Source organism: Simplicispira hankyongi (genome assembly GCF_003570885.1).
GTDB lineage: Bacteria > Pseudomonadota > Gammaproteobacteria > Burkholderiales > Burkholderiaceae_C > Simplicispira > Simplicispira hankyongi.
The window spans coordinates 909,376-1,023,016 of sequence record NZ_QXJC01000001.1; the positions used below are offsets into that span (position 1 = coordinate 909,376).

Consider the following 113,641-nt stretch of genomic DNA (forward strand, 5'->3'; position numbering starts at 1 on the left):
GTGCTGCACGGCCAGCGCCAGCCGGTGTATGCGCTGTACATCGACATCGACCCGGCGCGCGTGGACGTGAACGTGCACCCGACCAAAATCGAGGTGCGCTTTCGCGACAGCCGCGAAGTGCACCAGGCGGTGCGCCACGCCATCGAAAGCGCCCTGGCCGCGCCGCGCGCCGGGGCCGTGGCGGCCGCGCCTCCAGCCGCTATGGGCTACGCAGCCGGTGCCACGGAACCTTCAGTAAATTTTGAACAAAATGGGCCTCCAGTGCTTATTCCACGGGCGCAGGCAGCTATGCAATTTGATGCACCCATCGGCCACCGTGTGGCCGATCTGGGTGCGCTGTGGGGCCAACCCCGCGCGCCAGAGCCTGAGCCCGAGCGCAAGGACGTGAGCGCAAGCAGCACTTGGGTGAGCGCCGAGCAGCCTGCGTGGCAAAGCCCGGCCCCGGACACACCGGGCACGCAGTCCCCCCCCCAAGCCGAGGTCTGGCCGCTGGGCCGCGCGCTGGCGCAGCTGCAGGGCATTTACATCCTGGCGGAAAACGCCCAGGGGCTCATCATTGTCGACATGCACGCCGCCCACGAGCGCATCGTCTACGAGCGACTCAAGTCGCAATGGGACAGCGGCGCACGCATCGCCAGCCAGCCGCTGCTGATCCCCGCCACCTTCGCCGCCACGCCGCAGGAACTGGCCACCGCCGAGCAGAACGTGGACGCACTGGCCGCGCTGGGCCTGGAGATCACCCCCTTTTCTGCCCGCACCCTGGCGGTACGCGCCGTGCCCGCCACGCTGGCGCAGGGCGATGCCGTGGAGCTGGCCCGCAGCGTGCTGGCCGAGCTGGCCGCGCACGACGCGAGCGGTGTGGTGCAGCGCGCGCAGAACGAGATCCTGGGCACCATGGCCTGCCATGGCGCCGTGCGTGCCAACCGGCAGTTGACGCTGCCGGAGATGAACGGCCTGCTGCGCCAGATGGAGTCGACCGAGCGCTCGGACCAGTGCAACCACGGCCGGCCCACCTGGCGCCAGCTCAGCCTGCGCGAGCTCGACGCGCTGTTCCTGCGCGGGCGCTGAGAGCCTGTTCAAAGCCGCTGCGTCGCGGTTTTCACCATGCCACCACGCTCGGACGCCCTGGCCGAGCGCGGGGCTGGCTTCGCATCGCAAGTTCTGCACCGATTTGCACCACAGTCGCCATGCACCAGCACCTAAACCGGGCACAACAGCACTGTTTTCGTGCGTCTGCGCCCCATTTTGTCGCATCAATCCATGCCGACTTGGCATAATGTCATGCTGCACCGCCGCACAAACCCCTTTTCCCGAAAGACAACTGCCATGAAATTCGCGTCCGTCGAGGCTTTTCTTGCCGAGGTAGCCACCCGCAATCCGCACCAGCCGGAATTCCTCCAGGCCGTCACCGAGGTGATGGAAAGCCTGTGGCCCTTCATTGAGAAACACCCCAGGTACGCCGAGCAAAGCCTGCTCGAACGCCTGGTGGAGCCCGAGCGCGTGATCATGTTCCGCGTTTCCTGGACCGACGACCATGGCGCGGTGCAGGTCAACCGTGGCTACCGCATCCAGCACAGCATGGCCATCGGCCCGTACAAAGGTGGCCTGCGCTTTCACCCCTCGGTCAACCTCTCGGTGCTCAAATTCCTGGCGTTCGAGCAGACCTTCAAGAACGCGCTGACCACGCTGCCCATGGGTGGCGGCAAGGGTGGCTCCGACTTTGACCCCAAGGGCAAGAGCCCCGGCGAAGTCATGCGCTTCTGCCAAGCCTTTGCCAGCGAGCTGTTCCGCCATGTCGGCGCTGACACCGACGTGCCCGCGGGCGACATCGGCGTGGGCGGCCGCGAAGTCGGCTTTATTGCCGGCATGTACAAGAAGCTCAGCAACCGCGCCGACTGCGTCTTTACCGGCAAGGGCCTGTCGTTCGGCGGCTCGCTGATCCGCCCCGAGGCCACTGGCTACGGCACGGTGTATTTCGCCCAGGAGATGCTCAAGACCCGTGGCAAGTCGTTCGACGGTCTGCGCGTGTCGGTGTCGGGTTCGGGCAACGTCGCCCAGTACGCGGTCGAGAAGGCCATGGCCCTGGGCGCCAAGGTGGTGACGGTGTCGGATTCGAGCGGCACCATCGTCGATGAAGAGGGCTTCACCACCGAAAAGCTCGCCATCCTGATGGACGTGAAAAACCACCACTACGGCCGCGTGAGCGACTACGCAAAACGCACCGGCGCGCGCTTCGAAGCCGGCAAAACACCCTGGCATATCCCCGTGGACATCGCCCTGCCCTGCGCCACACAGAACGAGCTGGATGCCAGCGACGCCACCACCCTCATCAAGAACGGCGTGCTGTGCGTGGCCGAAGGCGCCAACATGCCCTCGACCATCGAAGCGGCCAAGGCGTTCGAAGCTGCGGGCGTGCTGTACGCACCGGGCAAGGCCAGCAATGCCGGTGGCGTGGCGACCTCGGGCCTGGAGATGAGCCAGAACGCCATGCGCCTGAACTGGACGGCGGAAGAAGTGGACGCCCGCCTGTTGATGATCATGCAAGGCATCCACGCCGCCTGCGTCCAGCACGGCACGCGCGCCGATGGCTCAGTGAGCTACATCGACGGCGCCAACGTCGCCGGCTTCGTCAAAGTGGCCGACGCCATGCTGGCGCAGGGCGTGGTCTGAGTCACGACTGCAACCCTCCAACCCAAAGGGACCGCGCGGTCCCTTTTGATTTCATGCTGCCTCGGACGCCTCTATAGGCTTGAGGTCAGGCGCGGTCGGCTGGGTCGGTGCCTCGGACAACTTGGCAAAGCGCGCCAGCACATGGCGCGTCCAGTAGCCGATGTCGTAACGCTGTACCTGCATCAGCATACGGCCCATGCGCAGGCGCTGCTCCACCTCGCCCATGGCCAGGGCTTCATCCAGCGTATCGTCAAGCGAGCTGCGGCTGAAAGGGTTGACAAGGATGGCGTCTTCCAGCTCCATCGCCGCGCCAGAGAATTCAGACAGCACCAGCACGCCGGCCTCGCCCTGTTTGGCGGCGACAAACTCCTTGGCCACGAGGTTCAGGCCGTCACGCAGCGGTGTGATCCAGGCAATGTCCGCGGCGCGGTAGGCGCACACCACTTCCTCGAAGGTCAATGGCGTGGTCGAGAGGTGGATGGGCAGCCAGTGCAGCGTGCCAAAGTGGCCATTGATGCGACCCACCAGTTGCTCGATTTTTTGCTGCTCGGCACGGTACACCTCCATTCCCTCCGCAGCGGCCACGGTCACGAGCAGGAGTTTGACGCGGCCGTGCAGATCGGGGCGACGCTTGAGCAGGCGCTCGAAGGCTTCGAGCTGCTGGCGCCCGCCCTTGGCGTAATCCACACGGCTGACGGACACAATCAGCGTTTCGGTATTCAGATCCTTGCGGATGCGTTCGGTGCGCGCCTTGCCTTCGGGTGAATTGACGGTGCTGGCAATCAGCGCTGGCGCCGTACCAATCGGGCAGGTGTCAATGACGATGCTGCGCCCTTCCACATCGAGCTGCACCGTCACACGCGGCTCGGACAAAGCGCAGGCGCGCTGAAGGATCGGCAGGCTGACCGGTGCTTCATGCCGCACCACGCCTTCGCGCAAGCTCTCGACCACGGCGCAGAAGTTCTGCGCAAAACGCGGCACGTGAAACCCCACCAGATCGCAAGCGAGCAGGCTGTCGATGATCTCGTCCCGCCACGGCAGGATGTTGAAGGCGTCAGGCGCCGGGAACTGCGTGTGATGGAAGAAGGCGATCTTCAGGTCGGGCCGCATCTTGCGCACAAAGCCGGGCACCAGCCACAGGTTGTAGTCGTGCACCCAGACCACCGCGCCCTGCTCCGCCTCGGCACACGCAGCTTCGGCAAAACGCCGGTTCACTTCCCGGAAATCAGCCCAATGGATGTTTTCGGTCGAGTACAGCCACGGGAAGGTATGGATCACCGGCCACAACGCCTCTTTGGAGGTCACATGGTAGAACTGGTGGATCTTGGCAGCCTCCAGTGGAAGGCGCACCACGTCGTAGTTGCCGTAGCTGTCGCTGACCGTGATACGGCGCTCGAAATCCAGCGCCTTGCCGACAGCGGCCTTCTTCCAGGCCACCCACACAGCCTTGTCCACATGGCTGAAAAAACCCTTGATGGCAGGGATGATGCCGTTGGGGCTGCGCGGCTCGCGCATCACGGTCTGGCCGTTTTCCACAAGCTCTTCATACGGCTGGCGGTGGTAGACGACGACAAGTTCGTTCCTCAATTCTTTCTGGGTGGGCTTATTCATGCGTGTCCTTTCTTAGTGAATGCGGTGCAGGGCGTCGAGCACGCCGGCGGCGCCCTCTTTGTCACTCCAGTGCACCTTGGGCAGGTCTTTGGCGGCCTCAGCCAGCAGCGGCTCACGGTTGGCGACGATGACGCCCTGCAGGCCCGTCTGGAACAGCGACAGGTCGTTCAACGTGTCCCCCGCCACCAACGTGCGCTCCTTCGGCAAGCCGAGCGCGCTCAGGGTGCGCAAGAGCGTCGGGCCTTTTTGCACGCCGCGCGGCAGCACGTCGAAGTAGCGCTCGGCCGACAGCAGCACGTCGTAGCCCGCCGCCTCCAGTTCGCTGCGCGCTGCACCCGCGAGGCCCGTGTCGGAATAAAAGCAGGAGACGCGCCGCCCCTCCACCACGGGCTGCTCCGTGAGATGCGGATGGCGGGCCAGAATGCTGCGCACAACGGCCGGCGCGTGCCGTGGCCAGCCTTCGTCCAGCCAGCCCTCAAGCGCTGGCAGCGGCGCACGCTCAGCACCGGCGTACACCGCTGTACCGACGTCGGAAATGATGTGATCCGGTTGCAGTGGCAGTTCATCGAGCACATCGCGCATGGTGGTCAGGCTGCGCCCGGTGACGTAGATCAGCACGATCTCGCTGCGCCGCTGGCCAATCCAGTCGTACAGGGCCGTGCGCTCGTCGGCGCTGCCGCCGAGAAACGTGCCGTCGAGGTCGGTGGCGAGAATGGTCTGGTGCATGGGCGCTCCTTTCGTGAAGGGTGGGCAAGAAACCCGCCCCAGCGAAGGGCTGGCGGAAAAAGCCGCAGCCCCGGTGCCAGCGCGGATGAGAAAGAGGTGACAAGAAAGCACGGCCGCCGAGGCTGCCGTGAGCGAGGCGCGGCGTTTACAGCGCCCTGCTGGCTTCTGGAACGCCCGAAGCCTGCGCCAACGCCACCACAATGGGGCTCTGCTTGCCCAACATCAGGGTGTGCGTGGGGAAGGCAAAATCGACGCCGAGGGCGGCAAATTCGCGCATCAGTCCCAGGTTGATGGCCTGCTGTACATCGCGGTAGGCGGTGTAGTCGGGCGTGAGCATCCAGTACACGACCTCGAAATCAAGGCTGGAGCCACCAATGCCGGTGAAATGCGCGCGGTCAAACCGGGCCTGCTTCTGCGCATCCACAACCTTCTTGATGGCGTCCGGAACCTGCTCAAGCTGATCCGGCGTGGCATCAAACGTAAGGCCAAAGGTAAAAGGAATGCGCCGCTCTTTCATGAGCTTGTAATTGCGCAGCCGCGATTTCGTCAGATCGCCATTCGAAAATACCAACACCTCTCCGCTCAGGCTGCGCAAGCGGGTGGTTTTGAGGCCAATATTCTCGACGCTGCCACTGAAATCGTCGATAACGATGAAATCGCCGACCTGGAAAGGTTTGTCAAGCACAATACTGAGGCTCGCAAACAGATCGCCGAGAATATTTTGCAGCGCCAGGCCAATGGCAATACCGCCAATGCCCAATCCGGCTACCAGGGCATTGACATCAAAACCCAGATTATCGAGCAGCAGAAGCAGCAGAATGGCCCAGGCCACCACCCGACCAATGAAACTCAGAATCGACAGGGCGCTGGTGGTGGAAGGGTCCTTTTGCAGCGAATCCTGCCGCACAGTGGTGATCCAGCCACTGATGAAGGCATTGGCACACAGCCCCAATTGGAGAAAAAATGCCACTGTGGCCATACCGGACAGCCAGCGCTCGCTGCTGGCACGCAATACCAACTCGTTGCTGGCAGGGATCAGAGCCACCACCGCCACCAGATACCAGCGCACTGCGCGCAACCCCTGAACCAGGGCGTCGTCCCAGCGGGTGCTGGTGGATGCCGCCCATGTTGAAATACGTCGAATGATCAGTGGCAATATGATTTTCATCATTACCACGGCCCCTACAATCCAGACCGCTGCCTGCAACCACGCGAGCAGGCCATTGCCAGCAAAAGACATATCGAGAAATTCCTGCATCGTCCGGGGTACTCCTTGCATCAAAATGGCATGAATATTGAATGATTTTCGATCCGCGCTATGAGAATCATCAATATTCACAAAAATAGCGCCGAAATATATGCGCATTATGAATTATAACAGAATACACTCTAATTGTCTATATTCAATTAATCCGAGAATACTATTGACATAATCCAAGACCATGTTCATGGGGGTGCGAGGAAGACGCATCCTGACTTCGTCTGGTACGCTCAAAGCGATGCCCGCCCCCTCTCTCGCAGCCCCTCCGATCGCAGCACCAGCGGTATCGCCTGACCTGGCCGTTGTAGTGCTGGCGCTGCTGCTCAGCATTCAGCCGGTCACCACCGATCTGTACCTGCCTGCGCTCCCTGCGCTGACGCGCAGCCTGGGTGCGCCGGTGGCGCAGGCGCAGCTCACGCTCAGCGCTTTGTTGCTGGCGTTTGGTGTGTCGCAGCTTGCCTGGGGGCCGCTGTCTGACCGCTTGGGGCGCAGGCCCGTGCTGCTCCTGGGTCTTGGGCTGTACACGCTGGCGTCCATCGGCAGCGCACTGGCGCCCTCCATGGATTGGCTGGTGATCTGGCGCACGCTGCAGGGTGCGGCCATGGGCGCGGTGGTGGTGTGCGCGCGGGCCATCGTCCGCGACCTGTACGCACCACTGGCCGGTGCCCGTGCCATGTCGCGCGCGCTCACGGGGTTGGGGATCGTCGCCTGCCTGAGCCCGCCAACCGGCGCGCTGCTCTCAGGCTGGCTGGGCTGGCGCGCGGCGCTGCTGGCATTGACGGTTTTTTCGATGGCGGCGCTGGCGCTCGTGGCGCTGCGACTGCCCGAGACGCTGGCGCGCCGCAACCTGCGGGCCCTGGAACCCGCCACCCTCCTGCGCACCTGGATGCACGTACTGCGCAATCCGACGTTTTGGGCTTTCTCCCTGCTCACCACAGCGTCCTACGGCGGACTGTTCACCTTTCTGGCGTCGTCTTCGTTCGTGTTCATCGAAGTGCTGCATCTTTCGCGCACGCAGTACAGCTTGGCGCTGTTTTTCAGTGCCTTTTCCTATTTCGGCGGCACCTTCGCCTGCCGCGCCATACTCACGCGCCACGGCCTGCGCTGCACCGTAGCGGTGGCGGGGGCGCTAAGCCTGGGCGGCGCGCTCGCCATGCTGTTGCTGGCCTGGGCCGGTGTGCGGCACCCGATCGCACTGCTGCTGCCGTTCTACTGCTTCATGGTGGCGCATGGCATGCACCAGCCGTGCGGGCAGTCGGGCTGCGTGGGGCCGTTTCCGCACGCGGCCGGCGCGGCCTCGGCGCTCAATGGGCTCATGATGATGCTGGCGGCCTTTGCCGTGGGCGGCTGGGTGGGCGCACACCTTGATGGCACCATTTGGCCGCTGGTGCATGGCGTTATCTTTTGGGCCACGCTGGTGGCAGCCGTGGCGTGGACACTGGTGCAAAAGTTTGGAGAACCGCTTGAGCACCGCTGAGGCCCTGCCCTGCCTGGCAATTGCCGGCCCCACCGCGTCTGGCAAAACCGGCGCGGCCCTGGCGCTCGCCGAGCGCCTGGCCGAGAGGGTGGCGCTGGAGATCGTCAGCGTCGACTCGGCCCTGGTGTACCGCGGCATGGACATCGGCACCGCCAAGCCCACGGTAGCCGAACGCGCGACCGTGCCGCACCACCTGATCGACATCCGCGAACCCTGGGAGCCCTACAGCGCAGCCGCCTTCGTGCAGGACGCTACCCGATTGATCGGCGACATTCGCGCTCGCGGCGCCCTGCCACTGCTGGTGGGCGGCACCATGCTGTATTTCAAGGCACTGATCGACGGCTTGGACGCCATGCCCGCCGCCGACCCAGACGTGCGCCAACGCATCGAAGCGCGCGCCGCGCAACTGGGCTGGCCAGCGCTGCACGCCGAGCTGGCCGGGGTCGACCCGGTGACCGCGGCACGCTTGGCCCCGGCTGACAGCCAGCGCATCCAGCGTGCGCTGGAAGTATGGGAAATCTCCGGCCAGCCCCTATCTGCCTTTCATGCTCCTGAAAAGAGAGCTTCTAACGCAGACGGTATAAGCGCTGGATGCCTTTTTAGCCTTGAACCCGACGACCGCGCCTGGCTGCACGCCCGCATTGCGGCGCGCTTTGATGGCATGCTCGCGCAGGGCTTTCTTGCCGAAGTGCAGCGCCTGCGCGCCGACCCACGCCTGCACGCCGACCTGCCTGCCATGCGCTGCGTCGGCTACCGCCAGGCCTGGCAAGCGCTTGACGCCCAAGCGGCCAGCGGACGCCCACTGGACCTGGCCGACCTGCGCGAGCGCGGCATCGCCGCCACGCGGCAACTGGCCAAACGCCAAATCACCTGGTTGCGCAGCATGCCCGGGCGCCAACGCATCGCCTGCGACGCTGCGGACATGCAGGCCGCTCTGGAGGTCGCCGTGCTGGCGCGGCTGGAGCAGCCTGCGCCATGAGCACAGCACCGGGCCAGCCCAAGCCAGCTCGCAGCACGGAGCCTCCCAAATGAGCGTCCAGGTGCGGGTGGCAGGTCTCGCCAAACGCTATGGCGACAGCACGGTGTTCGAGCAGGTCGATTTCACGGTGGCGCCAGGCGAGTTTGTCGCCATCATTGGCGACTCGGGCGTCGGAAAATCCACCCTGCTCAACTGCCTGGCGGGCCTCGACACCTGGAGTGCCGGCAGCATCCACCATGGCTCCACTGACCTCGCCACCCTCGACACGACCCGGCGCGCGCTATGGCGCCGGGCGAATGTGGGCTTTGTCTTCCAGGCGTTTCACGTGCTGCCGCATCTTGATGTCGCGCAGAACGTGTCCTTGCCGCTCATGCTGCTGGGCGACAAGGGTTTCACTGCTCGGGTAGCCGACATGCTGGACGCCGTCGGCCTGGCAGGTTTGGGCACGCGGTTGCCGCAGCAACTCAGCGGCGGCCAGCTGCAGCGCGTGGCATTGGCGCGTGCGCTGGTGCACCGCCCCGCTCTGCTGCTGGCCGACGAGCCGACCGGCAACCTTGACCCCGGCACGGCAGGGCGCGTGCTGGACTTGCTAATCGCCCAGACGCACCGGCATGGCGCCTCGCTGGTGCTGGCGACCCACTCGGACGCCGCGGCGGCGCGCGCCGACCGGGTGCTGCACCTGACAGCGGGCGGCATGCGCGGCTGACAGCCGGCTTATTCGATGACGAGACGCTGGCCGCTACCGCCCTGCTTCTTGGGCAGGTTCAGCGTCAGCACGCCGTTGTCGTACTTCGCCTGGCACTGGCTCGCCTCGATATCGGCCGGCAACTGGAAGCTACGCGACACACTGCCAAAGTAGCGCTCTGAGCGCAGCATTTTCTCGCCCTCGGTTTGCTGGTCCTGCTGGCGCACTTCGGCACGCAGCGTCACCACATTGCCATCGACCGTGACATGTATTTCGTCCTTGGGTACGCCAGGCACCTCGGCGGACACCAGGAAGCCACCGTCATTTTCCTTGACGTCCACCTTCATCTGGCCGGGGCTCGGCAGCGGGTCACCGTGCAGCGGGCGCACATAGAACCCCGGATTCACATCCTTGAAAAACTCGTCAAACAGGCCACCGCGGCCGATCAATGCGTTCATGGCAATAGCTCCTTTCAAAGTTGCTGGTTTCAAGGTGGGCCAGCCATCAGCCGGCCTCTGAGCAGCATCTAGGGTGCGCGCGCCACAATTCAAGAACTGCACAATGGCAAGGTGCTCCGCCTCTTTCGCGTCTGGTCCCTCCAAGCCCTCGCCCGCCACCCCTGGCAGAGCCTGGCGGCTGTATGCGCCGTGATGCTGGGCGTGGCGCTGGCCTTCGCGGTGCACACCATCAACGCATCGGCGCTGGAGGAATTCGCACAGGCCACGCGCAGCATCAACGGCACACCCGACCTGCAGTTGCGCAACACGCAAGGGCATGTGGACGAGCGCCTGTACCCGCTGCTGGCGCGCGAGCCCGAGGTGGCACGCGCCAGCCCGGTGCTGGAACTGCAATTGCAGGCCAGCGCCACCAGCACCGCAGATCGGCAGACGCCCACCCTGATACGTGTGCTGGGCGTAGATGCGCTCTTGCTCCCTGCCACCGCACCCGCGCTCATGCCGCGCCCCTGGGCCAGGCTGCCCACCGACCGCCTGGCCCTGTTTGCTCCGGCCGCGGTGTACCTCAATGCGCAGGCGCGGCGTGCGCTGGACTTGCCCGAGGCACCTGCCGAGGCACCCAGCATCACGCTGCGGCGCGGGCTGGAGCAGTTCACCGTGCGGGTCGCCGGCACCGTGGTCGCAGGCGGCGCACCACTGGCGGTCATGGACCTTGGCGCCGCCCAAGATATGTTTGGCCTGGCGGGTAGCCTGAGCCGCATCGACCTGCAACTGCGCCCGGGCACGGTGCGCAGCAGCTTCACCCAGCGCATGGCACAGCGCACCGACTGGCCGCCCGGCCTCGTGTGGGCCAACGCGCAGGACGCCGGCCAGCGCATGGATGCGCTCTCGCGCGCCTACCGCGTCAACCTGAGCGTGCTGGCCCTGGTGGCGCTGTTCACGGGCGCGTTCCTGGTGTTCTCGGTGCTCTCGCTCAGCGTGGCGCAGCGCTCGGCCGCGTTTGCCCTGCTCGCCGTGCTCGGCGCCACGCCGCGCCAGCGCCTGCTGCTGGTGCTGCTGGAATCGGCCACGTTCGGCGTACTGGGCAGCGCGGCCGGTGTGGCACTGGGCACGGCGCTCGCAGCGGGTGCGCTGGGCCTGCTGGGCGGTGACCTGGGCGGCGGCTACTTCAGCGGCGCAGAGCCTGCCTTGCAGTGGAGCGCGCTCGCGGCGGCAGGCTATGGTGCACTCGGTGTTCTGGCCGCGCTGCTGGGCGGCTGGTGGCCGGCGCGCACCGCCGAGGCTTTGCCGCCTGCGCAAACGCTCAAGGGTCTGCACACCGCCGGTACGCAAGCACCCTCGCCGCGCACCGGACTGGCACTGTTGGCCACGGGTGTGCTGCTGGCCTTTGCTCCCGCAGTGGCAGATCTGCCGGTGGCGGCGTACCTGTCGGTGGCGGCGCTGCTGCTGGGCGGCATTGCCTTGCTACCGAGTGGGGCGGCGTTGCTACTCAAGGCACTCGGTGCATGGTCCCGGCGACATCCCCTCGCGCTGCTCGCGGTGGAGCGGGCACGCCGCACGCCCGGACTGGCGGCCGTGGCAGTCGGTGGTGTGGTGGCAAGTCTGGCGCTGGCCGTGGCGCTGACGGTCATGGTGAGCAGCTTTCGCGGCTCGATGGTGCAGTGGCTGGATGCCGTGTTGCCCGCACCGCTCTATGGGCGCGGCGCCTCGGCCGACGGCCAGGCGGCTTTCAGCGAGCGCTTTGTGCAGGCAGCGCGCGCCCTGCCAGCGCTCGCGCGCGTGGAAGGCCTGCGGGTGGTGCAGCTCCAGCCCGACCCGGCGCGCCCGGCCGTCGCCCTGATTGCCAGGCCCCTGCAGGCTGGCGCTGACAAGGTGCTGCCCTTGATCGGCCCCGCGCTTGCCGTACCGCCTGGCCGGGTCGCGGTGTACGCGAGCGAAGCGGCCGCGGACTTGTGGGGCGCGCAGCCGGGGTCTGATCTGGCGCCATTTTTAGAGTCTTTTAGGGCTCTAGCGCAGGATGGACAAGCGCCAGCAGCTTCCTTTTTTGTAGCTGGCGTGTGGCGCGACTATGCCCGCCAGACCGGCGCACTGGTCATCGACAGCAACGCCTTCGCCGCCTTGAGCGGCGAGCGCGGCGCCAACGACCTGGCACTGTGGCCCGCTGAGGGTACCGACATGTCAAGCGCACGCCGCGCGATCACGCAACTGGCCACGCAGCAAGCAGGCGCAGCGGCGGCCGAGGGCCTGCAATTCTCATCGGCCGGCGAGGTGCGCGAACGGTCGCTGCGCATCTTTGACCGCAGCTTTGCCGTCACCTACTGGTTGCAGGCGCTGGCGATCGGCATCGGCCTGTTTGGTGTCGCTGCGAGCTTCAGCGCGCAGGTGCTGGCGCGACGCAAGGAGTTCGGACTGCTGGCGCATCTGGGCCTGACGCGCACACAGATCCTGGCTGTGGTGGCCAGCGAAGGCGCGGCCTGGACGGGCGTTGGCGCTGCGGCTGGCCTGCTGCTGGGAGTCGCCGTGTCCCTGGTGCTGGTGCTGGTGGTGAATCCGCAGAGCTTTCACTGGACCATGGAGCTGCGCTTGCCGCTGCTGCGGCTGTTGCTGCTGTGCGCTGCCGTGGTGCTCGCCGGCACCGCTACCGCCTGGCTGGCCGGGCGGGCCGCCGCGGGGCGGGACGCGGTGATGGCGGTGAAGGAGGATTGGTGAGCCGGGAAACCTGCTGCGCCACAATCGGCGAATGACCACCACCGCCACCCCCTGGCTGCACCAGGCCATCGACCGCATCGAAGCCGACTACCAGCGCAGCGCCGACACGCACCTGATCCCGCTGCGCCTGCCTTCGCATGCGGCGCAGGGCATCGACCTCTACCTCAAGGACGAATCCACCCACCCCACGGGCAGCCTCAAGCACCGGTTGGCGCGCTCGCTGTTCCTCTACGCCCTGTGCAACGGCTGGGTGCGCGAAGGCTCCACCATCGTCGAGGCGTCGAGCGGCTCCACCGCGGTCAGCGAAGCCTACTTTGCGCGCCTGCTCGGCCTGCCGTTTGTCGCCGTCATGCCGCGCGGCACCTCGCCGGAAAAGATCGCGCAAATCGAGTTTCAGGGTGGGCGCTGCCACCTGGTGGAGAGCGCTGGCGCCGTCTACCACGAGGCGCATGCGATTGCCGAGCAGACAGGCGGCCACTACATGGACCAGTTCACCTACGCCGAGCGCGCCACCGACTGGCGCGGCAACAACAACATTGCCGAAAGCATGTTCACGCAGATGGCGCGCGAGCGGCACCCAGTGCCGCGCTGGATCGTGGTCGGCGCGGGCACCGGCGGCACCAGCGCCACGATTGGCCGCTACGTGCGCTACCAGCGCCATGCCACCAGGCTGTGCGTCACCGACCCGGCGGGCTCGGTCTTCAGCGCCTACCACCGCACGGGCGATGCTGCGCTCACGGCACCCGGCTCGCGCATTGAAGGCATTGGCCGGCCGCGCGTGGAGCCAAGCTTCATCCGCACGCTGGTGGACCGCATGGTCGAGGTGCCAGATGTGGAATCGATTGCCGCCATGCAGGCGCTCTCGCACTTGCTCGGGCGGCGTGTCGGGCCGTCCACGGGCACCAACTTTGTTGCCATGCTGGCGCTCGCGGGCGAAATGCGCCAGCGCGGCGAGCAAGGCTCCATCCTCTCCTTGCTCTGCGACGCTGGCGAGCGGTATTTGCCCACCTATTGCGACGCCACGTGGGTCGCGGAGCGCTTTGGCGACTGCACCGCCGCACACGCCAAAATGCAGGCGCTGATGGCGTAAGCACCATGCGCCCGGCACCGTCGACAACACCACCCGCAACGGTGCCAACGTCCGCCTGGTCGCGACGCGAGTGGCTTGCGCTGTGCTTGGGCACGTGCACCTTGCCGCTCACGGCTGCGGCGCAGACCCTTCCTGCCGGGCCGCTGCATTTTCCCCGTGACCACGGCAGCCACCCCGAGCTGCGCACCGAGTGGTGGTACCTTACCGGCCACGCGCGCGCAGGCGAACGCACCTTCGGTTTTCAACTGACCTTCTTTCGCAGCCGGGTGCCAGGAACACAGGCGCTGCATTCGCGGTTTGCCGCACGGCAACTGCTCTTCGCGCACGCGGCGCTCACCGACCTGCAAGGCAGGCGAATGCTGCACGAGCAGCGGATTGCGCGCGCCGGCTTTAGCCTGGCCGAGGCGAGTGAGCAGGATACGGATATCGTCCTCGGCGATTGGCTTTTGAAACGTCGCGATGCCGCGGGTCGCAGCCAGTACACCGCTCGCATGCTGGGCACCGATTTCGCACTGGAACTGGAGCTGACGGCCACCCAGGAGGTGCTGCTGCAAGGCGAGGCCGGAATTTCGCGCAAGGGGCCGCAGCCCGACAACCTGAGCTACTACATCACCGAGCCGCAGTTGCAGGTGCAAGGCCACATCACCCTCGGGCGCGAGCGCTTGGCCGTACACGACACTGCGGCCCGCGCCTGGCTGGACCACGAGGCCAGCCAAGCCATCCTGCCGACCGAGGCCGTGGGTTGGGACTGGATAGGCATGAACCTGGAGGATGGCAGCGCGCTCACGGCTTTCCAGCTGCGGCGCGCGAATGGCACGGCGCTCTGGGTGGGCGGTTCGTGGCGCGCGCCTGGCGGGCCAGCACGCAATTTTGGCCCTGAGACGCTGCGCTTTACGCCCCTGCGCTCCTGGACCAGTGGCGCTAGCGGTGCACGCTACCCCGTGGCCTGGCGGCTCAGCACACCGGTCGGCCTGTTTGAAGTGCACGCGCTGCTGGATGCGCAAGAGCTCGACAGCCGCGCCTCCACCGGGGCCTTCTACTGGGAAGGCTTGAGCGAACTGCGCGGGGCACGAGGCCAGGCAGTGGGGCGCGGCTATCTGGAAATGACAGGCTATGCCGCGCGGCTGGCGCTGTAACAGCGCCGTTTGGCAGACAGCCCGGAATCAGATTTTCCCGGCCCCGCGCCGGCGGGTCAGCCAGGCGATGATTTCGCCCATGATGCCGCGCCGGAAGGCGAGCACACAGACCACGAAAATCAGGCCCGTGACCATGGTGACCGATTCACCCAGCGTGTTGAACCAGTCGATATGGGTCGTCTCGGCAAGGAAATGCCCCACCTCGCCAAGCTTGTTTTCCAACAACACCACCACGGCCGAGCCCACCAGCGGACCAGAGAGCGTTCCCAAGCCGCCGAGCAGCGTCATCAGCACCACGTGGCCCGATGCCGTCCAGTGCACATCGCTGAGCGTGGCAAACCCCATCACCAGCGTCTTGAGGGCACCCGCCAAGCCAGAGAGCGCTGCCGAGAGCACAAAGGCCAGCAATTTGAATCGGTTGGTGTCGTAACCCAGCGAAGTCGCGCGCGGCTCGTTCTCCTTGATGGCCTTGAGCACCTGGCCAAACGGCGAATGCACGGTGCGCACGATCAGCAGAAAAGCCGCCACGACAATGGCCAGCACGATGTAGTACAGCACCAGGTCGTTCTTGAGGTCGATCAGGCCAAACAGCATGCCGCGCGGCACCGACTGCAGGCCGTCCTCACCCCCGGTGAACGGGGCTTGGAGCGCGACGAAAAACAGCATCTGCGCCAGCGCCAGCGTGATCATGGTCGAGTAGATGCCCGTGCGCCGGATCGCAAAGAAGCCGACGATGAGCCCCAGAAAGGCGCCCCCGGCCGTGCCCAGCAGAAGGCCCACTTCCGGGGTCAGGCCCCATACCTTGATCGCGTACCCAGTGACATACGCAGCTCCGCCAAGAAAGGCGGCATGGCCGAACGACAGCATGCCGGTGTAGCCCAGCAACAGGTTGAAGGCCGCGGCGAACAGCGCGAAGCACATCAGCTTCATCACGAAAACCGGGTAGGCGCCTAAAAATGGCGCCGCCAACAGACCTACGAAAAGCAGGCCATAGCCCAGGACAGCAAGATTCTTGAGATTCATGTTGTGGGCCCCGTCAATTTTCTTTGCCGAACAGGCCGGCGGGGCGAATCAGGAGCACGATCACCATGATGACGAACACCACGGTGGACGAGGCTTCTGGATAAAAAACTTTGGTGAACCCTTCAATGACGCCAAGACCAAGACCGGTCAGGATGGACCCCATGATCGAGCCCATGCCACCAATGACCACCACGGCAAACACCACGATGATCATGTTTTGCCCCATCAAAGGCGACACCTGGTACACCGGGGCCGACAGAACACCCGCAAACGCCGCCAGCGCGGCGCCGAAGGCATAGGTGAGCGTGACCATGACGGGCACGTTCACACCAAAGGCTTCGACCAGGCGAGGGTTTTCGGTCCCTGCGCGCAGGTAGGCACCAAGTTTGGTCTTTTCGATCACGAACCAGGTGGCAAGGCAGACGGAGATAGACGCCACCACGACCCAGGCGCGGTAGTTGGGCAGAAACATGAACCCGAGGTTGGTACCGCCAGACAGCAGATCGGGCGTGTCGTAACCCAAACCCGACACACCGTAGACCGAGCGGAACACACCCTCGATCAACAGCGTCAACCCCAGCGTGAGCAGCAGACCATACAAATGGTCGAGCTTGTAGATCCAGCGCAGCAGCAGGCGCTCAATGAGCACCCCGAACACCCCCACGACCAGCGGTGCCACCACCAGCATCACCCAGTAGTTGATGCCAAAGTAGTTCATGGCCATCCAGGTAATCACGGCCCCCATCATGAACAGCGCACCATGCGCAAAGTTGATGACATTGAGCAGGCCGAAGATCACGGCGAGCCCCAGGCTAAGAATTGCGTAGAACGAGCCGTTGACCAGCCCCAGAAGGAGCTGGCTCAGCAAGCCTGGCAATGAGATACCAAAGAATTCCATGGGCAGAACAGGTCGTGGAAGGGTCGGGTCAGAGGTTTATTTCCAGAGCGCGCACTTGCTGTCGGCCTTGGTGGTGAACACCGAGTCGCCGGGCAGCTTCTTCACGATCTTGAGGTAGTCCCAGGGCTTCTTGGATTCGGAAGGTTGCTTGGCTTCCACCAGGTACATCTCGTGCACCATGCGGCCATCCGGGCGGATGATGCCGTTCTTGGCATAGAAGTCGTTGATGGGCGTCTTCTTCATGTACTCCATCACCTTGTCGGCATCGGTTGTCTTCACGGCCGCAACGGCCTTCAGGTAGGTCATGGTGGCCGAGTAGTCGGCCGCCTGCACGTCCGTGGGCATGCGCTTCATCTTGGCGAAATACTTCTCGCCAAATTTGCGCGATGCATCGTCCTTGTCCCAGTACCAGCTGGTGGTGTGCAGCAGGCCGCCCACATTCTTCAGGCCCAGGCTGTGGATGTCACTCAGGAACACCAGCAGACCTGCCACTTTCATGGTCTTGTCAATACCGAATTCCTTGGCGGCCTTGACGGAGTTGATCGTGTCGCCACCCGCGTTGGCCAGGCCCAGGACTTGCGCCTTGGAGCTTTGCGCCTGCAGCAAGAAGGACGAAAAATCCGACGCGTTGAGCGGATGGCGCACGGCGCCCAGCACCTTGCCACCCTTGGCTTCCACCACGGCAGAGGTATCTTTCTCAAGCGCATGGCCAAAGGCATAGTCGGCCGTCAGGAAGAACCAGGTCTTGTAGCCCTCATCGACCAGAGCTCCGCCCGTACCCTTGGCCAGTGCCACGGTGTCGTAGCCGTAGTGCACGGTATAGGGCGTGCAGGCTTCGTTGGTGAGCGCCGACGAACCAGCACCGTTGTTGATGTACACACGCTTCTTCTCCTGCGCCACCTTGGCCGTGGCCAGCGCGGTGCCCGAGTTGGTGCCACCGAAAATCATGGTCGCGCCCTGTGTGTCGATCCATTCACGTGCCTTGGAAGCGGCGATGTCGGCCTTGTTCTGGTGGTCGGCCGTGAGCAGTTCGATCGGTTGACCAAGCGCCTTGCCGCCAAAATCATCAATGGCCATCTGGATGGCAGTAGCGCCGCCCTTGCCTTCCACATCCGAGTAAAGGCTCGACATGTCGGTGACGAATCCGATGACGACCTTTTCCTGGGCGTGCGCGGCGCCGGTGGCCAGGCCTGCAGCGGCGAGCATCAATGCCAGTGTGGTGTGCTTGTACTTCATGCGGTGTCTCCTTGTGGACGGTTGGAAAACAAAAAAATGAAAGGATGCTTGCGACAAGCAAGCGGCAGTGACGCGCTCAAATCCCCAGCAACTGGTTGAGGATCGGCATACGGGATTCAAGCTCTGCCGCAGCGAAATGCTGCACCACGGCGCCATGTTCAATCACGTAAAACCGATCAGCAAGCGGAGCGGCGAACCGAAAATTCTGCTCGACCATGACCACCGTATAACCCTTGGTCCGCAGCGTGGTGATCATGCGTGCCAGCGCCTGCACGATCACCGGCGCAAGGCCTTCGGAAATTTCGTCGAGCAGCAACAGCTTGGCACCCGTGCGCAGGATGCGCGCCACGGCCAGCATCTGCTGCTCGCCGCCGGACAGGCGCGTGCCCTGGCTATTGCGGCGCTCGGCGAGGTTGGGAAACATGTCGTAGATCTCTTCAAGCGACATGCCGGGCGTGCCGGTCTTGAGCACTGGCGGCAGCAGCAGGTTTTCTTCGCACGACAGGCTGGCGAAGATGCCCCGCTCCTCCGGGCAATAGCCCACGCCAAGGTGCGCAATGCGGTGCGTGGGCATGTCGATGGTTTCCACGCCATTGATCTTGATGGAGCCCTTGCGCGCCCCGGTCAATCCCATGACGGCGCGCAGGGTGCTGGTGCGGCCGGCGCCGTTGCGCCCAAGCAGCGTCACCACTTCGCCGGGCCGCACGACAACGTCAATGCCATGCAGCACGTGCGATTCGCCGTACCAGGCTTCTAGCTTGGCAATTTCAAGGGCGGGAGTCTGGCTGGCGGTGCTTGCCATGTCAGTGCGCTCCTTGCAGCTGGGCATCGGTGCTGCCCATGTAGGCTTCCATCACCTCGGGGTTGGTGGAAACTTCGTCGTAGGGGCCCTCGGCCAGCACAGTGCCGCGCTGCAGCACGGTAATGCGGTCGGCGATGGTCGAGACCACTTTCATGTTGTGCTCCACCATCAGGATGGTGCGGCCAACCGAGACCTTGCGGATCAGGTCGGTCACGCGGTCAACGTCCTCGTGGCCCATGCCCTGGGTAGGCTCATCGAGCAGCATCAGCTCAGGCTCCATGGAAAGCGTGGTGGCAATCTCAAGCGCACGCTTGCGCCCGTAGGGCAGGTTCACGGTCACTTCGTCGGCCAGATCTTCGAGGCCCACCTCGGTGAGCAGTTGCATCGCCCGGTCGTCGAGCTGGCGCAGGCTGCGCTCACTGCGCCAGAAATGGAACGCCGTGCCCAGCCTGCGCTGCAGGCCGATACGCACGTTTTCGATCAGCGTGAGGTGCGGGAACACCGCCGAAATCTGAAACGAGCGGATGACCCCACGCCGCGCGATCTGGGCCGGCTGCTCGCGCGTGATGTCACGGCCATTGAAACGGATGCTGCCCGAAGTGGGCTCAAGGAATTTCGTCAGCAGGTTGAAGCAGGTGGTTTTGCCCGCGCCATTGGGACCAATCAGCGCATGGATGGAATGGCGTTGAACGTTCAAGCTCACGTCGCTCACAGCGGTAAAGCCCTTGAACTCCTTCGTCAAATTGCGGGTCTCAAGAATAAAGTCGCTCATCAGGACCTGAAGTGTTTTCTTAGGGATGGGGGCCATGCAATGCACACAGCAGAGCGCATGCAAAACTTGTCATAGGTCATGGTACGGCGCCATGCCTAGGGTTGCACTGGGACTAACGCGTATGTAAAAGTGCCTACAAGGCTGCCCGCCCTACACTTGGCAACATGGCTTCATCCCGTGACACATCGCCGTCCACCGGCGCCCCCCGTTCACTTTCCGGTCTATTGCCTTTTCTGCGGCCATACCGTGCGCGCCTGGCATTGGCATTTTTGTTTTTGCTGCTGGCCGCAGTGGCCACGCTGGCCTTCCCGATGGCTTTGCGTACCCTCATCGACGGGGGCCTGGCACCGCAAAACCGTGGCGCCACAGCGCTGGGTTTGAGAAACCATTTTCTGGCGCTGTTTGGCGTCGCCATCATGCTGGGCCTATTTTCCTCGGCGCGCTTTTACATGGTGAGTTGGCTTGGAGAACGTGTCACAGCAGACCTGCGCAACGCCGTGTACGCCCACGTGCTGCGTCAGAGCCCGGAATTTTTTGAAACCACGCAAAGCGGCGAGGTGCTCTCCCGCCTGACCACCGACACCACGCTGGTGCAGACTGTGGTGGGCTCATCGTTGTCGATGGGCTTGCGCAACGCCGTCGTGGGCGGTGGCGCCATCGTCATGCTGGTGTGGACCAACCCCCGCATCATGGCCATCGTGCTGCTCATGCTGGTCGTGGTGGTGCTGCCCGCGATGTGGATCGGGCGGCGGGTACGCAAGCTCTCGCGCGCCAGCCAGGACCGGGTGGCGGACTCCAGCGCCATCGCCGCCGAAGTGCTCAACGCCGTGCCGGTGGTGCAGAGCTTCACCGCGGAAGCGCGCGAATCCACACGCTTTGCAAAGGCCACGCAAAACGCCTTCGAGACTGCGGTGCACCGTTCGCGCGCCCGCGCACTGCTGGTGGCCTTCATCATCATCGCCAACGCTGCGTTGCTGCTCTGGGGCCTCTACCAGGGAACCCAGGCCGTGTTGGCGGGCACCATGACGGCGGGACATCTGGGCGAGACGGTGCTGTACGTCGGACTGCTGGCGGGCGCTGCTGCGGTGCTTGGGGAAGTCTATGGCGACGTGCTGCGCGCTGCCGGCGCCACCGAGCGGCTCATGGAACTGCTGGCCAGCCAGTCCCCGGTGCAATCGCCACAAGTGCCGCGCGCCCTGGTGCCCAGCGGCAGGGGTCTGGAGGTCGTCTTTGACCACGTTCGCTTCCACTACCCCTCGCGGCCCGCGCAGGCGGCACTGGTCGATTTCACACTCCACCTGCGGCCAGGCGAGACCGTGGCGCTGGTGGGCGCGAGCGGCGCCGGAAAAACTACCGTCTTTCAGTTGCTGCAACGCTTCTACGATGTGGACGCCATGCCAGGCTCAGACCCCAGCCGCCCCGTGCCAGGCATACGGCTCGATGGCATCGACGTACGCGACATGGCCCTGGAGGACTTGCGCCAGCGGATCGGCACCGTGCCGCAAGACGCTGTGATTTTTTCCGCGACTGCGCTGGAAAACATTCGCTATGGCCGGCCCGATGCAAGCAACGATGAGGTGCGCGCTGCCGCGCGCGATGCCTTCGCCCACGATTTTCTCAGCGCCTTGCCCGAGGGCTACGACACCTTTCTGGGTGAGCGCGGCGTGCGCCTCTCGGGCGGCCAGCGCCAGCGCATCGCCATCGCCCGCGCCATGCTGAAGAATCCGCCCCTCCTGCTGCTCGACGAGGCCACCAGCGCACTCGACGCCGAGAGCGAACGCATGGTGCAAGCGGCGCTGGACTCGGCCATGCAGAGCCACGCCGGCCAGCGCACCACGCTGGTCATTGCCCACCGGCTGGCAACGGTGCAGAACGCCGACCGCATCGTGGTGCTGGACCACGGCCGCGTGGTCGAAGAAGGCACGCACAGCGAACTCATTGCGCGCGGCGAAACCTACGCCCGTCTGGCCGCCCTGCAATTCACCGTCTAGGAAATATAGGAAAAATGGCCTCTAGCGCTTATCACATAAGCGCTATAAGCTATGTTTTTAATAGTATTCGTCAGTGCAAGGTATCGCTCAGCGCTGGGGGCACTGGCATCACCAGAATGCCGTCAGACAGCAGTTCACGTGCCTGCTCCAGGCTGGCAACGCCCCGAATGGAGCGGCTGCGCTGCTCGCCTTCGTGCATGGCGCGCGCCTCAGTGGCGAAACGCTCGCCCACGTCTTCAGCCTGCGCCACCATGTCGCGGGCGCGTTGCAGCCAGTCGGCTTGTGCATTGGCACCGCTTTCTGCCTCTGCGCCTTGAGCCGCCGAAGTGGCTACTGGCGTTGCACCCCGGTTGATACGCGGCGCGCTCAAGAGCTTGTGCACCGCAGCACTGGCGCACACCGGGCACTGCAAAAACCCCTCGGACAGTTGCCGCTGGAACGCCGCTTCGTCGGCAAACCAGCCCTCAAAGACATGGGCGTTGGCACATTGAAGATCAAGAACCTTCATGACTGCTTTGCCAGTGGACGCCCGTCTAGGTGCGATGCCGCAACAGATAGCGGTAGACAAAACCCGGAAATGCCAGGGTGATGAACAAGGCACCGGTCACGGCATAAAACTCCCATTGCTGGTGCGCAATCTGCCCGGCACGCTTCTCCAGGAGCAGACCGATGCCTCCCACCACAAAATACAGCACCAGCAGTTCGGCAAAGCGCACTACCAAAGGCTTACGCGGCTGCAGCCGAGGCCCCAGCACCAGCACCCGGTGGTTGGCGAATGGCAGGTTGGCGGCCAGGCAAGCCAGAAGGATCACGAGCCAGATGGCTCCCGTTTGTGACACCGTAGTAGCTCAGGAGGCAAGCGAACGCAGGATGGCGCCACTGCACAGGGCCATGAGCCCGCCAGGCAGCAGCCCCAAGACAAACAGCAAAGCGCCGTTGAGGGTCAAGACAACGCGCACATCAAGCGGCGCCTGGATGGGGGCTGTCTGCACGGGCGCATCAAAATACATGACTTTCACCACACGCAGATAGTAGAAAGCGCCTATGAGCGACATCATCACGGCAAAGACAGCCAAGACGATGTAGGGCGTTTCACCCGAGGCAACCAGGGCTTGCAACACAGACAGCTTGGCGTAGAAGCCGACCAGCGGCGGTACACCGGCCATGGAGAACAGGCACACGGCCAGAATACCTGCGAACAGGGGACTGCGCTGGTTCAAGCCAGCCATGTCGGTAATCTTGTCGCTTTCGAATCCGCTGCGCGCCAACAGCATGATGACGCCGAAAGTCGCCAGCGTGGTGAGCACATAGGTCACCACATAGAACATGGAGGCGCTGTAGGCTGCCTGCACGGTGGCGGCGTCCACATTGCCATTGACCACGCCCGACATCAAACCCAGCAGCACGAAACCCATTTGCGAGATGGTGGAGTACGCCAGCATGCGCTTGAGATTGGTCTGCGCAATGGCCGCCAGATTTCCCACCAGAATCGATCCGATAGCGAGCACGGCCAGCATCTGCTGCCAATCAATCGCCAGGGGCAACAAGCCATCGACCAGCAAGCGCATGACGATGGCAAACGCTGCCAATTTGGGTGCGCCAGCGATCAACAGGGTGATGACGGTAGGGGCCCCTTCGTACACGTCGGGCACCCACATATGGAAAGGCACTGCACCCATCTTGAACGCCAGGCCGGCCACGATAAACACCAAGCCAAACACCAGCACCTGATGGCGAATCTGGCCGGCATTGACGGCCTTGAACACCTCGCCAATGTCCAGCGAGCCCGTGGCGCCATAGAGCATGGAGAGGCCGTACAACAAGAAACCGCTGGCCATTGCGCCGAGCACGAAGTACTTCATCGCTGCCTCGGTCGCTACCGGGTCATCGCGGCGCAGGGCGACCAGTGCATAGCTCGATAGCGTGAGCAACTCAAGACCCAAATAGATCACCAGAAAGTTGTTGCCGCCGATCATGATGAACATGCCCAGGAGCGAAAACATACTGAGGGTGAACAACTCGCCGCCGCGCAGCATGTCGCGGTCGCCCGCGTAGGGGCGGCCATAGACCAGCGTCACCATCAAGGCCACCGCGGCAAAGCACTTGAGCCAGTTGCCCATGGCGTCGCTGACGATCATGTTGCCGAAACCGTAGAAAGTATTGCCGCTGCTGGCGTACACGCCCTGCAGCACTGCCACCACCGCGAGCGTCAGCATCGTCAGCAAATAGGTCGCGGTGCGACGCGGGCTGTTCACGGCCAGGTCGATCAGCGCAATCACGCAGGCCATGACCAGCAGCACTACCTCGGGATAAATCGCCAGCCAGCTGATGTTGTCAATCATCGGGATACTCTTTTTCGATCAGGTCAGTTCAGCTTGGACATGGCCACGTGCTTGAGCAGTTGGGCTACCGAAGCGTCCGTCACATCGGTCACCGGCTTTGGGTACAGGCCCATGGCAAGAATAGCCACGGCCAGCAAAGCCAGCACGAGGAACTCGCGGCGGCCAATGTCGAGCATGGCCCGCACATTGGCATTGCCCGGCGCGCCCAAATACACGCGCTTGAACATCCACAAGCTGTAGGCAGCGCCCCAGATGAGTGCGGTGGCTGCGGCCATGCCAATCCAGAAGTTGGACTTGACGGCGGCCAGAATCACCATCCACTCACCCACGAAGCCTGCGGTACCCGGCAAGCCGCAGTTGGCCATGAAAAACAAGAGCGCAAAGGCCGCAAAATTGGGCATGGTGTTGACCACGCCGCCGTAATCGGCAATGTCACGCGTGTGCAGGCGGTCGTACAGCACGCCAATCGACAGGAACATGGCGGCAGAAACGAAACCGTGCGCAATCATCTGGGCAATACCGCCCGAAACGCCCAGGTCGTTAAAGATGAAGAAACCCAGGGTGACAAAACCCATGTGTGCGACCGAGGAATAGGCCACCAGTTTCTTCATGTCCTTCTGCACCATGGCCACAAGACCGACGTAGATCACGGCAACGAGCGACAAGGTGATCATCAGCCAGGCCCACTCGCGCGACGCATCGGGGGCAATGGGCAGCGAGAAGCGCAGAAACCCGTAGGCCCCCAGCTTGAGCATGATGGCTGCCAGCACGGCAGAGCCGCCGGTGGGCGCTTCCACGTGCACGTCCGGCAACCAGGTGTGCACCGGCCACATCGGGATCTTGACGGCGAAGGCCGCAACAAACGCGAAGAACAGCATGGTCTGCGCATGGGCCGAGAGCGGCACGGCGTGCCAGGCCGCAATGTCGAAACTGCCACCCGCCTCGTTGTAGAGGTAGAGCATGGCGATCAGCATCAGCAGGGAGCCAAGCAAGGTGTACAGGAAGAACTTGAAGGCTGCATAGATCTTGCGCGGGCCACCCCAGACGCCAATGATCAAATACATGGGAATCAGCGTGCCCTCGAAGAACACGTAGAACAGCATCCCGTCGAGTGCACAGAAGACACCGATCATGATCCCCGAGAGGATCAGAAACGCGCTCATGTACTGGTTGACGCGTGAGGTAATCGATTGCCATGAGGCAATCACCACAATCACCGTGATGAAGGCCGTGAGGGGCACAAACCAGAACGAAATTCCATCCACGCCCACGTGGTAGAAGATATGGAAGGTGTCGATCCACGACACCTTCTCGACAAACTGCATGTCCGCGGTACCGGGAACAAAACCGGCCATCAGCGGAAAAGTCGCCACCAAACCGGCCAGCGAACCCACCAGCGCCAGCCAGCGCGACAGACCCGCGTACTTGTCGCCGCTGAACATCAGCAGCAGGGCACCAAACGCGATCGGCGTCCAGATAGCAAGACTCAACACACCCATTTTTATTCTTCCCCTACTTGTTGAGCCAGACGAAGTACGTCATGAGCACGAAGACGCCCAGAATCATGGCGAGCGCATAGTGAAAGACGTAGCCCGTCTGCACGCGCCGCACCACTCCTGCGATCCAGCCCACGAGCTTCCAGGAGCCGTTCACCATCACGCCATCAATCACCACCTGGTCGCCGCCCTTCCACAAAGCCACGCCAAGTCCACGCGCCGCACGCGCGAGGATGTTCTCGTTGATCCAGTCCATGTAGTACTTGTTTTCCAACAAGGCGTACACCGGGTGAAAAATCCGCTTGATGGCCGCCGGCAACGCCGGGTTCACCATGTACATGTAGTAGGACGACACAACGCCAGCCATGGCCAGCCAGAAAGGCAGCGCCGTGAAACCGTGCAGCGCCATGGCCACGGGCCCATGGAAACCGTCCACGAGCTCCGTCATAGCCGGATGCCGCGCTGCGTCCACGGCGATGACGCCCTTGAAGAAATCACCAAACAGCATGGGGCCGATAGTGAGGAAACCGATGACCACCGACGGAATCGCCAACAGGACCAAGGGAACCGTCACCACCCAAGGTGACTCGTGCGGCTTCTTGTGATCGTCATGGTGGTGGTGCGGATCGGGCTCTTCGTCCGCAGCGTGGTGGTGCGCATCCGGGTTCTGGTCGTAACGCTCCTTGCCGTGGAACACCAGGAAATACAGCCGGAAGGAATAGAACGCCGTGATGAAAACGCCGGCAAGCACCGCAAACGAAGCGAACCCCGCAGCCGGCAGATCGCTCGCATGGACCGCTTCGATAATGCTGTCCTTGGAGTAAAAACCTGCAAACAGCGGCGTGCCAATCAAGGCCAACGAGCCCAGCAAAAACGTGATCCAGGTGATGGGCATGTATTTGCGTACACCGCCCATCCAGCGGATGTCCTGGTTGTGGTGCATGCCGATAATCACCGAGCCAGCGCCCAAGAACAGCAGCGCCTTGAAGAAGGCATGCGTCATCAGGTGGAACACGCCCACCGAGTAAGCCGACGCACCGAGTGCTACGGTCATGTAGCCCAGCTGGGAGAGCGTGGAGTAGGCGATCACGCGCTTGATGTCGTTCTGGATAATGCCCAAAAACCCCATGAACAGGGCCGTGATGGAGCCAATCACCAGAATGAAGTTCAAGGCGGTGTCAGACAGCTCGAACAGCGGCGACATGCGCGCCACCATAAAGATGCCGGCCGTCACCATGGTAGCCGCGTGGATCAGTGCCGAGATGGGTGTCGGGCCTTCCATTGAGTCCGGGAGCCAGACGTGCAGCGGAAATTGCGCACTTTTTCCCATGGCGCCAATGAACAGGCAAATACAGATGACCGTAATCAGCATCCACGAGGTACCAGGAAACGACAGCGCCCCCAGTTCACCCGCCTTGGCAAACACCTCGCCATAGTTCAGTGTATTGGCGTACGCCGCGATCAGACCAATGCCCAGGATGAATCCGAAGTCGCCCACACGGTTGACCATGAAGGCCTTGAGGTTGGCAAAGATGGCCGTGGGTTTGTTAAACCAGAAACCGATCAGCAGGTACGACACCAGGCCCACCGCCTCCCAGCCGAAGAACAGCTGCAGCATGTTGTTGCTCATGACCAGCATCAACATGGAGAAGGTAAACAGCGAGATGTAAGCGAAGAAGCGGTTGTAGCCGTCGTCTTCCTCCATATAGCCGATGGTGTAGATGTGCACCATGAGCGAGACAAAGGTCACCACGCACATCATCATGGCGGTCAGGCTGTCGACGAGAAAACCGACCTCCATCTTCATGCCGCCAACGACCATCCAGGTATAGATGGTTTCATTGAAACGGGCACCATCCATTGCGACACTCTTGAGCGTCATGGCGGAAACGATAAAGGCAATCAAGACGCCCAGAATCGTCAGGCTGTGGCTTGCACGCCTGCCGATCCAGTTGCCGCCAAAAGTGGTGCCGAAAATACCGGCAAGCAACGCGCCAGCCAATGGCGCCAGCGGCACGATCAACAGGGTGGAAGCCGAGAGGGTTTGACTCATTGTGCGAAACCTTGCGTGTCTGTCGCCTCAACCCTGCAGGGTGTCGAGCGCGTCCGCATTGATGTTGGACTTGTTGCGGAACAAAAGCACCAGGATGGCCAGGCCAATGGCCGACTCGGCCGCTGCCACCGTAAGAATGAAGAACACGAACACCTGTCCATGCATGTCGCCCAGATAATGGGAGAACGCGACGAAGTTCATGTTCACTGCCAACAGCATGAGTTCGATCGCCATCAGCAAAACGATGAGGTTCTTGCGATTGAGGAAGATGCCGATCACTGCGAGCGCAAACAGCATGGCGCCCAGCGAGAGAAAATGGCCAAGGGTCAAGGTCAGGCTCATGCTTTGGTCTCCTGTGCGGCAGCGTCCACTGAGGGTTCAGGCGCCTGCACCGTGGCCGCCAGCTTGACGATGCGCATGCGGTCTTGCGCACGCACCCGCACCTGTTGCGAAGGACTGATGGCCTTGCTGTCCTTGCGATGGCGCAGCGTCAAGGCGATGGCCGCCACCATTGCCACCAGCAAAATCACCGCAGCAATTTCCACGGGCAGCAGGTACTGCGTGTACATCAGCTCACCAAGGGCTTTGGCGTTGGAAAAAGGCACCGCCTGGCCGGCGGCATCCAGCGCAACCGCGACGGCCTTGGGCTCCTCCATGCCACGAAAACCAGACATCAGCACCCAGGCCATTTCAAGCGCAATCAAACCGCCAATCGCAGCTCCCAGCGGAAAGTGCTTCCAGAAACCCTGACGCACGCCCGACATATCGATATCGAGCATCATGACCACGAACAGGAACAGCACCATCACCGCTCCCAGATACACAAGCACCAACACGATGGCAAGAAACTCCGCATTCAGCAGCAGCCACAACCCGGCTGCCTGAGAGAACGCCAGCATCAGGTGCAGCACCGCATGCACAGGGTTGCGCGCCGTAACCACCCGGAAGGCTGCGTACAGCAGCACGACCGAGAAAAAATAGAAAAAACCAGTCTTGGCATCCATGAATCGGTTCTTTTCAATAAGTCTCGCGTGGGAGCCGACCCGCTTCAGCGGTACGGCGCGTCTGCCGCTCGGGCAGCAGCAATATCAGCTTCGTAGCGGTCACCCACCGCCAGCAGCATGTCCTTGGTGAAATACAGGTCACCGCGTTTTTCACCGTGGTACTCAAAAATGCTGGTTTCCACGATCGAGTCAACCGGGCAGCTCTCTTCGCAAAAACCACAGAAAATGCACTTGGTCAGATCGATGTCGTAGCGTGTCGTGCGGCGTGAGCCGTCGTCGCGTATATCGGATTCGATCGTGATGGCCAGGGCAGGACACACCGCCTCGCACAATTTGCAGGCGATGCAACGCTCTTCGCCGTTCTCGTAGCGGCGCAAGGCATGCAGACCACGGAAACGGGGAGAAAGCGGAGTTTTTTCTTCAGGGAACTGGACCGTAACCTTGCGACGGAAGGTGTAGCGCCCGGTAAGCGCCATACCCTTGACCAGCTCCACCAGCATGAAGCTTTTGAAGAAATCCTTGAGTGAAAAAGATGCAGCAGAAACGGCAGCCATAGGGAGTTCTCCGCTTATTTCCAGATGTTCCAGGGCGAGAGCAGCCAGCCCGCGATCACGAGCAGCCACACGAGCGTGACCGGAATGAAGATCTTCCAGCCAAGACGCATGATCTGGTCGTAGCGAAAGCGCGGGAAGGTGGCGCGAATCCATATGAACATGGACACCACGGCAAACGTTTTGATGCCTAGCCAAATCCAGCCGGGGATGAAATCAAGCGCGGCGAATGGCGAGAGCCAGCCACCGAGGAACATGATCACCGCGAGGATCGACACCAGCCACATGCTCGCGTACTCAGCGAGGAAGAAGATGGCAAACCCCATGCCGGAGTACTCCACCATGTGCCCTGCGACGATCTCGGCCTCACCCTCAACCACGTCGAACGGATGCCGGTTGGTTTCAGCGACAGCCGAAACCAGATAGACGATGAAGATGGGCAGCAATGGCAGCCAGTTCCAGGACAGGAATGACAGCCCGTGCGATGCCATCGTGCCACGCGCCTGCCCCATCACCACTTCGGTCAGGTTCATGCTGCCCGACACCATGATGACCACCAGGAAGCAAAAACCCATGGCAATCTCGTAGCTCACCATTTGCGCCGAAGCGCGCATGGCGCCAAGAAAAGCGTACTTGGAGTTGGACGCCCAGCCAGCAATGATCACGCCGTACACCTCGATCGAGGTGATGGCCATCATCAGCAGCAAGCCAGCATTGACGTTGGTGAGCGCGACCTCGGGCCCAAAGGGAATCACCACCCACGCGGCAAGAGCCGGCATGATGGCCATCACCGGGCCAAGAACAAATAACCCTTTGGAGGCGGCAGACGGCTGGATGATTTCCTTGGTGAGCAACTTGACGGCATCGGCAATCGGCTGCAGCAACCCCAGAGGGCCGACCCGGTTGGGGCCGTGGCGCACCTGCATAAAACCCAGGAGCTTGCGTTCCCACAGCGTCAGGTAGGCAACCGCGCCCATCAGCGGGAGCAACACCACGACGATCTTGATCAGAATCCAAAGCACCGGCCAACCAGCGCCGGTCCACCAAGCCTGATCCAGCAGGTGCAAACCGCCGTTGTAGATTGCGTCGATCATGGCTGGGCCTCCGCGGCGCCAGCGAGGCCGTCGCGCGTCGCTTGCAAAGAGGGCGAGCGCCGAACCAGGCCATCGAGTTGGTAGATCGCGGCTGCGGCCGGGGCCTCCCCGGCGACACCTGCCAGATCTGACACGACTGCATCAGAGTGGTTGTTCAACTGCTCCACGGGAACTGCGCTGCTATCGCCGGTCATGCCAGTGATTTGGACAAGCACCTCCTGCGAGGTCTCGAAGTCAGTTCCAGAAAGATCCATGAGGTTCGCAAGCACCCGCAGCACCTTCCAGCCAGGGCGCGTTTCCCCCAAGGGGCGCACGACGGCATGAAAACTCTGCAAACGGCCTTCAGCGTTGACAAAACTTCCCGACGTTTCGGTGAACGGCGCGATAGGCAGCAGCACATCGCTGAATTCCATGTTGGTCTTGAACGGGCTGAGCGTCACGACCATGTCTGCCTTGGCCAGTGCCGCACTGGCACGCTTGCCGGCCGCGCTGTCAAACTCCGGCTCGGTATTGAGCAAGAGCACGCCCTTGAGGGCGCCGCCCAGCATCTGCCCGGCGTTCAGGCCACCGGCTTCGGGCAATGCACGCACCCATTGGGCACCCACAGTATTGGCTGCTTCGGTGAGGTAACCCACCGTCGCACCTGTCTGCTCGCCAATCCAGTTGCACAGGGCAAGCAGTTGCGAGGCCTGGCTGTGGTGTGCGGCAGCATTGCCGAGCAGGATGGCCTTTTGCTCGCCCCCCAGCAAGGCCGCGGCAATAGCAGCCGCAGCCGCACTCGACTCGCCCACATTCACGGGCGCCTGCACCTGCCGCGCCTGTGCGACGGCACCGGCTACGTCGGCTAGCGTTCGCAACCAATCAGCGGCCGGCGCTACCATGGCGTGCGGCACGGGCATGGCCCAATCCTGCGCTGCCACATTGATGGAGCTGACAACGCAGCCCTTGCGCGCGGCCTGGCGAATACGCTGCGCAAACAAAGGGTGGTCCTTGCGCACGTTCGAACCCACCACGAGCACCGAATCAAGCGTGGACAACGACGCAATGGAGCGCCCCAGCCAACGCACACCCGGCGCCGCCGTGAATTCAGCGTGGCGCAGACGGTAGTCAATGTTGCCGCTACCGATGCCGCGCATCAGAGCGCCGGCCAAATACAGCTCTTCAAGCGTGCTGTGCGGACTGACCAATGCACCGATGCTGGATGCACCGTGCTCGGCATCAATGTCCTGCAAACCATTGGCAACGTATTCCAGCGCGGTTTGCCAGTCCACTTCACGCCACTCACCGCCCTGCTTAAGCATGGGGTGTTCCAGGCGGTCGGAGCTGGAGAGCGCCTCGTACGAAAAACGGTCGCGGTCGGCGATCCAGCACTCGTTGACGTCCTCATTCTCGAATGGAAGCACGCGCATGACGCGGTGGTTCTTGACCTGCACGACGAGGTTGGTACCCGTGGAGTCGTGCGGGCTGATCGACTTGCGGCGCGAGAGCTCCCAAGTGCGGGCGCTGTAACGGAATGGCTTGCTGGTCAGCGCACCGACCGGGCAAAGATCAATCATGTTGCCCGACAGCTCGGAATCGATCGTGTCGCCAGCAACCGTGGTGATTTCGGAGTGCTCGCCCCGATTGATCATGCCGAGTTCCATTACGCCGCCAATTTCCTGGCCGAAGCGAATGCAGCGCGTGCAATGAATGCAGCGCGTCATCTCTTCCATGGAAATCAAGGGGCCCACGTCCTTGTGGAGGACGACACGCTTTTCTTCCTCATAGCGCGACGCCGACGCTCCGTAGCCGACGGCAAGGTCCTGCAGTTGGCACTCACCACCCTGATCGCAAATCGGGCAATCGAGCGGGTGGTTAATGAGCAGGAACTCCATCACAGACTTTTGTGCCTTGATGGCTTTGTCACTGGTGGTGCGCACCACCATGCCCTGCGTCACCGGTGTGCAGCAGGCTGGCATGGGCTTGGGTGCCTTTTCCACGTCCACCAAGCACATGCGGCAGTTGGCCGCAATGGTCAGCTTCTTGTGGTAACAAAAGTGTGGAATATAAGTGCCCGCCTTTTCGGCAGCATGCATCACCATGCTGCCTGCGGCGATTTCAACCTTCTTCCCGTCGAGTTCGATTTCAACCATATGCTTTTCTCATGGTCAGGCCGAGGCCGACTTCCGGGGATTTGTCTTGGGAATCATCGCTTCGAATTCATGGCGGAAGTGCTTGAGCATGGCGCGCACCGGCATCGCGGCCGCGTCCCCCAGCGCACAAATCGTACGTCCCATGATGTTGGCCGCCACGTCATCGAGCACGTCCATGTCGGCCTGCCGGCCTTCACCGCGGTGGATACGGTCCACAAGACGCCACAGCCAGCCCGTGCCTTCGCGGCAGGGTGTGCACTGGCCGCAAGATTCGTGCATGTAAAAATACGACAGACGCTTGAGTGATTCGACCATGCAACGGCTGTCGTCCATGACGATGACTGCGCCAGAACCAAGCATTGAACCTGCCTTGGAGATGGAGTCGTAGTCGAGCGTGCATTCCATCATGATGGAAGCAGGCAGCACGGGCGACGAGGATCCGCCTGGAATGACCGCCTTGAGCTGGCGCCCCTTGCGCACACCACCGGCCAACTCAAGGAGCTTGGAGAACGGCGTGCCCATGGGCACCTCGTAATTGCCAGGCAGTTCGACATCGCCCGAGACCGAGAAAATCTTGGTGCCACCGTTATTCGGTTTACCGCACGCCAAATAGGCGGCACCGCCGTTGCGGATGATCCATGGAACTGCCGCAAAGGTCTCGGTGTTGTTGATGGTGGTCGGCTTGCCATACAGACCAAAGCTCGCGGGGAAAGGCGGCTTGAAGCGCGGTTGGCCTTTTTTGCCTTCCAGCGACTCCAGCAAAGCCGTTTCTTCACCACAGATATAGGCACCAAAGCCATGGTGCGCGTGCAACTCGAAGCTGAAGTCGCTGCCTAGAAGCTTGGAGCCGAGGAATCCGGCCGCACGCGCTTCTTCGAGAGCCGTCTCGAACCGCTCGTACTCCCGGAAAATTTCACCGTGAATGTAGTTGTACCCGACGCTGATGCCCATGGCGTAGGCTGCGATGATCATTCCCTCGATCACGCTGTGCGGGTTGTACATAAGGATGTCACGGTCCTTGCATGTGCCCGGCTCGCCCTCGTCCGAATTGCACACCAGGTACTTCTGGCCGGGGAACTGGCGCGGCATGAAGCTCCACTTCAGACCAGTCGGGAAACCCGCCCCACCGCGTCCCCGCAAACCCGATTCCTTGACCGTGGCGATCACTTGATCCTGTGTCCAGGCCGTTCCGCCATCGGCGCCAAGGATCGTACGCAGCGCTTGATAACCTCCGCGCTTGGTATACGACTCAATGCCCCAATTCGAACCGTCAAGCTCGGCGTAAATTTGCGGATCAATATGGCGACCGTGAAAACAGGTTTCGACGCCGGCAGCCTGAAACTGCGAGAGTACCTGCGCCGCCTTCATGCCCGCCCCTCCGCCGCACGCAAACTGTCCACAAGCTGATCAAGTTTGTCGTCTGACATAAAGCTACACATGGAGCGGTCATTCACCAACATGACGGGCGCATCGGCGCAGGCGCCAAGACACTCACATTGTTGCAGCGTAAACAGGCCATCGGGCGTCGTGTCGCCCGTGGAAATTCCGAGCTTCTTTTCCAGGTATTCAAGCGCCTTGCCGCCGTCCCGCAGCAGGCACGGCAGGTTGGTGCAGACGTTAAGCTTGTACTTGCCCACCGGATGCTGGTTGTACATGTTGTAGAAGGTCGTCACTTCATGTACAGCGATCTGCGGCATGCCCAGGTACGCAGCAATATCGATTTCAGCGGTCTCGCTGATGAAGCCCTGCTCCTGCTGCACGATAGCCAGGCACGCCATCACGGCAGACTGTTTTTGCTCGGCAGGGTACTTGGCAACTTCGCGTGCAAAACGCGTGAGGGTTGCGTCAGAAATCATCGGTCAATCTCTCCGAACACGATGTCCATGGTGCCAATGATGGCAACCACATCCGCCAGCATGTGCCCCTTGGCCAACTCGTCCATGGCGGCGAGATGCGGGAAGCCAGGCGCGCGAATCTTGAGACGGTAGGGCTTGTTAGCCCCATCGCTCACCAGATAAATACCAAACTCGCCCTTCGGGTGCTCCACGGCGGCATAAGCCTCCCCTTCGGGCACATGCATGCCTTCGGTGAACAGCTTGAAGTGGTGGATCAAATCCTCCATGCCGGTCTTCATGGACTCACGACTGGGTGGCGCCACCTTGTGGTTGTCGGTGATCACCGGGCCGGGGTTCTTGCGCAGCCAGTCCACACATTGCTTGATGATGCGGTTGGACTCACGCATCTCCTGCACGCGGACCAGATACCGGTCGTAGCAATCGCCGGTAACGCCGACTGGCACGTCGAATTCCAGGCGGTCGTAGACTTCATAAGGCTGGGTCTTGCGCAAATCCCACACCACGCCAGAGCCGCGCAACATGGGCCCGGTCATGCCCAGGTTCAGCGCCCGCTCGGCTGACACCACGCCAACGCCTACGGTGCGCTGCTTCCAGATTCGGTTGTCGGTGAGCAAAACTTCGTATTCGTCCACGCACTTGGGGAAGCGCTGCGTGAAGTCGTCGATGAAATCGAGCAACGAGCCTTTGCGATTTTCGTTGCGTGCTTCCAGAGACTTGGCGTTGCGCACCTTGCTCGCCTTGTACTGCGGCATGCTGTCGGGCAGATCGCGGTATACGCCGCCCGGCCGGAAATACGCCGCATGCATGCGCGCACCCGACACAGCCTCGTACATATCGAACAGATCTTCGCGCTCGCGGAACGTGTAGATCAGGATGGTTGAGCTGCCACAGTCGTTGCCGTGCGAACCCAGCCACATGAGGTGGTTCATCAGCCGCGTGATTTCCGAGAACATCACACGGATGTACTGGGCACGCAGCGGAACCTCCACGCCCAGCAGCTTCTCGATCGCCAGGCAGTACGCGTGCTCGTTGCACATCATCGAGACGTAGTCCAGCCGGTCCATGTAGGGCAGCGACTGGAGGAAGGTCTTGTGCTCGGCGAGCTTTTCCGTGGCGCGATGCAGCAAGCCGATATGTGGATCAGCGCGCTGCACGACTTCGCCGTCGAGTTCGAGCACCAGACGCAACACGCCGTGTGCCGCCGGGTGCTGCGGACCCAGGTTCAGAGAGTAGTTCTTGATTTCAGCCATGGCAATCCGTCAGCACGCCTCAGTGCAGGCCTCCGTATTTGTCTTCGCGGATGATCCGGGGCGTCACTTCACGCGGCTCGATGGTGACCGGCTCATAAATCACGCGACGCTGATCCGCGTCGTAGCGCATCTCAACATGGCCGGACAGTGGAAAATCCTTGCGGAAGGGGTGACCAATGAAGCCGTAATCGGTCAGGATGCGGCGCAGGTCACCATGGCCATCAAAAACCACGCCATACAGGTCAAAGGCCTCGCGCTCGTACCAGATGGCGGAGTTCCACAGGTCACTGACCGAGGCCACCACCGGAAAATCGTCGTCCGGGCAAAACACCTTGACGCGCACGCGCTGGTTGAGGCTAACGGAAAGCAATTGCGAAACCACGCTGTAACGCGCACCCTCGGTGCCGATGTCGCCATAGGTCGAATGGTCCATGCCGCACAGATCTACCAACTGCTCGAAGCGGCAAGACGGCGCGTCGCGCAAGGTCTGCATGGCCTGGTGGTAGTGAGCGGCCGGCACCTCGGCAATCACCTGCCCCAGCGCGACGTGCACGGTGCGCGCAACATCGCCGAGCGCACTGGCAACAGCATCGCGAACAGCCTCGGGGCGCATAGCAACTGATGTCATTGGTAGCCCCTCAAGCACGCGCGATCGTATTGGTGCGGCGGATTTTTTGCTGCAACTGGATGATCCCGTAGATCAAGGCCTCCGCCGTGGGCGGGCAACCAGGGACGTACACGTCCACAGGGACAATGCGGTCGCAGCCGCGCACCACGGAATAGCTGTAGTGGTAATAACCACCACCATTGGCACACGACCCCATGGACAGCACCCAGCGCGGCTCACTCATCTGGTCGTACACCTTGCGCAGCGCAGGCGCCATCTTGTTGCACAGCGTACCAGCCACAATCATCAAATCGGACTGGCGCGGGCTGGCGCGAAACACTTCGGCACCGAAGCGACCAATGTCGTAACGCGCAGCTGCTGCATGCATCATCTCGACCGCGCAGCAGGCCAAACCGAAGGTCATTGGCCAGAGCGAACCGGTCTTGGCCCAGTTCACCACCGAGTCATAACTCGTGGTGACGAAGCCTTCTTTCATTACGCCTTCAATCATCGCGTCAATCCTTGTTCAGGGCACTTACTCCCAATCGAGAGCACCCTTTTTCCATTCGTAGGCAAAGCCGACCACCAGAATGGCGAGAAAAACAGACACCGCGAAAAAACCCGTCAACCCCACCTTTTGCAGCGATACCGCCCAAGGAAAGAGAAAGGCAATTTCCAGATCAAACAAGATAAAGAGGATGGCCACCAGGTAATAGCGGACATCGAACTTCATGCGCGCATCTTCGAAGGCTTCGAAGCCGCACTCGTAGGGGGAATTTTTTTCTGGATCGGGACGGTTGGGCCCAAGAATGTAGCCCAGCGCCAGCGGCACGATGCCCACTGCGATCCCGATCAGGATGAACAAAAGAACAGGGAGATACTGATCGAGATTCATCTTGTAGATGCGCTCACCGCTTGAGCCTGCTGCGCTCGCAATACCAAATGGCACCGCGGGCAGGCTTTGTTTTGTTTGGTGCCGTCGGCGAGACTCGAACTCGCACAGCTTTCGCCACTACCCCCTCAAGATAGCGTGTCTACCAATTTCACCACGACGGCTAAGTCTTGTCTGGGTGGCATGAGGACCACTGGGCTTTGGCTTCCCAGACAGCCTTGAATTCTACTCCGGAAAAACCCTGCTTCGAACAAAGCGAAACAGTTTTGGGGGCCTTTATTTGGTGGGGATCTGCGCCGCGCCCGGCGCACTCGCAACTGGCGCCGGTGCACTTGCCGCAGCAGAACCAGCGGCGGCAGGCGTGGCTGCAGCCGGCTGCGTGACCACAGCAGCGTTCTCAAGCACGCTGCCCGTACTGGAAGGACGCAGATTGCCAAAATAGGCCAGTGCCAGGGTGCTGACAAAGAAGATCACCGCCAGCACGGCCGTGGTGCGCGAGAGAAAGTTGGCGCTACCACTGGCGCCAAACAGGCTTCCCGAACTGCCGCTGCCAAATGCAGCCCCCATGTCGGCACCCTTGCCATGCTGGACGAGGATCAAGCCAATCATCCCCAGTGCAGACAGAATCTGCAGCGTCAAAATCAAGTTCACAAGCACGTTCATTCTTCATTCACTCCGTTATTTGTTCTAGGGTTGGCCGTCACGAGCGCGAAGCTTTTGATTGCGCGGCGGCAATGATGCTGAGGAAATCAGACGCCTTCAGCGAAGCGCCCCCCACCAAGCCACCGTCGATATCCTGCTCGGCCAGCAATTGCGCGGCGTTGGCGGCGTTCATGCTTCCGCCGTACAACAAGAGCATCGCCTCTGCGTGCGCCGTGGCTGCCGCCAGTTGAGAGCGCAGCGCCGCATGCACTTCCTGCGCCTGGGCCGGTGAGGCCGTCTTTCCGGTACCAATGGCCCAGACCGGCTCGTACGCCACAACCACTTCGCTAATACAGCGGCCGTTGGCGTGGATGACCGCCGCCAGTTGGCGCCGGACGACCGCTTCGGTCTGGCCAGCTTCGCGCTCGGCCAGCGTTTCGCCCACACACACGATGGGGGTGATGCCAGCAGCCAGCGCACGCTGCGCCTTTGCTGCCACTGTGGCGTCGCTTTCACCATGAAACTGGCGCCGCTCAGAATGTCCGACCAGCACATAGCGCACGCCAAAGTCCCGCAGCATCGCAGCGGAAACTTCCCCGGTAAATGCCCCGGCCTCGTGTTGCGACACGTCTTGTGCGGCCAAGTCAATGCGGCTACCCGCACATAGCGACTGAATCTGTGCGAGATAGGGAGCAGGCACGGCCAGCGCCACGCCACAGGCGGTCCCCTCTGCCATGCCTGCGCGCAGCGCCTGGACCAGCGATGCGTTCGCCGCCAAGGAGCCGTTCATCTTCCAGTTGCCAACAATGAGCTTCTTTTTCATGGATTCCATGTCAGAACAATCTTTCCCACATGTTGGTTCGATTCCATCAGCGCATGGGCCTGTGCGGCTTGCGCCGCAGGAAACACGCTGTGCACCACCGGTGCCACCTTGCCCGCTGCCAGCAATGGCCAGACCTGGCTTTGCAGCGCCTGCGCGATTGCCGCCTTGAAGGACGTGGGCCGCGCGCGCAAGGTTGAGCCGGTGACCGTCAGGCGCCGCCGCAGCACCAGGCCGGCATCAAAACTGGCAGCGGTTCCGCCTTGCACGGCGATGATGACGAGTCGGCCATCTTCGGCCAGGCACTCGACCTCACGCGCCACATAGCTGCCGGCCACCATGTCGAGCACCACGTCGGCACCGCGCCCGTCCGTCAAGCGCAGCACTTCGGCGGTGAAATCCTGGTTGCGGTAGTTGATGGCGTGGTGCGCACCGAGCTTGAGGCAGGCCGCACATTTTTCTTCCGAGCCGGCCGTCACGATCACCGTGGCACCAAGCGCGCGCGCCAATTGAATGGCCGCAACGCCAATGCCACTGCTCCCACCCTGCACCAGCAAGGTTTCACCCGCCTTGAGTTGGCCACGGTCAAAAACGTTGCTCCAGACCGTGAAGTAGGTTTCGGGCAGTGAGGCGGCCTCGACATCGGTCAAGGCGCCTGGCACCGGCAAGCATTGGCCGACAGGCACTGCGCACAGTTCCGCGTAACCCCCACCCGCCACCAAGGCGCACACACGCTGGCCAATTCGAAGACCGGCGCGCGCCAAGGCAGCTTCGTCACCCGACTCGATGGCGCCAGCCACTTCCAGGCCCGGAATGTCAGACGCCCCAGGCGGCGGCGCATAGTAGCCCTTGCGCTGCAAAACGTCCGGTCGGTTCACGCCGCTGGCGGCCACACGCACCAGCACCTCACCCGCGCCGGCTACAGGCGCCGGGCGCTCGGCCAGACGCAGAACGTCCGGGCCGCCGTACGAGGCAATTTCAATGGCTTGCATCAGCTAAGGCTCTAAATTTCAAGCGATTTAGGCCACTAGCGCTTATGGCATAAGCGTTAGCAGCTCTTAAATCAATAGCATTCAAGCATCTTGGCCTACAGCACCGCCCGAGGGCACGCCCTGCTGTTGCGGCTCCGCATCACGTGCGGGCTGCTCGAAACGCTCACGGCGCTCGCCCCGGTCGTGACGCTCACCCCGATCCTGGCGATCGCCGCGCTCTGCCGGCGCCTGGCGCTCGCCACCGCCGTTGCCGCGCTCCGCCAGCGCCTTCATCGACAGCTTGACACGGCCCTTTTCGTCCGTCTCCAGCACCTTGACGCGGACGATCTGGCCCTCTTGCAGGTAATCGCTCACACGCTCGACACGCTCATGGGCGATCTGGCTGATGTGCAGCAGCCCATCCTTGCCGGGCAGCAGGTTAACGAGCGCGCCAAAGTCGAGAATCTTGGTGACTGGGCCTTCGTAGATCTTGCCGATTTCGACTTCCGCCGTGATCTGCTCGATGCGGCGCTTGGCCTCTTCGGCGCGTTCGCTGTCGGTCGACGCAATGGTGATGACACCGCTCTCGTCGATATTGATCTGGCAGCCCGTTTCTTCGGTCAGCGCGCGAATCACCGAACCGCCCTTGCCGATCACGTCGCGAATCTTCTCGGGGTTGATCTTCATGGTGTAGAGCTTGGGCGCGAAGCTGCTCACCTCGGTCTTGGCTTCGCCCATGGCCTTTTGCATCTCGCCCAGGATGTGCATGCGCGCTTCCTTGGCCTGCGCCAATGCGACCTGCATGATTTCCTTGGTGATCCCCTGGATCTTGATGTCCATCTGCAGCGCGGTAATGCCGGCTGTGGTGCCCGCCACCTTGAAGTCCATGTCACCCAGGTGATCTTCGTCACCCAGAATGTCGGTCAGCACCGCAAAGCGGTTGTCTTCCTTGATCAGGCCCATGGCAATGCCGGCCACATGCGCCTTCATGGGCACGCCAGCGTCCATCAGCGACAGACAGCCGCCGCAGACCGACGCCATCGACGACGAGCCGTTGGATTCGGTGATTTCCGACACCACGCGCATGGTGTAGGGGAACTCTTCCTTGCTCGGCAGCACCGCGACCAGCGCGCGCTTGGCCAGGCGCCCGTGGCCGATTTCGCGGCGCTTGGTGGAGCCCATGCGGCCCACTTCGCCGGTGGCAAAGGGAGGCATGTTGTAGTGGAACAGGAAACGGTCTTCGTACTCGCCCATCAGCGCGTCGATGCGCTGTGCGTCGCGCTCGGTGCCCAGGGTGGACACCACCAGCGCCTGCGTCTCGCCACGCGTGAACAGCGCCGAGCCGTGGGTGCGGGGCAGCACGCTGGTGCTGATTTCGATGGGGCGCACGGTGCGCGTGTCGCGCCCGTCGATGCGCGGCTCACCCGCCAGAATCTGGCTGCGCACGATCTTGGCTTCGATGTCGAACAGCATGCCCTCGACCTTGACCGCGTCGAATTCAACGCCGGCCTCTTTCAGATCGGCCTTGACCACGGCGTAGGCTTCGCGGCACGCATGGGTGCGGGCCTGCTTGTTGCGAATCTGGTAAGCGGCGCGCAGCTTGTCTTCGGCCAGTGCACCGACCTTGGCGATCAGCGCCTCGTCCTTGGCGGGAGCCGCCCAATCCCACAGCGGCTTGCCGGCATCGCGCACCAGTTCGTGGATGGCGTTGATGGCGATCTTGCCCTGCTCATGGCCAAACACCACGGCGCCCAGCATCACGTCTTCAGGCAACTGCTGCGCTTCGGATTCGACCATCAGCACCGCCGCTTCCGTGCCGGCAACGATCAGGTCCATCTGGCTGCTCTTGCGCGCCGTCTGGCCGGGGTTGAGCACGTATTCGCCGTTGATGTAGCCGACGCGCGCTGCACCAATCGGGCCGTTGAACGGAATGCCGGAGATAGCCAGCGCTGCACTCGATGCAATCAATGCCGCGATATCGGCATCCACCTCGGGGTTCAGCGACACCGTGTGGATCACCACATGCACTTCGTTGTAGAAGCCTTCGGGGAACAGCGGGCGAATCGGGCGGTCGATCAGGCGGCTTGTCAACGTTTCGTGCTCGCTGGGCTTGGCTTCGCGCTTGAAGAAGCTGCCGGGGATCTTGCCTGCGGCGTAGGTCTTCTCGATGTAGTCGACCGTGAGCGGGAAGAAGTCCTGCCCCGGCTTGGCCGACTTGGAGGCCACCACGGTGGCCAGCACCACGGTGTCGTCGATGTTCACCAGCACCGCGCCAGACGCCTGGCGGGCCACTTGGCCGGTTTCCATGACGACGGTCTTGTCGCCCCATTGAAACGTCTTGCTGACTTTGTTGAAAATGCTCATGTTTGCTCCTGTTTGTATAGCTGACAGCGTACCACCAGCAAGCGCTAGAGCCCTTTTAGAACACGATGCCATTCCAGTGAAACCGCACGCGGAACTTCAGTGGAATGACACAGCTTCGATCTGCAAGGACCGCCAGCAAAGTAAAAAACGCCTGAGCTAGCGTGCTAACCCAGGCGTTTTTGCATGGCCCAGCGCTTACTTGCGCAGGCCCAGTTTTGCGATCAGCGCCACATAGCGCTCGCCGTCCTTGGCCTTGAGGTAGTCAAGCAGCTTGCGGCGGCGGCTCACCATGCGCAGCAGGCCACGGCGACCATGGTGGTCCTTGGCGTGCTGTTTGAAGTGAGGCATCAGTTCATTGATGCGGGCCGTCAGCAGTGCCACTTGCACTTCTGGGCTACCGGTATCGTTGGCGGCGCGGGCATTGGCCTTGACGACCTCGGCCTTGATGGAGGATGCGATCATTGGGGAATTTCCTGAAATATGGCCGGCAATAGCTCGAACGGATCGCGCGAACGCAGAGCGGCACTGGTTTTACTTGCGCGGGCAGCTGGAAGGGTTGCCCGCGTGCGTCTTGCACCATGCAAAACCGTCCAATTGTACACGGCAGGGCACTCTACGGGAATGCTCGCATACCCAAGGCACAGGGCGAACGGCAGCATCGCAGCTTCCGCGCCCGAGTTTTCGCCGCAATCAAACCCATGCTTGAACCGAAGGAGCCCCATGCCAAGTCCATCCCAATCTCTGCGAGTCTCCGCCTCTTCAGCACGCATTGCCTCCCTTGCCACCACCGCCTTGCTCCTGTGCACTCTCGCCATGCCCCAGGACGTTCAGGCCAAAAAGCACAAAGGGCACAAAGCCACCGCCAGCCATGCCGCCTCCGGCAAGGGCAGCAAGGCCAACTCCCGCCCCAGCTCCTCCGAGGAAAGCCGCGCCGAACGTGAGCGCCGCCTGCTGCGTGAATGCCATGGCATGCCAGACGCCGGAGCGTGCCGGGGTTTCACGCGCGGGTAAGCGCGGTCAAGTTAAGTAAAGCCGTTCGTCGCTACCGTGGCACCACTGGTCGGGTCAGCGGCGCTCTTATCGCCCCATTTGTCTAGGATGTTTCCATGGCAGCTTTCACATCCATTCCTGCACCTGCAAGGCCCATGCGCAGGCATCTGAGCCATGGGTTCACCGCTATCGAATTGATGGTGGTTGTGGCTATCGTAGCCATCTTGGCAGCATTGGCCGGACCCAGTTTTCGTGACCTGATTGACGGCTGGCGCGTGCGCAGCGCAGCCGAAGAGATCACCAGCACTATTTATTACGCGCGCTCAGAGGCCATCAAGCGCGGGGGCCGCGTCTCGGTGCGCAAGAACTGTGGAACCGGCACCAACCAGGAATGGCAATGCGGCTGGATTGTGTTTACCGACGCCAATTCAAATGGCGTCGTCAACGCTGCCGCCCCAGACTTGGATACAGTCCTGCAAACATTCCCCGCCCAGACAGGGGTAAACGTCAACAACCTCGGCAACACCGCCTTCTTTACCATGGACCGCTGGGGCCAAATCAATGCTTTGGGTGCCGCCAGCTTTTCCATTACGCCCGAGCCACTTGGCGTTTCCTCGCGCCATGCCTCTGCCCTGTGCGTCACATCGGGTGGCCGCATTAGAACCACCAAGGGGACAGTTTCATGCTGAAAAGCAAATCTGAATCAGGCTTCATACTCATTGAGTCCATGGTCGCCATTGTGGTGGTGGCACTTGGGATTCTTGGAATACTGGGCGTACAGATGCGAACCCTGGCGGATACGCAAACAGGGGTTCGCCGCGCACAAGCCATTCGCCTCATTGAGGACTTGAGCGAACGCTTGAAGGTGAATCCCAACGCCTTGGGAAATATTGCCAGTTATGAGATTGGCGCAGGAACTCCACCGGCCCCTCCCGATTGCAAAACCGTTGCCTGCAATGCGCAAAATCTGGCTTTGGCAGACGTTCGGCAGTGGAAGCAGAACGTTCAGGCGTCGCTACCCCTGGCGGACGCGGTCGTATTTGAAGTAGCCGACGAAACCCTTGCCAACAACCACCGGCAATTGGGCGTATTAATCAGTTGGCGGGAAAACGAACGTGCAGACGGCACTGCTGCTGAGAATGCGGCGTACAAAGGTGTGTTTACTCCAGATGCCACCGGAGTCGCTGGTGCCACCTGCCCCGCCAACCGGATATGCCATTTGCAATATATCCAGTTAACTGCACGGTGCACACCTTATCTTTTGGGCGGCGTGGCGGCTCCCACAGTATTTTGCCCGTTGTAATGCATTCTGGTAACTTTTGCGGACCCAGACACATGACTACCCTTCTGCATAGTAGCCCCCCAATGTGCACAAGGCCGCTCCAGCGCGGCGTGACCCTTATTGAGTTGATGATCGGCATCGCCATTGGCCTGATGACCATCGTGGTGGCCATGGGCGCTATGATGGTGTCGCGGGGCGTATCAGGCACGATAACCGATGCGAGCCAGTTGCAGCAGCAGGCTTCGTACGTGTTTCGCGTCATGGGCCAGCAAATCCGACAATCAGGCTCCATGCGTCTGAATCTTGCGGCCAACAAGGCCGCTACCGATCCTGTGGAAGTGGACGACGTGGTTGCTTTTTCACCCAATACGGAAATATATTCTGCATTCCCAGATATCCCACCGACTATCCCGTCTGTGGCAGGGAAGGATGCACCTAGTGCCGGAGAATACAAACTTTCCTTGGCATATCAGAACTATCAGGAACAGAGTTTTCCGAGTGGGACCAATATCTCGTTTTTCCGAGACTGCCTGGGCGACCAACCTTCTGCCACCATCATTCAAAGTCAGTTTGTTCTGGACAATGGCGAACTCCGCTGTGCAGGGTCGGACAACGTACCACAATCCCTCATCAGAAATGTGGCGGATTTTCAGGTTCGCTATCTTGTGCAGAGCCGAGCGGCTGCAATCAGTGGATTGCCCACCATTCAGTATGTGGACGCCGCAAACGTCCCACCTATTGCAGCCGGGGGCTCTCCGGACTGGTCCAGCGTCTTTGGGGTTGAAGTCTGTCTTGTTTTGTATGGCGATGAGCCCATAGACATGCCGGCTGGAAGCACCTACATCGGTTGTGACGGCACGGCAGTCAATATGAGCAGCACCGGTGCTCTTGCCGCTGCTCGCAAGAATCGCCTACACATGACCTTCCGATCCGTGTACCAATTGCGCAGCCAGGGTCTGGCCGGCTGAGCACACCTAAGAGTTTATCCATGCGCAGCACCCCTCCTCGACGATCATTGCGATACCAGCACGGCATATCACTTTTCGTTGTAATTGTTCTTGTCATGCTGTCCATGCTGCTTGCCCTTTGGGGTGCACGGACATCACTTTTCAATGAAATGGTTGTGGGCAACGACTCCGATTACCAGCGCGCTTTTGAGGCTGCCCAGGCGCTTATTCAGGACGCCGAATTCGATATTCGCGGCGAGCGCCCGGATGGTTTGGCCTGTGACCGCGCTATCCCGAATGTCACTGCAGACACATGCCGGCCCGCACCCTCCGCACCGGTCTGGTTTCCGACGGAAGACAAGGAACTTGGCGATCTCATCAGCACACTGGGCACCAAGGCCAGCACTCAGTTCTGCTTCAAAGGTCTTTGCCTCAAGCGAACCGGCAACCAAGATTTCTGGAACGACAAAACAACCCTGAATGCCATGTTGCCCGAAGGCGCCCGCTACGGCCAATATACTGGCGCTGAAACGGGTGGCACTGGCACCACTGCCAGCAACCCTATCCTCAAAAACGTCACCGCAGGTCAGGGCGGCTGGTACTGGATCGAGGTGATGCCGTACGACCCGAATGCCGGAAATTCCGGCCTAATCACCAACGGCTCCACCAACCTGCCACTCAACCTGAAGCCCAGTATCGCCTATCGGATCACCGCGATAGCCCTTGGCATAAAACCCAGCACCCAAGTAGTTTTGCAATCTACTTTCGTACGTCAAAAAGTCAAGAACTGATCGGAGAAACCCATGAAAGAGCTTTTCGATTTCAAGAAAACCCTTTTGAGTGCTCTGGTCGCAAGCATCTGCGCACCTCAAATGGCCTATGCCGATCCCCTGGATTTTTCTAAATTACCGCCTGGGCTGGTTTCTATTCCGCCCGCACCGGATGTCGTTTTAACGGTAGATGATTCAGGAAGTATGGATGAGTCCGTTGGTGGCGGAGATACGCATTCCAAGATATACCGGTTGCGCGAAGCTTTGAGCACTGTTTTCAATGACAAGATCTTGCTGCCAGACGGTAAGATCCGGCTTGCATGGGAAGCCATGTGGAACAATGGAAATTCACCCGGCGCTGGATCACTTACTCCAGGTGCAATCAACTCCATGAAGGTTCTTGACGCCACCCATCGAATCAATTTTCTCTCTTTTGCTTCGAGCCTGAAAGCCAATAATGGCACGCCATCCCACAAGATGATGAAGCAGACGTACGATTACATGAAGACCGGCAAGAGCATCAACAGCCCTTGGGCCTACACGCCTGGCGTAAAAGAAACCCCTTATCTCGGGTGCCGCCGCGCTTACCATATTTTTCTGACGGATGGTGGATGGAACGGATATACCGCCAGTGTGCTACCTGGAAATGTGGATAACCAAAATATCACGCTGCCAGATGGGGCTGTCTATGACACATCGTCCAGCCAGACCAATGTGTACCGTGGAAAATCCAACAACCTATCAAATTTATTGGCCGATTGGGCCATGAAAATGTGGTCCGAGGATTTGCAGCCGAGTATCTCCAATGACATCAAGGAGAGCACGACCGACGGGGTTCCCAGCACAGAAACCGTTGGATCTGTATCGCTCCAAAGGTACTGGAACCCTAAGCATGATCCAGCATCTTGGCAACACCTGGTTCAATACACTATCGGCTTTGGGGCAGATGCTTATACATGGCCAAGCGAGCCCAAATGGTCATCCGTTGATGACGACAATTACGGTGCTGGGGGAGACTATTCCAAGCTCGTCAATGGGACGTCCAACTGGGCTCCAACCACCTTCGGAAATCTTAATTCCAATAATCCGGCAGAACTTTGGCATATAGCCATCAACAGCCGTGGCAAGTTTTATCCTACTGGGCCAGGGCGTAAGTATGATTTGACCACCGCTTTTCAAAAAATCGTTGAAGACATCAATCTGCAAAATACTGCAGACGTCGCCAGCATGGCTGGCAGTTCGAGTACGAACATCCGCACGGACTTGAATGTGTATACCGCCGGATACGACCCCAAGCGATGGTCTGGGTATGTGAAATCCAACACTATCGACACAACAGGGAGTGTTGCGCCCAATACGGATTGGGGTACTACTGGCGGAGGCGCACCCAATACGACGGCCACGCTGCTGGATGCACGCAGTAGCCCGCGTGTAATTCTCACCACCAACGACGAAGTTCCTAACAAAGGCGTTTCATTTGAATGGGACACCGGCACCACCAAATTAAGTGCCGCGCAAAAGACCCTGCTTGACGCCGATGGTCTTGGACAAGACCGCGTGAATTTTCTGCGTGGTGACCGTACCAAGGAAGGCGGCACTACCGGCCTGCCTTTCCGGGTGCGCGATTCTCGCCAGGGCGACATTGTCAATTCGAAAATCTGGTATGTAGGTGCGCCTCCCAGCAACTATTCGTTCGCCGGCTACAAGTCTTTCTCTTCTGCCCAAAGAAATCGCCTGCCCATGATTTACGTGGGCGGCAATGACGGCATGTTGCACGGTTTTTCCGCAAAAAATGGACAAGAACAACTTGCCTACGTCCCGAAGGCAGTCATTCCAGACCTGCCCAAGCTGAGCGACCCCAGCTATACCCACCACTACTTCGTTGATGGTTCCCCGTTTACCGGAGACTTGGATGTGGCGGCGAGCGGCAATCCTCCAGACTGGCGCACCTTCCTGGTGGGCTCACTGGGAGCGGGCGGAAAGGGTTATTTCGTTCTGGATGTCACGCAACCTGGCAGCAAGGATGGCAGCGTGGCGTCCACCTTTACCACAACCAACGCCAGCAACCTGGTGGTGCAGGACAGAACCCTCAATCCGAGCCAGACATTGGTTTCGCCGAGCGACGACGAGGACATCGGACATATTTTTGCCGCCCCTGTGGTGGACGACACCAATCCGTTCAAGGCAAGCCAGATCGCAAAGCTGAACGATGGCCGCTGGGCGGTAGTGATGGGCAATGGGTACAACAGCAAGAATGAACGGCCCGTGTTGCTGATTCAGTACCTTGATGACGTCAACAAAGTCAATGGTGTCAGGGAGCTCAAGCGCATCGTCGCCACGGGCACTCAGACACTAAGCAGCCCTGTCAACACCACCACTGACACGAATGTGCTCGCCAATGGGCTTTCTGCGCCAAGGCTGGTGGATATTGACAGCGACGGGCGGGTGGATGTCGCTTACGCTGGCGACCTCAAGGGAAACCTGTGGAAATTTGATCTCACCAGCACTTCTGCCTCAAATTGGGGCGTTGCGGTCTGGGGCACAGCAAGCACCACTCCCTGCACCACAGCTGTATGCACACCTCTCTTTACTGCCAGTTATCTCGGCAAGCGCCAACCCATCACGGCCCCCCCTACGGTCAAAGCGAACGACCGGGGTGCCGGAGGAATGATGGTGGCGTTCGGCACCGGTGTTAACCTTACCGACAACGACCGCAGCAGTGCGGACGTGCAAACGGTTTACTCCGTGCTCGACAACACCAAATACCGGTTGGATTCTGGCCATGTTGTCGTCAACACCAATACCTCCCCCAAGACTGCAGCCAATCCCGATGGTGGCGGTGCCATACCAAGCGCAGTCACAGCATCAGCCCTGGTGCAACAGGACATGACCGGCGGGCCTATTGCCGGCGCGGGCAAGAGCGCCGCACGCACCTTCTGGCAAATGACCCAACACGACGTCAATTACGCCGACACCACCAAGCCTTTGAACAAGGGCTGGTACTTCAACTTCCAGGTAACGGGCGAGAGGGTATTGGCACCCATGAGTTTCTTCGATGCCAGCAACAATCTGATGGTGTTTTCCACTACTCCAGCGTATGGCGGCAATGGCACTTCAGATGAATCCTGCGAACCTGCAGGCACGCCAGAAAAAGACTACCTGACTCTCATGAACATCATGGACGGCAAGAAACCCAGCGTCCAGGTGATGGATACCAATGGGGACGGCCTTTACAACAGCGATGCAAGCAAGGATCAGGGCGCATCACGCATGACCTTGCCGCCTGGCGCCATCAACATCGTCACTGGCAAAGATAAAATCACGATTACCGGTGGTGACGGCAAGCCCGACGAATTGGCCCGCATGCCCGAGCAACCGATGCGTCCGAGCTGGCGCCAACTGCAATGAAACCGGGCTTTACCATGTCCACCGACTCAAGGTTCTCCGTACGACGCGCGCAGCGAGGTTTCACGCTGATTGAGGTCATGATCGTGGTGGCCGTCATTGGCATTCTCACGGCCATTGCGGTGCCCAGCTACAACGAATACATCCGGCGCGGACACCGGGCCGATGCGCGTGCCGGCTTGCTGCAGGCTCAGCAGTGGCTGGAGCGTGCCGCCACAGCCACAGGAACCTACCCCACTACCCTGCCGAGCAATATGACCTGGACCACAGATGCCAGCAAGCGCTACACCATTGCGCTCAATCCGGCGACTACGAGTTCTTTCACGCTCACGGCTACGCCCAAGGCGGGAACACCTCAAGTCGGCGACAAATGCGGCAATTTCACCCTCACCAACACGGGAGTGCGGGACGCATCACCCTTAACCATGGGGGCCACTGTAGACGAGTGCTGGCGCAAGTAATCCTCGCGCTACTATCGGGGGCGCCATGACAACCACCGCGCCCCTCATGAACCAAGCGCTTGGGCTCGCCGCCCAGGCGCTTTTTCTTTCCAGCCCCAATCCGCGTGTCGGCTGTGTGATTGCGACGCCCGGCGGCCAAGTGATCGGCCAGGGCTTCACCCAGCAAGCGGGCGGCCCGCATGCCGAGGTCATGGCGCTGCGCGACGCGGCGGCCGCCGGCACGGACGTACGCGGTGCCACCGCGTACGTCACCCTCGAACCCTGCGCCCACCAGGGCCGCACGGGGCCTTGTTGTGATGCACTGATTACCGCGGGGATCGCCAAGGTCGTCGCCTCGCTGGAAGACCCGAACCCCCTGGTCGCCGGCCAGGGCTTTGCTCGCCTGCGCGCTGCGGGGGTGGAGGTAGAGGTGGGGCCTGGCGCCGCCGAATCGCGTGAACTCAACCTCGGTTTTTTCAGCCGCATGCTGCGTGGCACGCCCTGGGTGCGCATGAAGGTGGCGGCGTCGCTCGATGGCACCACTGCGCTGGCCAACGGCGCCAGCCAGTGGATTACCTCCCGCGAGGCGCGCAGCGACGGCCACGCCTGGCGGGCGCGCGCCTGCGCGGTGCTGACCGGCATTGGCACGGTGCTGGCCGACAACCCGCGCCTGGACGTGCGCGAGGTCGCAACACAGCGCCAGCCGCAGCTGGTGGTGCTCGACAGCCGTTTGCAAACGCCTCCAGACGCTCATCTATTTGTAGCTTACCGCGCATGCACCATATGCGCTGGGGGCCTTTTTGATTCGAACTTTCCAGCCCGCTGTGCCGCGCTGGAGGCGCGTGGCGCCACGGTGCTGCATCTGCCGGGGCAGGATGGCAAGGTGGACCTGCCCACCATGCTGCGCGCGCTGGCGCAGCGCGGCACCAACGAGCTGCATGTGGAGGCGGGGCATCGCCTCAATGGCGCCCTGCTGCAGGCGGGCCTGGTGGATGAGCTGCTGCTGTACCTCGCGCCCAAGCTGCTCGGACCAGGGCGCGGCATGGCCGAGATGGCGCCGCTTGCGGCCTTGAGCGAGGGCATAGAGCTGGAATGGCGCGACCTTCAGCGCGTGGGGCCGGACTTGCGCGTGCTCGCCCGCATGTCGGGGCACGACCAGTTCTGAGGTTTCCTGATGCGCAGGGCCCACGTTCCCCTGCGACAATCGGCCCCATGTTCACCGGAATCATCACCCATGTGGGCCGTATCGCCCAAATCGAGGCGCTGGGCGCCACCAGCGCCCACGGCAAGCGCCTGACGCTGGAATGCTCTCCCGCCTTTCTTGAAGACGTGGCCTTGGGCGACAGCATTGCGCTCAACGGCGCCTGCATGACCGTCACTCGCCTGGAGGCAGGCGCAGGCCGTTTCACCATCGACATTTCGGCCGAATCGCTCGGCAAGACGGCGGGCCTGGCGGAGCCTGGCGCCGTCAACCTGGAAAAAGCCTTGCGCGCCAACGACCGCCTGGGCGGGCATTTGGTGTCTGGCCATGTCGATGCGGTAGGCACAGTAAGCCACTTTGCACCGGTGGGCGAGAGCTGGGAGCTGCGGGTGCTGGCGCCACGCGAACTGGCGCGCTACCTGGCCTACAAGGGCTCGATCACGGTCAACGGCGTCAGCCTCACCGTGAACCGCATCAGCGACCTGGAGCAGGGCTGCGAAGCCAGCATCAACCTGATTCCGCACACGGTGGAAAACACCGCGCTGGGGCGGCTGGTGGCGGGCTCGCCGGTGAACCTGGAAGTCGATCTGATCGCTCGCTACGTAGCGCGGATGATGGATGCCCCTGCGCCTGCGCGCGACCAATAGCGGCGAGCACTGCTCAAAGCACACACGCAAGCCGACTGCCCTGCCCGGCCGAATTGGCCTGCATCTGGCCGATGGCTGCGGCCCGCGCAAAACCCGCAGCGCGGAAGGCGCCAAGCACCACGGGCACGGCCGCTTCGCTGCAACTCACCAGCAAGCCACCGCTGGTCTGCGGGTCGGTGAGCAGCGTACGCTGCCACTCGGGCGCCGCCTCGGGCCAGAGCACTTCCTCGCCATAGGCCGCCCAGTTGCGGGCCGAAGCACCGGTCGCGATGCCGGACTGCGCCAACTGGCGGGCTGCGTCGATCAAGGGCAGCTCGCCCAGGCGCAGTTGTGCCGAGAGGCCCGAGCCACGGCAAATTTCCAGCAAATGGCCGGCCAGCCCGAAGCCGGTGACGTCGGTCATGGCGTGCAGGCCGTCGATGGGCGCCAAGGTCTCACCCACGCGGTTGAGCTGCGTGGTATGGCGCAACATCTCGGCGTAGCCGTCCGCCTCCAGAAGGCCCTTTTTCAGGGCGGCCGAGAGCACTCCCACGCCGAGCGGCTTGCCCAATACCAGAACATCGCCCGCGCGCGCATCGGCGTTGCGGCGCACCTGATCGGGGTGGACCAGGCCCAGCGCCACCAGGCCATAAATGGGTTCGAGCACATCAATCGAATGCCCGCCGGCGATCGGAATGCCCGCCTCGCGGCAGACGCTGGCGCCCCCTTCCAGAATGCGGCCGATGACTTCGGGCGGGAGCTTGGCGATCGGCATGCCGACCAGGGCCAGCGCCAGAATCGGCCGCCCGCCCATGGCGTAAATATCCGAGAGCGCATTGGTCGCCGCAATGCGGCCGAAGTCGAATGGATCGTCGACGATAGGGGTGAAGAAATCGGTGGTGGCCACCAGCGCCTGCTGGTCGTTCAGGCGGTAGACGGCGGCGTCGTCGCTGGTTTCGGTGCCGACCATCAGCTCTGGCGGCACGATGCCTTGTGGCGCGCGTGCCAAAATCTCACGCAGCAGGCCCGGCGCTATCTTGCAGCCGCAGCCCCCACCATGTGCGAATTGGGTCAGTTTTACCGGTTCGGAGGAAGGCGGGGTTACAGCTTGCATAGTGCGTCCGATTGTGCCAGCCACTCCATTCACGCCTCACCTTTCACCCTTCTGGCAGGAGCCTTCATGAGCCACCGCGGCCCCGTCCCCGTCTCCGAGCGCCATGCGTTCGACACCGTGATCGACGCCCGTTCACCGGCGGAATTTGCCATCGACCACATTCCCGGCGCCATCAACTGCCCGGTGCTGGACGACGACGAGCGCCGCATCGTCGGCACGCTGTACAAGCAGCAAGGCGCGTTCGAGGCGCGGCGCATGGGCGGCGCTTTTGTAGCGGCCAACCTGGCGCGGCATTTGCAGGGGCGTTTTGCCGAGCAGCCGGCGCGCTGGAAGCCGCTGGTGTACTGCTGGCGCGGCGGCATGCGCAGTGGCTCCATGGTGACCTGGCTGCGCATGGTGGGCTGGGACGCGCAGCAACTTGCCGGCGGCTACAAGACCTGGCGGCGCCATGTCATGGCGCAGATTGCGGTGCTCTCGCCGCAGTTGCAGATGCGTGTGGTCTGCGGCCCCACCGGCAGCGCCAAGACGCGGGTGCTTGAGGCACTGGCAGCGCAGGGCGAGCAGGTGCTCGACCTGGAAGCTCTGGCGCGGCACCGCGGTTCGGTGCTGGGCGCGTGGCCAGGCGTGGCACAGCCCTCGCAGACGGCGTTCGAAACGGCACTGGCGGCCGTGATGGAAACGTTTGATCTCTCCCGCCCGGTGTACGTCGAAGCCGAGAGCAGCCGCATTGGCCGCATCAGCGTGCCGCCCGAACTGCTACAGCGGCTGCGCGCCAGCCCCTGTGTGGAGATTGTGGCCAGCCCCGCTGCCCGGCTCGATTTTCTGCTGCGCGACTACGCCAACCTGGGCGACGACCCCGAGCGGCTGGCCCAGCAACTGCATGCGCTGCGCGAGCTGCATGGCCGCGAGGTCATCGAACGCTGGCAGGCCTGGGCCCATGAGCGGGCTCTGGCGCCGCTGTTTGGCGAGCTGATGGCGCTGCACTACGACCCGCTGTATGCACGCTCGCAGAGCACGCATTTGTTCCAGTGGCCCAAGCGCCTGAGCGTGAGCGCCGAGGCGCTGGCTGCGGCGGACATTGCGCTCCTGGCGGCGGCGGTGGTGCGCCTGCCTTGGCCTGCGCAGGCTCTTGAGCGTCCACTTCCTTAACGGAAAATTTCAAGCAAAAATGGCTTCTAGCGCTTATCCAGTAAGCCTTAGAAGCTCATTTATTGATAGCAAGTTACGAAAAAACGTTGTTCACACCCGAACGAAGTCAATGACGATGGCGCCCGGCTCGCGCTGCTGGTAGGTGATCTCCACTGCAGCGCCATAACGCGCCTGCAGTTGCTGCAGCAGCGGCAGCGGATCGTGGTCGTTGACGAAGCGCATGGTCTCGCCGGGGTGCAGCGAATCGAGCGCACCAAAGATGGCGGCATGGCGAAAACGCTTGGCAACGCCGCGTGCATCGAAGGGGTAAATGGCGTCAGGCGAGGTGTGGACGTGGGCGTTCATGGTGCGGGAATTTAAAGATTCATGAAGAAGGAATCTTTAGTGTACCGCTGGTCGGCACCCGCGCCTGCGTTGGCCCTGCCGGCAATGGGGCCGAATGGTGCCTGGCCGCTACACCATGTCCTGCGGCCGCACCCAGGCGTCAAACTGCGCCCCGGTCAGATGGCCGCTGGCCACCGCCGCCTCGCGCAGGCTAAGCCCGCCCTTGTGCGCAGCCTTGGCGATCTGCGCGGCCTTGTCGTAGCCGATGTGCGGGTTCAAGGCGGTCACCAGCATCAAGGACCGTTCCAGCAGTTCCGTGATGCGCTCGCGCCGCGGCTCTATGCCCTGCGCGCAGTGGTGGTCAAAGCTGGCCATGCCGTCGGCCAGCAGGCGCACGCTTTGCAGGAAGTTGTGGATCACCATGGGGCGAAACACATTGAGTTCGAAGTTGCCCGAAGCGCCGCCGATGTTGATCGCCACGTCGTTGCCCAGCACCTGGCAGCACAGCATGGTCATCGCCTCGCACTGCGTCGGGTTCACCTTGCCGGGCATGATGGACGAGCCTGGCTCGTTCTCGGGAATGGCGATTTCGCCCAGCCCGCTGCGCGGCCCGCTGGCCAGCCAGCGCACGTCGTTGGCGATCTTCATCAGACTGGCGGCGAGGCCCTTGAGGGCACCGTGGGCGTTGACCAGCGCGTCGCACGTGGCCAGCGCCTCGAACTTGTTGGGCGCTGTGACGAGCGGAAGACCGGTCAGATCGGCCAGCTCCTGCGCCACGGCCTGGGCGTAGCCCTCCGGTGCATTGAGGCCAGTGCCCACGGCCGTGCCGCCTAGCGCCAGCTCGCCCAGATGCGGCAGCGCCGCGCGCACATGCTGCTCGGCGTGGTGCAACTGCGCCACCCAGCCCGAGATTTCCTGCCCAAGAGTGATGGGGGTCGCATCCTGCAAATGGGTGCGGCCGATCTTGACGATGTCGGCAAACGCCTCGGCCTTGGCCCCCAGCGTCGTGCGCAGGGCCTGCAAAGCCGGCAGGAGTTTGCGTACCAGCGCGTGGACGGCGGCGACGTGCATGGCGGTGGGAAACACGTCGTTGCTCGACTGGCTCTTGTTCACGTCGTCGTTCGGGTGCACCAGCCGGCCCTCGCCGCGCGCACCGCCGAGCAACTGGCTGGCGCGGTTGGCCAGCACCTCGTTCATGTTCATGTTGGTCTGCGTGCCCGAACCCGTCTGCCAGACGACGAGCGGGAATTCGCCCGCGTGCGTGCCGGCAATCACCTCGTCCGCCGCCGCGACGATGGCCGTGGCCTTGGCCGCATCGAGCAGCCCGAGCGACTGGTTCACGTAAGCGCTGGCGCGTTTGACCTGCGCCAGCGCGCGCAACAGTTCGGGCGCCATGCGCTCGCCCGAGATGTCGAAGTGCTGCAGCGAGCGTTGCGTCTGGGCGCCCCATAGCCGCTCGGCCGGGACGTCAATGGGGCCAAAGGTGTCGCGCTCGGTGCGCGTGGCCTGGAGGCGGGATTCCATGGTGAACAAACTCCTTCTCGTGGTAGGTAGGGGCCGCAGGCCTGGGGCGCAGCATAGCGCCGCAGGGGTTTCGCTGCGCGGTAGCCACTGTGCGGTGGCCGCTGCGCCGCCCGCGGGGACGACAGGACCGTGCAAGCCGGCAGCGCGATAATTTCAACTTTTCGCGCACCCCACAACCGCCCCGCCATGACCACCAGCATCCGCCAAGAAGACCTGATCGAATCCGTCGCCGCCGCGCTGCAGTACATCAGCTACTACCACCCGGCAGACTACATCGCCCACCTGGCACGCGCCTACGAGCGCGAACAAAGCCCCGCCGCCAAGGATGCGATGGCGCAGATTCTGACCAACAGCAAGATGAGCGCCACCGGCCACCGGCCCATCTGCCAGGACACCGGCATCGTCAACGTGTTCCTGAAAGTCGGCATGGACGTGCGCTGGGAAGGCTTTACCGGCAGCCTGGACGACGCCATCAACGAAGGCGTGCGCCGTGGCTACAACCACCCGGACAACACCTTGCGCGCCAGCATCGTGGCCGACCCGCTGTTTGCCCGCAAGAACACCAAGGACAACACGCCGGCCGTCATCGTCACCGAGATCGTGCCGGGCGGCAAACTCGACATCACCGTCGCGGCCAAGGGCGGCGGCTCGGAAAACAAAAGCAAGATGATCATGCTCAACCCCAGCGACAGCGTGATCGACTGGGTGCTCAAAACCGTGCCCACCATGGGCGCCGGCTGGTGCCCGCCGGGCATGCTGGGCATCGGCATCGGCGGCACGGCGGAAAAGGCCGTGCTGATGGCCAAGCAAAGCCTGATGGACGACCTGGACATGTACGAGCTGCAGGCCAAGTCCTCGCGCGGCGAGCCGCTGACGCAAACCGAGGAGTTGCGCCTGGAGCTGTTCACCAAGGTCAACGCCCTGGGCATTGGCGCGCAAGGCCTGGGCGGCCTGACCACCGTGCTCGACGTGAAAATCAAGATGTACCCCACGCACGCCGCCAGCAAGCCCGTGGCCATGATCCCCAACTGCGCCGCCACGCGCCACGCGCATTTCGTCATGGACGGCTCGGGCCCGGTCTACCTCGATCCACCGTCGCTCGACCTCTGGCCCAAGGTGCAGTGGTTGCCCGACACGCAAAAAAGCCGGCGCATCGACCTCAATGCACTGACCCCCGCCGAGGTGGCAAGCTGGAAGCCCGGTGAAACGCTGCTGCTCAACGGCAAGATGCTCACGGGGCGCGACGCCGCGCACAAACGCATTCAGGAGATGCTGGCCAAGGGCGAGAAGCTGCCCGTCGACTTCACCAACCGCGTCATCTACTACGTGGGCCCGGTGGACCCGGTGCGCGACGAAGTCGTCGGCCCTGCGGGCCCGACCACGGCCACGCGCATGGACAAGTTCACCGAGATGATGCTGGCGCAAACCGGCCTGATCGCCATGATCGGCAAGTCCGAGCGCGGCCCGGTGGCCATCGAAGCCATCAAGAACCACAAATCGGCCTACCTCATGGCCGTGGGCGGCGCCGCCTACCTGGTCTCCAAGGCCATCAAGCACGCCAAGGTCGTGGGCTTTGAAGACCTGGGCATGGAAGCCATCTACGAGTTCGACGTGGTCGACATGCCGGTCACCGTGGCCGTCGATGCGGGTGGCACCAGCGTCCATACCACCGGCCCGGCCGCATGGCAAAAGCGCATCGCAGCCGGTGAATTCATCGAGCTGACGAGCGCCTGAACGGAGTTTGCCCGGCGTGTCCGCGCCCTCTTTTGCAGCCTCTGCGTCCGATGCGCCCATAGGCGTCTTCGACAGCGGCGTCGGCGGCCTCAGCGTGCTGCAAGCCCTGCGCGCCGAGCTGCCGCACGAGCGCTTCGTCTACCTGGCCGACAGCGCCAACGCGCCCTACGGCGACGCGCGCGGCGATGCCTTCGTCGCGGCGCGCACCCATGCCATCACCGCGTACCTGAGCGCGCAGCACCACATCAAGGCGCTGGTCGTGGCCTGCAACACCGCCACCGCCGCCGCCATCCATGAAGTGCGCGCGCGCCGCCCCGATCTGCCGTTGGTCGGCGTCGAACCAGCGCTCAAGCCGGCCGTGGCGCTCAGCCAGACCGGGCACATTGGTGTCATCGGCACGCGCGGCACGCTGACCAGCGCCAAGTTCGCCAAGCTGCTGGCCTCGCTGCAGGGGCAGGCAGAGTTCACCGTGCAGCCCTGCGACGGCCTGGCCCATGCGATCGAGCGCAGCACCGCGCAAGACCCGCCCAGCGACCCACTCGCTACAGAAACAAGAGCGCTTTGCGCACGCTACACAAGCGCCATGGGGCGTTTTGGCAACAAGCCGGGCGAGATCGACACCCTGGTGCTGGGCTGCACGCACTATGTGTTCGTGCAGCACGAGCTGCGCGCGCTGCTCGGCCCGCAGGTGCAAATGATCTCCACCGGCGAACCCGTGGCGCGCCAGACGCGGCGCCTGCTTCAAGCCGCCGGCGCCCTGGCGCCGGAGAGCGCGGTGGCTGCTGCGCCCCTGCTCATGACCACCGGGCCGCTGGCACAGCTGCAAACCGCCGCAGCACGCTGGCTGCAGCTGCCGGCAGCGTGCTGCCACAGCATTGCCGTGCCCAGCGTCTAATTCTGGTTAAATCGACCTCAAACGCTTACCCAGTAAGCGCTGGCAGCTATCAAAATAGAGGTTATGCGGCCGCCCACAGGCGCTCGCCTGCGCGCTCGATGTGCGTGAGGTAGAGGCGCAGGTCCAACTCGTACTGGTGGTAGGCCGGCTCCATGTGCACGCACAGCTGGTAGAAGGCCTTGTTGTGCTCGCGCTCGCGCAGGTGGGCCAGCTCGTGGACCACGATCATGCGCAAGAACTCGTCGGGCGCCTGCTTGAACATCGCGGCCACGCGGATCTCGTGCTTGGCCGCCAGCTTGCCGCCCTGCACGCGCGAGACGCTGGTGTGCAAGCCCAGCGCGTTGCGCACCACGTGGATCTTGTTGTCGAACAACACCTTGTTGATCGCATCGGCATTGCGCAGATAGCGGTTCTTCAGCTCGGTGGTGTAGTGGTACAGCGCCTTGTCGGTGCGCACGCCATGGGCCTGCGGGTACTTGCGCAGCAGCAGCACGGCCAGGCCGCTGCCGCCCTCACCCAGCAGACCACGCACCTGGTCCTGCAGGGCCTGCGGGTAGGCGCGCAGATAGGGCAAGTCGCTGTGCATGGCCGTTCAGAGTGGCTGGCCGCAGGGCTGCGGTCAGCGCTTTCAGGGGAAGAATCAGTGCAGATGGCGCGGCCGGCGGCCACCGCTGCCGCCATGGCTGCCCCCCGCGCCGCCGGGGCCGCGCGGCGGTTTGCCGATTTCGAGCGAGTTCACAAGGGCGTCAAAGCGCTGCGTGAACAACTTGTCGATCTCGGCCACAACGCCGCCCAGCTCTGCGCCGTCGAAATGGCGCTCCATGGTGTTGACCACGTCCTGCACCAGCAGGTCGCGCTGCACCTGCATGATGGCGGCCGGGGTCGGACCGACAAACACAATGGTGAAGTCGTCGCGCGAATCGCCTTCTTCCTCTTCATCGTCCTCATCGAATTCGACGTCGTAGAACGTCACTTCAAGCGCAGCCCCTTGCTCGGCCAGCTCGTTGAGGTTCATGCACATTTCGTCAAGCGACTGGCGGAAATCGTCGTCACCGCGCACCGTCCAGCACATCTGCAGCGTATGGCGCTTGGCGTCGAACTCAATGCCGGGCTCTTCTTCGTACGCGCTGGCAGCGCCATCGGCAAGCGAGCGGGCACCAGCATACTTCCAGAGGGGTTTGAGCGCCTCTTGCAGCTGCTCATAGGCCACATCTGCACGGAGCGACACGTCGCCGTGCAGGTGGATTTCGAGGGGAGCGTTGAAATTAGACATTGTTGATCCTGGTGGTGCCCCGAGCCGGGGTCGAACCGGCACGCCCTCTTGCGAGAAGCGGCGGATTTTAAGTCCGCAGTGTCTACCAATTTCACCATCGGGGCGCTCGATTGCCCAAGCCGACTGCAGCGTAACGCCGCAGCCACAGCCGCGCAATGAGTCCTGCGCTCCAGATGCATTCGTTTTTGAGACAGGCAAGAAAAAAGGGAAGCCTTGCAGCTTCCCTTTTTGAAATTGGAGCGGGAAAAGAGTCTCGAACTCTCGACCTCAACCTTGGCAAGGTTGCGCTCTACCAACTGAGCTATTCCCGCATGACCTGCTTGACTACCGAATACCCTAAAGCTTCGAAAGTTTGACAGCTTTCAATTATAACTCACTTTTCCACATCGACTGGAAAAACAAGAAAAAACCAGAGCCCTGGAGGCGCGGTCCGGAGTCGAACCGGACTAACCGGATTTGCAATCCGGGGCATAACCGCTTTGCTACCGCGCCCAATTTTCGCCATCACAAAAAAGGGAAGCGGACGCTTCCCTTTTTCGCCAAAACCTGGAGCGGGAAAAGAGTCTCGAACTCTCGACCTCAACCTTGGCAAGGTTGCGCTCTACCAACTGAGCTATTCCCGCGTTTTCTGCAGCCTATTATTCTAGAACAAAAACGCTGCGATGGGTGAAATTGTAGCGCAAGTTTTGGGCCCTGCGCCACCTCGGTATCAGTGTTTTACGGCTCCCTCGGTCGGCGCCTGCGCCTGCGCCGCCCGCTCCGCCGCTACGCTGGCCGCAGCCACCTCTTCGTCCGTCAGCGGGACAGGCTTGCGCTCAAGCGCCAAATCCAGCACCTGGTCAATCCACTTCACCGGGACAATCTCGAGATCCCTCTTCACATTGGCGGGGATTTCCTGCAGATCCTTCATGTTTTCCTGCGGGATCAGCACCGTCTTGATGCCGCCGCGCAGCGCCGCAAGCAGCTTTTCCTTGAGGCCACCGATCGCCGTGATCTCCCCACGCAGCGTGATCTCGCCGGTCATGGCAACGTCGCCGCGCACCGGAATACCGGTCAGGGCCGAGACGAACGCGGTTGCCATGGCAGCGCCAGCACTCGGTCCGTCCTTGGGTGTTGCACCGTCGGGCACATGGATGTGCACGTCGCGCTTTTCAAAAACCTCGTCCTTGATGCCCAGGGCCCGTGCCCGGCTGCGCACCACGGTGCGTGCCGTCTCGACCGACTCCTTCATCACATCGCCCAGCGAACCGGTGCGCGTGATCACGCCTTTGCCGGGCATGGTGGCGGCTTCTATGGTCAACAGGTCGCCACCCACTTCGGTCCACGCCAGGCCAACCACTTGGCCCACCTGGTTCTGCTCTTCGGCTCGGCCATAGGTGTACTTGCGCACGCCCAGAAAATCAGGCAGGTTGTCGGCGTTGACAACCACGCGCGGTTCCATGTTCTTGAGCAGCAGGCCCTTGACGACCTTGCGGCACACCTTGGAGAGGTCGCGCTCCAGCGAGCGCACGCCGGCTTCGCGGGTGTAGTAGCGCACCATGTCGCGCACGGCGGATTCCGTGATTTCGAGCTCTTCGTCCTTCACGCCATTGTTCTTCATCTGCTTGGGCAGCAGGTACTTCATGGCGATATTGATCTTCTCGTCCTCGGTGTAGCCCGAGAGGCGAATCACCTCCATGCGGTCCAGCAGGGCCGAGGGAATGTTCATGGAGTTCGACGTGGCGACGAACATCACGTCGCTCAGGTCGAAATCAACCTCGACATAGTGGTCGCCAAAGGTGTGGTTCTGCTCGGGGTCCAGCACTTCGAGCAGCGCGCTCGATGGGTCGCCGCGGAAGTCTGTTCCGAGCTTGTCGATCTCGTCGAGCAGGAACAGCGGGTTGCGCGTACCGACCTTGGAGAGGCTTTGCAGCACCTTGCCCGGCATGGCACCGATGTAGGTGCGCCGGTGACCGCGAATCTCCGCTTCGTCGCGCATGCCGCCGAGCGCCACGCGCACATACTTGCGCCCGGTGGCCTTGGCGATCGACTGGCCGAGCGAGGTCTTGCCCACGCCAGGTGGCCCGACCAGGCACAGGATGGGCGCCTTCACCTTGTCCACTCGCTGCTGCACAGCAAGGTATTCCAGGATGCGGTCCTTGACCTTGTCCAGGCCGTAATGGTCTTCGTTCAGCACTTCTTCGGCATTGCCCAGATCGTGCTTGATCTTGGTTTTCTTGCTCCACGGCAGCGCTGTGAGCACGTCGATGTAGTTGCGCACCACCGTAGCCTCGGCGGACATGGGCGACATCAGCCGCAACTTCTTGAGCTCGCTCTCGGCCTTCTTGCGCGCCTCGGCCGGCATCTTGGCGAGCTGGATCTTCTTCTCGACTTCGTCAAGATCGGCGCCTTCTTCGCCTTCGCCCAGTTCTTTCTGAATGGCCTTGACCTGCTCGTTCAGGTAGAAGTCGCGCTGGTTCTTTTCCATCTGGCGCTTGACACGGCCGCGGATCTTCTTGTCCACGTTGAGGATGTCCACCTCGCGGTCAAGCTGCTCGAACAGGTTTTCCAGCCGCCCTTTGATCTCGGAAAGATCCAGCACGGCCTGCTTGTTCTCCAGCTTGAGAGGCAGGTGCGCGGCAATCGTATCGGCCAGGCGACCAGGGTCGTCGATACTGGAGATCGAGGTGAGAATTTCCGGCGGAATCTTCTTGTTGAGTTTGACGTACTGGTCAAACTGCTGCATGACCGCGCGGCGCAATGCCTCGATCTCGCTGGGTTTTTCCGCGTCGTCCACGGTTTCAAGTGGCGTCACCATGGCCGTGAAGTGCGTTTCGTGGTCTTCGATTGCACCGACACTTGCGCGCTGCTGGCCCTCGACCAGCACTTTCACGGTGCCATCGGGAAGCTTGAGCATCTGCAGGATGGTCGAAACGCAGCCCACAGCAAACATGTCGTGGACCGAAGGCTCGTCCTTGGCTGCTGTCTTTTGGGCGACCAGCATGATGCGGCGGTCGCTCTCCATGGCGAGCTCCAGCGCCTTGATGCTCTTGGCGCGCCCCACGAACAGGGGAATCACCATGTGGGGAAAGACGACCACATCGCGCAGCGGCAACAGCGGCAGCGCCAGCGCTTGTGCAGGAAGTTGGGGGTGTCCGGACATCGGGTTCCTTAATAAGAGTCCTGGAATATGGTCCGCAGACACGCGTTTTCAAGCCACCCCGAGGGGCAGCCCGTGATTTACGCTTTTTTTGCGGTTTCCCGATAGACCAGTAGCGGCGGCTTGTTTTCTTCGACAGTGGACTCGTCCACAACGACCTTTTCCACGTTGCTGCTGTTGGGCAGGTCGAACATGGTGCCAATGAGCGTTTGTTCGAGGATGGAGCGCAGACCGCGCGCGCCAGTCTTGCGTGCCAGGGCTTTGCGTGCGATGGCCTTGAGCGCTGCGGGCCGGATTTCCAGCTCGGCACCTTCCATCGCCAACAACTTGCTGTACTGCTTGACGAGTGCGTTCTTGGGCTCCGTCAAAATTTGCACCAGGGCCTCTTCGTTCAGCTCGGCGAGCGCCGTGACCACGGGCATGCGGCCTACCAGTTCGGGGATCAGGCCGAACTTGATCAGGTCTTCCGGCTCGATGTCCTGAAACACCTCGGACAGCGCACGCTGCTTCTTGCTCTTGACGGCAGCGCCAAAGCCGATGCCGGACGCCTCGGTACGGTTTTCAATGACTTTTTCGAGTCCGGCAAAGGCGCCACCGCAGATGAACAGGATGTTGGTCGTGTCGATCTGCAAAAAGTCCTGGTTCGGGTGCTTGCGCCCACCCTGCGGCGGCACGCTGGCCATGGTGCCTTCAATCAGCTTGAGCAAGGCCTGCTGCACGCCTTCGCCTGAGACGTCGCGCGTGATGCTGGGGTTGTCGGATTTCCGCGAAATCTTGTCAATTTCGTCGATGTAGACGATGCCGCGCTGGGCGCGCTCCACCTCGTAATTGCAGCTCTGCAGCAACTTTTGCACGATGTTTTCGACGTCTTCGCCCACGTAGCCGGCCTCGGTCAGCGTGGTCGCGTCCGCCATCACGAAGGGCACGTCGAGCATCCGCGCCAGGGTCTGGGCCAGCAGCGTCTTGCCCGAACCCGTCGGGCCGATGAGCAAGATATTGCTTTTGGAGAGCTCAACGTCGTCCTTGCCTGCCTTGTCTTTGTAGCGCAGGCGCTTGTAGTGGTTGTACACCGCCACCGCCAGCGTGCGCTTGGCGACCTCCTGCCCGATCACGTAGCTGTCAAGGTTCGCCTTGATGTCAGCCGGCGTGGGCAGTTCGCTGCGGACCAGCAGCGCGGCATCGGCCGACGGCAGTTCGTCGCGGATGATCTCGTTGCACAGGTCGATGCATTCTTCGCAAATAAAGACCGATGGTCCGGCGATCAACTTCTTCACTTCGTGCTGGCTCTTGCCGCAAAACGAGCAGTAAAGCGTTTTTTCGCTGGAGGAGCCTTTTTTCTCGGCCATGGGAACGTTGCCTTGTAGTCGGTGAAAAGTGAAAGGAATGATAACCAAATGCAAACGGCGCTTCCCAAGCCAGGAAACGCCGTTCTAGCAGCAGGGAAAAGCGTTCAGGAGCGCTTGGAAATCACCTGGTCGACCAGTCCGTAGTCCTTGGCTTCGTCGGCCGTGAGGAAGTAATCGCGCTCGGTGTCTTGCTTGATCTTTTCCAGTGTCTGACCGGTGCGCTCGGCCAGGATACGGTTCATCTGGTCCTTGGTGCGCAGAATGTCGCGCGCGTGGATTTCAATATCCGTCGCCTGGCCGCGGGCGCCGCCCAGCACCTGGTGGATCATGATTTTCGAGTTCGGCAGCGACAAACGCTTGCCCTTGGCCCCGGCCGCCAGCAGAAAGGCGCCCATGCTGGCGGCAAAGCCGCAGCAAAGCGTCGAGACATCGGGTTTGATGAAGTTCATGGTGTCGAAAATTGCCATGCCCGCCGTCACGCTGCCACCCGGGGAGTTGATATAGAACGAAATGTCCTTCTCCGGGTTTTCGCTCTCCAGGAACAGCAACTGCGCCACCACCAGATTGGCTGTCTGGTCGTTGACTTCGCCAACCAGGAAAATCACGCGCTCCTTGAGCAGACGCGAATATATGTCGTAGGACCGCTCGCCACGGCCCGACTGCTCGATCACCATGGGAATCATGCCCAGGGCTTGTGTTTCCAGTGCGCTCATTGTTTCTCCAAATCAGGCGGGTACTGTACCCAGAAACGAATTGGGGCCGGTGCCCGAAAGCACAAGCCCCTATTTACCTGACGCTCGCATTCGAGCGCCCGCAGCCGGCTGCGGTCAGCCCTGCTGGCCCATCAGCTCTTCGAAGCTGACGGTCTTGTCATTGACCTTGGCCTTGCCCATCACATAGTCGGCCACGTTGGTTTCGATCACCACGGCTTCGACTTCAGCCAGGCGCTGGCGATCGCCAAAGTACCAGCGCACGACATCTTCAGGCTTCTCATAGCTGGCCGCCAGTTCGTCGATGTGGGCTTTGAGCTGCTCGGGCTTGGCGTGCAGGCTGTTGGCCTTGACCAGTTCGGCCACCACCAGGCCCAGGCGCACGCGGCGCTCTGCCTGGGGGCGGAATACGTCGGCGGGGATCTCGGCCTTGTCGGCATCTTTCATGCCGCGCTGCTTGAGGTCGGCACGTGCTGCTTCACGCAGGCGATCGATCTCTGCCTCCACGCTGGCGTTGGGCAAATCAAGCTCGGCCTTGGACAGCAGCGCGTCCATGGCGGCCTGCTTGTTGCGTGCCAGCAGGCGGAACTTCACCTCGCGCTCCAGGTTGGTCTTGATGTCTGCGCGCAGGCCGGCAACCGTGCCATCGGCAATGCCGAGCGACTTGGCCAGGGCGTCGTTCACCTCAGGCAGGTGCGCCGCTTCGATCTTCTTGACCGTGACCAGGAAGTCCGCCGTCTTGCCGGCCACGTCCTTGCCGTGGTACTGCTCGGGGAAGGCCAGCGGGAAGGTCTTGCTCTCGCCCGGCTTCATGCCGCGCACGGCGTCTTCGAATTCCTTGAGCATCTGGCCTTCGCCGACCAGGAACTGGAAGTCTTCGGCCTTGCCGCCCTCGAAGACTTCGCCATCGATCTTGCCTTCGAAATCCACCGTCACGCGGTCGCCTTCCTGGGCGGCTGCGTCCAGCGCGCGCTGGGCGAAGCTGCGGCGCTGCTTGCGCAGGATGTCCACGGTCTTGTCGATGGCGCTGTCGGTCACTTCAGCGGAGAGTTTTTCCACTTCGGCGTCCGCCAGGTCGCCAATTTTCACTTCGGGGTAGACCTCGAAGATGGCGTCAAAGGACACCTCGCCCTCGGGTGCATCCTGCTTCTCGGTGATGCGCGGCTGGCCAGCGACGCGCAGTTGCGCTTCGTTGGCGGCCTGGGCAAAGGCCTCGCCCACCTTGTCGTTGAGCACGTCGTACTGCACCGAATAGCCGTAGCGCTGCGAAACCACGTTCATCGGCACCTTGCCGGGACGGAAACCGTCCATCTTGACGGTGCGTGCCAGGCGCTTGAGGCGCGCCTCCACCTCGCCCTGGATAGCCGACAAGGGCAGATTGAGGGTGATCTTGCGTTCGAGCTTGTCGAGGGTTTCAACGGTGACTGCCATGGCTGCTCCTGTAGGAATTTCGTTCGTGCGCCGGTGTCAGCCGGCGCGTATTGCGCTCGTGCGCAAAGTTTTCAAAGATGGTGCGCGGAGCCGGACTCGAACCGGCACGCCCGTGAAGGCGTCAGGACCTAAACCTGGTGCGTCTACCAATTTCGCCACCCGCGCACTTCAAACAGACAGGCGCCGAAAAATGCTCCCGGCGCCCGCTTGAAACTGGTTAGCCCGCGATTTTACCCTGCGCTGGCCCACCCATTTCACGCAAGCACCTCGGGCTCGGGGCGGCGCACGCGAAACCACGCTGCGTACATGGCTGGCAGCGCCAGCAAAGTAAGCACCGTGGCGACGATCAGCCCGCCCATGATGGCCACCGCCATGGGCCCCCAGAATACGCTGCGGGACAGCGGAATCATCGCCAGCACCGCTGCGGCGGCCGTCAGCACGATGGGGCGCAAGCGGCGCACGGCCGATTCGACGATGGCGTCCCACGCGGGCACGCCGCGGGCACGGTCCTGCTCGATCTGATCGATGAGGATCACCGAGTTGCGCTGGATCATGCCCATGAGCGCAATCACCCCCAGCAGCGCGACAAAGCCAAACGGCCGCCCCAAGACCAGCAGCGCCCCGGCCACGCCGGCAATCCCGAGCGGCCCGGTCAGGAACACCAGCATGGCACGGCTGAAGCTGTGCAGTTGCAGCATGAGCAGCGTGAAGGTGATGAACAGCATCACCGGCAAGCCGGCGGCAATCGAATCGGACCCCTTGGCGCTTTCTTCGACGGCGCCCGCCACCTCGATGCGGTAGGCGTTCTGGCCGGCGGCGTGCCAGCCGCTCTCGATCTTGCGCAGGCCCGGCAGCAGCGCGTTGGTCACCGTGGCGCCTTGCAGGCCCTCCATCACGTCGCCTTGAACCGTGATGGCGTAGTCGCGGTTCTCGCGCCACATCACGCCGGGTTCCCAGGTAAAGCGGGGCTTGGCGATCTGGGTCAAGGCAATCGACTGGCCCGAGGCCGTCGGCAAATAGGCGTTGGCGATGTCGGTGATGGCGCTGCGCTCATCTGCAGGTTGGCGCAGCACGATGTCGATCAATTTGTCGCCCTCGCGGTACTGCCCCACCGGCATGCCCGACTGCATCACACGCGACGCCTGGGCGATGGACTGGCTGGTGACGCCCAGCGCCCGCGCCTTGGCCTGGTCCACGTCAAGCCGCATGACCTTGACCGACTCGTTCCAGTTGTCGTTCACGCCGCGCATCTGGGGGGAGGCGCGCAGTGCGGCCTTGACCTCGTCGGCGCGCACGCGCAACTGCGCCGGGTCGGGGCCAATGACACGGAACTGCACCGGGTAGGGCACGGGCGGGCCGTTGGGCAGCAGCTTGACGCGGCCGCGTACCTCGGGGAACTCGGTGGCCAAGAGCGCCGGGAAAGCGACGCGCAGCTTCTCACGCACCTTCAGGTCGCGCGCGACCACGATGAACTGCGACACATTGGTCTGCGGAAACACCTGGTCCAGCGGCAGATAGAAGCGCGGCACGCCCGAACCCACCCAGGTGCTGACGCTGGCCACCCCCGGCTCGGACCGCAGCCGCGCTTCCACGCGCTTGGTGACGGCCTCATTGCCGGCGAGCGAGGTGCCTTCGGGGAACCACACGTCGACCATGATTTCCGGCCGGCTCGAATCGGGGAAGAACTGCTGCTGCACCCGGCCCATGCCCACGATGCCCAGCGCAAAGATCGCCAGCGTCGCGCCAATGGTGATCCAGCGGTGCTCCACGCACCAGTGCACGGCGCGCCGAAAGCTGTTGTAGAAAGCGCTGTCGAACACCTCGTGCGGGTCCAGCGACAGCTCACCGGCTGCCGAACGCGGCTGCACATGCGCCGGGGTTTTCAGCAGCAAGGTGCCCAGGTAGGGCACAAAATACACCGACACCACCCACGAGATCACCAGCGCAATGACGGTGACGGCAAAAATGGCGAAGGTGTACTCGCCCGTCATCGACTTGGCCAGGCCAATGGGCAGAAAACCGGTGGCGGTGATCAAGGTGCCCGTCAGCATGGGCATGGCGGTGATTTCGTAGGCGAAGGTCGCGGCGCGCACCTTGTCGTAGCCCTCCTCCAGCTTGCGCACCATCATCTCGACGGCAATGATGGCGTCGTCCACCAGCAGGCCCAGCGCAATGATGAGCGAGCCCAGCGATATCTTGTGCAGGCCAATATCCCAGTAGTGCATGGCCAGGAACGTGACGGCCAGCACCAGCGGAATCGTGATGCCCACCACCAGGCCCGGCCGCGGGTCCACGTACCAGCGGCGCCACCAGCGCTGCTCACCGCTGCGTTGGTGCAGGCCCAGGCTGATGAAGCTGACGATCAGCACGATCACCACGGCTTCGACCAGCGCGCCGACAAACTCGTTCACCGAACTGGCGACCGACTTGGGCTGGTCCTCCACATTCACGAGCCGCACACCGGCGGGCAACTGCGTGTCGATGCGGGCCACGGCCGCGTGCAGGGCCTTGCCCAGCGCAATGATGTCGCCCCCCTTGGCCATGGAGATGCCAATCGCAATCACCTGCTGGCCGTCGTGCCGCACCTTCACCGTGGGCGGGTCCACATAGCCGCGCCGCACTTCGGCAATGTCGGCCAGGCGCAATTGCCGGCCCGATGCGGCGCGAATCGGCATGGCACGCAGGTCTTCAATGGCGTGGAACTGCCCTTGCACGCGCACCTGCAGTTGGTCGGTCGGCGTCTGCACCACGCCGGCACTTTCCACTGCGTTCTGCTGGCCCAATTGCGCCAGCACCTGGTTCATGTCGAGGCCGAGCTCCGCCAGGCGCTTTTGCGAGACCTCGATGTAGAGTTTTTCGTCCTGATCGCCAAAGAGCTCCACCTTGGCCACGTCGGGCACGCGCAGCAGTTGCTGGCGCACGTCGTCGGCAAAAACCTTGGATTCGGCCATGCTGAAGCCTTCGGCCTCCAGCGCGTAGATCACGCCATAGACGTCGCCGAAATCGTCGTTGAAGAACGGCCCTTGCACGCCCTGCGGCAGGGTATAGCGCATGTCACCGATCTTCTTGCGCACCGCGTACCAGACACCCGCCACCTCGCTCGGCTTGGACGAATCCTTGATCTGAAAAATGATCTGCGACTCGCCCGGCTTGGAGTAGCTGCGGATCTTGTCGGCATATTGCACCTCTTGCAGCGTGCGCTCGAGCTTGTCGGTCACCTGCTCGGCCACCTGCTGCGCCGTGGCGCCGGGCCAGTAGGTGCGCACCACCATGGCGCGAAAGGTAAACGGCGGGTCTTCGTCCTGCCCGAGCTGAAAGTAGGCCAGCACCCCCATCAGCAACAGCACCACCATCAGGTAGCGGGTCAGCGCCGGGTGGTCCAGCGCCCATTTCGACAGGTTGAATCTGGCTGTGGGCTCGCCCGAGGGCACGCCGGCGCTCATGGCTTGGCGGCAGCGGAAGCTGCGGGCAGGGGTTGATTCACTATCACTTCAGTAGCTGCTGGCGCTTTTCGTGTCTGCGCTGGAGCGTATTTTTCCTGGTAAATCGTTACCTTCTGACCGGGCGAGAGCACATGCACCCCCGTGGCCACCACCTGCATGCCCGGCGCCAGGCCGCTGGCGATCACCGCCTGGTTGCCGTCGGCCGTGGCCACCTGCACCGGCTGCGCGCGCACCGTGCTGCTGGCGGCATCGAACACCCACACCGCCGTGCCGCCGCCGTTTTGCATGAGCGCGGTGGTGGGCAGCAGGATGGCCTGCACCCCCTGCGCCGAAAGTGCGGGCGGAAGCACGCTGACCGTCGCCCCGAGCGGCGGAACCTTGTCGCCCGCGAGGGCCGCCTTGACGGCAAAGGTGCGCGTCGCCGGGTCGGCACTGGCCGCCACCTCGCGCACCGTGGCCGACAGTGGCTCGCCACCCGCCCAGTTGTGTACGGTGAGCACCTGACCAACCGCCAGGCGACCCACCTTGTCCTCGGGCACGGAAAACACCACGTCGCGGGCGCCGTCGCGCGCCAGGCGCACCACGCTGGCGCCTGCGGCCACGACCTGGCCGGGCTCGGCATCGATGCCGGTCACCACGCCATCGGCATCGGCCACCAACCGGGTGTACGCCGCCTGGTTGCCTTGCGACGCCGCCTGCGCCTGGGCCTGCTGGAGCGACGCCTGCGCGGCCTTGAGCGACGCTTCGCGGCGCTCAAGCTCGGCGCCGCTGATGAAGTTCTGCGCCTTGAGCGCCTCGTAGCGCCTGGCGTCGGCAGCCGTCAGATCGCGCTGCGTCTGCGCCGCGCTCACCTGCGCACGCGCCGCCGTGGCGGCGAGCTCGAAATCGCGCGGATCGAGCTGCGCCAGCAATTGCCCGGCGCGCACGCGCTGGCCCAGCTCGGCCTGGCGCTGCAATATCTTGCCGGGCACACGAAACCCCAGGCGCGACTCGGTGCGCGCCCGCACCTCGCCGGCATATTCCACCTGTGCCGTCAGCGGGCTCACCCCCACGGTCAACAACTTGACGGCACGAATCGGCTCGGGCGGTGGCTCGCTGCGCGAGCAGGCACCCAGCGCCAGCACCGACGAGAGAAGCACAAGCGCAGAAAAGCGCCCACGGTGGGTGGCGTTTGGATGCGACATGGATGGGAATGCGTGTTGTTTGAGTTGCGCATTATTACTGACTGACTGGTTAGTTATCAATACCCTTGCGCAAAAACCGCAGGCGACAATCGCCAGGTGCCGCTAGACCCCAGCCCCAACCCCGCCCCCGTTCCGCCCAAGCCCGCAGCGCCGCTGCCGGTGACGCACTACGAGAATTTCCCCGTCGCCTCCTGGCTGTGCCCGCCGGCGCTGCGCGCGCCCATTGCCGCGATTTACGCCTTTGCCCGCACCGCCGACGACATCGCCGACGAAGGCGATGCCGCGCCAAGCCAGCGCCTGGAGGACTTGGACGGTTTCGAAACCGAGCTGCGGGCCGTCGCCAGTGGCGTGGCGCCCGGCGCACGCTGGCCCGAGGTGTTTGCCCCCCTCGCCGCCACGATCAAAAGCCACGCCCTGCCCCTGCCCTTGCTGACCGACCTGCTCAGCGCCTTCCGCCAGGACGTGGAGCGCACGCAGTCGGCCGAGCCCTACGCCGACCGTGCCGAGCTGCTCGACTACTGCCGCCGCTCGGCCAACCCCGTGGGGCGGCTGCTGCTGCACCTGTACGGTGTGAACGACCCCCAGGCGCTGGCGCAGAGCGACGCCATCTGCACGGCGCTGCAACTGATCAACTTCTGGCAAGACCTCAGCGTGGACCTGCCCCGCCAGCGCTGGTACGTGCCGCAAACCGACGCCACCGCGCTGGGCCTGCGGGCGGAGGACTTGCTGGCGCAGCCGCGCACCCCCGCCAGCGACCGCCTGGTGGCCGAGCTGGCCGGCTGGGCACGGCGCTGCATGGACGAAGGCGCGCCGCTGGTGCACCGCCTGCCCGGCCGCGCGGGCTGGGAGCTGCGCCTCGTCGTCCAGGGCGGCCTGCGCGTGCTGGACAAAATCGACGCACTGCACGGCGCTTGCCTCAGCCAGCGCCCACGCATCCGCGCCTGGGACGCGCCCCTGCTGCTGGTGCGCGCCATGGCGATGTAAGCAAGTTTCATGGGCAACAAGCAGACGCTGTTGACCGCCAAAATTTTGAATCAAATTGGCCTCTAGCGCTTATCCTATATGCGCTAGAAGCTAGTTTTTTTATAGCGCGCTCTGTGTCTGCATCGGCCGTTGGGGCTCGCCCAGCGCAGTGCCTCAGGGTAAGCGCGCATACCCGGCGGCGGCGGCGTGCGTACTGTGCGCGCACTGCCACTTTTTCACGGGCCATCGTTCTGGCCCGTTCGCTTCATGACCCACGATTGCGCGCCTGCGGACAGCTTTGTCAGCGTCTTTGATCTGTTCAAGATCGGCATCGGGCCGTCCAGCTCGCACACCGTCGGCCCCATGATTGCCGCGCGCCAGTTTGTCTGCCAACTGCAATCGGCCATGGGGCTCGCGCCCGTGCATGGCGTGCGCGTCGAGCTGTTTGGTTCGCTCTCGGCCACCGGCATCGGCCACGGCACCGACCGCGCGGTGCTACTGGGCCTGGCCGGCCACGAGCCCGACCGCATCGATCCCGAGGCCATCGCCCCAGCCATCGAAGCCATTCGCAGCTCGCAAAGCCTCTCGCTGCTGGGCCAGCACCCGGTGCGCTTTGTCGAAAAAGAGCATGTGCTGATGCGCCGCAAAAGCCTGCCGCTGCACCCCAATGGCATGCGCTTTGCCGCGCTGGGCGCGGCGGGCGAAGAGCTGCTGGTCAGCGACTTCTATTCGATTGGCGGCGGCTTTGTCGTCGACGCGGCGGGCCAGCGCGTGGTCAACGCCAGCGCCGACGCCGCCGCGCCCAGCACGGCGCCCGCGCTGTACCCCTTTGCCAGCGGCGCCGAACTGCTGGCGCAGTGCAGCGCCAGCGGCCTGTCGGTGGCGCAGCTCATGGCGGCCAACGAGGCGCAGCGGCAAAGCCCTGAGGCGGTGCGCAGCCGCTTGCTCGCCATCTGGGCCGTCATGGCCGGCTCGGTAGCGCGCGGCTGCGCAGCCAGCGGCCACCTGCCCGGGCGCATGCAACTGCGCCGCCGTGCGGCCGAGCTGCACAAAAGCCTGTGCAGCCACCCCGAGGCCGCGCTGCGCGACCCGCTGGCCATGCTCGATTGGGTCAACCTCTACGCCATGGCGGTAAACGAAGAAAACGCCGCCGGTGGCCGCGTGGTCACCGCGCCCACCAACGGGGCGGCCGGGGTGATTCCGGCGGTGCTGCACTATTACCGCAACTTTGTGCCCGGTGCGAACGAGCAGGGCGTGCTCGATTTCCTGCTCACTGCTGGCGCCATCGGCATCCTGTACAAAAAGAACGCCTCGCTTTCAGGCGCCGAAGTCGGCTGCCAGGGCGAAGTCGGCGTGGCCTGCAGCATGGCGGCTGGCGCGCTCGCCGCGGTGCTGGGCGGCAGCCCGGCGCAGGTGGAAAACGCCGCCGAAATCGGCATGGAACACAACCTGGGCATGACCTGCGACCCCGTGGGCGGCCTGGTGCAGATTCCGTGCATCGAGCGCAACGCGATGGGCGCCATCAAGGCCATCAACGCCGCGCGGCTGGCGCTGCGGGGCGACGGCCGGCATGAGGTATCGCTCGACCAGGTGATCCGCACCATGGTGCAGACCGGCGCCGACATGAAGAGCCGCTACAAGGAAACCTCGCGCGGCGGGCTGGCGGTGAATGTCATTGAGTGTTGAGTTAGGTGCATCCCCCTGAGGCGCTTCGCGCCTTCCCCCTTCTCTTGCATCGCTGCACGATGCGGAAGGGGGACACCACCAGCGCGGCGGGGCGGCCCTTGCGCGGTGGTTGCTGGCTTCTGGCGCGCTCGCTTCATACGTCCTGGGTGGCGTACGCTGCATTCCCATCTCTACAAGCGAAAAGCGCCCCAAGGGGCGCTGCAATGGGCCGGTGCGGGTGTGCTTTTACCAGCGGTCGGAGCGCATGCGCAGCTCCCAATTGCCGCGGCGCAGTTGGTACACGCCCACGGCGGCGTAGCGCTGCTCGCCCTTTTCGTCCCACTTCATGGTGCCGGTGACGGGGGCGTAGCCGTTGATCTTGTGCAGCGCCGCCGTGATGTCTTCGGGCTTGGCCGACTTGGCCAGTTGCAGCGCTTGCGAGAGCACGTACATGCTGTCGTAGGAATAATGGCCGCCGTACGCCGGGGGCTTGCCAAAAGCGGCGCCGTATTTTTCAAGAAACTGCGGGCCGGCGGTGAATTCCTTGGCTTCCAGCACCGGCGACGTCGCGTAGAGGCCGTCGATGATGCCGTCGCCCTTGATCATGTCGGTGGTTTTGGCGGTATCGCTCCCCAACAGGCGCACGGAGGTGTAGTTGATCTTCTTGAGTGCCTGGAGCAGTGCCAGCACCTGGAAATCGTTGAGCGCCGAGATGATGACGTCGATGTTCTCAGCCTTCAGCTTGGCGGCCAGCTCATCAAAGGCCACCGTCTTGTCATCGAACGACTGGCGCAGCGCGACGCTCTTTTTCGCGGCTTCGAGGCGCTTGGCGGCGCCATTGGCCAGGTCTTTGCCATAGGGCGTTCCGTCATCGACCGCGGCATAGCGTTTGCCACCCAACTGCTCGGCAGAGAATGACGCAATTGCTGCGGCCTGCAAGTTGTCGTTGGCCACCATGCGCAGCGTGGTCGGAAAGCCCAGCTCGGTGTACTTGGGGTTGGTCGAAATAGCAATCTGCGCAATGCCGTGGGCCGCGTAAATGGGTGCGGTCGGAATGCTGACGCCCGAGTTCAAATGCCCGATCACCGCGACCACCCCGGCATCGACCAGCTGCTGCGCCACCTTCTTGCCCGTCTCCACGTCGGATTTGTCGTCCACCGACACCACTTCGAGCGTGACCTGCTTGCCGTCCACATTGAAACCCGCCGCATTCAGCTCTTTGACGGCCAGCGTGACGCCGTTGAGCAAATCCTGCCCCAGCGCGGCAATCGGGCCACTCAGCGGCTGCGCCACGCCGATGCGGACCGTGTCGGGTATGCGGCTGCAGCCGGCCAGCAGACCACCTGCAGCAAAGGGTGTCAGCACAAGCCCGGCAGAAAACTGGCGGCGATTCAGGTCTTGGGTCATGGAGTCGGTCGGCTGAAAAATTGAATGGGGTAGGTATACGGCGTGCAGCGGCGGCTGTGCGCGGGGGTTAGCCCTTGTATTAGCAAATGTGATCAACCGTAACAAATTGCCATGCCAGTGCCTTTGCTCCAGCAGATCAAGGCATTTGTCGGCCCCGCGTGGCACGACTCTTGCGTCGCATTGCCCACCATGAACGAACACAAACAAGCGCTGCGCATTGTGGTGATAGCCCCCGAACTCGCCGTGGCCGACCCGCGAGACCGGCACGCCCTGCGGCTGGCCGAGCGCTCGCGCATGCTGCGCATCGGTTTGCTGGAAAACAACCTCAACCTCGTCGCCGTGCTGCCGGCCGACACCTTCCTGAGCGAACGCCTGGCGCAGCTCCAGCCCGATCTGGTCATCGTGGACGCCGAAAGCGAAGCCCGCGACGCGCTTGAACATGTGGTGATGGCCACGCGCGATGCGCCCCGCCCCATCGTGCTGTTCACCAACGACGACGACACCACCCACGTGCGCGACGCTGTGGCCGCGGGCGTGTGCGCCTACGTCGTGGCGGGCCTGGCGCCCCAGCGCATCCGCCCCATCCTCGACGTTGCCCTGGCCCGCTTCGCCCACGAACAAGCCCTGCGCAGCGAACTGGCCGACGCCAAAAGCGAATTGAAAGACCGCAAAACCATCGACCGCGCCAAAGGCCTGCTCATGCAGCGCCAGGGCCTGAGCGAACCCGCCGCCTATGAGAAGCTGCGCAAGACGGCGATGGAAAAGGGGCTGAAGCTGGGCGAGGTGGCGCGGCGGATGCTGGAGATGGTGGATTTGCTGGGGTGAGAACCACCGTGGTCAAGGGGTCGCCCCATGCCTTTGCATGCCCCCCTCACATGCCCGACGAATTGAAGCAGGGGGGGTTGTGAGCGCCGCAGGCACTGCGCTGCTGCCAACCGGGACTGTGCGCCAACACGCCGGAGCGGCGCCTTGGGTTTCCACGGGTAATATCGAACGCGCACGGAGGTGCTCTCATGAAGCGGTTTGACCTGGGCAAGGCTTTCACTCTGATCGAATCGGGGCCCGTGGTCCTCGTGACAACCCATGATGGGGAGAAGCACAACGTCATGACCATTTCCTGGACCATGGTGCTGGATTTCACTCCGAGGTTCGCCATCGCCACGGGGGAGTGGAACCACTCTTTCGCGGCGTTGCGAAAAACCCGGGAATGCGTGATTGCGATCCCCACCGTTGACCTCCTGGACACGGTCGTCGGCATCGGGACATGCTCCGGGGCAGACACGGACAAGTTTTCCAAATTCGGGCTCACGCCCGTGCCGGCCAAGCACGTCAGGCCGCCCTTGATCAGGGAATGCCTCGCCAACATCGAGTGCCGGGTCGTCGACCTCATCCAGAAGCACCCCATTGTCGTGCTGAAGGCGGTGGCCGCCTACCTCGATACCGGACGCACGGAAAAGCGCACGGTTCACGCCGTGGGGGACGGAACGTTCATCGTCGATGGCGACAGGATCGACCGAAAGAAGATGATGGCCTCCAAGCTGCCACCGGGCGTTTAGCCGGCCCAGCGGTTCAGGCAGGCCATTTCCGATCTTCGTCGCTCCCGCGCTCCCATGGTGCAGCGCACAACTCCGGTGCATCCCCACGCACCCGGTTCGCAAGAGGCCAGCCCCAGCGCTCTGGAGCCAAGCGCCTCGCAGTCCTTTTCCCCTGGCAAGCACTCCGCCCCCCACCTGGCACAAGCCTTGCATTAGTGCTTACAGACCCTTCTGGGTCACCCCGGCAGCCCCATCCAACGGCGGATGGAGGCTGCCACTTAACGGACAAAGGCGTCCCCACCCTGCGCATCTGCCGCCCCTTGCGGCGCTGCGCAGCGTGAGGACGCCTTTTTTATTGGCCCAACGCAAAAAGGAACCCCATGACCGATCTTCTGACATCCCGCTTGCCCCGCCGCACCGTGCTGCAGGCCGCCGCCGTGGGCGCCGTGGGGATCAGCCCAGCGCTCCGCGCGCTGGTCCACGCCCAGGGCTCGGATGCCCCCGAGAAGAAGGAAGTGAAGATTGGCTTCATCCCGTTGACCGATTGCGCCAGCGTGGTGATGGCCTCGGTGCTGGGCTTCGACAAGAAGTACGGCGTGACCATCATCCCCAGCAAGGAGGCGAGCTGGGCCGGGGTGCGCGACAAGCTGGTCAACGGCGAGCTGGACTTTGCCCACGTGCTGTATGGCCTTGTCTACGGCGTGCACCTGGGACTGGCCGGCCCCAGGAAGGACATGGCGGTGCTGATGACCCTCAACCGCAACGGCCAGGGGCTGACGCTCTCCAAAGCGCTGGCCGACAAGGGCGCGACCCACCTGGCAGGCCTGGCGGCGCTGATGAAGAAAGAGCCGCGCGAATACACCTTTGCGCAGACCTTCCCGACCGGCACGCACGCCATGTGGCTGTACTACTGGCTGGCGTCGGGCGGCATCGACCCGTTCAAGGACGTCAAGTGCATCGTCGTGCCGCCGCCGCAAATGGTGGCCAACATGCGCGTGGGCAATATGGACGGCTTCAGTGTGGGCGAGCCCTGGAACGCGCGCGCCATTCAAGATGGCGTGGGCATCACGGCCGCCACCTCGCAGGACGTGTGGAAGGACCACCCCGAGAAGGTGCTGGGCACCACCGCCGAATTTGCCCAGAAGTACCCCAACACCGCCCGCGCGGTGACGGCGGCCATACTGGAAGCCAGCCGCTGGATCGACGAGAGCGCCGCCAACAAGACGCGCATGGCGCAGACCCTTGCCGCCAAGTCGTACGTGAACACCTCGGTGAACACGATTGCGCCGCGCATCCTGGGGCGCTACGACAACGGCCTGGGCAAGACCTGGGACGACCCCAACCACATGAAGTTCTACGACGGCGGCGCGGTCAACTTCCCCTATTTGTCGGACGGGATGTGGTTCCTGACGCAGCACAAGCGCTGGGGCCTGCTGAAAGACCACCCCGATTACACCGGCGTGGCGCGCGCCATCAACCGCATCGACCTTTACAAGCAGGCCGCTGCGGCCAGCGGCACGCCGTTGCCCAAGAGCGAGCTGCGCAGCAGCACGCTGATCGACGGCGTGGTGTGGGACGGCAAAGACCCCGCCAGGTACGCCGACAGTTTCAAGATTCACGCCTGACCCTTAGGAGCCCACCCATGGTCGCCGCCGTTTTCCATTCCCCGCCCGAAGCCACCGCAGGCGCGCCTGCACACTCCGGAGCTATCAAAAATATAGCTGCTAGCGCAATCAGCACAAGCGCTAGAGGCCCAAAAGACCTTAAAGACACCCCGCGCGGCCCGCTGCTGTCCCGCGCCTTCTGGCTGGCGGTGCTGCCGCCGCTGTGCGGCTTTGCGCTGCTTCTGGGCGTGTGGGCGCTGGTGTCGGCCGGCACGGGCGCCAGCATTCCCGGCCCGGCCGCTACCTGGCAGCAGGCGCGCGAGCTGTTTGTCGACCCGTTCTACCGCAACGGCCCCAACGACCAGGGCGTGGGCTGGAACGTGCTGGCCTCGCTCGAACGCGTGGCCGTGGGCTTTGGCTTGGCGGCGGCGGTGGGGATTCCGGCGGGCTTTGCCATCGGGCGTTTTACCTTCCTCTCGCGCATGTTCGGGCCGCTCATCAGCCTGCTGCGGCCGGTGTCGCCGCTGGCCTGGCTGCCGATTGGACTGCTGGTGTTCAAGGGCGCCAACCCGGCGGCCATCTGGACCATCTTCATCTGCTCGATCTGGCCCATGGTCATCAACACCGCCACCGGCGTGCAGCGTGTGCCGCAGGACTACATGAACGTGGCGCGAGTATTGAACCTGTCGGAATGGAAGATCGCCACGCGCATCCTGTTCCCCGCCGTGCTGCCGTACATGCTGACCGGCGTGCGCTTGGCGGTCAGCACGGCCTGGCTGGTGATCGTGGCGGCTGAGATGTTGACCGGCGGCGTCGGCATTGGCTTTTGGGTGTGGGACGAGTGGAACAACCTGAACGTGGCCCACATCCTGATCGCCATTTTCATCATCGGCGTGGTCGGCTACGCACTGGAATCCGCCCTGGTGCGCATCGCATCGGCCTTCACGTTTGAGGAGACACGCGCATGACCACCCACAGCGACACCGCCGCCGCCCTGCCCGCCCGCTCTGCGCCACCGGCTGCGCGCTACCTCGACATCCAGCAGGTGGGGCAAACCTTCAAGACGGCCAAGGGCCCGTTCACTGCGTTGCAGGACATCAACTTGCAGATCGCGCAGGGCGAATTCGTCGCCCTGATCGGTCATTCGGGCTGCGGCAAATCGACGCTGCTCAATCTGATTGCCGGGCTCACCACCCCCACCAACGGCGTGCTGCTGTGCGCCAACCGCGAGATCAAAGGCCCCGGCCCGGAGCGCGCGGTGGTGTTCCAGAACCATTCGCTGCTGCCCTGGATGAGCTGCCACGACAACGTCTACCTGGCGGTGGAACGGGTTTTCGGCGCTACCGAAAGCCGCGCCCAGTTGCGCGAGCGCACGCAGGCGGCGCTGGCGCTGGTGGGGCTGTCGCACGCCGCCGGCAAACGCCCAGGCGAAATCTCCGGCGGCATGAAGCAGCGCGTCGGCATCGCCCGCGCGCTGTCCATGGAACCCCAGGTGCTGCTGATGGACGAACCCTTTGGCGCGCTCGACGCCCTCACCCGCGCCAGGCTGCAGGACGAACTGCTGGAAATCGTCCTGCGCACGCGCAGCACCGTGGTGATGGTGACGCACGATGTGGACGAAGCCGTGCTGCTGGCCGACAAGATCGTCATGCTGACCAACGGCCCCGCCGCGACGATTGGCGAGGTGCTGCACGTGCCCCTTGCGCGCCCGCGCCAGCGCGTGGCGCTGGCCGACGACCCGGTCTACCTGCGCTGCCGCAAAGCGGTGCTGGATTTTCTGTACACCCGGCAGGCGCATGTGGAAAAGGCGGCCTGAGCGCGAGCCTGGAAAAAAGGCGGCCTTGGCCGCCTTGGGTTCAGACAAGCGGGGGGCGTTTACTGGGCGCCGCGTGCCTTCTTCACCGCGGCCTGCACCTCGTCCCACAGCGGCTGGCCCACGTTCGCGGCAATGCCGGCGTTCACCGTGCTCAGCTTGTCGCGCATGCGGTTGGCCTCCATGGGCGAGAGCTGGTTGATCTGCATGCCCTTGGCTTTCAGATCGGCCAGCGCCTTGTCGGCTTCGGCACGCGTGTCCTGGCGCTCGAAATCGCGGCTCTTCCTGGCGGCGTCCATCAGCACTTTTTGCTCGGTCTTGGACAGGCCATCCCAGTATTTCTTGCTGACCAGCACGATCCAGGGGCTGTAGACGTGGTTGGTCACCGTGAGGTACTTCTGCACCTCATAGAACTTGCTCGACAGGATGGTGTTGAACGGGTTTTCCTGGCCATCGACCGTCTTGGTTTCCAGGGCGGTGAACAGCTCCGAGAACGGCAGCGGCACGGCGTTGGCGCCCAGCGTTTTGAAGCTGTCGATGAAGACATTGTTCTGCATCACGCGCAGCTTGATGCCGTCTAGGTCTTCAAGCTTGGCGACGGCGCGCTTGTTGTTGGTCAGGTTGCGAAAGCCGTTCTCCCAGTACACGAGGCCGACAAGGCCCTTTTCCTGCAGCTTGTCCATGATCTTCTGGCCGACGGGACCATCGAGCACGGCGTCGGCTTCCTTGCCGTTGTTGAACAGGAAGGGGGTGTCCCAGATCGCCATTTCCTTGGTGATGCCCACCAGCGTGGCCGTCGAGCCGACCATCATCTCCTGCGCGCCGCCGATGAGCGCTTGCTGCATTTGCACATCCGAGCCCAGGGCGGCACCACCAATGGCGCGCACCTTCATCTTGCCCCCCGACAGCTTCTCGACTTCATCGGCAAAAACCTTGGTGGCGCGGCCTTGGTTGGAGATGTCGTTCAGGCCATAGCCGAAACGGATGATGCGGTGCTTCACCTCCTGCGCATGGGCAGCGCCCACGCTCATAGTGACAGCAAGGGTAAGGCTGGCGGCAAGGGCAAGTGACTTGATCTTCATGAAAATCTCCTTGGGGAACAGAGCAGACAAAAGGAAAAACCGCGCGGCCTCAAAACATCAGTTGGAGAGGCCAGAGCACGATCTGCGGGAACAGGACGAGCAGCACCAGAGTGACGAGGTACACCGCCAGAAACGGCATCACGCCGCGAATCACCGGCTCCATGCGCAACTGGCCAACGCCGGCCACCACATTGAGCACCGTGCCCACGGGCGGCGTCAGCAGGCCCAGACAGCCGACAAAGATGAAGACGAAGCCGAAATACACCGGGTCGATGCCGGCGCGCGCCGCCAGGGGCGCCAGCACCGGGCCGAGGATGAGGATGGTGGGCGTCAGGTCCATCACCATGCCCACGGCGAGCAGAAACAGGCACACCACCACCATGAACAGCAGCGGGCTGTGCAGCAACGGCCCCATGCTCTGCGCCAGTTGGCTGGGCAGATCGGCCAGGGTGATCATGTACGACGCTGCGGTAGCCGCGCCGCACAAAAACATCACCACGCCGGTAGTGCGCGACGCGGCGACAAACACGCGGTACACCCCGGCCAGGTTGAGTTCGCGGTACACCAGCGTGGCCACCAGCAGCGCGTAGACCGCCGCGACCACGGCTGCCTCGGTGGGCGTGAACAGCCCGGCGCGCAGCCCGCCGATGATGATCACCGGCAGGCCCAGCGCCCAGGCGCTGGAGGCAAGCGCCTGCCAACGCTCGGGCCAGGACGCGCGCTCGGCCACCGACAGCGCCTTCGATTTCGCCACGCCACGCCAGACGAGAACCAGCGCCACGGCCATCAAAATGCCCGGCACGATGCCGGCGAGGAACAGCTTGCTGATCGAGGTGTTGGTCGTCACGCCATAGATCACCATGGGCATGGAGGGCGGCACGATGGGCGCGATGATGCCGCCCGCGCCGATCAGGCCGGCACTCGACCCGTCCGGGTAGTTCTGGCGCCGCATCATGGGCAGCAGCAGCGTGGCGAGGGCCGCAGTGTCGGCAATGGCCGACCCGCTCATCGAGGCCAGCATGAGCGAGGCGGCAATCGCCACATAACCCAGGCCGCCCGGCACATGGCCGACAAAGCTGCGTGCCAGATCGATGATGCGCCGGCTCAGGCCGCCGGCATTCATCAGCTCGCCGGCCAGGATGAAGAAAGGCACGGCCAGCAACGGAAAACTGTCGAACCCGGCCTGGGTGTTCTGGGCCAGCAACTGCGCATCGAAAAAGTCGAGCTGCACCATGAGCGCCAGCGCCGTGAGCAACAGCGCAAAGGCAATCGGTACGCCCACCACCATGGTGGCGAACAGCACGCCAAGAAACAGGGCGATGGTCATGCTGCTCCCCCCATCCGCTGGCCGCGCAGTTCGGCCCAGCACTCGGCCACCAGAATCACCGCCATGCAGACACCCATGAAAAGAATGCCGCCCGCGCCCAGCGCCAGCGGGTAGTTCATCACCGGGCTGCGGCTGTCCATGCCGACCAGCACCTGCTGCCAGGAGCCGACGATCAGGTAATACAGCGAAACGGCGATGAGCCCGCGCGTGAGCCAGCGCGCCACCGTCGCCCGGCGCCCGTGCAGCCGCGCGGTCACCAGATCAAACCCCAGGTGCTGGCCCTCGCCATAGGCCAGCGTGGCAGCGATGCTGACCAGCCAGACAAACAGCAGGCGCGAGAGCTCTTCGGACACCACCCAACCCGTGCCCCACAAATACCGCTGCACCACGTTGCCAAACACCGCGATCACCATGACCAGCAGGCTGAGCGCCATCAGTGCTTCCATGGCCGTTTGAAAACCTTTGCGCATGCGCTACTCCTTTTCAGTGCCAGTGAGCCAGGCACACACGTCGGCAGACAAAGCTTCCAGGGGCCGCAGGGCGTCCACCGTGAGCACGCCGGGCTCGCCGCGCGGGCTCTCCAGCGTGGCGAACTGGCTGGCGACCAGGCTGACCGGGAAAACATGGCCCAGGCGCGCCGCGACGCGCGCACGCGCATCGCTCTCGCTCAGTTCCAGGAACACGAAGCGCAGGCCTGGCGACGCGCGCCGCAACTGGTCGCGGTAGGCGCGGCGCAGTGCCGAGCAGGCCAGCACGGTTCCGCCGCTCGACTCCGCCAGGCGCCTGGCCAGCACGGCAAGCCATTCCGTCCGGTCGGCGTCAGACAAGGGCACGCCGCTCTGCATCTTTTGCAGGCTGGTCTGTGAATGGAAGGCGTCGCCCTCCACCAGCGCCATGCCCAGTGCGCTGGCGCAGGCGGCACCCAGGCTGGATTTGCCGCAGCCGGCGACACCCATGACAACGAAAGAGCCTTCAAAGCGGCGAACAGACATCGGACAGCGCTATCCCAAAAGAGTTTTAAAAAGCCCGCTTCAGTCGCTCGGTGTCGGTCCTGCTGAAAGCGCACAGGGCACGCTATTTCAGGGGTTCCACGTCTTGCCGCAACTGCCGGACAGCGCTATCCTAAACGTTCTGCTTCCTGGCCCGTTCTCGGGAAAACCCTTGTCCACTGCCCTTCCCCGCCGCCCGCGCGCAAGCGGTCGAACTACGTTGGCCGATGTTGCCAGAGCCGCATCGGTCAGCCCGATCACGGCGTCGCGCGCCCTGCGCGGCGAGCGCGCCGTGGCGCCGGACCTGGTCGAGAGGGTCCGGCAGGCGGCGCAAACGCTCGGCTATGTGCCCGACCCAGCCGCGCGTGCGCTGGCCTCGCAGCGCAGCACCCTGGTGCCGGTGCTGGTGCCGCTGCTCTCGAACGCGCTGTTTGTCGATGTGCTGGAAGCCGTGCACCGCGGCCTGGCGCCGCACGGCTACCAGATCCTGATTGGCGTGACGCATTACGACCCGCAGGAAGAAGAAAAACTGCTGACCTCGTACCTGGCCATGCGGCCAGCGGGCCTGCTGCTGACCGGTTTTGACCGCACGGACGAGGCCCGCCAGCGCCTGGCGGCGAGCGGCGTGCCGTGCGTGCACCTGATGGAAACCACACGTGCACCCGATGTGTACTGCGTGGGGTTCTCGCAGCAGGATGCGGGCGAGCGCATGGTGCAGCATTTGCTTGATCGCGGTCACCGGCGCATCGCCTTTGCCGCGGCCCAACTGGACCCGCGCACCCTGCAGCGCGCCGAGGGCTACCGGCGCTGCCTGCGCGCTGCGGGCTGCTACGACGCCGGGCTGGAGCTGCTGAGTTCCGAGGCCTCATCGGTGCGCCTGGGCGGCGAACTGTTGGCGCAATTGCTCGACAAGCATCCAGACATTGACGCCATCTTTTTCTGCAACGACGACCTGGCGCAAGGCGCGCTGCTAGCGGCGCCGAGGCTGGGCATCCGCGTGCCCGATCAGGTGGCGGTCGCCGGCTTCAACGACCTGGCCGGCAGTGCCGAAATGCTGCCCTCGCTCACCACGGTACGCACGCCGCGCCAGGCCATTGGCGAGGAAAGCGCGCGCATGCTGCTGGCGCTGATGCGCGGCGAAACGCCGGCGCGCAATTGCATGGACCTTGGCTTTGAGCTGACCGTGCGCGAGAGCACCTGATGCCCTTTCTCAATCAAACGGCTACTTTGTCGGCTTCGCTTGGCCAGTACGCCGGTACTTGCGCTTCGCCTTCGCGCACCCGATTGATTGCGAAACCGAATGGCCCCACCGCGCTCACGTTCGCGCCCGCAGGCGCGGGCCTCAGCGCACGTTGCCGCCGATGTAGTGCGTCATCTGCTCGATGATGAATTTCTGCTCGGAAATGATGTCGGCCACCAAATCGCCAATCGAAATGATGCCAATGAGCTGCTCGCCGTCGAGCACCGGCAGGTGGCGCAGGCGCTTGTCGGTCATGATCTGCATGCACTGCTCGCTGGTCTGGTGCGGGTGCACGAACATCACGGAGCGGGTCATGACTTCGCGCACCGGCGTATCGGCCGAGGTCCGGCCCAACAAGGCAATTTTCCGCGCGTAGTCACGTTCCGTCAGGATGCCCTCGATCCGGCCATCCTGCACGACCAGCAGTGCGCCGATCTGCCGCTCCGCCATGATACGCAGGGCGTCCAGCACCGAGGCGTCAGGGGCAATGGTCTGCACCGCGGCATGGGCCTTGGCTTTCAGTATTTCTGCAACAACCGTCATAGAACCTCCCGGATGAGTCCGACACGGTAATTTCAGCCCATCCCCGCATTGCATGCAATCGGGTCCTGTCAGACGTTTGTGCTTTCGCGCAACAAGCGTTGCGAATGCGCGAAAAGGCACTCCTTAATTTGTCCTTATTATTCCTAATACCGGAATAGTCAATTTACGACTCAGCGGTTTTTAATTGCACCCTTGCGGCGTACAGTTCACCCCATCGATGAGCCGAACACACAAGGCGACTCACCGAAACCGCTCCCCAAGGGCATCAAGCTCTTCCCGCAGCGGGTCCTTTTGAAGTCGTTTTTAAGAAAGAAACCATCATGAACACCGCACGCATTCTCTCCATCGCCGCTGTTGCCGCTTTTGCCTCCATCGGCGCCCAAGCCGGCGAATTGAACGGCAACCTCTACGGCACGGACTTTGAAGCCCATGTGCAATCCACCCGCAGCAGCACCGACGTGCGCGCCGAAGGCCAGAAGGCACTGCCCAACTTCGCCAAGGGCCCCGTGGCCGACTACGCTGCACGCGCCACCAGCACCCAGGCCCGCGCTGCCGTCCGTTCGGAAGCCCTGGTCGCTATCCGCGCCAACCAGATCGCTACTGGCGAACGCAGCTAAACCGAGCGCCCGGGCGCTAGTGCGCCAGGGCGCCAGGCGCCTCCCTCTCACAAGGCCCGCACCGTGCAAACGGTGCGGGCCTTGTGCATTTCCCGTGCGATGCACCAGCCTCAGGCACAACACCCTCCAGCATGGTGCAGCCGCCGCATGCACCGCGTCCTGACATACCGCACTGCCATGGTGCCTGGAAGGGCCTCCTACAGGCGGGCACACACGGTCTTCTTCGCTGGCACGGTCATTGCATTGCACTGCATACAGGCGCGAACCCAAGGCGCCGATGTTTTGCAATTCATTCGCCCAAGGAGTGCTTCGATGAAAAAACCCAGGCTGGTCATGGTGGGCAACGGCATGGCTGGGGTGCGCACGCTCGAAGAGCTGCTCAAGATCGCCCCCGACCTGTACGACATCACGGTCTTCGGCACCGAGCCACACCCCAACTACAACCGCATCCTGCTCTCGCCAGTGCTGGCCGGCGAGCAGACGGTGGACGAGATCATCCTCAACGACCACGCGTGGTACCAGGAACACGGCATCACCCTGCACACCGGCTTTACCGTCACCGACGTGAACCGCACGCAGCGCACGGTAAGCGCCACCAGCGCAGCGGGCGAAACACTCACGGCCGGCTACGACCGGCTGATCATGGCCACCGGCTCCAACGCCTTCATCCTGCCGGTTCCGGGCAGGGACCTGCACGGCGTGCTGGCCTACCGCGACATCGCCGACACCGAGGCCATGATCGACGCCGCCACCCGCTACCGCCACGCCGTGGTCATTGGCGGCGGCCTGCTCGGGCTGGAAGCCGCCAACGGCCTGATGAAACGCGGCATGCAGGTCACCGTGGTGCACGCCGCCGAATGGCTGATGGAGCGCCAGCTCGACCGCGTGGCCGGCAAGCTGTTGCAAAAGTCGCTCACCGAGCGCGGCATGCAGTTTTTGATGCAGGCCCAGACCGCCGAGCTGCTGGGGAACGATGCGGGGCGAGTGCGTGCGGTCAAGTTCAAGGACGGCAGCGAAGTGCCGGCCGACCTGGTGGTGATGGCCGTGGGCATCCGCCCGAACACACAGCTCGCCGAAAAAATGCGCCTGCACGTGGACCGCGGCATTGTCGTCAACGACACGCTGCAGACCACCACCGACGCCCGCATCTACGCCGTGGGCGAATGCGCGGCGCACCGCGGCATTGCCTACGGTTTGGTGGCGCCGCTGTTCGAGCAGGGCCGGGTAGCGGCCAACCACCTGGCAGAGTTCGGCATTGGCCGCTACGTGGGTTCGCTCACCTCGACCAAGCTCAAGGTCACGGGCATCGACCTGTTCTCGGCCGGCAACTTCCAGGGCGGCGAAGGCACGGAAGAAATCGTGCTCTCCGACCCGTATTCGGGCGTCTACAAGAAGCTCGTCATCAAGGACGACAAGCTGGTCGGCGCCTGCCTGTACGGCGACACCGTGGACGGCAGCTGGTACTTCAAGCTGCTGCGCGACGGCCGCGCCGTGGGCGACCTGCGCGACAAGCTGATGTTCGGCGAATCGAACATGGGCGACGCCGGCCACCAGGGCCAGAACAAGGCCGCCGCCATGCTGGACACCGACGAGGTCTGCGGCTGCAACGGCGTGACCAAGGGCCAAATCTGCAAGGCCATCCAGGAGAAAGGCCTGTTCACGCTGGACGAAGTGCGCAAGCACACCAAGGCCAGCGCCAGTTGCGGTTCGTGCACCGGCCTGGTCGAGCAGATCCTCATGGCCACGGCCGGCGGCGACTATTCCGCCACGCCCAAAACCAAGCCGGTGTGCGCCTGCACCGACCACGGCCACCAGGCGGTGCGGGACGCCATCGTGCAGCACCACCTGCTGACGAGCGACGCCGTGTTTCGCTTCATGGAATGGAAGACACCCGACGGCTGCCCCACCTGCCGCCCGGCCATCAACTACTACCGGCTATCGAGCTGGCCGCACGAAGCCCAGGACGACCCGCAAAGCCGCTTCATCAACGAGCGCAGCCACGCCAACATCCAGAAAGACGGCACGTATTCCGTCGTGCCGCGCATGTGGGGCGGCGAGACCAGCGCCGCCGAGCTGCGCCGCATCGCCGACGTGGTGGACAAGTACCAGATCCCCACGGTGAAGGTGACGGGCGGCCAGCGCATCGACCTGCTGGGGGTCAAGAAAGAAGACCTGCAGGCCGTCTGGCGCGACATCGGCATGCCCAGCGGCCACGCCTACGCCAAGGCGCTGCGCACGGTGAAAACCTGCGTCGGCAAGGAGTGGTGCCGCATGGGCACGCAGGACAGCACGCAGATGGGCAAGGACCTCGAACGTGCCTTCTTCGGCATGCAGGCGCCGCACAAGGTGAAGTTCGCCGTCAGCGGCTGCCCGCGCAACTGCGCCGAGAGCGGCATCAAGGACGTGGGCATCATCGGCGTGGACAGCGGCTGGGAGATGGTCATCGCCGGCAACGGCGGCATCAAGACCGAGGTGGCGCAGTTCTTCGTCAAGCTCAAGACCGCCGAGGAAGTCATGGAATACACCGGCGCCTTCATGCAGCTCTACCGCGAAGAAGGCTGGTACCTGGAGCGCACGGTGCACTACGTGGCGCGTGTCGGGCTGGACCATGTGAAGAAAAAAATCCTCGGCGACCCGGCGGGCCGCGCGGCGCTCTGGGCGCGGCTGCAGCACGCGCTGGCGGGCGAGCCCGACCCGTGGTTCGAGAGCCAGCGGGCGCAGGTGGACGAACGCCAGTTCATCCCGATTGCCATCGCCTGATGCCCCCTGATTTCACGAAACCTCAAGCAAAAACAGCCTCTAGCGCTTATCCCATAAGCGTAACCAGCTACTAAAGGAATAGCAATGACCAATTGGACCCTCATTTGCCATGTGGACGACATTCCCCGCCTGGGCGCCCGCCGCGTGGCGCGGGCGCAGGGCCTGGATGTGGCCATCTTCCGCAGCGCCGACGACCAGATCTTTGCCCTGCTGGACTCCTGCCCGCACAAGGGCGGGCCGCTGTCGCAAGGCATCGTCTTTGGCACCAGCGTGGCCTGCCCGCTGCACAACTGGACCATTGGCCTGTGCACCGGCCAGGCCGCCGCACCCGATGAGGGGTGCACGCCAAAGTTTGCGGTGAAGGTGGAAAACGGCCAGGTCTTCCTCGACGCCGATGAGCTGGCGCGACACGCCACCACCGAGACGCGGCCGGTGGCTGGGCCTGTGGGGCGCTTGGTGGTGGCTTGAATGCTTTGGGTTTATTGGGTAGGTGTGGGGATGCAGAGGGCGGAGGCCGGGTCTCGCCCCGGCGGGCGGCCTTCTTTTCTTGCTCGTGCAAGAAAAGAAGGCAAAAGAAACACGCCCCTGCTGGCTGCGACCCCTGCGCTGCGCTGCGGGGCAACCTGCGTCGGGACGTTTGCGGGGTGCGCCGCAGAACTCGCTGCGCGCCTGCGGCGCTCCGCTCAAACAACTGCGGCGAGTCAGTTCACGAAGCATGCGCGCGCAGGCGCGCATGCCACCCCGCAATCGCCCCGCCGCAGGCGCTTCCAGAAGGGATGGGAGCCGACGCGTGCCATCGCTGCGCTCGGCCTGGCGCGGGGCCGAGCGCAGCGATGGCCCGTATCGTCTTTGCCCTTCTGGCCGTGCCGAGAAGCGCAGGGCGCGGGGTGGCGGGTGTGCCGAAGGACACACCCGCTTCGTGATCTGGCTTGCCGCGTTTGTCCGAACGGAGCGCCGCAGGCGCGCAGTGAGTTACGCGGCACACCCCGTGAACGAGCATCGCAGGTTGCCCGCAGCGAAGCGGAGGGACACGGCCAGCAGGGTCGCCCTTTCTTTGGTGACTTTCTTTCGGCGAAGCGAAAGAAAGTTACTGCGCCGCCGGGCGCACACCCCGGCCTCCGCCCTCAGCAAAGAAACAGACATCAAAAAGATAGCTAACAAACCCACCCAGTCAAGCGCCAGAGCCAAAAAACACCACAAAACCCACGCCATGCAAGAAACAAAATCCACCTGCCCCTACTGCGGCGTAGGCTGCGGCGTGGTCATCGAATCCGAAGGCAACGCCATCACCGGCGTGCGCGGCGACCCCGACCACCCGGCCAATTTCGGGCGGCTGTGCACCAAAGGCGCCACCCTGCACCTAAGCGCCAGCCCCAGCGTGACCCGCCAGATGCGCTTGCTGCAGCCGCTGGTGCGTGCCACGCGCACCCAGGCGCCGGCACCCATCGCCTGGGACAGCGCGCTCGACCTGGCCGCCCACCGCTTCGCCGGCACCATTGCCGCGCACGGGCCGGATGCGGTGGGGTTTTACGTCTCGGGCCAGTTGCTCACCGAAGACTATTACGTCTTCAACAAGCTGGCCAAGGGCCTGGTGGGCACCAACAACATCGACACCAACTCGCGCCTGTGCATGAGCAGCGCCGCCGCCGGCTACAAAGCCACGCTGGGCGCCGACGCGCCGCCCGCCTGCTACGGCGACCTGCAGCACGCCGACTGCCTGTTCATCATCGGCAGCAACACCGCCTGGGCGCACCCGGTGCTGTTCCGGCGCATCGAAGACGCACGCGCCGCACGGCCAGACATGAAAATCATCGTCGTCGACCCGCGCCGCACCGACACTGCCGCCTGCGCCGACCTGTTCCTGCAGATCCGGCCCGGCAGCGACGCCGTGCTCATGGCCGGCATGCTGCACCTCATGCAGCGCCAGGCCTGGCTCGATACCGACTACATCGCCGCGCACACCAGCGGTTTTGCCGCGCTGCAGCCGCAACTGGCCGCCTGCACACCCGAGCGCGTGGCACGCGAATGCGGCATTGCGCTGGCCGACCTGGTGCAGGCGGCGCGCTGGTTCGCCGGCGTGGCCGACGACGCCACCGCGCCGCGCGGGCGCACGCTCAGCCTGTACTGCCAGGGCCTGAACCAGAGCAGCGCCGGCACTGCCAACAACGCCGCGCTGGTGCACCTGCACCTGGCCACTGGGCAAATCGGCAAACCCGGCGCCGGGCCGCTGTCGCTCACCGGCCAGGCCAACGCCATGGGCGGGCGCGAAGTGGGCGGCATGTCGAATCTGCTGTCCGCCCACCGCGACATGGCCAACCCGCAGCACCGCGCGGAAGTGGCCGCGTTGTGGGGATTGCGCGACGTGCCCGCCAAGCCCGGCAAAACGGCAGTAGAGATGTTCGAGGCCGCGGCCGACGGCGAAATCCGCGCGCTGTGGATCGCCTGCACCAACCCGGCGCAAAGCCTGCCCCACCAAAGCGCGGTGCGCCGCGCGCTGGAGCGTGCCGAATTCGTCGTGCTGCAGGAGGCGTTTGCCCACACCGCCACGGCCGCCTACGCCGACCTGCTGCTGCCCGCCAGCACCTGGGGCGAAAAAACCGGCACCGTCACCAACAGCGAGCGCTGCATCTCCCGTGTCCGCAGTGCCGTGCCCGCTGCGGGAGAGGCGCGGCACGACTGGCAGATCGCGCTGCAGTTCGCGCAGCGCCTTGAGCAGCATCTGCGCCCCGGCATGCCCACCCTGTTCCCCTACGCCAACCACCAGGCCAGCGCCGAAGCCGCCACCGAGGCCATCTGGAACGAGCACCGCGAGAGCACGCGCGGGCGCGACCTGGACATCACCGGCCTCTCCTACGCCAGGCTGGACGCCACCGGCCCGCAGCAGTGGCCCCTGCCCGAAGGGGCGACGCATGGGCGCAAGCGCCTGTACGGGGACGGCATCTTCCCCACGCCCGACGGCCGGGCGCGCTTTGCCGTGCTCGCCGCCCAGGGCCTCGCCGAATCGCCCAGCCTGCGCTACCCCTTTCTGCTCACCACCGGGCGATTGCGCGACCAATGGCACGGCATGAGCCGCACCGGCACCGTGGCGCGCCTCTCGGGCCACGCGGGCGCGCCTTGCGTGCAGATGCATGCGCAGGACATGGCGCGCCAGGGTCTGCAGGAGGGCGCGCTCGCCTGCGTCACCAGTGCCCGCGCCAGCATCGTGCTGCCGGTAGCGGCCTGCGCGGAGATCGCGCCCGGCCAGGCCTTCATCGCCATGCACTGGGGCAGCGAATGGCTGGGCGGGCAGTCGGCGGCCGGCCGTGCGCTGGCCGGGGTGAATGCCCTCACCACGCAGGAGCGCTGCCCCATCTCGCAGCAACCCGCGCTCAAGCACACCGCCGTCAAGATCCTCAAAGTCGACCTGCCCTGGCAGCTCTGCGCCATGGCCTGGTTCCCCGAGGACGAGGCGCTGCGCGCCCGCACCGCGCTGGCCGCGCTGATGGACGCCTTCGCCTTCGCCAGCTGCACGCTGTTTGCAGCGCCATCCACTTCCGAGACCGACGCCGACGCCGACGCACCCGCGCGTACCGGCGTCTGCCTCACGGCCGCCGGGCACTACGCCGCGCCGGATGCCCTGCTCGAACGCATCGAAGCATTGCTGGGCCTGGCCAGCGAGGGCACGCTGCGCTACGCCGACCGGCGCCGGGGCCAGCGGCGAGCTGCACGCCTCGTGCCCAGCGCAGCGCACAACACCCTGGGCGCCCTGCTGCTGGCCGGCGACACGCTGGCGCAACACTGGCTTACCGGCGTGCTGCAGAACGATCTGCCGACCACTCCCTATGGCCGCATGCTGCTGGCGCCCGGCGCCAAGCCGCCGCGCGGCACCCTGGGCGCTGCAGCAGGCGCACGCCAGGTGTGCAGTTGCCTCGGCGTGAGCGAAGGCGCCATCGCCGACGCACTCTCGCGCCTGGCAGGCGACGCCGCCGCCCGGCTGAGCGCCCTGCAGGCCCAGTTGCGCTGCGGCACGCAATGCGGCTCCTGCGTGCCCGAGCTGCGCCGTCTGGTGCAGGGCACGCCGGCACAGGCACGCCCGGCTTGACGGCTACTGAGCCACAATCCCTGCTCCCTTCTTCTCCAAGCTTGCGCATGGCCATCAGCCACTACCTCAAAATCATCGCCCGCGGCGCCCAGGGTGCCCGCCACCTGCCGCGCGAGCAGGCCTGCGACCTGTTCGGCCAGGTGCTCGATGGCGGCGCGAGCGATCTGGAAGTGGGGGCGTTTTGCATCGCCATGCGCGTCAAGGGCGAAACGCCTGAAGAGATGGCCGGCTTTCTCGACGCCATCCACGCCCGCCTGGCGCCCCTGCCCGCCAGCACGCGCACGCTGGTGGTGCTGCCCAGCTACAACGGTGCGCGCAAGCTGCCGGTGCTCACGCCCTTGCTGGCGCTGCTGCTGGCGCGGGAAGGCTTGCCGGTGCTGGTGCACGGCACCGCCACCGAAGACAGCCGGGTTTCCAGCCAAGATGTGCTTGCAGCGCTTGATATACCTGCGCTTCAAGCTATTCAAACCATAGCGCCTGGCAGCGTCGCCTTCGCGCCCACCGCCCTGCTGCTGCCGGGCCTGGCGCGACTGCTGGCCGTGCGGCGCACGCTGGGGGTGCGCAGCAGCGCGCACAGCCTGGTCAAGCTGATGAACCCGCTGGCACCCGTGGGCGCGCGCGCCCTGGTGGTGGGCAGCTACACGCACCGCGAATACGCCGAATCCATGGCCGCCACCTTGGCGCTGACCGGCGCCGACGCGCTGCTGCTGCGCGGCACCGAGGGCGAGCCGGTGGCCGACGCGCGGCGCATGCCGCAGATGGACGGTTTTGTGGCGGGTGCAGCCACCCGGCTGGAAGAGGCGCAGGGCGGCCCGCTCACCGCCCTGCCCGAACTGCCGGCCGGTGCCGACTTTGATGGCACCGCCGCCCTCACCCGCGCCATGCTGGACGGCCGCCTGCCCGTGCCGGCCCCCATTGCCCGGCAGGTGGAACATATCTTGCGTCTGGCCCTGCAGATTGATTCTGCAAGGCCAGCACCGTGAAAACTCCAGCCACCACCCCCGTTGCCTCCATCACCCCCCTGCTGCACGGCCGCTGCACCCTGGTGGGCGCGGGGCCCGGCGACCCCGAGCTGCTGACGCTCAAGGCGGTGCGCGCCATCCAGGCGGCCAGCGTGCTGCTGGTGGACGACCTGGTCAGCCCCGGCGTGCTGGCGATGGCCCGCCCCACGGCCCGCGTGGTCCATGTGGGCAAGCGCGGCGGCTGTACGAGCACGCCCCAGGCCTTCATCGAGCGGCTGATGCTGATGGCCGTGCTGGAGGGCGAGAACGTGGTGCGCCTCAAGGGCGGCGACCCCATGGTGTTCGGCCGCGGTGGCGAGGAGGTGGCGCACCTGCGCGCCGCCGGCATCGCGGTGGAGGTGGTGAACGGCGTGAGCGCAGGCATGGCCTGCAGCGCGGCGCTGGGTACGGCGCTGACGCACCGCGAGCAGGCCCACGGGGTGCTTTTCATCACCGGCCATGCCCACCCGGGGCGCGAAACCGACTGGGCCTTGGTTGCCGGCACCGCCCATGCCGCGCGCCTGACGCTGGTGGTCTACATGGGCGTCAGCCGCCTGGCCGACATCGAACAAGGCCTGCTTGCCGGCCTGCCCGCCCACACGCCAGCGGCCATCGTCGAGCGCGTCAGCCTGCCGGAGCAGCGCGTGGCCCGATGCACGCTGGCAAGCCTGCACGCCACCGCCCGCAGCGAAGGCCTGGCCAGCCCGTGCATCATCGTCGTGGGCGACGTGTTGCAGGGCGTCGCCGCGGCCGAGCAGCAGGCCCCGGCACTACACTCGCCCTTCGCGGCGCAGGGCTGAACCTGCGCCAGCTTTTAAGCTTTCTTTTTCGTAGCATCTAGCGCTTACAGAACAAGCGCTGGCGCCCTCTTTTCATGGAAATATTTGACGCCGTCGTGATCGGTGCCGGTGCCGCCGGCCTGTTCTGCGCCGGCCAGGCCGGCCAGCGCGGCCTGCGCGTGCTGCTGATCGACCACGCCGACAAGGTGGCCGAAAAAATCCGCATCTCGGGCGGCGGGCGCTGCAACTTCACCAATCGCGATCTCGACCCGCGCGCGCCGCACAAGCACTTCGTCGGCCAGAACCCGCAGTTCTGCCGCTCGGCGCTGTCACGGTTCACGCCGCAGGACTTCATCGCGCTGCTGGAGCGCCACGGCATTGCCTGGCACGAGAAGCACAAGGGCCAGCTCTTTGCCGACCGCTCGGCCGAAGACATCATCGCCATGCTGCTGGCCGAATGTGCTGCGGGCGGCGTGACGCACTGGCAGCCCTGCAGCGTTAAAAATATAGTCTTTTCGCCCTCTAGCGCAGATGGGACTAGCGCTGGCAGCTATCAAATCAATACCGATCGCGGCCCCGTGAGTGCGCGCAGCCTGGTGGTGGCCACGGGCGGTCTGTCCATCCCTAAGATCGGCGCCACCGATTTCGGCTACCGCCTGGCGCAGCAGTTCGGCGTGCCGCTCATCGAGCGCCGGCCGGGCCTGGTGCCGCTAACTTTCGATGGCGCAACCTGGGCACCGTATGCGCAGCTCTCTGGCCTGGCTTTGCCGGTAGAGATCAGCACGGGGGCCAAGAAAGATCGCATGGCTTTCCAGGAAGACCTGCTGTTCACCCACCGTGGCCTCTCGGGCCCGGCGGTGTTGCAGATCTCCAGCTACTGGAACCCAGGTACGCCCCTGTCCATCCACCTGGCACCGGGCGTAGACCTGCCGGCGGCGCTGGCAGACGCCAAGCTGCGCTCGCGCAAACTCTTGGCCAATGAACTGGCCCAATGGGTTCCCAGCCGACTCGCCGATACCTGGGTGGCGCAAAGCAGCGACTGGCAGCGCCCCGTGGCCGAGGTGCCCGACAAGGCGCTCGTGCGGCTGGCGCAGCAGCTCGCGCGGTGGGAGTTGGTTCCCACCGGCAGCGAGGGCTACAAAAAAGCCGAGGTCACGCTGGGCGGCGTCGACACGCGCGCGCTGTCGCAGCAAACCATGGAGTGCAAGGCGCAGCCGGGGCTCTACTTCATTGGCGAGGTGGTGGACGTCACCGGTTGGCTGGGGGGCTACAACTTTCAGTGGGCCTGGGCCAGCGCGGCAGCCTGCGCGCAGGCGCTGCCCGGGCGCTGAACAGGCGTCAATCGCCGGCCACTTCGCGCCAGCGCGCCAGGCCCAGCCAGTCGCGCAGGGCGACGGCACCGGCGGGGGTGATGGCCAGGGCACGCGTACCAGCGCCGCGCAGCAACCAGCCACTGTCCAGGGCGTGGCGGCAGATCAGCGAACCCATACGCCCCGCCAGGTGCATGCGCCGCTCGCTCCAATCGAGGCAGGGGCGGCACGCCGGCCGGTGGCCGCCCTGCCCCGTCAGCGCATCGGCAGCGATGCCGAGGGGGCGCAGCGCCGCTTCCACACGGGGCGTCACCCGCGCCGACGCACCTTCGGCATCGACCTGCACCGCCCCCAGCTCCTGCAAATGGCTGGCGATGGCCACGCCCAGGCGCCCAGCCAGGTGGTCGTAGCAACTGCGCGCAGTGCGCAGCGCAGCGTCCGCAGGCCCGGTGGCCACGCGGCGCGTTGCCTGCGGGGCGGCCAGTTGCATGAGGCCTTCCAGCATCCGCGCCACTTCGGCAGAGGCCAGGCGGTGGTAGCGGTGCCGACCCTGCTGCTGCACCTGCAGCAAGGCCGCCTCGACGAGCAAGCCCAGGTGGCGGCTGGCGGTGGCCGGGGTGATGTGCGCGGCCTCGGCCAGCTCCCTGGCGGTGAGCGCGCGCCCATCCATCAGCGCCAGCAGCATGGCGGTGCGCGCCGGTTCGCCAACCAAGGCGGCGACGTGGGCGATGCGGTTGGTGTTCATGGTGGCAGTGTGCGGGAATTGACGGCGCAACGCTTCGCTCCAGAGCGAAGCATGGCGGCAGGCCGGCACCGCACCATCAGGGCTTGTTCACCACCAGCTTTCGGAGCACGCCCCATGACCCTCACCTGCTTCATTCGCTACGAAATCGACCCCTTCCAAAAAGACGCCTTCCGCGAGTACGCCGAGCACTGGGGCCGCATCATTCCGCGCTGCGGCGGGCATTTGCTGGGCTACTTCCTGCCCTGCGAAGGCAGCAATTACGAAGCCTGGGGGCTGATTGCCTTCGACAGCCTTGCCGCGTACGAGACCTACCGCGCGCGCCTACGCGCCGACCCTGAAGGCCGCGCCAATTTCGAGCGCGCGCAGCGCCAGCGCTTCATCCTGCGCGAGGAGCGCAGCTTCACCGAGGTGGTCGACGGCACCCTGGGCCGCGCCGCACTGGCCGAGGGTGCCACGCCATGATCGCGGTGATTTTCGAAGTCCTGCCCAGCGCTGCCGGGCGCCAGGTCTATCTGGACACTGCCGCCGCCCTGCGCGCCACGCTCGAATCCATGGACGGCTTCATTTCGGTGGAGCGCTTTGAGAGCCTGAGCCAACCCGGCAAAATGCTCTCGCTTTCGTTCTGGCGCGACGAGGCGGCGGTGAGCGGCTGGCGTGCCCTGCCCGCACACGCCCAAGCGCAGGCAGCGGGCCGCGCGGGGGTGTTTGCCGACTACCGCCTGCGCGTGGCGGAGGTGCTGCGCGATTACGGACTGAACGAGCGCGCCGAGGCACCGGAAGATTCACGCATGCAACACGGCCACTCGCTATAATGCTTGGCTTTGCTGGCAATACCCCGTCGGCCAATACTAGTTATAGACGGGGAAACCGCTTCACATGGCGCCCGGGCCCGATCTCCCGTGCACCCTCTGGGAGCACCAAAAATTGGAAACATTAGCTGATGACAACCGTCCGTGTAAAAGAGAACGAACCCTTTGACGTAGCGCTGCGCCGCTTCAAGCGCACCATCGAAAAGCTCGGCCTGCTGACCGACCTGCGCGCCCGCGAGTTCTACGAAAAACCCACCGCCGAGCGCAAGCGCAAGAAGGCGGCTGCCGTCAAGCGCCACTACAAGCGCGTGCGCAGCATGCAGTTGCCCAAGAAGATGTACTGATCTGCCGATCGGAAGCTTCTTCCAGATTGCAAGAACCCGCGCCAGGGACGCCCAGCGCGGGTTTTTTCGTTTCAGGGTTTGCCAAAAGGCGCTCAGGGTTGGTCCATCAACCACACCAGATCGAGTTTTCCCCGTTCCAGGGTCTGTCAAAAGGCGTTCTGGCTAGGCGCAGCGCCGCAGGCAGTAGCATCGCTACGACAAGGTGCGGCAACGACGCCAGAGCGTCTTTTGGCAGACCCCACCCCCATAAGAAAGTAATCGCCATGAGCCTTAAGGACCAGATCACCGAAGACATGAAGACCGCCATGCGCGCCAAGGACAGCGAGCGCCTGGGCACCATCCGCCTGCTGCTGGCCGCGTGCAAGCAGAAGGAAGTCGATGAGCGCGTGGTGCTGGACGACGCCGCGGTGGTGGCCATCGTCGACAAGCTCGTCAAGCAGCGCAAGGACAGCATCACCGCCTTCGAGGGTGCGAACCGGCAGGACCTGGCCGACAAGGAAAAGGCCGAGATGGCCGTGCTGCAGGGCTACCTTCCCCAGCGCATGTCGGCCGAAGAGACCGCCGTGGCCGTGCAGGCCATCGTCATCGAGCTGGGCGCCAAGGGCCAGGGCGACATGGGCAAGGTCATGGGCGTGGTCAAGACCCGCCTGGCCGGCAAAGCCGACATGGGCCAGGTGTCGGCCGCCGTGAAGGCCGCGCTGGCGGGCTGAAGCCGCGCTGCCCGCGGCGCGGGCCAAGGCCGGGCGCTATCCCTGCGCCCGCGCCAGAAACGCATCCACCAAGGCCCACTGGTCGGCCACATTGAGCGCCGGGGCGTGCCCGCACCCAGGCACCTCGACCACCTCCAACTGGCCGCGCACGCCGGGGCCGCGCGAGCGCATCGCGGCCGTGGTGGCGGGCAGCACCAAATCTGAGTCGGCTCCGCGCAGGCACAGCACCGGGAGATCGAGCGCGTCGTAGTGCTCCCAGATCAGGTAGTCGTTTGCGTGCTGCGTGAATTGCCGCACCATCGCCGGGTCGTAGTGCGGCGTGACGCGGCCGTCGGGAAGGCGGCGGACCGAGCTCTCGGTCAGCAAGCGCCACTGGGCATCGGGCAACCAGCCGTAGGGCGCATACACCTGGCGGAAAAAGGCCTCCAGCTCCGCCACAGTGGCAAAGGCCGGGGGGCTGCCTGCATAGGCCTTGATACGCTCCAGCGCCGGGGCGGCAAGCTCCGGGGCGTTGTCGTTGAGCAGCAGGCTGCGAATCGCGCCCTTGAGGGCCGGCTCGAACAGACCGCTGGCGCACACGGTGCCGATGGCCCCCCCCATGGAGGTGCCTATCCAATGCGCCTGCTCGATGCCCAACTGTGCAAACAGGTCCGCCGCCAGGCGCGCGTAGAAGCGCAGCGTGTAGTCCACATCGGGCTGGCGGCTCCACTGGCTCAGGCCCCGCCCGAGGGTGTCGGGGCAGATCACGCGGTAGCGGTTCGCCAGGTGCGCGGCGAGCGGGTCCATGTCGCGCCCGGTACGCGCCAGGCCGTGCCAGGCCACGACCACAGGCGCGTCGCGCTCGCCCCATTCCATGTAGTGAATTTCATAGCCAGCACAGGTGGCGTAGCGTGAGCGCGGTTGCATGTTGAATCCTTGAAGATGGCCTATTTCATGAGCCGGCCGGTGCTGCCGATCACCGTTACCTCGACACTGCGCGAGCCGATCCGGTTGGTGGGCGAGTAGCTGATCACGAGGCCGCCCAGGTCGAATTTCTCCAGGGATTCGAGCGCCTTGATCACGCCCGCGCGCGTGGGCGCGGGCCCGGCGCGGCGCAGGGCTTCCACCAGCACCTTGGCCCCCAGGAATTCCTCGAAACTGGTGTAGTTCACTTCGGCGCCGGGGGCGTACTTCGCCAGCAGTTGCTGGTATTCGCGCACGACCGGGAGCCTGGGCTGGTAGGGGAAAGGCACGACCTGGCTGATGCCTAGCCCGTGGGCATTGGCAAGGCCCGCCAGGCGCACGATTTCGGCCGGATTGACCACCGAGATGTTGTAGAGCTGCGCCCCGCCGCCCGCCTCCCGGTACTGCTTGATGAATGCCGCGGCAGGCTTGTTGACGGCAACCATGATCACTGCGTGCGGGTTGGCGGCAGTGATGGTCTTGACGGCGGCGGCCACATCGTCGGTATTGCGCGGGTAGCTCGCCGCTGCCACCAGCTTGAGCTTGCGCCGCGCAAGTGCGGCCTCCACGCCCTCCAGGCCCGATTGGCCAAAGCCGTCGTCCTGGTACATCACGGCAATGCGGTTCATCCCCAGCGTGGTGAGCTGCTGCACCATGTGCTCGGCCTCATCCACATACCCGGCGCGCACGTGGAAGATCCAGGGGTTGAACGGCGTGCGCAGCGATTCACCGCCGGTGTAGGGTGCCACCAAGGCCGCGCCGCCTTCGGCCAGCACGCCGTCCTTGAGCAACTGCGTGATATTGGCAGTGCCGGCAAAGCCAAACAGCGCGACCACATCGGGCCGCGCCAGCAACTCACGCGTGCGCGCCACCGTCTTGTCCACCTCGTAGCCGTCGTCCACCACCAGTTGGTGCAGGGTGGCGCCGTGCACGCCGCCCTGGGCATTGACGGCATCGAAATAAATCTTGCCACCCAGCACCATTTGCTCGCCACTGCTGGCCAGCACGCCGGTCAGCGGGGCGACCTGGCCAATGACGATTTCCGCCGCCGCCACAGCGCCAGACCCAAGCAGCGCCAGAGCGGTGAGCCCGGCGCCCAGTACGGTGCGCAGCGCTGTGCGGCCATGTTTCGGCAGCGTGTGTGCCATGACGATCTCCTTCAAAGTGGGGGCCTGCACAACCGGCGGTGCACCGCGCAGCAAGGGCATTTACTCGGGTACCGAGATCACACCAGGGGTCAGTGCGATGGCATTGGCAGCCACCGGCACGCTGGCGATCGGCGGCAGGTTGGCATCGGTGAGTGCCGGCGCGCTGCCCGGTGCACCACCACGCGGCACGGTGCGTACCACCTGGCTGGCTGGCAACGCCGCGCCCGTGCTCAGGTGCGCGTACATCGCGTCGAGCGCACGGTTGAGGTAGATGTGCAGCGGGATGTAGCGGCTGTCGTAGCCTGGCAGTACCGCCGGCAGGCCGATGAAGCTGTCAAAGTGCTGGGCGTTGGCCACCTCGATGTAGGCAAGCTGGCTGGCCGCGCCCTCGACCTTGCGGTTGAGCGCAGCGTACGGGCGCGAGGTGTGGTTCACCGGCAGCAAGGCATCGGAGCGGCCATGGACGATGAGGGTCGGTTTGCCATGCAGGTTGCCGTTGCGCCGGGTTTCATCCAGGCCGGCCTGCAGCTTCCTGGCAGCGGCGTCAGAGCCCGTCACCAGGTTGCGCAGGCACAGGGCACCGTCGGTGTTCCAGTCGGGCACACCGGCCACCGAGAACGAGAGGACATCGCGCGCCGGCCCGAACTTGCCCAGGTTGTTGACAAGCTGCACACCGCTGGTCGGCGGCACGCCGTTGCCCGTGGCGAACATGCCAGCGAGCGCCGCAGGGGCCAGCGGTGTCACGCCGCCAGCGGCCGTGGTGGCGGCAAAGCTGAAGCCGCACAGGTTGTCCTGCACACTGGCGCGCGAGAGGCTGTTGGCGAAGGTGACGGCCACTGCCGGCGCCACCTCGAACGCGGCAAGCGAAGCGTGCAAGGCGTCCGATTCGCCTTCCCAGCCATAGTCGCGCAGCTTCTGCAACGCCTCTTCAGCCTGGGCTGCGGTGGTCGTCGCCGTGAGCAAGCCATGGGCGGCCAGCGCGCCGCAGCGATTGGGGGCAATGGGCAGTGCCGGATTGGCAAAGCCTGCGGCAAAGCCCGCTGCGTAAGGGGTGGACGCAATCGACGGCGCGAGCGCCGCGCAGGACTGGTACAAGTTGGCCACGGTGGTGAAGTCGATCAGCGGCTTGCCGCTGGTCGTGACCACCACACCCCCGCGCTCGACGCGCACACCGGCGTTGGCGGGCATCTCCACTGCGGGCTCGGACACGGCGACGCCACTGATCAGGCCCTCGCTGTCCTGCTCAGCGGCGGCAATGGCCGCGCCGCCGCCGTTGGAGATGCTCGATGCAATCGAGACCGTGTTCTTGGGTGTAAAGGTTTTGACGTGCTCACCGCCCTGCACCTCACCATAGCGCTCATTGATCACCCAGAAGGCAAACTCCACGGCCTGCAGCGTGCTGCGGCCCCAGTCGCGCTCGGCGTTCTGGCCCGAGTGCGCGTGTTTGAAGGCAAAGCGGTTCGGCGTGGCGGCATTGAACGCGGCAAGCTCGCTAGCGCTCAATCCGGCATTGAAAGCCGCCTCCTTGCCGGCAGCGGCAGCCGAAGTGCGCGTGCCGTCGATCAGCGGCACCGTATCGTTTTGCAGGTCGTGCGGTGCCCCGCCCGTGCCTTTGTCGGAATAGGCCACCGCGCAGCCGTGCTTGAGGCCCCACTCGCCGGTGGAAATCGCGCCGTACACCCCGCGCGAGCCCGACGCCGTGGCGGTGATGATGCAAGGCTTCTTCGTATCGAAGCTGGCGGGCAATTGCACCATGAGCGTGACGTTCTTGCGGCCACTTCCGTCGTCGGAAAACGCCAGGTATTCAGTGCCAGCAATCTTGCCCTCACTGGCCGTGACATTGCCCTGGGCATCCACGTTCGGGCCGTAGAAACGGCCATAACCGCCGTTGGCCGTCATGTCGAGCATGGCGCGGTAGTTGGTGTAGATGGCCGCACGGCGCAGCTCGGCGGCGGTGGGTGCCAGCGGGTTGGCGTAGGCGGGCGGCGCGGCAGCAGCCAGGCCAGTGGCGCCCAGGCCCGCGGTGAGCAGGTCGTCCGCCGCACCGTCGTACACCGTGGCGCGCACGGCACCCAGGAAATCCGGCTTGGTGTTGGTGGCGACCGTGCTGCCACCGCCACAGGCAGCCAGTGTGGCCGCTGCGAGCAAGGTGGGGACCAAAGGGTGGATCACTATCTTCATGCGCTTGTCTCCTGGTGGTTTTTTGGTGGAACGCGAAGAACAAAAATCAGGCGCCGCTGCGCCCTGCCGCGCTGGCGCGCAGTCGGCCGACGACCCCGGTGGGAAAGTAATAGACCGAGAGCACGAACAGCACGCCCAGCCAAAGCAACCAGCGGTCAGGCGAGAGCAAGGCCGCCAGCCAGGGCAGGCTGCTCGCGGCCTCGTGGCCCAGGCGCAGCAAGTCCTGCAGGTAGCTCTGGGCGACGAGGAACAGCACGGCACCGATGGCAGCGCCGTAAATGGTGCCCATGCCGCCGATGACGACGATCAGCAGCACGTCGATCATGATTTCAAACGACAGCGAGGTGTCCGGCCCGTTGTAGCGCAGCCAGATCGCCAGCATGGCGCCGGCCAGGCAGGCAAACAACGCAGACAGCACGGACGAGAGCGTGCGGTACACCACCACGCGGTAGCCAATGGCTTCGGCGCGGAACTCGTTTTCGCGAATGGCCTGCAGCACCCGGCCAAAGGGCGAGTTGACGATGCGCAGCAGTGCCAGCACCAGGACCACTGCCGTAACGAACAGCAGGTAATACGTCAGCAGCCGCCCATCAAGCGACACGCCCAGGAACGGGTCTTCGGCAAACTCGTGGCTGGGCGAGAGCAGCTCTGGCAGGCGGAAGGTCAGGCCGTCCTCGCCGCCGGTAATCTCGAAAAGCTGCGACGCCAGCGTCTGGAACGCTGCCGCCACGGCCAGCGTGATCATGGCAAAGAAGATGGCGCGCACCCGCAGCGAGAACAGGCCGACGGCGAGCGCCAGCACGAAGGACAGCACCAACGCCCCCAGGATGCCCACCGCCAGTGCTGCCCAGCCGGCGCCCATGCGCGTGCTGGCCACCGCCACGCCGTAGGCACCGATACCAAAGAACATGGTGTGCGCAAAGCTCACGATGCCGGTGTAGCCCAGCAGCAAATCGAAGCTGGCCACCAGCACGACAAAGACCAGCACCTTGGCCGCGACCGACAGCGCTTTGACGCCGGGGAACAGGAAGGGCGCAAACGCCAGCCCGAGGAAGATGGCGACCAGCACCACGGTCAGCACGCGGCTGCGCGGGTAGTCGCCGGAGAGGATTCGGTTCAACATGGGAACTTGCCTTTTAGTAATCCATGGCGCTGTGCACTGACGACTGAGCCTGCGAAGGGCGTGGCCCACACCAGCAGCCGCCGTGCAAGGGCCGCCCCGCCGCACGGGCGGCGTCCCCTTGGGGGGAAGGCGCGCAGCGACTCAGGGGGGTCATCGATTGGTGACCGGATACACGCCCTGGGGCCGCCAGAGCAGGATGGCCACCATCAGCGCAATGTTCGAAAACAGCGCCACCTTCGGCACGAGAAAGCCGGTGTAATTCGCCATCAGCCCGACCAGCAGCGCACCAATCAGCGCACCGCCCGTGCTGCCCAGCCCGCCGATGATGATGACGATGAAAATCAGCACGTTGACCTGCGCGCCCATCTGCGGAATCACGCTCTGCTGGTACAGGCCCCACATCACGCCGCCCAGGCCCGCGAGCGCGCTGCCGGCGACGAACACGCCGATGAACAGGCGCCGGATGCGGTAGCCGAGCGACTCGACCATCTCGCGGTCTTGCACGCCTGCGCGGATCAAGAGGCCGACTTTGGTCCGCGCCAAGGTCCAGGCCAGCGCGCCGAACACCAGCAGGCCCACGACCACGGCAATCAGCCGGTATTTCTCGATGGCGGCGTCGCCGATGAAGAGCGAACCCTGCATGCCGGCCGGCAGCGGCAGCGGAATCTGCGCCGGGCCCCAGACCATCTTGATGATTTCTTCACCGATGATCATCCCGCCCATGGTGATGAGGATCTGCTTCAAGTGCTGGCCGTACACCGGCCGCACGATGAAGCGCTCGAACGCCAGGCCGACGGCGCCCGCCACCAGCATGGCCACGAGCATGGCGGGAATCACGGCCACCAGGTTGCGCCACAGGTCCTGCGAGCCGGTCCAGTCGCCTAGGCTGCCCAGCACGCTGACGGCGACAAAGGCGCCCAGCGCAATGAACACGCCATGGCCGAAGTTGAGCACGTCCATCAGGCCGAAGACCAGCGTCAGGCCCGACGCGATGATGAAAATGATCATGCCCATCGCCAGGCCCGCCACGGTGAGCGTGAGCCAGGTCGAAGGCGAGCCGATGAAGGGCAGCACCGCCAGCGCCAGCACGGGCACCAGGGCGAGCGGCTTCCAGTCGAGTTCACGCCAGTTCATGCTGCACCTCCGGTGAATGAACGCTTCACTATTGATTTCATAGCTGGTTGCGCAGGCGCAATAAGCGCTAGAGGCAAGAAAATATCAAAATTCATAACGCCAACCCCAGCAGCGAGCGCTGCAGCGCCTCGTTCTGCGCCAGCGCCGCCATGCGGCCAGCGTGCACGACGACGCCGTTGTCCATGACTGCCACGCTGTCGCCCAGGCGTTTGGCGAAGTTGATGTTCTGCTCGACCAGCAGGATGGTCACGCCGCGCTTTTTGAGCTGATCGAACGCGTCGATCATGTTGTTGATGATGGCGGGGGCAAGGCCTTTGCTGGGCTCGTCCACGATGAGCAGCTCGCGCGGCTCGACAATGGCGCGGGCCACCGCCAGCATCTGTTTCTGCCCACCCGAGAGCTTGCCGGCCGGGTGGTTCCAGAACTTCTCCACCGCCGGGAAAAGCTGAAAAATCCAGGCCAGGCGTTCGGCGTCGATCTGCGCGGCGGTGCGCGCGCCGCGTGCGGCGAGCACCATGTTGTCCTTCACCGTCAGGTCGGCGAAGATGCCCATGTTCTCGGGGACGTAGGCGATGCCCAGGCCGGCGATCTGCGGCGTGGCCAGGCGCGTGATGTCCTGCCCGGCGAACTTCACCGTGCCCTGCGAGGCGCGCCACAGGCCCATGGTGGTGCGCAGCGTCGTCGTTTTGCCGGCGCCATTGCGTCCGAGCAGCATGGTGACTTCGCCGCGCGGTACGGCGAGGTTGACGCCATGCAGGATGTGGTACGCCGCTATATGCGTGTGCACGCCCGAGAGTTCGAGCAGCGGCGCGGCGCTGGAGGTCGTTGCAGCGCTCATGCGGCCACCTCTTGCCCATCGGTCTGCGCCACGCCCAGATAGGCCTCTTGCACCACGGGCGAGGCAATCACCTCGGCGGGCAAGCCATCGGCCACCAGCGTGCCGTTGGTGAGCACGATGATGCGGTCGGCCAGTTCGCGCACCACGTCCATCTTGTGCTCCACCAGCAGGATGATCTTGGTCTTGTCTTTTTTCAGCTCGCGAATCAGGTTCAGGATCACCGGCGCCTCGTCGTGGCTCATGCCGGCCGTGGGTTCGTCAAACATGTAGACCTGCGGGTCCAGCGCCATCAACAGCGCCACTTCGAGCTTGCGCTGGTCGCCGTGCGGCAGGCTGGCCACGGGGGTGTCGGCGCGCTCCTGCAGCGCCACGCTGGCGAGGATGGCGTCGGCTTGCGCAATCAAGCCGGCATGGTCGCTCCAGATGCTCCACAGGTTCAGCCCGCGCCGGTGGCGGCCCTCCTGGGTCGCCTGTACCGCCAGGCGCACGTTTTCCTGCACCGTCAGTTGCGGGAACAGGTTGGTCAACTGGAATGCCCGGCCCAGGCCAGCCCGCGCACGCTCGGGCACCGACAAGCCCGAAAGTTCGCGCCCGCCCAGCAGCACCTGCCCCTTGGACGCTTTGAGCTGGCCGGAGATCAGGTTGAAATAGGTCGTCTTGCCCGCCCCGTTCGGGCCGACGATGGCCGTCAGCGTGCCAGGCGCGAAGGCGCAGCTCACCGCATTGACGGCCACGTGGCCACCGAAGCGGATGGTCAGGTCTCGGGTTTCAAGCATGGCGCAAAATTTTGGGTAAAAAATGGCTCCAGCGCTTATTGCATAAGCACTTGCAGCTAGGAAATCTGTAACAACTGGGCGCGGCATTCAGCCCAGGCCTGGCCTAGGCCAGCGGACGCCGCGCAAGGGCCGCCCCGCCGCGCTGGCGTCGTCCCCCTTCCCGCAACGCGCAGCGTTGCGAGAGAAGGGGGAAGCGGCAAAGCCGCTCAGGGGGATGCTCACCGGTTGTTTCGGATCGGAATATCCATTTCTTCGGGCTTGATCTCGTGCACCAGCTCCGGCACGCCCCAGGCGAAGGCCGGGTCGTTCTTGATCTTGAAGTGGTACATGCTCTGCATCGCCTGGTGGTCTTCCTTGCGGAAGGTCATCTTGCCCTTGGGCGTGTCGAAGCTCATGCCTTCCATGGTTTTGATCAGCTTGTTCGTGCCGGTGTCGCCGTTGGTCTTCTTGAGCGCCGTCACCAGCGCCATGGCGGCCGAGAAACCACCGGCGGTGAAGAAGTCTGGCGGGGTCTTGAATGCCTTGTAGTGCGCGGCCACCAGGGCATCGTTCACGGCGTTCTTGGGAATACCGAAGTAGTAGTAGGTGGCGCCTTCCATGCCGGGGAAGTTCTTGTAGCTCGCCATGGCGGGCAGGATGTTGCCGCCCGTGAACACCTCAATCCCGTAGCGCTTCTTCAGGTCTTGCGCGGCCAGGGCGTTGAAGGGCGGCGTCCCGCCGGCCCAGATCACCTCGATGGCTTTGCGGCCGGGCTTGTCCTTCAATGCATCCACAATGCGCTGAATACCGGCCGTGAAGTCGGTGGTGTTCTGCGGCAGATACTCTTCGTGCGTGATCTTGGCGTGCTTGAGCGCAGTCTTGAAGGCTTTCACACCGTCGCGACCAAACGCGTAGTCCTGCGCCAACGTTGCCACGGTAACGCCATCCTTGTCCATGGCCGTGGCGTTGCTGATGGCGTCCTGACTGGAGTTGCGGCCGGTGCGGAAGATGTACTTGTTCCACTTGTCGCCGGTGATCGAATCGGCCACGGCGGGCTCGACCAGCAGAATCTTCTTGTATTCCTCCGCCACGGGCAGCATGGCCAGCGCGACGCCCGACGAGGTGGGGCCGACGGCGATGTCGGCCTTGTCGTCCGCATAGGCGGCGGCCAGCAGGCTCTTGCCCAGGTCTGGCTTGCCCTGGTCGTCGCGCTCGATCAGCACAATTTTCTTGCCTGCCACCACCATGGTGCCGCCGGTGGCGTATTCCAGGCCCATCATCAAGCCCGTCTGGGTCTGCTTGCCGTAGGCTTCGAGCGGGCCCGTCTTGCTGTAAACGTGGGCAATGCGGATTTCATCGGCCGCAAAAGCGGATACGGATACCGTGGCGGCGAGGGCCGCGAGCGCGACGAGAGAGCGACGTTGCATGGAATGCCTCCTATAGTGATGCCTGCATTCTGTGCACATAGCGTGCCAGACTGCAAGATGTTGATTCACAAAGGTAACCTGGCGCCGCGCCCTGCGATATGTTCAATTTTCAGACAATCAAAATGTCTGTTTTTCAGTCAATTGCCTGAATTTAGCTCAGGGTTTTCCAGACGCCCGTACAGCGTGGCGCGGGAAATTCCCAGCCGCCGCGCTGCCGCCAGCTTGTTCCCGCCCGATGCCGCCAGCGCCGCCGCGATGGCACGCCGCTCCACTTCGGCAACCTGCTCGGCCAGAGGGCGCAACCAGGCGCCCTCGCCTTCTTGCGGCGCAGGTTCCGGCACCGGGGCAGCGGGCTCGACGCCGGTCTCGCGCAGGATGCGGGTGAGCTGTTCGGCATCGATGCTGTCCGAATCGCTGCGCATGGCGGCCTGCTCCAGGACGTTGCGCAGCTCGCGAATGTTGCCGCGCCAGGGCTGGCCCATGAGCAGCGCCAGCGCGTCGGGGCGCAGCTCCGGCGTGGCGGTGCCGTTCCTCAGCGCCATGTCTTCGCCCAGCACTTCCACCAGCGCGGGAATGTCGCTGCGCCGCTCACGCAGCGGCGGCACGCGCAGCGGCAGCACGTGCAGGCGGTAGTACAGGTCTTCGCGGAACTTGCCGTCCCGCACCAGCGCGCCCAGGTCACGCGAAGTGGCGGCCACCACGCGCACATCAAACGGCACCAGCTGGTTGGAGCCCAGCGGCTCGATCTCGCCCTCCTGAAGCGCGCGCAAGAGCTTGGCCTGCAGGTTTTGCGGCATGTCGCCGATCTCGTCGAGAAACAGCGTGCCACCATCGGCCAGCTTGAACTTGCCGTCGCGTGCCTTGCGGTCGGCGCCGGTGTAGGCGCCGGGCGCCACGCCGAAGAATTCGGCCTCCAGCAGCGTGTCGGGCACGGCGGCAATGTTCACGCTGACAAACGGCCCGGCCGCACGGCTGGAAGCGGCGTGTATGGCATGCGCCAGCAGCTCCTTGCCGGTGCCGGTCTCGCCCAGCAGCAGCACCGGGCTGGTGGACTGGGCCGCGCGCCGTGCCTGGCGCTTGACCTCTGCCGCGGCCGGGCTGGAGCCGACAAAGCTGGCAAAGGTATGGCGGGCGCGGCGCGTGCCATCGCCGCTGCCGGCGCGCAACTGGCGCCCGCGCTGCTCGGCCAGCTCGCGCCGTGCGTCGTCCAGGTCGCGCTGCAGCAAGGCGAACTTGCTGATCAGCGGCTGGAGCGTGGTCTCGGGGTGGTCGAACAGCACGATGCCGATGGCGCCAATCACACGGTCGTCGTCGCCGCGCAGCGGAATACGGCTGACCACGAAGGTGCCGGCGCGGTTGGTGAGCAGGTCGATCAGTACGGCTTCGCCCGTCTCCAGCACGCGGCGCATCTGCGTGTTGGGGATGACGTCTTCGACCATGCGCCCCAGGAACTGGTCCACATGGGCCAGCCCGAGCTCTGGCAAAAACCGCTGGTAGCCCTCGTTCACCCAGACGATGCGCCCGCGCAAATCCACCAGGAACATGCCCTGGCTGACGCTGGAGAACAAATGAAACATCGAGCGCGCCGCCAGCTCGAGAATGCCTTGGGCATCGAGCGGCAGCGCGGGGGTGTCGGGGGCAAGCGCATCCATGGGCGGATGGTAACGCCCGGTAGCATGGACCCGGAAAAACTATTGTTTTGATAGCTTCTAACGCTTATCCATTAAGCGCTAGAGGCTATTTTTTATTATTTTCTCGCCTCACTTGCCGGGCACCGCCGCGCTCAGCGAAGCAAAATGCGCACTATGGACAAAGCCCAGACCGTGCGCATCGACAAATGGCTGTGGTGCGCGCGCTTTTTCAAGACGCGCAGCCTCGCCGCCGAGGAAATTGCCAAAGGGCGCGTGCGCGTCAATGGCGCCGTGACCAAGGCTTCGCGCGAGGTACGGCCCGGCGATACAGTGGACTTGCGCCAGGGCCAGGTGCCGCGCACGGTGCTAGTCAACGGCGTAAGCCACGTGCGCGGACCGGCACCCGTGGCGCAGTTGCTGTACGAAGAAACCCCCGAGAGCCTGGCGGCGCGCGCAGCGGCGGCCGAGCGCCAGCGCCTGGCACCGGAGCCCGCTGCGGCGCTGCACGAAGGCCGCCCGACCAAGCGGGATCGCCGAGACATCGACAAGGTGCGCGACTGGGGCAGCCGCTGGAGCGCATCGCTTGACGAATGAGCCGCCGCCCCGGAACAAGGACGCAGCGGTTTATAGTGGGCTTGGGCAAGGCACTTCCCGAACTCCCCGGGCAACCCGTCGAAGGAAAGAGCAACGATGTTCCCTGAATACCGCGACCTGATCACCCGACTCAAAAACACCGACCACCACTTCACCCGCCTGTTCGACAAGCACAACCATCTGGACGAGAAAATTGCGCAGTTGGTGGCCGAAACCGGCCCTTCGGCCGATCTGGAGATTGAAGTGCTCAAGAAGCAGAAGCTGCAACTCAAAGATGAGCTGTACGCCTTGCTCAAATCCAGGGCCGAGGCAAGCTGACAAGCCCGGGGCCGGCTTCGCGGCCGCCGGGCTCTTTTTCTCTCAGCGGTAGCTGCTGAACACGCGGGTACCGCCATCGCGGGCCACCAGCAGCACGTCGTACGGGTCGCGCCGGCCGCCGTAGACCGCGCCATCCATGCCGGGCGATCCCACCGGCATCCCCGGCACGGCCAGCCCCAAGGCCTTGGGTTTTTGCGCCAGCAGCTTGCGCACATCGCCCGCAGGCACATGGCCTTCCAGAAGGTAGCCGCCGACCAGTGCCGTGTGGCACGAGCCGAGCTTTTGCGGCAGGCCCAGCCGGGTGCGCACGGCGTTGTTGCCGCTCTCGTGCACGGTGACGGAAAAGCCGTTGTCCTGCATGTGGGCGACCCAATCCTTGCAGCAGCCGCAGCTCGGGTCTTTCCAGACCTCGACGGCCAAGGGGTCGGTGGCGGCGCGTGCCAATCGCGGGGCCACGATGGCCGCGCCGAGAAGGCCACATGCAGCCAACAGGTGCCGACGTGGCATTGGGGGTGCCTTGGCAGGAAGGGTGCCGGTCGCCGAAGGCAGAAGCGCGGATACAGTTGAAAAGATCTGGGACATGAAAATTCCTTGAATACTGAAGTTTGGGCGAGACGCCGCGCTGCTGCACATGGGCAGCCATGGGCACGGCTGAAATCGAGGGAAACCGGTGAATCGCCGAAACATCCGACCACGGCCGGTGCGCCCGGAATGCGAAGTTTCGGCTCAGCCGATGCGGTGCGCAATGGGCGGTTTGAGGGCCATCGCCACGGGCGCACTGGCAAAAGCCCCATTGGCCTGCGCAGCGGGCAATTGAGCGCCCGAACGCGCGGGCACCGCCGCCACCGACAAAGGCAGCGCTACCGCGTGGCAGACCGCGCAGTCCGTGCAGGCATTGCTCAGAACGGATACCGCTCCACCATGGGCGCAGTGCGGGGACACGGTGGCGACTGCTGCTTGGTCGCAACGCTCACCGGCCGCCATTGCCACATCGGCGCCCAGGAGCATGCGCAGCACCAGCAGAGAGACGGCAAGACAGGCAAACAAACGGCGCATGGCTGCATGGAGCACGCCAGGCGCCAAGTGGTTCCGCATCGCACAGGTTGTTGCAATGATTTTTATAGCTGCTTGCGCAATATGCATAAGCGCTAGAGGGATATTTCACCTATATTTCTCAGTGTGCACCCTGGCCCTGCGCGGGTTCCGCGCGCAGCATGCGCAGGCCATTGGCCACCACCAGCAGGCTGGCGCCCATGTCGGCGAACACCGCCATCCACATCGTGGCCTGCCCGGCCAGTGCCAGTGCCAGAAACAGCAGCTTGATGCCCAGCGCCAGCGCGATGTTCTGCACCAGCACCTGGTGTGTGCGGCGCGAGAGGCGCACCGTCTCGGCCACACGGCGCAGGTCGTCGTTCATGATCACCACGTCGGCGGTTTCCATGGCCACGTCGGTGCCGGCGGCGCCCATGGCAAAACCGATGTCGGCCTGCGCCAGAGCGGGCGCGTCGTTGATGCCATCGCCCGCCATGGCCGTCATGCCGTGCAGTTTTTGCAAGGCGGCGATGGCGCCCTGCTTGTGCTCGGGCAGCAGGTCGGCCTGCACCTCGTCGATGCCAGCCGCGCGGGCAGCGGTTTGCGCCGCAGCGCCATGGTCGCCAGTGAGCATGATGGGCGTGATGCCCAGGGCGCGCAGCTCGGCCACCGCTGCAATGGCCTGCGGGCGCAGGGTGTCGGCCACGGCAAACAGCGCGCGCACCGCGCCGCGCTCGGCCAGGAAGGTGACGCTGCGGCCCTGCGCCTCGTGCTCGGCGGCAGCGGCCTCCACCGTCTCGGTCCACAGGCCCAGCTCACGCATCCAGCGCCGGTTGCCCAGGGTCCAGCGCTCGCCGCCCACCCAGCCCTCCACGCCGCGCCCGGCCTGCGCGGTGAAATCGATCACCTCTGGCAAGGCGCCTTGTTGCGGGCCCAGTCCGAGCGCAATCGCCTGCGATACCGGGTGGTCCGAGCGGCGGGCCAGCGCCAGCGCCACGTCGTGCGCCGCGTCGCTGCCAAAAGCGCTCTGCCCCACCAGCACCGGTCGGCCAGTGGTGATGGTGCCGGTCTTGTCAAAGGCCACGGCGCGAATGCCCCGCGCCTGCTCCAGCCAGGCCCCGCCCTTGATCAAAATGCCGCGCCGCGCTGCGGCGGCCAGGCCACTGACCACGGTGACGGGGGTCGAGAGCACCAGTGCGCACGGGCAGGCGATCACCAACAAGACCAGCGCGCGGTAGATGGCGTCCAGCCAAGCCCAGCCGAGCAGCAACGGCGCGACCACGGCCACCAGCACAGCGATAGCAAACACTGCCGGCGTATACACGGCAGCAAAGCGGTCCACCAGGCGCTGCGTGGGCGCGCGCGTAGCCTGTGCATCCTCCACCGCGCGGATGATGCGGTCGAGCGTGGTGTGGCCTGATGCCGCCGTCACGCGCATCTCCAGCTCGGCGTGGGCGTTGAGGGTGCCGGCAAACAGCGCGTCGCCCAGGGCTTTGTCCACGGCCAGGCTTTCGCCCGTGACGCTGGATTCGTCCACCGCGCTGGTGCCGCGCGTCACGCTGCCGTCCAGCGGCACCCGGCCCCCAGGACGAATGCGCACCGTGTCGCCCAGCGCCACGTCGGTGGCGGGCACGCTGCGCCACTGGCCGTCTGCGCCTTGGACTTCGGCCTGGTCCGGGCTGAGCGCCAGCAAGGCGCCAATGGCATGGCGTGCCCGCCCCACCGCGCCCTCTTCGATGCGCTCGGCCAGTGCGTACAGCGCCATCACCATGGCCGCCTCAGGCCACTGGCCGATGGCGAAGGCGCCGGTCACCGCCACCGCCATGAGCGCGCTGATGCCCAACTGCCCCCGCACCAACGAGCGGACGCCGCTTTGGTAGACGCCCAGGCCCGCCAGCAGGATGGCCACCGCGGCCAACAACATGCCACCTGTATGCCAAGGCCAGGTATCCGGCCCCAGCAAGTGCAGCAGCTCTGCCCCGGTCGCCGCAAGCAGCCCGGCGCCAATGCGCGCCCAGCCCGGCAGCGCACTGTGGTCGTGGCCGTCGCCATCCCCGTGGCTGTGATCGTGCACGTGCTCGTGGCCTGCGTGCGCACCAACGGAGGCGTCGCCCTCGCCTGAACACTTGGCGCTGCGGCGCGCCGGGTTCGCGGTCGATGCGCATCCACCATCCTCCGTGGAGCAGCAGGAAAGCGAAATGCGCGGGCCGGCGGGGCGTGCGGTGGTGGGCTCGACTGGCATGAAATCCTTGCAATCAACGCGGTTGAAGGCCGCAATGGCACCATTGGAATCCATGAAGCCACTTGAAGGTCAAGCCATGCCCTTGCACGACACCGCCGCGTGGCGCATTGGCGAGGCCGCGCGCCGCTCGGGCGTGTCGGCCGCCAACATCCGCTTTTACGAGAAAGAGCAGCTGCTGCCGCCCGGCGCACGCGCGGACAACCGCTACCGCCTCTACAGTGCCGCCGACGTGCACCGCCTGCGCTTCATTCGCCTGTGCCGCGCCATGGACATGTCGCTGGGCGAAGTGCGCACGCTGGTGGCGCTCAACGCCCAGCCGCCCACCGACACGCATGCGGCCTGCCACACGCTGGACGAGCACCTCGCCCACGTGCGCGCCCGCCGCAAGGAACTGCAGGCGCTGGAGCAAGACCTGCGCGCCCTGCGCAGC

103 protein-coding genes and 6 tRNA genes (2 of these 109 running past the window's edge) are annotated in these 113,641 nt (G+C 64.0%); 43 read left to right on the forward strand and 66 right to left on the reverse strand.

The window, feature by feature from the left end; genetic code table 11:
• Both mutL and gdhA read left to right on the forward strand, forming a co-directional pair.
• A protein-coding gene (gene mutL / locus D3F03_RS04090; protein WP_119108044.1) for a DNA mismatch repair endonuclease MutL crosses the window boundary here: on the forward strand, positions 1-1,068 show its 3' portion. It extends 879 nt beyond the left edge of the window; 1,068 of the gene's 1,947 nt are visible here — the last part of the coding sequence; the start codon falls outside the window, past its left edge; it ends in the stop codon at positions 1,066-1,068.
• Between the two features lie 258 nt (positions 1,069-1,326).
• Positions 1,327-2,670, forward strand: a complete 1,344-nt coding sequence (gene gdhA / locus D3F03_RS04095) for an NADP-specific glutamate dehydrogenase (protein ID WP_119108045.1) — start codon at positions 1,327-1,329, stop codon at positions 2,668-2,670.
• Between the two features lie 51 nt (positions 2,671-2,721).
• Here the strand turns inward: gdhA and ggpS are convergent, their stop codons facing one another.
• The 3 genes from ggpS to D3F03_RS04110 form a co-directional block, all read right to left on the reverse strand.
• Positions 2,722-4,281, reverse strand: coding sequence for a glucosylglycerol-phosphate synthase (gene ggpS, locus D3F03_RS04100; protein ID WP_245960485.1), 1,560 nt, complete (start codon positions 4,279-4,281; stop codon positions 2,722-2,724).
• 12 nt (positions 4,282-4,293) lie between these two features.
• Positions 4,294-5,007, reverse strand: a complete 714-nt coding sequence (locus D3F03_RS04105) for an HAD family hydrolase (RefSeq protein ID WP_119108046.1) — start codon at positions 5,005-5,007, stop codon at positions 4,294-4,296.
• A 145-nt stretch (positions 5,008-5,152) separates the two neighbouring features.
• Positions 5,153-6,346 carry a mechanosensitive ion channel family protein gene (locus D3F03_RS04110; RefSeq protein WP_245960486.1) on the reverse strand — a complete coding sequence of 398 codons (1,194 nt, stop codon included), beginning with the start codon at positions 6,344-6,346 and terminating at the stop codon, positions 5,153-5,155.
• A 160-nt stretch (positions 6,347-6,506) separates the two neighbouring features.
• Between D3F03_RS04110 and D3F03_RS04115 the strand changes: the two genes are divergently transcribed.
• From D3F03_RS04115 to D3F03_RS04125, 3 genes are read left to right on the forward strand one after another with little or no spacing between them, the layout of a single operon-like run.
• Positions 6,507-7,745: a multidrug effflux MFS transporter gene (locus D3F03_RS04115; protein ID WP_119108048.1), complete on the forward strand. Its 1,239-nt coding sequence runs from the start codon at positions 6,507-6,509 to the stop codon at positions 7,743-7,745.
• Positions 7,732-8,724, forward strand: coding sequence for a tRNA (adenosine(37)-N6)-dimethylallyltransferase MiaA (gene miaA, locus D3F03_RS04120; protein ID WP_245960487.1), 993 nt, complete (start codon positions 7,732-7,734; stop codon positions 8,722-8,724). Before D3F03_RS04115 ends, miaA begins: the two co-directional genes overlap by 14 nt.
• Positions 8,725-8,773: 49 nt before the next feature.
• Entirely contained in the window at positions 8,774-9,430 is a 657-nt protein-coding gene (locus D3F03_RS04125) for an ABC transporter ATP-binding protein (protein WP_119108049.1), read from the forward strand.
• 8 nt (positions 9,431-9,438) lie between these two features.
• On the opposite strand, the gene D3F03_RS04130 is transcribed toward D3F03_RS04125, so the two are convergent.
• Positions 9,439-9,867 carry an Hsp20/alpha crystallin family protein gene (locus tag D3F03_RS04130; protein ID WP_119108050.1) on the reverse strand — a complete coding sequence of 143 codons (429 nt, stop codon included), beginning with the start codon at positions 9,865-9,867 and terminating at the stop codon, positions 9,439-9,441.
• Between the two features lie 111 nt (positions 9,868-9,978).
• Here D3F03_RS04130 and D3F03_RS04135 point away from each other — a divergent pair, with 111 nt between their 5' ends.
• The 3 genes from D3F03_RS04135 to D3F03_RS04145 are packed head-to-tail and all read left to right on the forward strand — an operon-like array spanning position 9,979 to position 14,799.
• Positions 9,979-12,573, forward strand: a complete 2,595-nt coding sequence (locus D3F03_RS04135; protein ID WP_119108051.1) for an ABC transporter permease — start codon at positions 9,979-9,981, stop codon at positions 12,571-12,573.
• Between the two features lie 31 nt (positions 12,574-12,604).
• Complete coding sequence (locus D3F03_RS04140) at positions 12,605-13,663, forward strand: PLP-dependent cysteine synthase family protein (protein ID WP_119108052.1); 1,059 nt, start codon at positions 12,605-12,607, stop codon at positions 13,661-13,663.
• 5 nt (positions 13,664-13,668) lie between these two features.
• The gene (locus D3F03_RS04145) at positions 13,669-14,799 is read left to right on the forward strand and encodes a lipocalin-like domain-containing protein (RefSeq protein WP_119108053.1); all 1,131 of its coding nucleotides are present in this window, start codon (positions 13,669-13,671) and stop codon (positions 14,797-14,799) included.
• A 27-nt stretch (positions 14,800-14,826) separates the two neighbouring features.
• On the opposite strand, the gene D3F03_RS04150 is transcribed toward D3F03_RS04145, so the two are convergent.
• The 5 genes from D3F03_RS04150 to D3F03_RS04170 all read right to left on the reverse strand — a co-directional run bounded on the left by D3F03_RS04150 (position 14,827) and on the right by D3F03_RS04170 (position 19,530).
• Positions 14,827-15,822 carry a branched-chain amino acid ABC transporter permease gene (locus tag D3F03_RS04150; protein ID WP_119108054.1) on the reverse strand — a complete coding sequence of 332 codons (996 nt, stop codon included), beginning with the start codon at positions 15,820-15,822 and terminating at the stop codon, positions 14,827-14,829.
• 13 nt (positions 15,823-15,835) lie between these two features.
• Positions 15,836-16,720: a branched-chain amino acid ABC transporter permease gene (locus tag D3F03_RS04155; protein WP_119108055.1), complete on the reverse strand. Its 885-nt coding sequence runs from the start codon at positions 16,718-16,720 to the stop codon at positions 15,836-15,838.
• A gap of 36 nt (positions 16,721-16,756) precedes the next feature.
• Positions 16,757-17,956 (reverse strand): ABC transporter substrate-binding protein, encoded by a 1,200-nt coding sequence (locus D3F03_RS04160; protein ID WP_119108056.1) that lies wholly within the window; start codon positions 17,954-17,956, stop codon positions 16,757-16,759.
• A gap of 76 nt (positions 17,957-18,032) precedes the next feature.
• Positions 18,033-18,758 carry an ABC transporter ATP-binding protein gene (locus D3F03_RS04165; protein ID WP_119108566.1) on the reverse strand — a complete coding sequence of 242 codons (726 nt, stop codon included), beginning with the start codon at positions 18,756-18,758 and terminating at the stop codon, positions 18,033-18,035.
• A 1-nt stretch (position 18,759) separates the two neighbouring features.
• Positions 18,760-19,530: an ABC transporter ATP-binding protein gene (locus D3F03_RS04170; RefSeq protein WP_119108057.1), complete on the reverse strand. Its 771-nt coding sequence runs from the start codon at positions 19,528-19,530 to the stop codon at positions 18,760-18,762.
• Positions 19,531-19,694: 164 nt separating this feature from the next.
• On the opposite strand from D3F03_RS04170, the gene D3F03_RS04175 reads away from it, so the two are divergent.
• The gene (locus D3F03_RS04175) at positions 19,695-21,521 is read left to right on the forward strand and encodes an ABC transporter transmembrane domain-containing protein (RefSeq protein WP_119108058.1); all 1,827 of its coding nucleotides are present in this window, start codon (positions 19,695-19,697) and stop codon (positions 21,519-21,521) included.
• A 70-nt stretch (positions 21,522-21,591) separates the two neighbouring features.
• Here the strand turns inward: D3F03_RS04175 and D3F03_RS04180 are convergent, their stop codons facing one another.
• From D3F03_RS04180 to rpsO, 22 genes are all read right to left on the reverse strand, one after another.
• Positions 21,592-22,029 carry a DUF1178 family protein gene (locus tag D3F03_RS04180; protein WP_119108059.1) on the reverse strand — a complete coding sequence of 146 codons (438 nt, stop codon included), beginning with the start codon at positions 22,027-22,029 and terminating at the stop codon, positions 21,592-21,594.
• A gap of 25 nt (positions 22,030-22,054) precedes the next feature.
• A complete protein-coding gene (locus tag D3F03_RS04185; protein ID WP_119108060.1) occupies positions 22,055-22,360 on the reverse strand; it encodes a DUF2818 family protein in 306 nt (101 codons plus the stop codon).
• A gap of 9 nt (positions 22,361-22,369) precedes the next feature.
• On the reverse strand, positions 22,370-23,863 hold the full coding sequence (nuoN, locus tag D3F03_RS04190) for an NADH-quinone oxidoreductase subunit NuoN (RefSeq protein WP_119108061.1): 1,494 nt from the start codon (positions 23,861-23,863) through the stop codon (positions 22,370-22,372).
• A 23-nt stretch (positions 23,864-23,886) separates the two neighbouring features.
• Complete coding sequence (locus D3F03_RS04195) at positions 23,887-25,362, reverse strand: NADH-quinone oxidoreductase subunit M (protein ID WP_119108062.1); 1,476 nt, start codon at positions 25,360-25,362, stop codon at positions 23,887-23,889.
• Between the two features lie 13 nt (positions 25,363-25,375).
• The gene (gene nuoL, locus D3F03_RS04200; RefSeq protein ID WP_119108063.1) at positions 25,376-27,412 is read right to left on the reverse strand and encodes an NADH-quinone oxidoreductase subunit L; all 2,037 of its coding nucleotides are present in this window, start codon (positions 27,410-27,412) and stop codon (positions 25,376-25,378) included.
• A 27-nt stretch (positions 27,413-27,439) separates the two neighbouring features.
• Entirely contained in the window at positions 27,440-27,748 is a 309-nt protein-coding gene (gene nuoK / locus D3F03_RS04205; RefSeq protein ID WP_119108567.1) for an NADH-quinone oxidoreductase subunit NuoK, read from the reverse strand.
• 2 nt (positions 27,749-27,750) lie between these two features.
• Positions 27,751-28,416: an NADH-quinone oxidoreductase subunit J gene (locus D3F03_RS04210; RefSeq protein WP_119108064.1), complete on the reverse strand. Its 666-nt coding sequence runs from the start codon at positions 28,414-28,416 to the stop codon at positions 27,751-27,753.
• 44 nt (positions 28,417-28,460) lie between these two features.
• A complete protein-coding gene (nuoI, locus tag D3F03_RS04215) occupies positions 28,461-28,970 on the reverse strand; it encodes an NADH-quinone oxidoreductase subunit NuoI (protein WP_119108065.1) in 510 nt (169 codons plus the stop codon).
• A gap of 14 nt (positions 28,971-28,984) precedes the next feature.
• Positions 28,985-30,061, reverse strand: coding sequence for an NADH-quinone oxidoreductase subunit NuoH (gene nuoH / locus D3F03_RS04220; protein ID WP_119108066.1), 1,077 nt, complete (start codon positions 30,059-30,061; stop codon positions 28,985-28,987).
• The gene (nuoG, locus tag D3F03_RS04225; RefSeq protein ID WP_119108067.1) at positions 30,058-32,193 is read right to left on the reverse strand and encodes an NADH-quinone oxidoreductase subunit NuoG; all 2,136 of its coding nucleotides are present in this window, start codon (positions 32,191-32,193) and stop codon (positions 30,058-30,060) included. The genes nuoH and nuoG overlap by 4 nt, the downstream gene beginning before the upstream one ends.
• Before the next feature lie 15 nt (positions 32,194-32,208).
• The gene (gene nuoF, locus D3F03_RS04230; RefSeq protein WP_119108068.1) at positions 32,209-33,561 is read right to left on the reverse strand and encodes an NADH-quinone oxidoreductase subunit NuoF; all 1,353 of its coding nucleotides are present in this window, start codon (positions 33,559-33,561) and stop codon (positions 32,209-32,211) included.
• Complete coding sequence (nuoE, locus tag D3F03_RS04235; RefSeq protein ID WP_119108069.1) at positions 33,558-34,049, reverse strand: NADH-quinone oxidoreductase subunit NuoE; 492 nt, start codon at positions 34,047-34,049, stop codon at positions 33,558-33,560. The genes nuoF and nuoE overlap by 4 nt, the downstream gene beginning before the upstream one ends.
• Entirely contained in the window at positions 34,046-35,299 is a 1,254-nt protein-coding gene (locus D3F03_RS04240) for an NADH-quinone oxidoreductase subunit D (RefSeq protein WP_119108070.1), read from the reverse strand. The genes nuoE and D3F03_RS04240 overlap by 4 nt, the downstream gene beginning before the upstream one ends.
• Positions 35,300-35,318: 19 nt before the next feature.
• The gene (locus tag D3F03_RS04245) at positions 35,319-35,927 is read right to left on the reverse strand and encodes an NADH-quinone oxidoreductase subunit C (RefSeq protein WP_119108071.1); all 609 of its coding nucleotides are present in this window, start codon (positions 35,925-35,927) and stop codon (positions 35,319-35,321) included.
• Positions 35,928-35,937: 10 nt separating this feature from the next.
• Positions 35,938-36,417, reverse strand: coding sequence for a NuoB/complex I 20 kDa subunit family protein (locus D3F03_RS04250; RefSeq protein WP_119011751.1), 480 nt, complete (start codon positions 36,415-36,417; stop codon positions 35,938-35,940).
• Between the two features lie 24 nt (positions 36,418-36,441).
• On the reverse strand, positions 36,442-36,801 hold the full coding sequence (locus D3F03_RS04255) for an NADH-quinone oxidoreductase subunit A (RefSeq protein ID WP_119108072.1): 360 nt from the start codon (positions 36,799-36,801) through the stop codon (positions 36,442-36,444).
• A gap of 76 nt (positions 36,802-36,877) precedes the next feature.
• A tRNA-Leu gene (locus D3F03_RS04260) sits at positions 36,878-36,962 on the reverse strand.
• 112 nt (positions 36,963-37,074) lie between these two features.
• Positions 37,075-37,461, reverse strand: coding sequence for a preprotein translocase subunit SecG (secG, locus tag D3F03_RS04265; protein ID WP_119108073.1), 387 nt, complete (start codon positions 37,459-37,461; stop codon positions 37,075-37,077).
• A gap of 37 nt (positions 37,462-37,498) precedes the next feature.
• Entirely contained in the window at positions 37,499-38,263 is a 765-nt protein-coding gene (gene tpiA, locus D3F03_RS04270) for a triose-phosphate isomerase (RefSeq protein ID WP_119108074.1), read from the reverse strand.
• Positions 38,260-39,252, reverse strand: a complete 993-nt coding sequence (locus D3F03_RS04275) for an NAD(P)H-quinone oxidoreductase (protein WP_119108075.1) — start codon at positions 39,250-39,252, stop codon at positions 38,260-38,262. The genes tpiA and D3F03_RS04275 overlap by 4 nt, the downstream gene beginning before the upstream one ends.
• An 81-nt stretch (positions 39,253-39,333) precedes the next feature.
• A complete protein-coding gene (gene pnp / locus D3F03_RS04280) occupies positions 39,334-41,595 on the reverse strand; it encodes a polyribonucleotide nucleotidyltransferase (RefSeq protein WP_119108076.1) in 2,262 nt (753 codons plus the stop codon).
• Positions 41,596-41,790: 195 nt separating this feature from the next.
• Positions 41,791-42,057 carry a 30S ribosomal protein S15 gene (rpsO, locus tag D3F03_RS04285; RefSeq protein ID WP_119108077.1) on the reverse strand — a complete coding sequence of 89 codons (267 nt, stop codon included), beginning with the start codon at positions 42,055-42,057 and terminating at the stop codon, positions 41,791-41,793.
• Between the two features lie 258 nt (positions 42,058-42,315).
• Between rpsO and D3F03_RS04295 the strand changes: the two genes are divergently transcribed.
• From D3F03_RS04295 to D3F03_RS04335, 9 genes are all read left to right on the forward strand, one after another.
• A complete protein-coding gene (locus tag D3F03_RS04295) occupies positions 42,316-42,606 on the forward strand; it encodes a hypothetical protein (RefSeq protein WP_158606129.1) in 291 nt (96 codons plus the stop codon).
• Between the two features lie 95 nt (positions 42,607-42,701).
• A complete protein-coding gene (locus D3F03_RS04300; RefSeq protein WP_119108080.1) occupies positions 42,702-43,274 on the forward strand; it encodes a GspH/FimT family pseudopilin in 573 nt (190 codons plus the stop codon).
• Complete coding sequence (gene pilV / locus D3F03_RS04305; protein ID WP_119108081.1) at positions 43,268-43,888, forward strand: type IV pilus modification protein PilV; 621 nt, start codon at positions 43,268-43,270, stop codon at positions 43,886-43,888. Before D3F03_RS04300 ends, pilV begins: the two co-directional genes overlap by 7 nt.
• Positions 43,889-43,920: 32 nt before the next feature.
• Entirely contained in the window at positions 43,921-44,835 is a 915-nt protein-coding gene (locus D3F03_RS04310; RefSeq protein ID WP_245960488.1) for a PilW family protein, read from the forward strand.
• Positions 44,836-44,855: 20 nt separating this feature from the next.
• Positions 44,856-45,605 carry a pilus assembly PilX family protein gene (locus D3F03_RS04315; protein WP_119108083.1) on the forward strand — a complete coding sequence of 250 codons (750 nt, stop codon included), beginning with the start codon at positions 44,856-44,858 and terminating at the stop codon, positions 45,603-45,605.
• Positions 45,606-45,617: 12 nt separating this feature from the next.
• Entirely contained in the window at positions 45,618-48,992 is a 3,375-nt protein-coding gene (locus D3F03_RS04320; RefSeq protein ID WP_119108084.1) for a pilus assembly protein, read from the forward strand.
• Between the two features lie 14 nt (positions 48,993-49,006).
• Complete coding sequence (locus D3F03_RS04325) at positions 49,007-49,450, forward strand: type IV pilin protein (protein ID WP_119108085.1); 444 nt, start codon at positions 49,007-49,009, stop codon at positions 49,448-49,450.
• A 25-nt stretch (positions 49,451-49,475) separates the two neighbouring features.
• Positions 49,476-50,594: a bifunctional diaminohydroxyphosphoribosylaminopyrimidine deaminase/5-amino-6-(5-phosphoribosylamino)uracil reductase RibD gene (gene ribD, locus D3F03_RS04330; protein WP_119108086.1), complete on the forward strand. Its 1,119-nt coding sequence runs from the start codon at positions 49,476-49,478 to the stop codon at positions 50,592-50,594.
• A 47-nt stretch (positions 50,595-50,641) separates the two neighbouring features.
• The gene (locus D3F03_RS04335) at positions 50,642-51,277 is read left to right on the forward strand and encodes a riboflavin synthase (RefSeq protein WP_119108087.1); all 636 of its coding nucleotides are present in this window, start codon (positions 50,642-50,644) and stop codon (positions 51,275-51,277) included.
• Positions 51,278-51,290: 13 nt separating this feature from the next.
• Here D3F03_RS04335 and selD read toward each other — a convergent pair whose 3' ends face one another.
• Positions 51,291-52,370 (reverse strand): selenide, water dikinase SelD, encoded by a 1,080-nt coding sequence (gene selD, locus D3F03_RS04340; protein ID WP_119108088.1) that lies wholly within the window; start codon positions 52,368-52,370, stop codon positions 51,291-51,293.
• 66 nt (positions 52,371-52,436) lie between these two features.
• Here selD and mnmH point away from each other — a divergent pair, with 66 nt between their 5' ends.
• The gene (mnmH, locus tag D3F03_RS04345) at positions 52,437-53,519 is read left to right on the forward strand and encodes a tRNA 2-selenouridine(34) synthase MnmH (protein WP_119108089.1); all 1,083 of its coding nucleotides are present in this window, start codon (positions 52,437-52,439) and stop codon (positions 53,517-53,519) included.
• Positions 53,520-53,609: 90 nt separating this feature from the next.
• Here the strand turns inward: mnmH and D3F03_RS04350 are convergent, their stop codons facing one another.
• Both D3F03_RS04350 and fumC read right to left on the reverse strand, forming a co-directional pair.
• Positions 53,610-53,864 carry a DUF2249 domain-containing protein gene (locus D3F03_RS04350; RefSeq protein ID WP_119108090.1) on the reverse strand — a complete coding sequence of 85 codons (255 nt, stop codon included), beginning with the start codon at positions 53,862-53,864 and terminating at the stop codon, positions 53,610-53,612.
• 108 nt (positions 53,865-53,972) lie between these two features.
• Positions 53,973-55,367, reverse strand: coding sequence for a class II fumarate hydratase (fumC, locus tag D3F03_RS04355; RefSeq protein WP_119108091.1), 1,395 nt, complete (start codon positions 55,365-55,367; stop codon positions 53,973-53,975).
• A gap of 186 nt (positions 55,368-55,553) precedes the next feature.
• On the opposite strand from fumC, the gene D3F03_RS04360 reads away from it, so the two are divergent.
• Both D3F03_RS04360 and murI read left to right on the forward strand, forming a co-directional pair.
• Positions 55,554-57,101 carry a fumarate hydratase gene (locus tag D3F03_RS04360; RefSeq protein ID WP_119108092.1) on the forward strand — a complete coding sequence of 516 codons (1,548 nt, stop codon included), beginning with the start codon at positions 55,554-55,556 and terminating at the stop codon, positions 57,099-57,101.
• A gap of 16 nt (positions 57,102-57,117) precedes the next feature.
• The gene (murI, locus tag D3F03_RS04365) at positions 57,118-57,996 is read left to right on the forward strand and encodes a glutamate racemase (protein ID WP_119108568.1); all 879 of its coding nucleotides are present in this window, start codon (positions 57,118-57,120) and stop codon (positions 57,994-57,996) included.
• 61 nt (positions 57,997-58,057) lie between these two features.
• Here the strand turns inward: murI and D3F03_RS04370 are convergent, their stop codons facing one another.
• From D3F03_RS04370 to D3F03_RS04430, 13 genes are all read right to left on the reverse strand, one after another.
• A complete protein-coding gene (locus D3F03_RS04370; protein WP_119108093.1) occupies positions 58,058-58,582 on the reverse strand; it encodes a M48 metallopeptidase family protein in 525 nt (174 codons plus the stop codon).
• Positions 58,583-58,636: 54 nt separating this feature from the next.
• Positions 58,637-59,269, reverse strand: a complete 633-nt coding sequence (locus tag D3F03_RS04375; RefSeq protein ID WP_119108094.1) for a DUF6806 family protein — start codon at positions 59,267-59,269, stop codon at positions 58,637-58,639.
• Positions 59,270-59,281: 12 nt separating this feature from the next.
• Positions 59,282-59,373 (reverse strand) — tRNA-Leu (locus D3F03_RS04380).
• Between the two features lie 131 nt (positions 59,374-59,504).
• Positions 59,505-59,580: transfer RNA gene (locus D3F03_RS04385), tRNA-Gly, on the reverse strand.
• 107 nt (positions 59,581-59,687) lie between these two features.
• Positions 59,688-59,761, reverse strand: a tRNA-Cys gene (locus D3F03_RS04390).
• Between the two features lie 55 nt (positions 59,762-59,816).
• A tRNA-Gly gene (locus D3F03_RS04395) sits at positions 59,817-59,892 on the reverse strand.
• A gap of 86 nt (positions 59,893-59,978) precedes the next feature.
• Positions 59,979-62,411, reverse strand: coding sequence for an endopeptidase La (gene lon / locus D3F03_RS04400; RefSeq protein WP_119108095.1), 2,433 nt, complete (start codon positions 62,409-62,411; stop codon positions 59,979-59,981).
• Positions 62,412-62,488: 77 nt separating this feature from the next.
• Positions 62,489-63,754, reverse strand: coding sequence for an ATP-dependent Clp protease ATP-binding subunit ClpX (gene clpX, locus D3F03_RS04405; protein ID WP_119108096.1), 1,266 nt, complete (start codon positions 63,752-63,754; stop codon positions 62,489-62,491).
• Between the two features lie 104 nt (positions 63,755-63,858).
• Positions 63,859-64,467 (reverse strand): ATP-dependent Clp endopeptidase proteolytic subunit ClpP, encoded by a 609-nt coding sequence (gene clpP / locus D3F03_RS04410; RefSeq protein ID WP_119108097.1) that lies wholly within the window; start codon positions 64,465-64,467, stop codon positions 63,859-63,861.
• A 114-nt stretch (positions 64,468-64,581) separates the two neighbouring features.
• A complete protein-coding gene (gene tig, locus D3F03_RS04415; protein WP_119108098.1) occupies positions 64,582-65,895 on the reverse strand; it encodes a trigger factor in 1,314 nt (437 codons plus the stop codon).
• Positions 65,896-65,973: 78 nt separating this feature from the next.
• Positions 65,974-66,060, reverse strand: a tRNA-Leu gene (locus tag D3F03_RS04420).
• Positions 66,061-66,149: 89 nt separating this feature from the next.
• Entirely contained in the window at positions 66,150-69,338 is a 3,189-nt protein-coding gene (locus tag D3F03_RS04425) for an efflux RND transporter permease subunit (protein ID WP_119108099.1), read from the reverse strand.
• Entirely contained in the window at positions 69,335-70,522 is a 1,188-nt protein-coding gene (locus tag D3F03_RS04430) for an efflux RND transporter periplasmic adaptor subunit (RefSeq protein ID WP_119108100.1), read from the reverse strand. The genes D3F03_RS04425 and D3F03_RS04430 overlap by 4 nt, the downstream gene beginning before the upstream one ends.
• 96 nt (positions 70,523-70,618) lie before the next feature.
• On the opposite strand from D3F03_RS04430, the gene hpnC reads away from it, so the two are divergent.
• Entirely contained in the window at positions 70,619-71,506 is an 888-nt protein-coding gene (gene hpnC, locus D3F03_RS04435) for a squalene synthase HpnC (RefSeq protein ID WP_119108101.1), read from the forward strand.
• 246 nt (positions 71,507-71,752) lie between these two features.
• On the forward strand, positions 71,753-73,171 hold the full coding sequence (locus D3F03_RS04440; protein WP_119108102.1) for an L-serine ammonia-lyase: 1,419 nt from the start codon (positions 71,753-71,755) through the stop codon (positions 73,169-73,171).
• A 225-nt stretch (positions 73,172-73,396) separates the two neighbouring features.
• Here the strand turns inward: D3F03_RS04440 and D3F03_RS04445 are convergent, their stop codons facing one another.
• Positions 73,397-74,557: a branched-chain amino acid ABC transporter substrate-binding protein gene (locus D3F03_RS04445; protein WP_119108103.1), complete on the reverse strand. Its 1,161-nt coding sequence runs from the start codon at positions 74,555-74,557 to the stop codon at positions 73,397-73,399.
• A gap of 189 nt (positions 74,558-74,746) precedes the next feature.
• Between D3F03_RS04445 and D3F03_RS04450 the strand changes: the two genes are divergently transcribed.
• From D3F03_RS04450 to D3F03_RS04470, 5 genes are all read left to right on the forward strand, one after another.
• Entirely contained in the window at positions 74,747-75,382 is a 636-nt protein-coding gene (locus D3F03_RS04450) for an ANTAR domain-containing response regulator (RefSeq protein WP_119108569.1), read from the forward strand.
• A gap of 188 nt (positions 75,383-75,570) precedes the next feature.
• Positions 75,571-76,113 carry a flavin reductase family protein gene (locus tag D3F03_RS04455; RefSeq protein WP_119108104.1) on the forward strand — a complete coding sequence of 181 codons (543 nt, stop codon included), beginning with the start codon at positions 75,571-75,573 and terminating at the stop codon, positions 76,111-76,113.
• A 359-nt stretch (positions 76,114-76,472) separates the two neighbouring features.
• Positions 76,473-77,717: a CmpA/NrtA family ABC transporter substrate-binding protein gene (locus D3F03_RS04460; RefSeq protein WP_119108105.1), complete on the forward strand. Its 1,245-nt coding sequence runs from the start codon at positions 76,473-76,475 to the stop codon at positions 77,715-77,717.
• A 17-nt stretch (positions 77,718-77,734) separates the two neighbouring features.
• The gene (ntrB, locus tag D3F03_RS04465) at positions 77,735-78,664 is read left to right on the forward strand and encodes a nitrate ABC transporter permease (RefSeq protein ID WP_119108106.1); all 930 of its coding nucleotides are present in this window, start codon (positions 77,735-77,737) and stop codon (positions 78,662-78,664) included.
• The gene (locus D3F03_RS04470) at positions 78,661-79,512 is read left to right on the forward strand and encodes an ABC transporter ATP-binding protein (protein WP_119108107.1); all 852 of its coding nucleotides are present in this window, start codon (positions 78,661-78,663) and stop codon (positions 79,510-79,512) included. The genes ntrB and D3F03_RS04470 overlap by 4 nt, the downstream gene beginning before the upstream one ends.
• A 59-nt stretch (positions 79,513-79,571) precedes the next feature.
• Here D3F03_RS04470 and D3F03_RS04475 read toward each other — a convergent pair whose 3' ends face one another.
• Genes D3F03_RS04475 through D3F03_RS04490 form a run of 4 tightly spaced genes read right to left on the reverse strand, consistent with a single transcriptional unit; the run spans position 79,572 to position 82,910 of the window.
• Positions 79,572-80,591, reverse strand: a complete 1,020-nt coding sequence (locus D3F03_RS04475; protein ID WP_119108108.1) for a TRAP transporter substrate-binding protein — start codon at positions 80,589-80,591, stop codon at positions 79,572-79,574.
• Between the two features lie 49 nt (positions 80,592-80,640).
• On the reverse strand, positions 80,641-81,918 hold the full coding sequence (locus D3F03_RS04480; RefSeq protein WP_119108109.1) for a TRAP transporter large permease: 1,278 nt from the start codon (positions 81,916-81,918) through the stop codon (positions 80,641-80,643).
• Positions 81,915-82,388, reverse strand: a complete 474-nt coding sequence (locus tag D3F03_RS04485; protein WP_119108110.1) for a TRAP transporter small permease — start codon at positions 82,386-82,388, stop codon at positions 81,915-81,917. Before D3F03_RS04485 ends, D3F03_RS04480 begins: the two co-directional genes overlap by 4 nt.
• 3 nt (positions 82,389-82,391) lie before the next feature.
• Positions 82,392-82,910 (reverse strand): gluconokinase, encoded by a 519-nt coding sequence (locus tag D3F03_RS04490; protein ID WP_245960489.1) that lies wholly within the window; start codon positions 82,908-82,910, stop codon positions 82,392-82,394.
• Between the two features lie 169 nt (positions 82,911-83,079).
• Between D3F03_RS04490 and gntR the strand changes: the two genes are divergently transcribed.
• Entirely contained in the window at positions 83,080-84,108 is a 1,029-nt protein-coding gene (gene gntR / locus D3F03_RS04495; protein ID WP_245960490.1) for an HTH-type transcriptional regulator GntR, read from the forward strand.
• Between the two features lie 141 nt (positions 84,109-84,249).
• Here the strand turns inward: gntR and D3F03_RS04500 are convergent, their stop codons facing one another.
• Positions 84,250-84,690, reverse strand: coding sequence for a CBS domain-containing protein (locus D3F03_RS04500; protein WP_119108113.1), 441 nt, complete (start codon positions 84,688-84,690; stop codon positions 84,250-84,252).
• Positions 84,691-85,010: 320 nt separating this feature from the next.
• Between D3F03_RS04500 and D3F03_RS04505 the strand changes: the two genes are divergently transcribed.
• The 7 genes from D3F03_RS04505 to D3F03_RS04540 all read left to right on the forward strand — a co-directional run bounded on the left by D3F03_RS04505 (position 85,011) and on the right by D3F03_RS04540 (position 95,259).
• Entirely contained in the window at positions 85,011-85,307 is a 297-nt protein-coding gene (locus D3F03_RS04505) for a DUF4148 domain-containing protein (RefSeq protein ID WP_119108114.1), read from the forward strand.
• 312 nt (positions 85,308-85,619) lie between these two features.
• Positions 85,620-88,067 (forward strand): nitrite reductase large subunit NirB, encoded by a 2,448-nt coding sequence (gene nirB, locus D3F03_RS04510; protein WP_119108115.1) that lies wholly within the window; start codon positions 85,620-85,622, stop codon positions 88,065-88,067.
• Positions 88,068-88,151: 84 nt separating this feature from the next.
• Complete coding sequence (gene nirD, locus D3F03_RS04515; RefSeq protein ID WP_119108116.1) at positions 88,152-88,535, forward strand: nitrite reductase small subunit NirD; 384 nt, start codon at positions 88,152-88,154, stop codon at positions 88,533-88,535.
• Between the two features lie 742 nt (positions 88,536-89,277).
• Positions 89,278-92,148 (forward strand): nitrate reductase, encoded by a 2,871-nt coding sequence (locus D3F03_RS04525; RefSeq protein ID WP_119108118.1) that lies wholly within the window; start codon positions 89,278-89,280, stop codon positions 92,146-92,148.
• A gap of 47 nt (positions 92,149-92,195) precedes the next feature.
• Positions 92,196-93,131, forward strand: coding sequence for a DNA-binding protein YbiB (gene ybiB, locus D3F03_RS04530; RefSeq protein ID WP_119108119.1), 936 nt, complete (start codon positions 92,196-92,198; stop codon positions 93,129-93,131).
• The gene (gene cobA / locus D3F03_RS04535) at positions 93,128-93,949 is read left to right on the forward strand and encodes a uroporphyrinogen-III C-methyltransferase (RefSeq protein WP_199665403.1); all 822 of its coding nucleotides are present in this window, start codon (positions 93,128-93,130) and stop codon (positions 93,947-93,949) included. The genes ybiB and cobA overlap by 4 nt, the downstream gene beginning before the upstream one ends.
• Positions 93,950-94,023: 74 nt before the next feature.
• A complete protein-coding gene (locus D3F03_RS04540) occupies positions 94,024-95,259 on the forward strand; it encodes a BaiN/RdsA family NAD(P)/FAD-dependent oxidoreductase (RefSeq protein WP_119108120.1) in 1,236 nt (411 codons plus the stop codon).
• 7 nt (positions 95,260-95,266) lie between these two features.
• Here the strand turns inward: D3F03_RS04540 and D3F03_RS04545 are convergent, their stop codons facing one another.
• Complete coding sequence (locus D3F03_RS04545; RefSeq protein ID WP_119108121.1) at positions 95,267-95,983, reverse strand: ArsR/SmtB family transcription factor; 717 nt, start codon at positions 95,981-95,983, stop codon at positions 95,267-95,269.
• Between the two features lie 114 nt (positions 95,984-96,097).
• Here D3F03_RS04545 and D3F03_RS04550 point away from each other — a divergent pair, with 114 nt between their 5' ends.
• The 4 genes from D3F03_RS04550 to D3F03_RS04565 all read left to right on the forward strand — a co-directional run bounded on the left by D3F03_RS04550 (position 96,098) and on the right by D3F03_RS04565 (position 97,846).
• Positions 96,098-96,445 carry an NIPSNAP family protein gene (locus D3F03_RS04550; RefSeq protein ID WP_119108122.1) on the forward strand — a complete coding sequence of 116 codons (348 nt, stop codon included), beginning with the start codon at positions 96,098-96,100 and terminating at the stop codon, positions 96,443-96,445.
• Positions 96,442-96,795 carry an antibiotic biosynthesis monooxygenase family protein gene (locus D3F03_RS04555; RefSeq protein WP_119108123.1) on the forward strand — a complete coding sequence of 118 codons (354 nt, stop codon included), beginning with the start codon at positions 96,442-96,444 and terminating at the stop codon, positions 96,793-96,795. Before D3F03_RS04550 ends, D3F03_RS04555 begins: the two co-directional genes overlap by 4 nt.
• Positions 96,796-96,923: 128 nt before the next feature.
• A complete protein-coding gene (gene rpsU, locus D3F03_RS04560) occupies positions 96,924-97,136 on the forward strand; it encodes a 30S ribosomal protein S21 (protein ID WP_106447058.1) in 213 nt (70 codons plus the stop codon).
• 263 nt (positions 97,137-97,399) lie between these two features.
• Entirely contained in the window at positions 97,400-97,846 is a 447-nt protein-coding gene (locus D3F03_RS04565; protein WP_119108124.1) for a GatB/YqeY domain-containing protein, read from the forward strand.
• A 36-nt stretch (positions 97,847-97,882) separates the two neighbouring features.
• Here the strand turns inward: D3F03_RS04565 and D3F03_RS04570 are convergent, their stop codons facing one another.
• The 9 genes from D3F03_RS04570 to D3F03_RS04615 form a co-directional block, all read right to left on the reverse strand.
• Entirely contained in the window at positions 97,883-98,752 is an 870-nt protein-coding gene (locus D3F03_RS04570) for an alpha/beta fold hydrolase (protein WP_119108125.1), read from the reverse strand.
• A 20-nt stretch (positions 98,753-98,772) separates the two neighbouring features.
• On the reverse strand, positions 98,773-99,936 hold the full coding sequence (locus D3F03_RS04575) for an ABC transporter substrate-binding protein (protein WP_119108571.1): 1,164 nt from the start codon (positions 99,934-99,936) through the stop codon (positions 98,773-98,775).
• Between the two features lie 60 nt (positions 99,937-99,996).
• Positions 99,997-102,117 (reverse strand): 3-hydroxybutyrate oligomer hydrolase family protein, encoded by a 2,121-nt coding sequence (locus D3F03_RS04580; protein ID WP_119108126.1) that lies wholly within the window; start codon positions 102,115-102,117, stop codon positions 99,997-99,999.
• Positions 102,118-102,163: 46 nt separating this feature from the next.
• Positions 102,164-103,240, reverse strand: coding sequence for a branched-chain amino acid ABC transporter permease (locus tag D3F03_RS04585; protein ID WP_119108127.1), 1,077 nt, complete (start codon positions 103,238-103,240; stop codon positions 102,164-102,166).
• Positions 103,241-103,390: 150 nt separating this feature from the next.
• On the reverse strand, positions 103,391-104,374 hold the full coding sequence (locus D3F03_RS04595; RefSeq protein ID WP_119108128.1) for a branched-chain amino acid ABC transporter permease: 984 nt from the start codon (positions 104,372-104,374) through the stop codon (positions 103,391-103,393).
• Positions 104,375-104,465: 91 nt separating this feature from the next.
• Positions 104,466-105,212: an ABC transporter ATP-binding protein gene (locus tag D3F03_RS04600; protein WP_119108129.1), complete on the reverse strand. Its 747-nt coding sequence runs from the start codon at positions 105,210-105,212 to the stop codon at positions 104,466-104,468.
• Positions 105,209-105,988, reverse strand: coding sequence for an ABC transporter ATP-binding protein (locus tag D3F03_RS04605; protein WP_119108130.1), 780 nt, complete (start codon positions 105,986-105,988; stop codon positions 105,209-105,211). The genes D3F03_RS04600 and D3F03_RS04605 overlap by 4 nt, the downstream gene beginning before the upstream one ends.
• Before the next feature lie 218 nt (positions 105,989-106,206).
• Entirely contained in the window at positions 106,207-107,394 is a 1,188-nt protein-coding gene (locus tag D3F03_RS04610) for a substrate-binding domain-containing protein (protein WP_119108131.1), read from the reverse strand.
• Positions 107,395-107,531: 137 nt separating this feature from the next.
• Positions 107,532-109,046 carry a sigma-54 interaction domain-containing protein gene (locus tag D3F03_RS04615; RefSeq protein WP_119108132.1) on the reverse strand — a complete coding sequence of 505 codons (1,515 nt, stop codon included), beginning with the start codon at positions 109,044-109,046 and terminating at the stop codon, positions 107,532-107,534.
• 153 nt (positions 109,047-109,199) lie between these two features.
• Here D3F03_RS04615 and D3F03_RS04620 point away from each other — a divergent pair, with 153 nt between their 5' ends.
• Positions 109,200-109,619 carry an RNA-binding S4 domain-containing protein gene (locus tag D3F03_RS04620; protein ID WP_119108572.1) on the forward strand — a complete coding sequence of 140 codons (420 nt, stop codon included), beginning with the start codon at positions 109,200-109,202 and terminating at the stop codon, positions 109,617-109,619.
• Positions 109,620-109,715: 96 nt separating this feature from the next.
• Positions 109,716-109,937: an HP1242/YdcH family protein gene (locus D3F03_RS04625; protein ID WP_119108133.1), complete on the forward strand. Its 222-nt coding sequence runs from the start codon at positions 109,716-109,718 to the stop codon at positions 109,935-109,937.
• Between the two features lie 42 nt (positions 109,938-109,979).
• Here D3F03_RS04625 and D3F03_RS04630 read toward each other — a convergent pair whose 3' ends face one another.
• The 3 genes from D3F03_RS04630 to D3F03_RS04640 form a co-directional block, all read right to left on the reverse strand.
• Positions 109,980-110,444: a DUF411 domain-containing protein gene (locus D3F03_RS04630; RefSeq protein WP_119108134.1), complete on the reverse strand. Its 465-nt coding sequence runs from the start codon at positions 110,442-110,444 to the stop codon at positions 109,980-109,982.
• Between the two features lie 219 nt (positions 110,445-110,663).
• Entirely contained in the window at positions 110,664-111,032 is a 369-nt protein-coding gene (locus D3F03_RS04635; protein ID WP_119108135.1) for a hypothetical protein, read from the reverse strand.
• Positions 111,033-111,111: 79 nt separating this feature from the next.
• Positions 111,112-113,265, reverse strand: coding sequence for a heavy metal translocating P-type ATPase (locus D3F03_RS04640; RefSeq protein WP_245960491.1), 2,154 nt, complete (start codon positions 113,263-113,265; stop codon positions 111,112-111,114).
• A 22-nt stretch (positions 113,266-113,287) separates the two neighbouring features.
• On the opposite strand from D3F03_RS04640, the gene D3F03_RS04645 reads away from it, so the two are divergent.
• On the forward strand, positions 113,288-113,641 hold the 5' portion of the coding sequence (locus tag D3F03_RS04645) for a Cd(II)/Pb(II)-responsive transcriptional regulator (protein ID WP_119108574.1). Its footprint extends 114 nt past the window's final position; only the first 354 of its 468 coding nucleotides appear in the window; the start codon lies at positions 113,288-113,290; the stop codon falls past the right edge of the window.

What these genes read in the sequence shown, in the direction of transcription:
- nuoH (WP_119108066.1), bottom strand. Translation starts at nt 30,061, where the DNA reads ATGATCGACGCAATCTACAACGGCGGTTTGCACCTGCTGGATCAGGCT.
- rpsO (WP_119108077.1), bottom strand. Translation starts at nt 42,057, where the DNA reads ATGATCGCATCCTCCATCAAGGCCGAGGTCGTCAAGGCCAATGCCCGC.
- D3F03_RS04480 (WP_119108109.1), bottom strand. Translation starts at nt 81,918, where the DNA reads ATGACCATCGCCCTGTTTCTTGGCGTGCTGTTCGCCACCATGGTGGTG.
- D3F03_RS04595 (WP_119108128.1), bottom strand. Translation starts at nt 104,374, where the DNA reads ATGAACTGGCGTGAACTCGACTGGAAGCCGCTCGCCCTGGTGCCCGTG.
- D3F03_RS04370 (WP_119108093.1), bottom strand. Translation starts at nt 58,582, where the DNA reads ATGCACAGCGACTTGCCCTATCTGCGCGCCTACCCGCAGGCCCTGCAG.
- D3F03_RS04630 (WP_119108134.1), bottom strand. Translation starts at nt 110,444, where the DNA reads ATGCCACGTCGGCACCTGTTGGCTGCATGTGGCCTTCTCGGCGCGGCC.
- D3F03_RS04310 (WP_245960488.1), top strand. Translation starts at nt 43,921, where the DNA reads ATGACTACCCTTCTGCATAGTAGCCCCCCAATGTGCACAAGGCCGCTC.
- D3F03_RS04525 (WP_119108118.1), top strand. Translation starts at nt 89,278, where the DNA reads ATGCAAGAAACAAAATCCACCTGCCCCTACTGCGGCGTAGGCTGCGGC.
- D3F03_RS04145 (WP_119108053.1), top strand. Translation starts at nt 13,669, where the DNA reads ATGCGCCCGGCACCGTCGACAACACCACCCGCAACGGTGCCAACGTCC.
- D3F03_RS04320 (WP_119108084.1), top strand. Translation starts at nt 45,618, where the DNA reads ATGAAAGAGCTTTTCGATTTCAAGAAAACCCTTTTGAGTGCTCTGGTC.
- gdhA (WP_119108045.1), top strand. Translation starts at nt 1,327, where the DNA reads ATGAAATTCGCGTCCGTCGAGGCTTTTCTTGCCGAGGTAGCCACCCGC.
- tig (WP_119108098.1), bottom strand. Translation starts at nt 65,895, where the DNA reads ATGGCAGTCACCGTTGAAACCCTCGACAAGCTCGAACGCAAGATCACC.
- D3F03_RS04155 (WP_119108055.1), bottom strand. Translation starts at nt 16,720, where the DNA reads ATGGAATTCTTTGGTATCTCATTGCCAGGCTTGCTGAGCCAGCTCCTT.
- D3F03_RS04440 (WP_119108102.1), top strand. Translation starts at nt 71,753, where the DNA reads ATGACCCACGATTGCGCGCCTGCGGACAGCTTTGTCAGCGTCTTTGAT.
- D3F03_RS04500 (WP_119108113.1), bottom strand. Translation starts at nt 84,690, where the DNA reads ATGACGGTTGTTGCAGAAATACTGAAAGCCAAGGCCCATGCCGCGGTG.
- D3F03_RS04375 (WP_119108094.1), bottom strand. Translation starts at nt 59,269, where the DNA reads ATGTCTAATTTCAACGCTCCCCTCGAAATCCACCTGCACGGCGACGTG.
- selD (WP_119108088.1), bottom strand. Translation starts at nt 52,370, where the DNA reads ATGCAAGCTGTAACCCCGCCTTCCTCCGAACCGGTAAAACTGACCCAA.
- nuoG (WP_119108067.1), bottom strand. Translation starts at nt 32,193, where the DNA reads ATGGTTGAAATCGAACTCGACGGGAAGAAGGTTGAAATCGCCGCAGGC.
- D3F03_RS04610 (WP_119108131.1), bottom strand. Translation starts at nt 107,394, where the DNA reads ATGCAACGTCGCTCTCTCGTCGCGCTCGCGGCCCTCGCCGCCACGGTA.
- nirD (WP_119108116.1), top strand. Translation starts at nt 88,152, where the DNA reads ATGACCAATTGGACCCTCATTTGCCATGTGGACGACATTCCCCGCCTG.
- D3F03_RS04295 (WP_158606129.1), top strand. Translation starts at nt 42,316, where the DNA reads ATGCCAAGTCCATCCCAATCTCTGCGAGTCTCCGCCTCTTCAGCACGC.
- D3F03_RS04615 (WP_119108132.1), bottom strand. Translation starts at nt 109,046, where the DNA reads ATGGATGCGCTTGCCCCCGACACCCCCGCGCTGCCGCTCGATGCCCAA.
- D3F03_RS04360 (WP_119108092.1), top strand. Translation starts at nt 55,554, where the DNA reads ATGACCACCAGCATCCGCCAAGAAGACCTGATCGAATCCGTCGCCGCC.
- D3F03_RS04585 (WP_119108127.1), bottom strand. Translation starts at nt 103,240, where the DNA reads ATGTTGAACCGAATCCTCTCCGGCGACTACCCGCGCAGCCGCGTGCTG.
- D3F03_RS04210 (WP_119108064.1), bottom strand. Translation starts at nt 28,416, where the DNA reads ATGGATGCCAAGACTGGTTTTTTCTATTTTTTCTCGGTCGTGCTGCTG.
- D3F03_RS04475 (WP_119108108.1), bottom strand. Translation starts at nt 80,591, where the DNA reads ATGAAGATCAAGTCACTTGCCCTTGCCGCCAGCCTTACCCTTGCTGTC.
- D3F03_RS04455 (WP_119108104.1), top strand. Translation starts at nt 75,571, where the DNA reads ATGAAGCGGTTTGACCTGGGCAAGGCTTTCACTCTGATCGAATCGGGG.
- D3F03_RS04430 (WP_119108100.1), bottom strand. Translation starts at nt 70,522, where the DNA reads ATGTCGCATCCAAACGCCACCCACCGTGGGCGCTTTTCTGCGCTTGTG.
- nirB (WP_119108115.1), top strand. Translation starts at nt 85,620, where the DNA reads ATGAAAAAACCCAGGCTGGTCATGGTGGGCAACGGCATGGCTGGGGTG.
- ribD (WP_119108086.1), top strand. Translation starts at nt 49,476, where the DNA reads ATGACAACCACCGCGCCCCTCATGAACCAAGCGCTTGGGCTCGCCGCC.
- D3F03_RS04545 (WP_119108121.1), bottom strand. Translation starts at nt 95,983, where the DNA reads ATGAACACCAACCGCATCGCCCACGTCGCCGCCTTGGTTGGCGAACCG.
- nuoE (WP_119108069.1), bottom strand. Translation starts at nt 34,049, where the DNA reads ATGATTTCTGACGCAACCCTCACGCGTTTTGCACGCGAAGTTGCCAAG.
- pilV (WP_119108081.1), top strand. Translation starts at nt 43,268, where the DNA reads ATGCTGAAAAGCAAATCTGAATCAGGCTTCATACTCATTGAGTCCATG.
- D3F03_RS04170 (WP_119108057.1), bottom strand. Translation starts at nt 19,530, where the DNA reads ATGAGCGACTTTATTCTTGAGACCCGCAATTTGACGAAGGAGTTCAAG.
- nuoI (WP_119108065.1), bottom strand. Translation starts at nt 28,970, where the DNA reads ATGGCTGCCGTTTCTGCTGCATCTTTTTCACTCAAGGATTTCTTCAAA.
- D3F03_RS04505 (WP_119108114.1), top strand. Translation starts at nt 85,011, where the DNA reads ATGAACACCGCACGCATTCTCTCCATCGCCGCTGTTGCCGCTTTTGCC.
- nuoF (WP_119108068.1), bottom strand. Translation starts at nt 33,561, where the DNA reads ATGAAGGCGGCGCAGGTACTCTCGCAGTTTCAGGCTGCCGGCGTCGAA.
- D3F03_RS04350 (WP_119108090.1), bottom strand. Translation starts at nt 53,864, where the DNA reads ATGAACGCCCACGTCCACACCTCGCCTGACGCCATTTACCCCTTCGAT.
- pnp (WP_119108076.1), bottom strand. Translation starts at nt 41,595, where the DNA reads ATGAGCATTTTCAACAAAGTCAGCAAGACGTTTCAATGGGGCGACAAG.
- D3F03_RS04550 (WP_119108122.1), top strand. Translation starts at nt 96,098, where the DNA reads ATGACCCTCACCTGCTTCATTCGCTACGAAATCGACCCCTTCCAAAAA.
- D3F03_RS04115 (WP_119108048.1), top strand. Translation starts at nt 6,507, where the DNA reads ATGCCCGCCCCCTCTCTCGCAGCCCCTCCGATCGCAGCACCAGCGGTA.
- D3F03_RS04245 (WP_119108071.1), bottom strand. Translation starts at nt 35,927, where the DNA reads ATGACATCAGTTGCTATGCGCCCCGAGGCTGTTCGCGATGCTGTTGCC.
- D3F03_RS04180 (WP_119108059.1), bottom strand. Translation starts at nt 22,029, where the DNA reads ATGAAGGTTCTTGATCTTCAATGTGCCAACGCCCATGTCTTTGAGGGC.
- D3F03_RS04335 (WP_119108087.1), top strand. Translation starts at nt 50,642, where the DNA reads ATGTTCACCGGAATCATCACCCATGTGGGCCGTATCGCCCAAATCGAG.
- lon (WP_119108095.1), bottom strand. Translation starts at nt 62,411, where the DNA reads ATGTCCGGACACCCCCAACTTCCTGCACAAGCGCTGGCGCTGCCGCTG.
- D3F03_RS04130 (WP_119108050.1), bottom strand. Translation starts at nt 9,867, where the DNA reads ATGAACGCATTGATCGGCCGCGGTGGCCTGTTTGACGAGTTTTTCAAG.
- D3F03_RS04165 (WP_119108566.1), bottom strand. Translation starts at nt 18,758, where the DNA reads ATGGCAAGCACCGCCAGCCAGACTCCCGCCCTTGAAATTGCCAAGCTA.
- D3F03_RS04150 (WP_119108054.1), bottom strand. Translation starts at nt 15,822, where the DNA reads ATGAATCTCAAGAATCTTGCTGTCCTGGGCTATGGCCTGCTTTTCGTA.
- D3F03_RS04490 (WP_245960489.1), bottom strand. Translation starts at nt 82,910, where the DNA reads ATGTCTGTTCGCCGCTTTGAAGGCTCTTTCGTTGTCATGGGTGTCGCC.
- D3F03_RS04570 (WP_119108125.1), bottom strand. Translation starts at nt 98,752, where the DNA reads ATGCAACCGCGCTCACGCTACGCCACCTGTGCTGGCTATGAAATTCAC.
- D3F03_RS04540 (WP_119108120.1), top strand. Translation starts at nt 94,024, where the DNA reads ATGGAAATATTTGACGCCGTCGTGATCGGTGCCGGTGCCGCCGGCCTG.
- nuoN (WP_119108061.1), bottom strand. Translation starts at nt 23,863, where the DNA reads ATGATTGACAACATCAGCTGGCTGGCGATTTATCCCGAGGTAGTGCTG.
- D3F03_RS04600 (WP_119108129.1), bottom strand. Translation starts at nt 105,212, where the DNA reads ATGAGCGCTGCAACGACCTCCAGCGCCGCGCCGCTGCTCGAACTCTCG.
- D3F03_RS04195 (WP_119108062.1), bottom strand. Translation starts at nt 25,362, where the DNA reads ATGGGTGTGTTGAGTCTTGCTATCTGGACGCCGATCGCGTTTGGTGCC.
- rpsU (WP_106447058.1), top strand. Translation starts at nt 96,924, where the DNA reads ATGACAACCGTCCGTGTAAAAGAGAACGAACCCTTTGACGTAGCGCTG.
- secG (WP_119108073.1), bottom strand. Translation starts at nt 37,461, where the DNA reads ATGAACGTGCTTGTGAACTTGATTTTGACGCTGCAGATTCTGTCTGCA.
- D3F03_RS04460 (WP_119108105.1), top strand. Translation starts at nt 76,473, where the DNA reads ATGACCGATCTTCTGACATCCCGCTTGCCCCGCCGCACCGTGCTGCAG.
- D3F03_RS04640 (WP_245960491.1), bottom strand. Translation starts at nt 113,265, where the DNA reads ATGGATTCCAATGGTGCCATTGCGGCCTTCAACCGCGTTGATTGCAAG.
- D3F03_RS04300 (WP_119108080.1), top strand. Translation starts at nt 42,702, where the DNA reads ATGGCAGCTTTCACATCCATTCCTGCACCTGCAAGGCCCATGCGCAGG.
- tpiA (WP_119108074.1), bottom strand. Translation starts at nt 38,263, where the DNA reads ATGAAAAAGAAGCTCATTGTTGGCAACTGGAAGATGAACGGCTCCTTG.
- D3F03_RS04315 (WP_119108083.1), top strand. Translation starts at nt 44,856, where the DNA reads ATGCGCAGCACCCCTCCTCGACGATCATTGCGATACCAGCACGGCATA.
- D3F03_RS04485 (WP_119108110.1), bottom strand. Translation starts at nt 82,388, where the DNA reads ATGCGCAAAGGTTTTCAAACGGCCATGGAAGCACTGATGGCGCTCAGC.
- D3F03_RS04470 (WP_119108107.1), top strand. Translation starts at nt 78,661, where the DNA reads ATGACCACCCACAGCGACACCGCCGCCGCCCTGCCCGCCCGCTCTGCG.
- D3F03_RS04255 (WP_119108072.1), bottom strand. Translation starts at nt 36,801, where the DNA reads ATGAATCTCGATCAGTATCTCCCTGTTCTTTTGTTCATCCTGATCGGG.
- D3F03_RS04620 (WP_119108572.1), top strand. Translation starts at nt 109,200, where the DNA reads ATGGACAAAGCCCAGACCGTGCGCATCGACAAATGGCTGTGGTGCGCG.
- D3F03_RS04275 (WP_119108075.1), bottom strand. Translation starts at nt 39,252, where the DNA reads ATGCAAGCCATTGAAATTGCCTCGTACGGCGGCCCGGACGTTCTGCGT.
- D3F03_RS04445 (WP_119108103.1), bottom strand. Translation starts at nt 74,557, where the DNA reads ATGACCCAAGACCTGAATCGCCGCCAGTTTTCTGCCGGGCTTGTGCTG.
- ggpS (WP_245960485.1), bottom strand. Translation starts at nt 4,281, where the DNA reads ATGAATAAGCCCACCCAGAAAGAATTGAGGAACGAACTTGTCGTCGTC.
- fumC (WP_119108091.1), bottom strand. Translation starts at nt 55,367, where the DNA reads ATGGAATCCCGCCTCCAGGCCACGCGCACCGAGCGCGACACCTTTGGC.
- nuoL (WP_119108063.1), bottom strand. Translation starts at nt 27,412, where the DNA reads ATGAGTCAAACCCTCTCGGCTTCCACCCTGTTGATCGTGCCGCTGGCG.
- D3F03_RS04325 (WP_119108085.1), top strand. Translation starts at nt 49,007, where the DNA reads ATGTCCACCGACTCAAGGTTCTCCGTACGACGCGCGCAGCGAGGTTTC.
- D3F03_RS04625 (WP_119108133.1), top strand. Translation starts at nt 109,716, where the DNA reads ATGTTCCCTGAATACCGCGACCTGATCACCCGACTCAAAAACACCGAC.
- ntrB (WP_119108106.1), top strand. Translation starts at nt 77,735, where the DNA reads ATGGTCGCCGCCGTTTTCCATTCCCCGCCCGAAGCCACCGCAGGCGCG.
- mnmH (WP_119108089.1), top strand. Translation starts at nt 52,437, where the DNA reads ATGAGCCACCGCGGCCCCGTCCCCGTCTCCGAGCGCCATGCGTTCGAC.
- D3F03_RS04450 (WP_119108569.1), top strand. Translation starts at nt 74,747, where the DNA reads ATGAACGAACACAAACAAGCGCTGCGCATTGTGGTGATAGCCCCCGAA.
- D3F03_RS04175 (WP_119108058.1), top strand. Translation starts at nt 19,695, where the DNA reads ATGGCTTCATCCCGTGACACATCGCCGTCCACCGGCGCCCCCCGTTCA.
- D3F03_RS04555 (WP_119108123.1), top strand. Translation starts at nt 96,442, where the DNA reads ATGATCGCGGTGATTTTCGAAGTCCTGCCCAGCGCTGCCGGGCGCCAG.
- D3F03_RS04635 (WP_119108135.1), bottom strand. Translation starts at nt 111,032, where the DNA reads ATGCGGAACCACTTGGCGCCTGGCGTGCTCCATGCAGCCATGCGCCGT.
- clpX (WP_119108096.1), bottom strand. Translation starts at nt 63,754, where the DNA reads ATGGCCGAGAAAAAAGGCTCCTCCAGCGAAAAAACGCTTTACTGCTCG.
- D3F03_RS04105 (WP_119108046.1), bottom strand. Translation starts at nt 5,007, where the DNA reads ATGCACCAGACCATTCTCGCCACCGACCTCGACGGCACGTTTCTCGGC.
- D3F03_RS04160 (WP_119108056.1), bottom strand. Translation starts at nt 17,956, where the DNA reads ATGAAGTACAAGCACACCACACTGGCATTGATGCTCGCCGCTGCAGGC.
- ybiB (WP_119108119.1), top strand. Translation starts at nt 92,196, where the DNA reads ATGGCCATCAGCCACTACCTCAAAATCATCGCCCGCGGCGCCCAGGGT.
- D3F03_RS04565 (WP_119108124.1), top strand. Translation starts at nt 97,400, where the DNA reads ATGAGCCTTAAGGACCAGATCACCGAAGACATGAAGACCGCCATGCGC.
- clpP (WP_119108097.1), bottom strand. Translation starts at nt 64,467, where the DNA reads ATGAGCGCACTGGAAACACAAGCCCTGGGCATGATTCCCATGGTGATC.
- D3F03_RS04140 (WP_119108052.1), top strand. Translation starts at nt 12,605, where the DNA reads ATGACCACCACCGCCACCCCCTGGCTGCACCAGGCCATCGACCGCATC.
- D3F03_RS04240 (WP_119108070.1), bottom strand. Translation starts at nt 35,299, where the DNA reads ATGGCTGAAATCAAGAACTACTCTCTGAACCTGGGTCCGCAGCACCCG.
- D3F03_RS04605 (WP_119108130.1), bottom strand. Translation starts at nt 105,988, where the DNA reads ATGCTTGAAACCCGAGACCTGACCATCCGCTTCGGTGGCCACGTGGCC.
- D3F03_RS04575 (WP_119108571.1), bottom strand. Translation starts at nt 99,936, where the DNA reads ATGGCACACACGCTGCCGAAACATGGCCGCACAGCGCTGCGCACCGTA.
- D3F03_RS04250 (WP_119011751.1), bottom strand. Translation starts at nt 36,417, where the DNA reads ATGATTGAAGGCGTAATGAAAGAAGGCTTCGTCACCACGAGTTATGAC.
- D3F03_RS04425 (WP_119108099.1), bottom strand. Translation starts at nt 69,338, where the DNA reads ATGAGCGCCGGCGTGCCCTCGGGCGAGCCCACAGCCAGATTCAACCTG.
- D3F03_RS04580 (WP_119108126.1), bottom strand. Translation starts at nt 102,117, where the DNA reads ATGAAGATAGTGATCCACCCTTTGGTCCCCACCTTGCTCGCAGCGGCC.
- D3F03_RS04125 (WP_119108049.1), top strand. Translation starts at nt 8,774, where the DNA reads ATGAGCGTCCAGGTGCGGGTGGCAGGTCTCGCCAAACGCTATGGCGAC.